Source organism: Pseudomonas sp. Ma2-10 (assembly GCF_054330215.1).
This window is the reverse complement of the sequence record NZ_JBTEYL010000008.1, coordinates 1-112,326: the sequence shown is the minus strand read 5'-3', so window position 1 is coordinate 112,326 and position 112,326 is coordinate 1. Positions and strand designations below refer to the sequence as shown.

The following is a 112,326-nucleotide window of genomic DNA, read 5'->3' as shown; positions in this document are numbered from 1 at the left end:
GGACCAAATTCGCGGTAGAAATCCCGTATCTGGGCAGCCTGATTCTCACGCACTCGCTGGACAAACAGGTCCCGGCGCTCAAGGACTTCCCGCCTGAAGACCGACCGAATTCGACCATCGTGTTCTGGTCGTTCCGGATCATGGTCGGGCTCGGTTTCCTGATGATCTTCACCGGTTTGTGGAGTCTGTGGCTGCGTAAACGCGACAAGCTCTATACCTCGCGGCCGTTCCTGTACCTGGCGTTGTGGATGGGGCCGTCCGGTCTGGTTGCGATCCTCGCCGGTTGGTTCACCACTGAAATCGGCCGTCAACCGTGGGTGATTTACGGCCTGATGCGCACGGCAGACGCGTCCTCCAATCACAGCTTCATGCAGATGAGCATCACGTTGATCATGTTCGTCGTGGTCTATTTCGCGCTGTTCGGTGCCGGTCTGGGTTACATGATGCGCCTGGTGCGCAAAGGGCCAAAGATCGACGAAGGCAAGGAAACCAATGAGGGCGGTCCCGGCCAGAAACGCACACCGGCCCGTCCGCTGTCCGCTGCCGATGACAACGGTGACGGCGACCATCGCCCCAGCCTGACCAAGGAGATTTGACTCATGGGTATTGATCTTCCGCTGATCTGGGCCGTGATCATCATCTTCGGCATCATGATGTACGTGGTCATGGACGGTTTCGATTTGGGGATCGGGATTCTCTTCCCGTTCATTCCGGGCAAGACCGATCGTGACGTCATGATGAACACCGTCGCGCCGGTCTGGGACGGTAACGAAACCTGGCTGGTACTGGGTGGCGCAGCGTTGTTCGGGGCCTTCCCGCTGGCCTATTCGGTGGTGCTCTCGGCGCTGTACCTGCCGCTGATCTTTATGTTGATCGGGCTGATTTTTCGCGGTGTGGCGTTCGAGTTCCGCTTCAAGGCCCGGGACGACAAGCGCCATCTCTGGGACAAAGCGTTCATCGGTGGCTCGGTCGCAGCCACCTTTTTCCAGGGCGTGGCATTGGGTGCGTTCATTGATGGGTTACCGGTAGTCAATCGCCAATTTGCCGGTGGCTCACTGGACTGGTTGACGCCGTTCACCCTGTTCTGCGGCGTGGCGCTGGTCGTGGCTTATGCGCTGCTCGGTTGCACCTGGCTGATCATGAAGACCGAAGGCAAGTTGCAAGCGCAGATGCATGACCTGGCTCGACCACTGGCTTTCGTGGTGTTGGCCGTGATCGGTATCGTCAGCATCTGGACCCCGCTGGCCCACGCCGAGATTGCCGCTCGCTGGTTCACCCTGCCAAACCTGTTCTGGTTCCTGCCGGTGCCGATTCTGGTGCTGGTGACCATGTACGGTCTGATCCGCGCGGTGGCTCGCAATGCGCACTACACGCCATTCCTGCTGACCCTGGTGCTGATCTTCCTCGGCTATAGCGGTTTGGGCATCAGCCTGTGGCCGAATATCGTGCCGCCGTCGATCTCGATCTGGGACGCCGCCGCACCGCCGCAAAGTCAGGGCTTCATGCTGGTGGGTACGCTGTTCATCATCCCGTTCATCCTGGGTTACACCTTCTGGAGCTACTACGTGTTCCGCGGCAAGGTCACCCACGAAGATGGCTATCACTAGAGCACGCGACAGTGGCGCAGGGCTGAGACCTGCGCCATTTCTTCAGAGGAGATTGCGATGATGGCGGGTAAACATTCCTTGCAGGAAATCGAAGCAGCAGAGAAAAAGCCGCTCTGGCAGCGACTCGGCTGGCTGGCGATGATCTGGACCGGCAGCGTTGTGGCGCTGTTTATCGTGGCCAGTCTGATGCGCATGTTCATGAATGCCGCGGGTTTGACCACCCACTGATTTTTTGCCCGTTATTTGCGGGCTTTAAGGATCACGAATTTAGGTGTGGCCGCCACTTGCTCGACGCCGCGGAACAACCGCGCGAGCTTGCTGTGATAACCCAGATGACGGTTGCCGACGATGTACAACGCGCCGCCGACGACCAGCGCCTCTCGGGCCTGCTGGAACATGCGCCAGGCCAGGAAATCGCCGACGACTTGTTGTTGGTGAAACGGTGGGTTGCACAGTACGACGTCCAGAGACTGAGGTTCCTGACCCGCCAAACCATCGCCGGCACGTACGACCACTTCCCGATCACCCAGCGCCGCGCGCCAGTTTTCGGCTGCCGATTGCACGGCCATAAACGATTCGTCCACGAGCGTGTAGTTGGCCTCGGGGTTTTGCAGGGCGCTGGCGATGGCCAAAACCCCGTTGCCACAACCAAGGTCGGCAACCCGCGCCGAGCCGAGGTTTTTTGGCAGGTGCGGCAAAAACGCTCGCGTGCCGATATCCAGCCCTTCACGGCAGAACACATTGGCGTGATTCAACAGTTCGATTTCAGGGGCGTCGAGTCGGTAACGGGTCGGGTAGGGAGACACAACAGGTGTTTTGACCTCAGCGGTCGCGATCAATAGCCGAGCCTTCTTCACCGCCAACGAAGCTTGCACCGGGCCGATATAGCGTTCCAGTAGATCGCCCGCGGCGCGGGGCAAATGCTTGATCATCGCGCCAGCAATCACCTGAGCCCCCGGGGCCAGTTGGCCCTGCAAGCGGATCAATTGTTCTTCCAGCAAGGCGAGGGTTTTCGGGATCCGAATCAGTACCCGGTCAAAGGGGCCTGAAATGGGGTCGCTGGCGGGTACGCTCGGTACCGCATCAAACGGCAGACCGTTGCGGATCAGATTTTTTTCCAGTCCCTGTAAGGCCAGGAACGAGTCGCCGCTGCTGGTCACTTGAACCTTGCCCGCCAGGCTGGCGGCCAATGCGCCAAAGCTGTCGTTGAGCACCAAAACCCGAGTGTCGGCCGAGGATTGTTGGTCCGCGAGATGGGTGAGCAAGTATTCGTCTGCGGCATCAAACGCCTGCAGCGGTTCGTTCTGCTGCTCGGGCTGGCGGATCAGGTCGAGTCGGGCGAAGGGTGTTTCGAGCAAGGGCATGAGGCGGGGCTCTGGGTAATCAACGGGGTCATCAACAGGTGTCCCGCGGCCCAAGGGCGTTGTAGCGGGCAGGACCGTCCGAGTATACTGCGTCATGAAGGTTCACACGTCATCACTCAGAAGGGACCGCAAATGGTACGTTTTTTTCTTTTGGATTACTTGCAGGTTTTTTCGGTCAACGCGTCAGGCTGCTGTTTAGAAACCCGTCCTTGGTTGCTGCGATGACGGCCGAAATCTTGTTATTGACCCCCAGTTTCAGAATCGCACTTTGCACATGAAAATTGATCGTGCGTGCACTGAGATTAAGGATTCTGGCACTCTCATTCGCAGTCTTGCCATCCGCTGCCAGTTTTAATACATCGATCTCGCGGGGGGACAAATGCAGCGCCGGCGGCTTGGTCGATTTCCTGGGCAGTGTCTGTGTGATCAACGCATGCAGATGGCGCCCGATGAACACTGAGAAACCGAGACTTGCATACAGCTCAAACGCAGTGATCGGGCAATGGCTTCTGGCGAGGCTCAGAATGCTGCAAACACCACTGTCCTCATCATGGACCGATTGCGACCAGCCGTGCTGCAATCCTTGTTTCTCAAGCGCGTCCCACAACCACGGGGTCTTGGAAAAAAGTTCTTCGCTCCAAAGCACAGGCAACCTGGAGTGATTGCAGTGAGCGACTACTGGATCTATCGCGCTGAAATTATTGTGTTCATATTCAATGTTCCAGTCCGTAGGGTAGTTGTTGAGCTGGACGGTATTAAAGTGGCCGGTTTCTGTTGGGTATGTTGTTGAAATGGCGAAAAATTTAAAGCCTATATTTTTCGCGAAATCCAGTGCAATCCGGTACGCAGTCTCAAGCTCCGTTGCTCGTGATAATTGGTTGAGTTGTGATTCCTTCCACCTCTCCGTCGTGTGTCTCCAGGTGTGATATTACTTGCGGTTCATTTTGGATCCAAAAATCTGGCACGAGCCGAGTGTAGGATGTTTCCTTCGATTGTGTGAGACTTTTTGGTTCTGTTTTCGATTTTCAAACAAGTATCTGGCTCTAACGTCAGGGAGAGTTGGCGTAGATAAAAAAGTGACGGGTTTACTATGATCAGACGTGGAGTTGGATGTTAACTGAGGGGTTGATGTTAAGTCGTATGATGAAGTTAATGTGAATGAGGCCCTGGCTAAAGCCACTACAAATCACCGGTGTTTAATCACTCCGCTTTGCGGGACACTGTGGTTATCTGTTGAATGGAGCACCCCATGACTGCCAGTGCAGAAAAATTCACTCGCCAGACCTTGCTCGACGTCCAGTCGCTGACCCCCAGTCTATTCACGCTGCGGACTACCCGGGATCCGGGCTTTCGTTTTCGTGCAGGGCAATTCGCTCGGCTGGGCGTTACCAAGGCTGACGGCAGCACCGTATGGCGCGCCTATTCCATGGTGTCGTCGCCCTATGACGAGTTCCTCGAATTCTTTTCCATTGTGGTGCCAGGGGGGGAGTTCACCAGTGAACTGAGTCGCCTGGGAGTCGGCGATACGCTGCTGGTCGAGCGTCAGGCCTTTGGTTACCTGACGCTGGATCGCTTTGTCGACGGCGGTGATCTGTGGTTGTTATCCACAGGCACCGGCCTGGCGCCGTTTCTGTCAATCCTGCAGGACTTCGAGGTCTGGGAGAAATTCGAGCGAATCATCTTGGTTTACAGTGTGCGCGAAGCCCGGGAACTGGCTTATCAGGACCTCGTCAGCGGGTTGGCCCAGCGCGACTATTTAGCGGAGTTTGCGCACAAGCTGCAGTTCATTACCACGGTCACGCGCGAGCAGCATCATGGCGCTCTGAGCGGTCGGATCACTGAGCTGATCGAAAATGGCGAGCTGGAGCGGGCGGCAGGCCTGGCGCTGACGGCCGAGCACTCAAGGGTCATGCTCTGCGGCAATCCGCAGATGATCGACGACACGCGCAAATTGCTCAAGCAGCGCCACATGAACTTGAGCCTCAGTCGCCGACCCGGGCAAGTGGCGGTGGAAAACTACTGGTAAAAAAAACGGCGCCTCAAGGGCGCCGATTCTTGTTGTACTAAACCATTCAGGGCTGATTGTTCTGAGCCTTGAGTAGATCGCGGATCTCTCCCAGCAACTCTTCTTCTTTGGTCGGAACCGGCGGCAGCGTTGGCGCAACGGCCTCTTCGCGTTTCAGGCGGTTGATGGCTTTGACGCCCATGAAGATCGCGAAAGCGACGATGATGAAGTCAATCAGGCTCTGGATGAATTTGCCGTACGCCAGCACTACCGCCGGGATATCGCCGTTGGCTGCTTTGAGCGTGACGGCCAGGTCACTGAAGTCCACCCCCCCGATGAGCAGGCCAATGGGTGGCATCACCACGTCGCCGACAAACGATGAAACGATCTTGCCGAAGGCGGCGCCGATGATGATACCGACGGCCATGTCGACCACGTTACCTTTGACCGCGAAGGCCTTGAACTCACTGATCACGCCCATAGGTTATTCCCTTGTTACAGATGAGGTTGGTGAACGCAGTGTAAATCAGCAAAACGGGTCTTGCTCGAAACATCTTCTTGCCATGCTCGTTGTTATCAACACATTTTTACCGGTAAAAAGTTTGCCAAGTGCCATCATTCGCGCGCGTTGTACGCATTAACTAGCTGATGGTCCACATAAAACTCTAAATCATCGCGTTACCTTCTTTCTATTTATGTTCTGCGGCTTTGACCTCTAGCCTCTGATCAGCGCACTTGGATTGCGCTTTAAAAACAGAGGAAACTGAAATGAATTTGAACCTTGGCCTCGGGACTTTTTCCCATCGGCGCACCCTTGGCGTTTTGACCGCCAGCCTGCTGTCCTTCTCCGTCAACGCCGCCACCCTGACTCGCGATAACGGTGCCGCGGTGGGCGACAACCAGAACTCGCAAACCGCTGGCGCGACCGGTCCGGTGTTGCTGCAAGACGTGCAATTGATTCAGAAGCTCCAGCGCTTTGACCGTGAACGCATTCCTGAGCGAGTGGTGCATGCCCGCGGCACGGGGGCCCATGGCACCTTTAGCGTGACTGACGACCTCAGTGATCTGACCAAGGCGAAGGTGTTCGCTGCTGGCCAGAACACTCCGGTGTTCGTACGCTTTTCGGCGGTGGTCCACGGCAACCATTCGCCGGAAACCCTGCGTGACCCTCGCGGGTTTGCCACCAAGTTCTACACCGCGGACGGCAATTGGGACCTGGTGGGCAACAATTTCCCGACTTTCTTCATCCGTGACGCCATCAAGTTTCCGGACATGGTCCATGCCTTCAAGCCTGACCCGCGTACCAATCTCGACGATGATGCCCGTCGTTTCGATTTCTTCTCGCATGTTCCGGAAGCGACTCGCACGCTGACCGAGTTGTACTCTAACGCCGGGACACCGGCCAGTTATCGGAAAATGGATGGTAATGGTGTTCACGCCTATAAGTTTATTAACACCAAGGGTGAAGTCCACTACGTAAAGTTCCACTGGAAAAGCTTGCAGGGAATTAGTTATCTCGATCCGGAAGCGGTGACCAAGGTTCAAGGTAAAGACTACAGTCATTTGACGAGTGATTTGGTTGCTCATATTAACAAAGGTGATTTTCCGAAGTGGGACTTGTACGTTCAGGTTTTAAATCCTCAAGACTTGTACAAGTTTGATTTCGATCCTTTGGATGCAACCAAGATTTGGCCCGGTGTTCCAGAGCGAAAAGTTGGACAAATGGTCTTGAACCGTAATCCTGCGAATGTCTTCCAGGAAACGGAACAAGTTGCTATGGCACCGGCCAATCTTGTACCCGGTATTGAACCTTCGGAAGACCGATTGTTGCAGGGCCGAGTGTTCTCTTATGCCGATACGCAACTGTATCGCCTGGGGGCTAATGCGATGCAATTGCCAATCAATGCTCCAAAGATTGCGGTAAACAACGGCAATCAGGACGGCGCAATGAATAGCGGCCACAGCAGCACTGGGGTGAATTATCAGCCGAGTCGTTTGCTGCCTCGTGAAGAACTGCAAACCGCGCGCTACAACCAATCGGCCCTGTCGGGCAGCACGCAGCAGGCGAAGATCCAGCGTGAACAAAACTTCAAGCAAGCCGGCGATCTTTATCGCTCCTTCAGCAAGAAAGAACGCAAGGACCTGATCGAGAGCTTCGGTGGTTCGCTGGCCACCACCGATGATGAGAGCAAACACATCATGCTGTCCTTCCTCTATAAGGCGGACCCTGAGTACGGGACCGGGGTGACCAAGGTTGCCAAGGGTGATCTGAGTCGGGTCAAGGCGCTGGCGGCCAAACTCGTCGACTGATTTTTTCAACCTCAAGCGGGGCCTCATGCGAGGTCCCGTCTGGTCAGGGAGCCTGTCATGCGTTTCTATCTGTCTTTTTTTCTGGTGTGTCTGCCGTTTGGCGTGTTTGCCGGGTCTGCCGCGCAAGTCACGGAAGATCCTGCAGCACTGAAAGCCCAATTGCAGGACTACTACTTCGATGCAGCACGTCGTGGCGATGTGCCGATGCTCGAGACCTTCATCGAGGCTGGTTACTCCCTCGATACTCGCGATAACAAAGGTTACACCGCACTGATACTGGCGGCTTATCACGGGCAGAGTGTGGCAGTGGACCGATTGCTCGCTGCCGGAGCAGACGCTTGTGCTTCGGACCTGCGGGGCAACACGGCGTTAATGGGCGCGATTTTCAAGGGTGAAATGCAGGTTGCGCGTACCTTGTTGGCGGCCAATTGCAGCCCCGATCAACGCAATGGTGCCGGGCAGACCGCAGCGATGTACGCCGGATTGTTCAAGCGCGTCGAGTTGCTCGACGCGCTCAAAGCCAAGGGGGCGGACCTTTACGCCGAGGATCCGCTGGGCAACAGCGCCGCGCGTCTGGCCAGCGGTGAAATCCGCATCGCGGCGCCACGCTGAGCTATCATCGCGGTTTTTGCCGGGAGTTCAGATGGCCAAGGCCAAGCGCATGTATGGCTGCACCGAGTGCGGCTCAACCTTCCCCAAGTGGGCTGGCCAGTGCGGTGAGTGCGGGGCCTGGAACACCCTGACCGAAACCATGGTGGAGAGCGGTGGTGCCGCAGCCCCCAGCGGTCGTACCGGTTGGACCGGTCAACAGGCGCAGATCAAGACCCTGGCCGAAGTCAGCGTCGAACAAATCCCGCGTTTTTCCACCGCGTCCAGCGAGCTCGACCGGGTGCTGGGCGGTGGTCTGGTAGACGGCTCGGTGGTGCTGATCGGCGGTGATCCGGGCATCGGCAAATCGACTATTCTGCTGCAAACCTTGTGCAACCTCGCCAAAGTCATGCCGGCGCTGTACGTCACCGGCGAGGAGTCCCAGCAGCAAGTGGCCATGCGCGCCCGTCGTCTCGGCTTGCCGCAGGATCAACTGCGGGTGATGACCGAAACCTGCATTGAAACCATTATCGCCACCGCCCGGCAGGAAAAACCCAAGGTGATGGTGATCGACTCGATTCAGACGATCTTCACCGAGCAACTGCAATCGGCACCGGGCGGCGTGTCCCAGGTCAGGGAAAGCGCAGCGTTGTTGGTGCGTTATGCGAAGCAGAGTGGCACGGCTATTTTCCTGGTCGGTCACGTGACGAAAGAAGGTGCATTGGCCGGGCCGCGAGTGCTGGAGCACATGGTCGACACCGTGCTGTATTTCGAAGGCGAATCCGATGGGCGTTTGCGTTTGCTTCGGGCGGTGAAGAACCGTTTCGGCGCCGTCAATGAACTGGGCGTATTCGGGATGACCGACAAGGGGCTGAAAGAAGTCTCCAACCCTTCGGCGATTTTTCTCACCCGTGCGCAGGAAGAAGTGCCAGGCAGTGTGGTCATGGCGACATGGGAAGGGACGCGGCCGATGCTGGTGGAAGTCCAGGCGCTGGTGGACGACAGTCACCTGGCCAATCCACGTCGGGTAACGCTGGGGCTGGACCAGAATCGACTGGCGATGTTGTTGGCGGTGCTGCACCGTCACGGCGGCATTCCGACCCACGATCAGGATGTGTTTCTCAATGTGGTTGGCGGGGTGAAGGTGCTGGAAACGGCCTCCGATCTGGCGCTGATGGCGGCGGTCATGTCCAGTTTGCGCAACCGGCCACTGCCCCACGATCTGTTGGTGTTCGGCGAGGTCGGGCTTTCCGGCGAAGTACGCCCGGTGCCGAGCGGCCAGGAACGCTTGAAAGAAGCTGCCAAGCACGGCTTCAAACGCGCCATCGTGCCTAAGGGCAATGCGCCTAAAGAAGCACCGCCGGGGTTGCAGATTATTGCCGTAACGCGTTTGGAGCAGGCATTGGACGCGTTGTTCGAGTAACCGTTAAACAGGAAAGAAACCCTGGAGCGAGCTTTCTCGCCCCAGCATTGGAATGGGGGTTGGCCTTCAGACTTCGATCAGGGCGCCCAATTCGCGCTCCAGTTCCTCTGGATCGCCAAGGTTGAGTTCAACCAATCGACGCAAGCGTTCGATGGATTCCAGGCTGATATGTCGGCAGACGAACCCGAGCTGACCATGATCATCGTGGGTCAGTTGCACATCCATCTTGATGGCCACGTCCTCGTTGAGATGAATATCGACCAGGAAATGCCACTCCCGATTACCCAGCCACGGTTCGGGCTTTTCGATCAACAGTCCCTTCAGTGACAGGTCGATCAACTTCACCGGCCAGATAAATTCCCCCTGACTCAGCTCGGTTCGGGCATCGAACGCAATACGTTTGAAGCGGCGGCGATCGGTAGGGTGCTCGCTCATGGCGCAATCCTCGTAGATGTTTGCTGACTATAGACCCGCATTGTCAAAGGCTGCCAGCAAGGTGTTAGCTCACCCATGTCGGGGATGGCCATTGCGGGCGTTAGAGCTGAACTCGGGATGACGGTCTTTCTTGTCCGCTCTGGCGGGAATCATAAAATGAAAAATAATAATAGCCTGCTACGCCTTGTGGATTGGGGTCGCCGCCGTGCCCATCGATCTGGTTGCGTATCGTTACTACAGTCTGTTCATCGCTAACAACGTGATGCAACTCGACCCGCGACGGGCCACTGGTCGGTCCGGTCCTGGCGGTGCAGATGGGTTACCTGCCCGGTGCTGTTCAGGTGGTGGTCAAGGCCCTGGCCGAAAGCCCGTGGGGCATTTACATGCGCTACATCCGCCCGGGTCGCATCGGCGAAATCTCCGTTATCGGTGTGTTGCTGCTGCTCGGCACCATCGTGGCGTTGGCGATCGGCATCCTGATCACCATGCCCGACTTGAAAATGCCGGCGCTGACCCCGTTCATCGACCGCTGGGGCTTTGCGATTCCCCCGGAAGCCTTGCAAGCGGTGGCCAAGGACATCACGCAGATGCCGCACGTGATCTTCAATGCCTACACCCACGCCACGCTGACGGCGCTGTTGCTGTTCGTGGTATTCAGTATCCTGTTCTATGCGCTCAAGGTCGGCATCGCCGCCTGGGGCACTAAAGAACGTACGGATAAAGAAGCGCCATTCCAGGCTCTGCCGGATGCGTAATCGAGGATTGCAGCCTGTTCAATGACCTGAGTCGCCTCGGTAAATACCTCGGTCAGGCTGCGCGCCTGATGGTCGGCATGCCCGACGACGACAATGACGTCGAGCATATGCAAACCAAGCACCCGGACAAACCGGTGATGACCTACGAGATGTTCTTCCGGGAACGCCAGGAGGCTCGTTACGGAAGCAAGGGTGGGCCGAAGTGCTGTTGATCTACTAGCGGCGAGTTTTCAGATGTAATGTGGAGCGGGCTTCCATAGGACTGCTCCCATTTTTTTGTATTAGAAGGAGATCCCGTTTGTCCCCTCCCATTCCTGTCACGATCCTCAGTGGCTTTCTCGGCGCGGGAAAAACCACGCTGTTACGCCACCTGCTCAAAGCCGAACACGGCCTGAAAATCGCAGTAATCGAGAACGAATTCAGCGATGCCGGTATCGACACCCAGCTGTTGGGCGACGAACCGGTGCAAGTGATGACGCTGTCCAACGGCTGTGTTTGCTGCACCATCCACACCGATCTGACAAAGGCTTTGTACCTGCTGCTCGAACGCCTGGACAGCGGCGAAATCGCCTTCGATCGTCTGGTGATCGAATGCACTGGCCTGGCCGACCCGGCACCGGTGGCGCAAACGTTCTTCATCGATGAAGAGCTGCGCGAGCGCTACATCCTTGACGGCATCATTACCCTGGTCGATGCGGCGCACGCTGACACTCACCTGACTCAAACCATCGCCCAGGCGCAGATCGGTTTCGCCGACCGCTTACTGGTGAGCAAGCGCGATCTGGTGGACGAGACGGCCTTTACCGCCCTGAGCGAGCGCCTGACCCGCATCAACCGTCGCGCACCGATCCGTGTGGTCGAGCACGGCAAGATCGATCTGGCTGAATTGCTCGACGTGCGCGGTTTCAATCTCAATGCCGACCTTGGCGGCGGCGTCAGCCTGCGTCCAGTGAGCAAAGCGCCGTCCATCGACCGTATTTCCAGCCTGGTGCTGCGCACCGATAAGCCGCTGGATATCGACAAACTGAGCGAGTTCATGAACGAACTGCTGGAGGACCATGGCAAGCAACTGCTGCGCTACAAAGGCGTGTTGAACATCCTTGGCGAGCCGCGGCGCATGGTGTTTCAGGGTGTGTTGAAGTTGTATGGATTCGATTGGGACACGGCGTGGGCCGACGATGAAAACCGCGAAAGCGTGATCGTGTTTATTGCCGATGATTTGCCGGAAGAGAAAATCCGCGAGGGGTTTGCGCGGGTGGCGGCGGACTGAAAGGTGCATTTCCCGCCATTTGCGCCATTTGTAAATGAAACTCCCTCGCTGCCGATCAAGGCCCGCAGGTGAGGTGGTAATCCCCCTTGAAAAAAACGCGGACCCAAAAAAACCGGCCATCACTGGCCGGTTTTTCATTGCTGCGGTTCTGCGGGCTGATTAGGCGCCGTATACCGGCAGCTTCTTGCAGATGGCCTTGACCTTCTCACGAACGGCGTCGATCACCGCTTCGTTGTTCAGATCCGCCAGGATGTCGCAGATCCAGCCGGCCAGTTCTTTGCACTCAGCTTCTTTGAAGCCACGAGTGGTCACAGCCGGTGTACCGAAGCGCAGACCGGAGGTGACGAACGGGGAGCGTGGATCGTTTGGCACGGAGTTCTTGTTCACGGTAATGAACGCTTTGCCCAGTGCGGCGTCGGCGTCTTTACCGGAGATTTCCTGCTTGATCAGCGACAGCAGGAACAGGTGGTTTTCAGTACCGCCCGAGACCACGTCAAAACCGCGCTCGATGAATATGTCGGCCATGGCCTTGGCGTTTTTCACCACTTGTTGCTGGTAGGTCTTGAACTCAGGTTGCAGCGCTTCCTTGAAACAGATCGCTTTAGCGGCGATCACGTGTTCCAGCGGGCCACCCTGGGCGCCCGGGAATACTGCGGAGTTCAGTTTTTTCTCGATGTCGGCATTGGCGCGAGCCAGGATCAGGCCGCCACGTGGGCCGCGCAGGGTCTTGTGCGTGGTGGTGGTTACGACGTCAGCGAAAGGCACCGGGTTCGGGTAGACGCCCGCGGCGACCAGACCCGCCACGTGGGCCATGTCGACGAACAGGTAGGCGCCAACCTTGTCAGCGATTTCGCGGAAGCGCGGGAAGTCCAGAATCTGCGAGTAGGCAGAGAAACCGGCCACGATCATTTTTGGCTTGTGCTCAACGGCCAGACGCTCGACTTCGTCGTAGTCGATCAGGCCGTTGCCGTCGATACCGTACTGAACGGCGTTGTATAGCTTGCCGGAGGAGGAAACGCTGGCACCGTGGGTCAGGTGACCACCGTGGGCCAGGCTCATGCCCAGGATGGTGTCGCCCGCTTGCAGCAGCGCCAGATACACGGCGCTGTTGGCCTGCGAACCGGCGTGCGGCTGAACGTTGGCGTAATCAGCGCCGAACAGTTCTTTTGCACGGTCGATGGCCAGTTGCTCGACCACGTCGACAAACTCGCAACCACCGTAGTAACGCTTGCCCGGGTAACCTTCGGCGTACTTGTTGGTCAGTACCGAGCCTTGAGCTTCCATCACCGCAGGGCTGGTGTAGTTTTCCGAAGCGATCAGCTCAATGTGCTCTTCCTGGCGCTGAGCTTCTTGCTCCATGGCGGCAAAGAGATCGGCGTCGTACTTGGCAATAGTCAAATCACGGCTGAACATGGCGGTCCTCAAGGATCGGGGCAGAAAAGGGGGCCATTCTAACCCAATGGGTTTTAGATGGCATATGAAAGGGCATCATGTCTTAGACAAGTGGGCTTCATGAAGGGATCAGCTAGTCGAACATGAACAACGCATCATTGCTGAACTGCGCCTCAAAACGACTCGCCGGCATCGGACGGCCGAACAGATACCCCTGAACCTCGTCGCAACCATGCTCGCGCAGGAAGTCGAGTTGCTCTTGGGTTTCCACGCCCTCGGCGATAACCGCCAGATTGAGGCTGTGGGCCATGGCGATGATCGCGCGGGCAATCTGCGCATCCTGCTCGCCCGACGGCAGGCCATCGACGAAGGTGCGGTCGATTTTCAGCACGTCGATAGGGAACTGCTTGAGGTAGTTGAGCGATGAGTAACCGGTGCCGAAGTCGTCGACCGCAATGCTCAAGCCCAGTTTTTTCAACCCGGCGAGAATCTGCATCGCTTCGCTGACTTCGCGCATCAGGATACTTTCGGTCAGCTCCAGCTCTAGACACGCCGGCGGCAGGCCGGTGTCCTTGAGAATGTTAGCGATCCGCGTGCCGAGCTGGCCATCGGAAAACTGCCGCGCCGAAATGTTCACCGAGACTTTCGGCACGCGCACCTTGGCCTGATGCCAGTTCTTGAGCTGCCGGCAGGCCTCGCTGATCACCCAGTCCCCGACATCCACCACCAGACCGAGCTCTTCGAGCACCGGAATGAACTCTCCCGGCGGCACCAGACCGCGTCGCGGATGGCGCCAGCGCAGCAAGGCTTCGGTACCGGTCAGGCGTTTGCCATCGCCGCTGAACTGCGGTTGGTAGTAGAGGACGAATTCGTTCTGCTCCAGAGCGTGGCGCAAGTCGCTTTCCAGCTCCAGACGCTCCAGGGCGCTGGCGTTCATATCGGCCTGATAGAACTGGAAGTTGTTCTTGCCACGCTCTTTGGCGTGATACATCGCGGTGTCGGCATTTTTCATCAGTTGGCTGAGTTCGTTACCGTCCTGGGGGCTCAGGGCGATGCCGATACTGGCGGTGACGAAGAATTCGCGGCCTTCAAGCACGAACGGTTTCACCAGGCTGGCGAGAATTTGTTCGGCCACATGAATCGCCCGGTTCAACGCAATCTCACGGTTGGCCCGTGGTTGTAACAGCAAGGTGAATTCATCGCCGCCCATGCGCGCCACAGTATCGTCATCATCGACACAACCGAGCAGGCGCGTGGCCATTTCTTTGAGCATGCGATCGCCGGCGGCGTGGCCCAGGGAGTCGTTGATCGGTTTGAAGCGGTCCAGGTCGAGGAACATCAGCACCACCCAGGACTTCTGCCGTTCGGCGGATTGCAGCGCCGTGTGCAGGCGATCCTGGAACAGCGTGCGGTTGGGCAAGTGGGTCAGGGCATCGTAATAGGCGAGGCGGTGAATCCGCTGCTCACTGGCCTTGCGTTCGCTGATGTCGCTGAAGAAGCACACGTAGCTGGCCAGATCGCCTTCGTCGTCCAGCACCGCCGTGATCCCGACCCAGGCCGGGTAATGCTCGCCATTGCGTCGTTTGAGCCAGACTTCGCCTTCCCACGTACTGTGCTGATGCAATTGCTTGAGCACATAACGCAGATGGGCTTCCTGCTGCTCGTCGACGGTCAGCATGTTCGGCAACTGGTCGAGCACCTGCTCCACCGCATAACCGCTGACACGGCTGAAGGCTTCGTTGGCCTGGACGATGTAGCCGGCCGGGTCGGTGATCAGGATCGCAGAAGTCGAGTGCTCAAATACTGTTGCCGCCATGCGCAGGTCTTTTTCGGCCCGGCGTTGCTGGCTGATGTCACGACCGACGCCCAGCACGCCTTCGAATGCACCGTGTTCGTCCCAGACCAGCACCAGCCGCAGTTCGATAGGAATCTTGCGCCCGTCGCCCCGCAGGCAGTCGAACAAAAACAGTTGGGTCTGCACCTGACTGCGCAATAGCGCCAGTTGGTCGGGTTTGTTCAGCGCTTTGCTGACCCGGTCCATCAAGTGGTAGATGCCGGTCAACTGTTTCGGGTTGGCGATGGTCGATTGCCAGCCGTTCTGGAAAACCCAGTCGACGTCGTAGCCCAGCACGGCTTGCACCGACGGGCTTACGTAGTTGAGCACCATCTTGCTGTCGGTTGAGAAAATCACGTCGCTGATGCTTTCGGCGAGCATCCGGTAACGCTGCTCGCTGTCGCGCAGAGACTCACTGGCTTCGATCTGTTCGGTGATGTCCTTGGCCACGCCGATGATTCGCGTGACCTGATCGTGCTTGTCCCGCGCCAGCGCCTGTTCGCGGATGTCGAAGCGCCGCCATTTACCGTTCCGGTGGCGGAAGCGCAGTTGGCATTGCATCAATTGTCTGTAACCGGTCTGGCGCTGGGTTTGGCGCGAGCGGTTGTAGAAGTCGGCATCTTCGGGGTGCAGCAGAATCTCCCAGAAATACTCGCCCATCTGATGCAGTTCGGTACGGTTATAACCGAGTGTCTGCCCCAGGTGATGGTTGCTGAAAATCATTCGCTGGCTGATCACATCTTGCACGTACAGATGATCCGGCACGGTGCGTACCACGTCGGACCAGAATCCTTCGCGCTCCAATAGCGACAGTTCGACAAGCTTGCGACTGGTGATGTCGGTGATGCTAAGGATCACCGCTTTATAGTCGTCCTGGTCTTCCGGCAGGCGCAGGACCAGCCACAAATGCTGGTCGCGGCCATTGGCATCTTGCAGTTTGATTTCCAGCTCAAGCTGTTTCTGCTGGTTGAGCACCGCGTCGAGCACTTGATTGCCGATGGCGATGCCGTCCTGAGGGTTACCGTCGATCAACAGTTTCCAGGCTTGATCGCACGTGTTGACGTTGAGCAGTTGCAGGGCGACCCGGTTGACTTCGGTAATGTGCAATTCCTGCAGCAGGTGCTGGCGTTGTTGCGGTGTATCGAGCCAGGCCCGCAGGTGTTCGCTGCTGTGCAACTGAGCCTTGTCGAAGACGCTTTTGAGCCCGGACACGTCGAGTACACACAGGGCGACGCCGGTGCCTTCGAAAATATCCTGATAGCGTCGACGGCCTTCGTGCACCTGACGTTGGCGGCGGCGCAAGTTCAGCAGAGCAATGAACGGCAGCAGCGAGAAGGCCAGGCCCAGAAGGCATTTGCCGATGAACGCCGGCAGCAGCTGTTCAATCACCCGTTGCCGATCGAACAGCCCGCGCAGTTGCCAATCGCTGCTGCTCAGGGGCACGGTCAGCACGCTGTTGGCCAGTTCATCCGGTGTCATCACCGCCGGAGTGGCCGAGTGCAACCCATCGTCGCGGCTGATGATTTGGTGATTGACGCGGTTTTCCACCAGCCACAGCGGGCGAATACCGGTTTCGTTTTGTTTGGTCAGTGACGAAAAAAATGTCGGCCTCAGGCGCAGAGCCCAATAGCCGCGGGTGCTACCGCTGGCTTGATGCAGCAGCAGATGCACCACGGAGCCGTCATTGGCGTTGCTGAAATAATGGGCCTGGGCGTGACTGCGCCGAACCAGTTCGCTCAGGTACTCGGCGTCGTCGCTGTTTTCGGCACTGTCATTGAGGACTTTCCCGGAAGGGCTGAGCAGCACGAGGCTTCGCAGGTCGGGCAAGGTTTTTTGCAATTTGCGCAACAGCGCCTGCTGTTCGTCGGCGCTTTGCGGTTGTTCGACGATAGGTAGCAGGTTGAGGGCAATCTGGGCGTTGAGCGCCATGTTCAGGCTGATCTGCGAGGCCAGGTCAGCGGTGTAGTCGATGGTGTACTGACGCTGGTTTTTCTGGGTTTCGCGCAGTTGCTCCAGCAACTGCCAGAACAGCAGCGCGAGCAACAACAGGACGAGCGTTGCCAGTGCCCCCTTCAAGGAGCCGCGCAGGGGTGAGCGGGTCGCAGAATTGAGTGCGTTCCCGGAAGAGGGGGGGGAGACATTAGACAAACTGTAATCCTGCGGTTTGGCTGGACTGGCGCGACGTGCACTATAAGTCGGACGCTCGAAGGGCGGCTAGCATGCCTTGAGTTGTGGCAAAGTGCCAGTCCCGCTCGGCTGGACTGCCATCCGTCAATCAGGTAGCTTTGCCGGTTACGCGGGAGCGTTCCAGCTCCTAGAATCAGGCTTTTTCAGCGCGCACGCATTGATACCCATCAATCGGCCGACGCGCACGGCCTGGCCGGGCATCGCCCGCGCTCCAATCATTCATCGTTCACTGACCCTAGGTTCTCCATGGCTCAATACGTATTCACCATGCATCGGCTGGGTAAAGTTGTTCCGCCGAAGCGGGAAATCCTGAAAAACATTTCGTTGTCGTTCTTCCCGGGCGCCAAGATTGGTGTACTCGGCCTTAACGGTTCGGGTAAGTCCACGCTGTTGAAAATCATGGCGGGCGTCGACACCGAGTTCGACGGCGAAGCCCGTCCGATGCCGGACCTGAACATCGGCTACCTGCCTCAAGAACCGATCCTGGACCCGACCAAGACCGTGCGTGAAGTGGTTGAGGAAGCGGTCAGTGTGATCAAAAACGCCCAGGCTCGCCTGGACGAGGTCTATGCGGCTTACGCTGATGAAGATGCCGACTTCGACAAACTGGCCGCCGAACAGGCCAAGCTCGAAGCCATCCTGCAGGCCAGCGACGGTCACAACCTGGATCGCCAACTGGAAGTCGCCGCCGATGCGCTGCGTCTGCCGGCCTGGGATGCCAAGGTCGAATTCCTGTCCGGTGGTGAGAAGCGTCGTGTGGCGCTGTGCCGCCTGCTGCTGTCTGCTCCGGACATGCTTTTGCTCGACGAACCGACCAACCACCTGGACGCCGACTCTGTCGCCTGGCTGGAGCACTTCCTGCACGATTTCCCGGGCACCGTGGTCGCGATCACGCACGACCGTTACTTCCTGGACAACGTGGCTGGCTGGATCCTCGAACTCGACCGCGGCGCCGGTATCCCTTACGAGGGCAACTATTCGGGCTGGCTCGAAGCCAAGTCCGATCGTCTGGCTGCCGAATCCAAGCAGCAGTCGGCCCACGAAAAAGCCATGAAGGAAGAACTGGAATGGGTGCGCAAAGGCGCCAAGGCCCGCCAGTCCAAATCCAAGGCTCGTCTGCAACGCTTCGAAGAAATGCAATCGCAGGAATTCCAGAAGCGCAGCGAAACCAACGAGATCTACATCCCGGCGGGTCCACGCCTGGGCGACAAGGTCATCGAATTCAAGAACGTTTCCAAGGGTTACGGCGATCGCGTGCTGATCGACAACCTGTCGTTCTCTATGCCTAAAGGCGCCATCGTTGGCGTGATCGGCGGTAACGGCGCGGGTAAATCAACTCTGTTCCGCATGCTGATGGGCAAGGAAACGCCGGATTCGGGCAGCATCGAAGTCGGCGAAACCGTGCAACTGGCGTGCGTCGATCAGAGCCGCGACGACCTGGACGGCAGCAAGACGGTGTTCCAGCAAATTTCCGACGGTTCGGATCAGATCCGCATCGGCAACTACGAGATCCCGTCGCGCACCTACGTCGGCCGCTTCAACTTCAAGGGGGGCGATCAGCAGAAGTTCGTCAAGGACCTGTCCGGTGGTGAGCGCGGTCGCTTGCACCTGGCGCTGACCTTGAAAGAGGGCGGCAACGTCCTGCTGCTCGACGAACCGTCCAACGACCTCGATGTTGAAACCCTGCGTTCCCTGGAAGAAGCCCTGCTGGACTTCCCGGGCGCTGCCATTGTGATCTCTCACGATCGGTGGTTCCTTGACCGCGTCGCGACTCACATCCTGGCGTACGAAGATGACTCGCAAGCGGTGTTCTTCGAAGGCAACTACACCGAATACGAAGCCGATCGCCGCAAGCGCCTTGGCGAAGCCGCGACTCAGCCGCATCGTGTACGGCACAAGAAACTGGCCTGATTTCAGGTTGGTTGCATGAAAGAGCGGAGCCTTCGGGCTCCGTTTTTTTATGTTCTTTTACCGCGCATTGCTCTTGCTTGAATGACCACTGCCGGTGCAAAAATCCCACTTAATTTATATCCAGCGCACCATTTATTTTCATAAGTGCGACATTTTGCGCTGTCGTGGTGCGCAAGCAGTTTGCTAAAGTCCGGCTCAATCTCTTCCTACGACAATAAATTTGCCGAGACTTTCCCATGATCGAATCCGTTGAATCCTTCCTTGCGCGTCTGAAGAAACGCGACTCTGACCAGCCGGAATTCCATCAGGCCGTGGAAGAAGTCCTGCGTAGCCTGTGGCCATTTCTTGAGGCCAATCCGCACTATCTGACTTCGGGCATTCTGGAGCGGATTTGCGAGCCGGAGCGGGCGATCGTTTTTAGGGTTTCCTGGGTCGACGATCAAGGAAAAGTGCAGGTCAATCGCGGATTCCGCATCCAGATGAACAGCGCTATTGGTCCGTACAAGGGCGGGCTGCGTTTCCATCCTTCGGTGAACCTTGGCGTGTTGAAGTTCCTTGCCTTCGAGCAGACCTTCAAAAACGCGCTGACTTCGTTGCCGATGGGCGGTGGCAAGGGGGGGGCGGATTTCGATCCAAAAGGCAAAAGCGACGCTGAAGTCATGCGGTTCTGCCAGGCTTTCATGAGCGAGTTGTACCGTCACATCGGTGCAGACGTTGACGTGCCGGCCGGGGATATCGGCGTCGGTGCCCGCGAGATCGGTTTCCTGTTCGGCCAATACAAGCGCCTGAGCAACCAGTTCACCAGCGTGTTGACCGGCAAGGGCCCGAGCTATGGCGGCAGCCTGATCCGTCCGGAAGCCACCGGTTTCGGCTGTGTGTACTTCGCTGAAGAAATGCTCAAGCGCGGCGGAGACACTGTCGAAGGCAAACGCGTGGCCATTTCGGGCTCCGGCAACGTTGCGCAATACGCGGCGCGCAAGGTCATGGACTTGGGCGGCAAAGTGATTTCGTTGTCCGACTCTGAAGGCACGCTGTACTGCGAAAGCGGTTTGACCGAAGAACAGTGGCTGGCGGTGCTGGAGCTGAAAAACGTCCAGCGCGGGCGCATCAGTGAACTGGCCGGCCGTTTTGGTCTGGAGTTCAAGGCCGGCCAACACCCTTGGGCGCTGAGTTGCGAGATCGCGCTGCCATGCGCGACACAAAACGAACTGGACGCCGAGGCTGCCCACACGTTATTGCGCAACGGCTGTATCTGTGTGGCGGAAGGGGCGAACATGCCGACCACCCTTGACGCCGTAGACCTGTTTATCGAAGCGGGGATTCTGTTCGCGCCGGGCAAGGCTTCCAATGCCGGTGGTGTCGCTGTGAGCGGGCTGGAGATGTCACAGAACGCCATGCGCCTGCAGTGGAACGGTGGTGAAGTGGACAGCAAACTCCACGCGATCATGCAGTCAATCCACCACGCTTGCGTGCATTACGGCGAAGAGAATGGCCGGATCAACTACGTCAAAGGCGCGAACATCGCCGGCTTCGTCAAAGTTGCCGACGCGATGCTCGCCCAAGGCGTGATTTAAACCGGTTCGATACGGATGATCTCGATCAGATGATCGCCAGCCGGACGTTGCCACAGCACCTCGTCGCCGAGTAGCGCGCCGAGTAGCGCCCGGCCCAGCGGTGAACCCCAGTTGATCAGGCCCGCCGACGCGTCGGCCTGATCTTCGCCGACCAGTTGCACGGTTTGCTCTGTGTTGTGTTCGTCGGCGAAGGTGACACGGCTGCCGATCTGCACCTTTTGTGTTGAGTTGGCGACGGTCACGACCTGAGCGCTTTGCAGGCGCTGGTTGAAATACCGCAAATCGCGTTCAAGGTCCGCCAGGCGCTGCTTGTCGGCGTGCTCACCTTTGGCCGATTGCTCGCTGTGCAAATGTTGCAATTCAGCGACTTTCACCTGCAACTGGGACAGCCCCGTGGACGTGACGTAATTGGGCTGCGCACTGATTTGCCGTTCGACGGGCTGATCGGCCTGCGCGGCGGCGTTATCTTCATTGACGAAGGCACGACTCATGGTTTTCTCCCGATATAGGGTTTGGGCCATGGTCGCAGGCTTTTAGTGTCGGCGGATGTCTGTCAGCGACTTATTGCGAGCGATAGGCTCGTGCGGCGTCCTGATCCTTTTGCTGCTGCCAGGCTTTGTCCCGGTCGTTCCAATGATGGCTTCGATAGTCCTCGCGGTCCTGGTTTTGGAGCATGGCCTGGCACTGACGGAAGCCATCGCTCCAGCCCTCGGCGTACGGCTTGTCCTTGAGGTAACGCGGAACGTTTTTGCGAAATTCACCGGTCATCGCCCCGGCAGCCTGACGACCACTGATGCAACCATCATCGAAGCCATCGGCGAATGCCGGTGGATAACCCTTGGCGATCAAATCCTCGTGGGTCGTCTGGCAACCCGTGATCAACATCAGCAAACCCATCACACCCACGTAACGCCACATCTCAGACTCCCAGGCCGTCAACGGCTTATAGGGGAAGTCTAGGAGTGGATTCGTGAGCGGGATGTGAAAGAAAGATCAAAGGATCAATAGTGATACCACTTCACCTCAAGCATCACTTCATTCTCGGGGGAAGCCAGGTGGCTGAATTCGCGCTGGGCACTCAGGCGCAAACCCAGGTTGCGCGACAATTCCCACTGCTGATTCAGACTCACGCTACGGCGCACTTCGCCGTTGGTGAAAAAGTCGCCCTTGGCTTCCAGGCTGAAGTTGCCCAGCGGGTTTTTCCACAGTAAACCGCTGTTGAAACCCGCCGCCGGGGCGATGAAACCGGCAAAGTCGTTGTTATGTTCAATGCGCACGGTGCCCAAAGCAAAGCCGAGCATGTCGTCGCCCAGTTGCCAGGTGCCGCCGCCACCGCCATTGACGTGGCTGACCAGGGTTTCGTCGTCATGCTTGCCCGGTACGCGCTCCAGGCCGCCGGTGACTTGCCACGAGAGTGGTTGCAGCAATTCATTGCGCGGAGTCAGGGAGCGGATGGTCGCCAGGTCCAATTGCTGCAACTGCCAGTGATTGCCTTCGTACTGGCGCAGTTTCATTTGCAGGATTTCAATCTGCGCGCCGAGGGGAAAGCTCTCGGCGTTGTCATTGAGGTCGTGATAAGCCATGCGCAAGCCATACTCGCCAAACGCCTTGTCGCCTCGAGTGCCGATACCGGCCTGCCAGGTGCGCGATTCATGGCCATCCTCAGGCAGGCCGGGTTGCGGGATGTCCAGCTCCGGTGCCGAGTTCTGGTTGATCGCCCGCAGCAGTTCGAAACTGCGCTGCGCCCGTTGCGGATCCCGCTCCTGGCCGTTGGCGCGGTAGCGCTCCAGGCGATAGGCGGCGTCGATGATCAACGCCTGACGATCCTTGGGTTTCGCCTTGAACGCCGGTTCTTGCAGTTGATTCTGGTCGGCGCTGACTTTCAGCACCCACGTCTGTTCTTCATTGCTCAACAGCTCGGCGCGGCTCAGCAGTTCACGCTCGCGGGACGGTCGATACTGAATGGACTCCACCAGTCCGGCTTCTTTCACCGCTTTGACGGTGTCCGTAGGAATCGCGGTCAGCGGGAACTGTTCGGTCAATCGCAGGCTCGGGCGGGCCACTTGCAGCAATTCCAGCAGACGATAAGAGCAGTTTTCGTCGAAGAAAAAATAGTCGAACTGGATCTGCTTGAGCTCCCAGACGTGCTCGACCATGCGCTCGGTTTCTGCCTGGGTCAGATTGAGGCGGTACTCCCACAAATCGCGGTTCTCGAGGCTGCGGTACTCCGAGAGTTTTTCCTGATAAGGCACCAGCGCAAACAGACCGGGATAGCCGCCCATCAAGCCTTTCCAGGCATACAGAATGCTGTTGTCCGAGCCTTCGATGTAGGCACCGAAGTTAATCGCATAACTGAGCAGGGCGGTTTGATCGCTCTGCACATTGGCCTGGTCGATGCGCAGCAGCGTGTGGCCGAACATCGATGACGGGCTATTCAGATACGCTGCCGGGAAAATCATCACCGCACTGTGGGGCGAAACATCCTTGAACCATTGCCTGAATTCAGCGCAGGCAAGCGTCGGCAGATCGGCCAGGTTGAGCTGCGTCTTCAGCCAGCGGGTGCGGGCGGGATAGACGCATTGCGCATGCTTTTCACCGGCACTGGCCGGGGCGTACAGCGCTTGCACCGTCGCCGCCAGTTCACGGTCAGGATGTTCATTGCCGTCGGCGGCGAGGAAGAATTGCTTGTCGCTGACATAGCTGCGCCAGCCGCCGAGTTTGGCCGTTTCGTAGTGGCCCAGGGAAATCCAGAAGGGGTCATTGGCCAATTGCTGCAAACGTTGATTGTCGATTTGAGGCGTGGCGGACAGCGGGGCGCAGACACAGAGCGCCAGCCAGGCAAGGCGTTTGAGCATAGTGGGCAACTTAAGTCGAAAGAAACAAAGACCCCAAAAGGGCCAGGTTCATAAAATAAAACCCGCCCCGAAAAGGAGCGGGCGGGTCGAGCTTAAGCTTGAGTGGCGTACTTGGCCAGACGCGGATCGCTCTTCAGAACGGCCAGGGTGTTGGTATGCACGTCGTCAGCGGTCACGTCAGCCTTGCTGAAGATCTGCTGGAAGTGCTCATGAGTGATGGCGGCGAAATGCGCACGGTCTTCCGGCGCCACGCCCAGTACCACAGCGTAAGTGGTCAGCGCTTCGCCCTGACCTTTAGCCATGTCTTCAGACAGCTCGTTCATCATGCCATTCATGGCAATCCAGGATTTGCCGCCATAGGTCAGCGATGCATTGGTCGAGCAACCGTTGGTACCCGAGGTCATACCGAAGGTTGCGTTGCCGGAAGTGCCGTTGGTGGTGGATGCCAGGAAGTGAGCCGGGGTGCCACGCTGACCTTCAAACAGCATGTTGCCCCAACCGCAATCCGGGCCGCCTGGCGCCTGAGCCATGGCGTTGATGGATACAGCGGTGAAGAGAGTACCGAGAAGAATCCGTTTCATAGCTTTGTTCTCTTTATGTGCATACCAATGGACAGGGGTCTGGCCCGATCTGGCGCCAGTGGGCCGGTTATTGTTCCAGCCGCGCAGTTTGGAGTTTAGGCACGTTCCGAGGGTTCCGTAATTTTTTGCGAAATATTTCGTTGAAACAATGATTTGGCCCCGGCCCACCTAGGGAAGTCACTTTGTCTATGCTTTGGCTAGAGGCGCGCCTTGCAAGTGAGGTATGGGCAGCGCCAGAATGCCGCTATCTGCCCCGCCTGATGTAAGGAAGCCCGATGCCTGATCCTGTTGCTGCCAGCTTGCGTCTAGCGCCCGAAGCGCTGACCCGTCCGTTTTCCGCTGAACAGTTCAGCTTCTCTACCACCAATGATTTGGAGTCCTTCCGCGGTGTGCTTGGCCAGGAACGTGCGGTCGAAGCCTTGCAGTTCGGTGTGGCTATGCCACGCCCCGGTTACAACGTATTCGTCATGGGCGAGCCCGGCACCGGCCGGTTTTCGTTCGTCAAACGCTACCTGAAAGCCGAAGGCAAACGCCAGCAGACCCCGGCGGACTGGGTCTACGTCAACAATTTCGATGACCCTCGCGAACCTCGTGCACTGGAGTTGCCGTCAGGCACCGCCGGTGCCTTTATCGATGACATCAACGGCTTGATCGACAACCTGCTGGCGACTTTTCCTGCCGTGTTCGAGCACCCGTCCTACCAGCAGAAGAAAAGCGCCATCGACCGCGCCTTCAACCAGCGTTACGACAAGGCGCTGGATGTGATCGAGCGCCTGGCGCTGGAAAAGGACGTTGCGCTGTACCGCGACAGCACCAATATCGCCTTCACACCCATGAGCGAAGGCAAGGCCGTGGATGAGGCCGAATTTGCCCAGTTGCCGGAAGCTGATCGCGAGCGTTTTCACGACGACATTTCATGGCTGGAAGAGCGGTTGAACGAAGAGCTCGCCAGCCTGCCGCAGTGGAAGCGTGAGTCGAGCAATCTACTGCGCCAGCTCAACGAAGAAACCATCACCCTGGCCTTGCAACCCTTGCTCGCGCCGTTGTCGGAAAAGTACGCGGAAAATGCCGGCGTTTGCGGTTACCTGCAAGCGATGCAGGTGTATCTGCTCAAGACCGTGGTCGAGCAACTGGTGGACGACAGCAAGACGGACGCCATCGCCCGCAAGCTGCTCGAAGAGCAATACGCGCCGAGCCTGGTGGTCGGTCATCCGTTCAGCGGCGGTGCGCCAGTGGTCTTTGAACCGCACCCGACGTACGAAAACCTGTTCGGCCGCATCGAGTACACCACCGATCAGGGCGCGCTCTACACCACGCATCGGCAGTTGCGCCCGGGTGCGCTGCACCGCGCCAACGGCGGCTTCTTGATTCTTGAAGCAGAAAAAATGCTCAGCGAGCCATTCGTGTGGGATGCGCTCAAACGCGCGTTGCAATCGCGCAAACTGAAAATGGAATCGCCGCTGGGCGAGATGGGCCGTTTCGCCACCGTGACCCTGACACCGCAACACATTCCGCTGCAGGTCAAAGTCGTCATCATTGGCGCCAGGCAGCTCTACTACACGCTGCAGGACCTCGATCCGGACTTCCAGGAGATGTTCCGCGTCCTGGTGGACTTCGATGAAGACATCCCGATGGTCGACGAAAGCCTGGAGCAGTTCGCCCAATTGCTCAAGACCCGCACTTCCGAAGAAGGCATGGCGCCGCTGACCGCTGATGCGGTGGCGCGTCTGGCGACTTACAGTGCTCGCCTGGCTGAGCATCAGGGGCGTTTGTCGGCGCGGATCGGTGATCTGTTCCAGCTGGTCAGCGAGGCGGATTTCATTCGCCAACTGGCCGGTGACGAAATGACCGACGCCGGGCACATCGAACGTGCGCTCAAGGCCAAGGCCACGCGTACCGGGCGCGTCTCGGCGCGGATTCTCGATGACATGCTGGCCGGGATCATCCTGATCGACACAGACGGCGCTGCGGTGGGCAAATGCAACGGGCTGACAGTGCTGGAGGTCGGCGATTCGGCGTTCGGTGTGCCGGCACGGATTTCCGCCACGGTGTATCCGGGCGGTAGCGGCATCGTCGATATCGAGCGCGAGGTCAACCTCGGTCAGCCCATTCACTCCAAAGGCGTGATGATCCTCACGGGGTATCTGGGCAGTCGATACGCTCAGGAATTCCCGCTGGCGATTTCCGCGAGTATCGCCCTGGAGCAGTCCTACGGTTACGTCGATGGTGATAGTGCATCGCTGGGCGAGGCTTGCACCTTGATTTCGGCACTGTCGAAAACCCCACTCAAGCAGTGCTTTGCGATCACCGGCTCAATCAACCAGTTCGGTGAAGTGCAGGCGGTGGGCGGGGTCAACGAGAAGATCGAAGGCTTCTTCCGACTCTGCGAAGCGCGCGGGTTGACCGGTGAGCAGGGAGCAATCATTCCCCACGCCAACGTTGCCACGCTGATGCTCGACGAAAAAGTGCTGACGGCGGTGCGCGCGGGGCAGTTCCACGTCTACGCCGTGCGCCAGGCTGATGAAGCCCTGAGCCTGTTGGTCGGCGAGCCGGCCGGTGCGCCGGACGCCGATGGCCAGTTCCCTGAAGGCAGCGTTAACGCGCGGGTGGTGGAGCGCTTGCGGGTCATCGCAGAAATGATCAGCGAAGAAGACCTCAAGGAAGCCGAGAAAGAAGCTGCGCAGGAAGCCTTGGCTGAGGCCAAGCCGGCCTAAAACGGTGATCGTTCCCGCGCAGCGCGTGGGAACGATCAGTGCCATCAGTCTGGCGTCAATATTCACACAATGACCATTCGGCGCCTTCTGGTCTTACTTGACGTGCTAGTCAAACTTTTCTTCTATTCTCAGCTCAAGGATATCGACAGTAATCACTGGATCGAGACAGCCCTCCCGTGGGGGCTGAATACCGGATCTACCGAGGGTCGCCGCCATGTCGCGCAACCTCTGCCTCACCCGTCAATGCCTGGGCCTTGTGACCCGTATCGAGTGTGCCATCCGCCCATTGGCGGGGGATACGGGCATGTGGACCTTACTCTTCGCCGCTGGAATGGCTGGCGAACAACCTTCTGCCATCAAAGCCCAGGGCCCGTTTCATGGCCCCTTTGTGGCTGAGTCGATTCTCGACACCATTGTTGAGAGTCTCACCCTGCACGGTTATGAGCTGGCCGATGATCCGCAAATCTGGTGCTTGCACCTGCAAGCTCAACTGCGGGAAATCAATGGTGGCCGCTGCCGCAACCCTGATGGTTTCGAGTTTCGGCCCGAGCACTGACCGCGTTTTATCGTTATGCCCAACCGCCTGTCTGTTGCGAAACAGACGGGCGGTGTCGTTTATGGCTTGTACTTTGATGCGCCGAGGCCTATGCCTGTAAGGATCTAGGCTCGCCATTGCGTGAGGTGTGTTCATGAACCTGAAAGAGTTGAATGCTTATGCCATCGCCGGGAAGGTTGATGAGCTCAACCTGATTTCAATGGAAGGCGGGATATACCTGTTGGAGGCACGGATGCATGGCGCGGCGTATCCGCTGAGTGATAAAAACGACCAGATGTTTCATCTTCGTTCGGTCGAACATGCCCGTGACGTGCTGCATGCCTTTCCCAAATTACCGTTCAACCTTGTACACGTTTCGGTACACGACGAGATGTGTGGACTCGTTGCCAGTTCCGAGGGGAGCCTGAAAGTACCGATTGCGTGGCAGCACTGACGGCTCTCATCAATGCAATGACATCTGTGCTAGTCTGCTGGCCCTTTTTGGTTCCGGGCGCTCCGGGACGCGCTGTGCACGCACGGCAAGTTCCAGGGCCGTCCGCACAGCGGAGCAGTGTCATGTCCGAAGTAAATCTGTCCACCGACGAAACCCGCGTCAGCTACGGTATTGGCCGTCAGTTGGGCGATCAACTGCGCGATAACCCGCCGCCGGGCGTTAGCCTGGATGCGATCCTGGCTGGTCTGACCGACGCTTTCGCCGGCAAGGAAAGCCGTGTGGGTCAGGAAGAAATGTCCGCGAGCTTCAAGGTCATTCGCGAAATCATGCAAGCTGAAGCCGCTGCCAAAGCTGAAGCCGCGTCTGGCGAAGGCTTGGCATTCCTGGCTGAAAACGCCAAGCGTGATGGCATCACCACCCTGGCGTCCGGCCTGCAATTCGAAGTGCTGACTCAGGGCGAAGGCGCCAAGCCATCCCGTGAAGATCAAGTGCGCACTCACTACCACGGCACCCTGATCGACGGCACTGTGTTCGACAGCTCCTACGATCGTGGTCAGCCTGCAGAATTCCCGGTTGGCGGCGTGATCGCTGGCTGGACCGAAGCCCTGCAACTGATGAACGCCGGCAGCAAATGGCGTCTGTACGTGCCGAGCGAACTGGCTTACGGCGCTCAAGGCGTTGGCAGCATTCCGCCGCACAGCGTACTGGTATTTGACGTCGAACTGCTCGACGTTCTGTAAGACCGTAACCCTGTAGGAGTTCTGCCCCTACAGGGTTTCTCATACCTCGATTTTGTGATGCAGTTCGCTTGTCGGGCGCAATGCCCGGGCATAGCAGAACAGAAACAGATTGCGCACCAGTTCCTTGAGCACCACCGGCTCGGTAGAGTTCAAGCCGTTGACGTCCAGATCACCCTGATCCTGCAGTTCGTTCAAGGCTTCTTCCTCAAGCACCGCACAGACTTCCCCGGTTTCCCGATGCAGGATCCTGAGGTAAGGGTGTGGGCGGTCCAGCCAGGCATCGATCAAATAAGTCATGGGTCTCATCTCCATTGATTGGTTTCGATGAGAATAATTCTTATTCGTGAGATAGCAAGGACCTATTGGCGGATTGTGTTTTTTTAAGGGTAAAGGTTGCGTAAGGTCAAAACGGATGGCGTTTGGCTATTGCGAGGGATTGCTGGGCGAAACGGGGGAGGGTGAGACACCATCCCACGCAGGACGCGGGATGGAATACAGCATGTTCAGACTTTTCTGACGAACTCGGATTTGAGCTTCATCGGGCCGATGCCGTCGATCTTGCAGTCGATGTCGTGATCACCATCGCACAGGCGGATGTTCTTGACCTTGGTGCCGACTTTGACCACCAACGACGTGCCCTTGACCTTGAGGTCCTTGATCACGGTGATGGTGTCGCCGTCCTGCAGGACATTGCCGACCGAATCCTTCTTCACTGCGTCATCGGACACTGCTTCGGCTTCGCCGCTGGCGGACCACTCGTGGGCGCACTCAGGGCAGATCAACTGGGCGCCGTCTTCGTAGGTGTATTCGGAATTGCATTTTGGGCAGGGTGGCAACGTGCTCACTAAAGCTCCTTGGATTCAGGATCGCTAAAAAGCGCACATTATATAGGGTTTTAGGCGCAGGAGGGGTGGCAGCGAAAGATCGCAGCCCCGTAGGCGCTGCCGCAGTCTGCGATCTTTTGATCTTGCTGTGAAAATCAGTGCGTACGGGCGACCGCAAATTCGCTCAATTCGACCAGTGCATCGCGGTATTCGCTGGCAGGCAGCGCGTCGAGGCACTTGATCGCGCGGGCGACATAGTCGCGGGCCAGTTGCGCGGTGTAATCCAGCGAGCCAGAGGCTTCCACGGCTTCGCGGATGCTTTCCAGGTCTTCGATGCCACCTTTCTGGATCGCCTTGCGCACCAGTGCAGCCTGTTCCGGCGTGCCTTCGCGCATGGTGTAGATCAGCGGCAGGGTCGGTTTGCCTTCAGCCAGATCGTCACCGACGTTCTTGCCCAAGGTTTCGGCGTCGCCTTTGTAGTCCAGCAGGTCGTCGACCAATTGGAACGCCACGCCCAGATGATCGCCGAATGTCCGCAGGGCTTCTGACTGTTCCGGTGTCGCTTCGCAGAGCGCTGCAGCACTGTGGGTCGACGCTTCGAAGAGCATCGCGGTCTTGCCGCGAATGACTTCCATGTAGGTTTCTTCGGTGGTGCTGGCGTCACGAACCTTGGACAGCTGCAACACTTCGCCTTCGGCGATGATACGCGTGGCTTGCGAAAGGATTTTCATCACCGGCATGGAGCCCAGTTCGACCATCATTTCGAAGGACCGCGAATACAGGAAGTCGCCCACCAGCACGCTAGGGGCGTTGCCCCACATGGCGTTGGCGGTCGAGCGGCCACGGCGCATGCCAGACATGTCGACCACGTCGTCATGCAGCAGAGTCGCGGTGTGCAGAAACTCGATGGTCGCGGCCAGCAGGCGCAGGTCATCGCCTTCGCGACCCAGCGCCTTGCCACACAGCAACACTAATAGAGGGCGCAGGCGTTTACCGCCAGCCGAGGTAATGTAATCGCCGATTTTCGATACCAGCGGCACTCGGGAAGTCAGCTGCTTCTTGATGATGCCGTCGACGGCGCTAAAATCGTCCGCCACCGCGCGGTAGAAAGCTTGGGGTTGCATCAGCGACTGTTGCTCCAGAAGGGTTGCGCGGCATGCTAGGACCCACGTCGGCGGGTGTCAAGGTACGATGGACGGCCTCTTGCATCGCCCCGGCAGCTTGCGTACAATCGCGCACCCTGAACTTCCTGGGCAGCACCTGCCTTACGCAATTGCAAACAGGCCTTCCAGCCTTATGCAGCCATGCCAGCCAATACCTCTTCTTATAAAGAGCTGGGTGAGCAGGATTATCGGAGAAATACCATGTCGTACGCAGTAATTGTTACTGGTGGCAAGCAATACAAGGTCGCCCCAGGTGAATACCTGAAGATCGAAAAACTGGAAATCGCTACCGGCGAATCCGTGACTTTTGATCGCGTTCTGTTGGTCGCCAATGGCGATGACGTGAACATCGGTGCTCCAGTTGTTGCTGGCGCTACCGTTGTGGCTGAAGTGATCTCCCAAGGTCGTCACGATAAAGTCCGCATCATCAAGTTCCGTCGTCGTAAGCACCACATGAAGCGTATGGGCCACCGCCAGTGGTACACCGAGATCAAAATCACCGGTATTCAGGCTTAATTTCAGCCTAATTCCTCACTAGGAGAATTGACTCATGGCACACAAAAAAGCTGGTGGTAGTACCCGTAACGGTCGCGACTCAGAAGCCAAACGCCTTGGCGTGAAGATGTATGGCGGCCAGGTTATCATTCCGGGCAACATCATCGTGCGTCAGCGCGGCACCCAATTCCACGCCGGTTACGGTGTTGGCATGGGTAAAGATCACACTCTGTTCGCTAAAATCGACGGCGTGATCAAGTTTGAAGTAAAAGGCGCTTTCAATCGCCGTTACGTGAGCATTGTCCCGAAGACTGCAGTCGTCGCGGCATAATTACGTAGTTGCTGGAAAAGCCCTGTCTCGCGACGGGGCTTTTTCGTTTGTGGGGTGAGTCTCTTGCAAAGCTGTTTGTGATGGGCGAAAGCAGCTGGATTTTCGGTCGTTGCTTGAGGTCACTGCGCTCATTTTTGCAAGAGTCTTATGTCTTAGTGTTTTTCGGCTCGTCCGTATGACGAGAGGCGTTTTGTTATGAAGTTTGTTGATGAAGTATCGATTCGAGTAAAGGCCGGTGACGGCGGCAACGGTTGCATGAGCTTCCGTCGCGAAAAATTCATTGAAAACGGTGGTCCGAACGGCGGTGATGGTGGTGATGGCGGCTCGGTCTACATGATCGCCGACGAAAACCTTAACACCCTGGTGGACTACCGTTACACCCGGCACTTTGATGCCGAGCGTGGTTCCAACGGCGGCAGCACTGACTGCACCGGCAAGAAAGGTGAGGAGTTGGTGTTGCATGTTCCGGTCGGCACGACCGTTATCGACTCCGCTACTCAGGAAGTCATCGGCGACCTGACCAAGGCTGGCCAGAAACTGCTGGTGGCTCACGGCGGCTGGCACGGTCTGGGTAACACCCGTTTCAAATCCAGTACCAACCGTGCTCCGCGTCAGACTACTCCGGGTAAGCCGGGTGAGGCGCGTGATCTGAAGCTGGAAATGAAGGTGTTGGCTGACGTCGGTCTGCTGGGTTTGCCGAACGCTGGCAAAAGTACCTTCATTCGTTCGGTGTCGGCCGCCAAGCCGAAAGTCGCCGACTACCCGTTCACCACGCTGGTGCCGAACCTGGGTGTGGTCAGTGTCGATCGCTGGAAAAGCTTCGTGGTTGCGGATATTCCGGGCCTGATCGAAGGTGCTTCCGATGGTGCGGGCCTGGGGATTCGCTTCCTCAAGCACTTGTCGCGTACGCGTCTGCTGCTGCACCTCGTGGACATGGCGCCGCTCGATGACGCCAGCGCTCCGGATGCGGCGGAAGTGATCGTCAGCGAGCTGACCAAGTTCAGCCCGTCCCTGGCCGAGCGTGATCGCTGGTTGGTGCTGAATAAGTGCGACCAAATCCTCGAAGAAGAGCACGACGATCGCGTCAAGGAAATCGTTGATCGCCTGGAATGGACCGGTCCGGTCTACGTGATCTCGGCCATCTCCAAGCTGGGCACCGAGCGTCTTTGCCACGACATCATGCGTTACATGGAAGACCGAGCTGATCGCTTGGCTAACGACCCGGTGTACAAAGAAGAGTTGGCCGAGCTCGATCAGCACATCGAAGACGAAGCCCGTGCTCAGTTGCAGGCCCTGGATGACCAGCGTGCACTGCGCCGTAGCGGCGTGAAGTCGGTCCACGACATCGGCGACGATGATTGGGACGAAGACGATGTGGATGATGAAGACGGTCCGGAAATCATTTACGTGCGTGACTGATTCGTTGCAGTAAACTTAAGCGCCGCTCAATCGAGCGGCGTTTTGGTATCTGGAAATCGATCGTTGGTCACGAATAGCCACGATTAACGTCACGGGCAGTGCCAGGTCGCGCTGTCCTCAAGCTAAGGTTGAAGATGATGCGGAGCAAGGTGACAGGTGCGCGGCGTTGGGTCGTGAAGATCGGCAGCGCTTTGCTGACGGCGGACGGCAAGGGCCTGGATCGCGTGGCAATGAGTGTTTGGGTCGAGCAGATGGTGGCTTTGCATAAGGCTGGCGTCGAACTGGTGTTGGTGTCTTCCGGGGCGGTGGCGGCCGGCATGAGCCGCTTGGGCTGGACCGTGCGACCCAGTGCGATGCACGAGTTGCAGGCTGCCGCCGCCATCGGTCAGATGGGGTTGGTGCAGGCCTGGGAGTCGAGCTTTGCCGAGCATGGCCGGCATACCGCGCAGATTCTCCTGACCCACGACGACTTGTCCGACCGCAAACGCTACCTGAATGCCCGCAGCACCTTGCGCGCGTTGGTTGAGCTGAAAGTTATTCCGGTGATCAACGAAAACGACACTGTGGTCACTGATGAAATTCGTTTCGGCGACAACGACACGCTTGCGGCGCTGGTGGCCAACCTGGTCGAGGCTGATCTGTTGGTGATCCTTACGGATCGCGATGGCATGTTCGACGCCGATCCGCGTAACAACCCTGATGCCAACCTGATTTACGAAGCGCGCGCCGATGATCCGGCGCTAGATGCGGTGGCGGGCAGTACGGGGGGTGCGCTGGGTCGTGGCGGCATGCAGACCAAATTGCGTGCTGCGCGGCTGGCGGCTCGTTCCGGTGCGCATACCATCATCGTTGGTGGGCGTATTGAGCGCGTGCTGGATCGCCTCAAGGCGGGCGAGCGCATCGGCACCTTGTTGTCACCTGAGCGCGGCATGTTGGCAGCGCGCAAGCAATGGCTGGCCGGGCATCTGCAAACCCGCGGTACGCTCGTGCTGGATGCTGGTGCGGTGACGGCGCTGTCCCACGGCAACAAAAGTTTGCTGCCGGTGGGCGTCAAGCTGGTCCAGGGCAGCTTTCGTCGTGGCGAGATGGTGGTTTGCGTGGCGCCCGACGGTCGTGAAATCGCCCGGGGCCTGGCCAACTACAGTGCGCTGGAAGCACAAAAAATCATCGGTCAGTCGTCTGAGGCGATTGTCGGTCTGTTGGGTTACATGGCGGAGCCGGAACTGGTTCATCGCGATAACCTGATCCTGGTCTGAGGGAGTACTTGAATGCGCATGGCAAAAGGATTGTTGGGTGTGCTGTTGGCGATGCCGCTGCTGGCCTCGGCCGAGGAGATTGGTCAGGTGTCGACGGTGTTCAAGTTTGTTGGCCCAAACGACCGCATCGTCGTCGAAGCGTTTGATGATCCAAAGGTTGAGGGTGTGACTTGCTACCTGTCGCGAGCCAAGACGGGTGGCGTGAAGGGTGGTTTGGGATTGGCTGAAGATCGCGCGGAGGCTTCTATCGCTTGTCGTCAGGTTGGGCCGATCCGCTTCAAAGGCGAGTTGAAGGAGGGTGACGAGGTGTTCAAGGAGCGCACGTCGCTGGTGTTCAAGACCATGCAGGTGGTGCGCTTCCTCGACAAGAAGCGCAATACGCTGGTGTACCTGGTCTATAGCGATCGTGTGATCGAAGGCAGTCCGCAGAATGCGGTGACGGCGATTCCGATTTTGCCGTGGGCGCAGGCTCAGTAATCCAAAGAAGATCAAAAGTAGGGGAAGGGGCAGCCCCTTCCCATTTTTTTTGCGTCGGATTTACTAAATCGCAGGCAATAAAAAACCGACCCTGAGGTCGGTTTTTTAACAAGCTTATCGCTTATGCGGCAACAGCAAGGTTCAGAGCCTTGACGTGACCGTTCAGGCGGCTCTTATGACGAGCAGCCTTGTTCTTGTGGATGATGCCTTTATCGGCCATACGGTCGATAACTGGCACGGCCAGAACGTAAGCAGCTTGAGCTTTTTCAGCGTCTTTTGCGTCGATGGCTTTAACTACATTCTTGATGTAGGTACGAACCATGGAACGCAGGCTGGCGTTGTGGCTGCGACGCTTCTCAGCCTGTTTTGCACGTTTTTTGGCGGAAGGTGTGTTGGCCACCGTCGAGCTCCTCGAAAGACTTTTTAGGAAATAGCAAACAAAATAGGCCGCGAATCATGCCGATGAGTTGATGTCTTGTCAAGGGCGGTTGAGACGTTCCGCTAAGTGGTAGGTATAAAGAGGCGGGATATTTATTTCCGGCGCTTGACCTGTAAACTCGCGAGCTTTGGCTCTGTGCTGCTGCGGCGCGGAGTATCGCATAAGTAGGCGCGTTGTTCGCCTGCTGTTTATCGACAGGCACAAACTCTTTCAATGAATCTGCTCAAATCGTTGGCCGCCGTCAGCTCTATCACGATGCTTTCCCGGATTTTGGGGTTCGTTCGTGACACTCTCATTGCGCGCACATTTGGCGCCGGGATGGCGACTGACGCCTTCTTTATCGCCTTCAAATTGCCCAATCTGCTGCGGCGGATCTTCGCTGAAGGGGCATTTTCCCAAGCGTTCGTGCCGATTCTTGCTGAATATAAAAACCAGAAGGGCGAGGAGGCGACGCGAACCTTCATTGCCTACGTCGCGGGCTTGCTGACGCTGGTACTGGCGTTGGTTACCGCGCTGGGCATGGTCGCGGCGCCGTGGGTTATCTGGGCCACCGCGCCGGGTTTCGCCGATACGCCGGAAAAATTCGAGCTGACGGCCAGTCTGTTGCGGGTGACGTTTCCTTATATATTGCTGATCTCCCTGTCTTCATTGGCCGGGGCGATCCTCAACACGTATAACCGCTTCTCGGTGCCGGCCTTCGTGCCGACCCTGCTCAACGTCAGCATGATCATCTTTTCGGTGTTCCTGACGCCATACTTCGATCCGCCGGTCATGGCGCTGGGCTGGGCAGTACTGGTGGGTGGTCTGGCGCAATTGCTCTATCAGCTGCCGCACTTGAAAAAGATCGGCCTGCTGGTGTTGCCACGACTGAATCTGCGTGACAGCGGCGTCTGGCGGGTCATGAAAAAAATGCTGCCGGCGATTCTCGGCGTCTCCGTGAGCCAGATTTCGCTGATCATCAACACCATTTTCGCCTCGTTCCTGGTCGCCGGTTCCGTGTCGTGGATGTACTACGCGGATCGTTTGATGGAATTACCGTCCGGTGTGCTGGGCGTGGCACTGGGCACGATTCTTCTGCCGACCCTGGCCAAGACCTACGCCAGCAAGGATCGCCAGGAATACTCGCGAATCCTCGATTGGGGTCTGCGCTTGTGCTTCATGCTGGTGTTGCCGTGCTCCCTGGCGCTGGGGATTCTCGCCGAGCCGCTGACGGTTTCTTTATTCCAGTACGGCCAGTTCAGCGCGTTTGACGCCTCCATGACCCAGCGGGCGCTGATCGCTTATTCGGTCGGTTTGCTCGGGATTATCGTGATAAAAGTGTTGGCGCCGGGCTTTTATGCGCAACAAAACATTCGCACGCCGGTAAAAGTCGCGATTTTTACCCTGATCGTTACCCAGTTGCTCAACCTGGTGTTGATCGGCCCGCTGGCCCACGCCGGTCTGGCGCTGGCCATCAGTATCGGTGCGTGCATCAACGCCAGCCTGCTGTTCTATCAGTTGCGCAAGCAGCAGATGTACGAGCCGCAACCGGGTTGGGCGAAGTTCGGCTTCAAACTAGTGATTGCAGTGTTGGTGATGTCTGCTGTGTTACTGGTCGGAATGCATTTCATGCCAGCCTGGGATCAGGGGCATATGCTGGAGCGATTCCTGCGTTTGGGCGCATTGGTTGTTGCCGGCGTGGTGGCTTATTTCGGCATGTTGCTGTTGATGGGCTTCCGTTTGCGAGACTTCAATCGCAAAGCGCTGAGCTGAGGTCATGGCCTCGATAAACACGGGCGAATCGGCGGTTTTGTCGGCTCGATCACTTTGGGTTACGGTGTTGCCTGTCGTCGGCCGCCGGGTGTGGTTATAATCGACCACTTTATGAGCAAGAAGCGCGTTATGCAGCTGGTTCGAGGCCTCCACAACCTGCGCCCCCAGCATCGGGGCTGTGTCGCCACTATTGGCAACTTTGACGGTGTTCACCGTGGCCACCAGGCTATCCTGGCGAGGCTCCGTGAGCGTGCGCTCGAGTTGGGCGTGCCCAGCTGCGTGGTGATTTTTGAGCCCCAGCCGCGAGAGTTCTTCGCGCCGGACACGGCGCCGGCCCGTCTGGCCCGGCTGCGGGACAAACTGCAGCTGCTGGCCGAGGAAGGTGTCGACCGGGTCCTTTGCCTGGCCTTCAACCAGCGCTTGAGCAAGCTCAGCGCCGCCGAATTCGTCGACACCATTTTGGTGGACGGCCTCGGTGTACAACATCTTGAGGTCGGTGACGATTTCCGTTTCGGCTGCGACCGGGTAGGGGATTTCGATTTCCTGCAACAGGCCGGCGCCCTGCAAGGCTTTACCGTCGAAGCGGCGCAAACCGTCGAGCTGGACGGTATTCGCGTCAGCAGCACCCAGGTCCGCAATGCCCTGGCCGCTGCCGATTTTACCCTGGCCGAGCGACTGCTCGGTCGTCCGTTCCGGATTGCCGGGCGGGTCCTGCATGGGCAGAAGCTGGCGCGCCAACTGGGTACGCCCACGGCCAACATACAACTCAAGCGTCGTCGCGTGCCGCTGACCGGGGTTTACCTGGTCAACGTCGACATTGATGGCAAGACCTGGCCAGGCGTCGCCAATATCGGCGTGCGGCCAACGGTCCAAGGGGATGGCAAAGCCCATCTCGAAGTGCATCTTTTAGATTTTGCCGGCGATCTGTATGACCGGCGTTTGACGGTGGTTTTCCACCACAAGCTGCGTGAAGAGCAGCGTTTCGCCTCTCTGGAGGCGCTTAAGACGGCGATCAATGCGGATGTTGCCGCCGCCCGTGCCCTGTCGCACCTAGCGCCAATCGCTAATGAAGAGCCTTAAATGACCGACTATAAAGCCACGCTAAACCTTCCGGACACCGCCTTCCCAATGAAGGCCGGCCTGCCTCAGCGCGAACCGCAGATTCTGCAGCGCTGGGACAGCATTGGCCTGTACGGTAAGTTGCGCGAGATTGGCAAGGACCGTCCGAAGTTCGTACTTCACGATGGTCCGCCGTACGCCAACGGCACGATTCATATCGGTCATGCGTTGAACAAAATTCTCAAGGACATGATCATCCGCTCGAAAACCCTGTCGGGTTTCGACGCGCCTTATATTCCGGGCTGGGACTGCCATGGTCTGCCGATCGAGCACAAAGTCGAAGTGACCCATGGTAAAAACCTGGGCGCGGACAAGACCCGCGAACTGTGCCGTGCCTACGCCACCGAGCAGATCGAAGGCCAGAAATCCGAATTCATCCGTCTGGGCGTGTTGGGCGATTTTGCCAACCCGTACAAGACCATGGATTTCAAAAACGAGGCCGGTGAAATCCGTGCCTTGGCTGAAATCGTCAAGGGCGGTTTCGTGTTCAAGGGCCTGAAGCCTGTGAACTGGTGCTTTGACTGCGGTTCGGCTTTGGCTGAAGCAGAAGTCGAGTACGAGAACAAAAAATCCTCGACCATCGACGTGGCGTTCCCGATTGCCGACGAAGCCAAGCTGGCTGCCGCTTTCGGTCTGCCGTCGCTGGGCAAACCCGCCTCGATCGTGATCTGGACCACCACCCCGTGGACCATCCCGGCCAACCAGGCGTTGAACGTTCACCCGGAATTCAACTACGCCCTGGTCGATGTTGGCGACAAACTGCTGGTGCTGGCTGAAGAGCTGGTCGAGTCGTGCCTGGTCCGTTACAGCCTGGAAGGTTCGGTCATTGCGACCACCACCGGTAAAGAACTGGAACTGATCAACTTCCGTCACCCGTTCTACGACCGTCTGTCGCCGGTTTACCTGGCCGAGTACGTCGAACTGGGCGCTGGCACTGGCGTGGTTCACTCCTCTCCGGCCTATGGCGTGGACGACTTCGTGACCTGCAAGAAGTACGGCATGGTCAACGACGACATCCTCAACCCGGTACAGAGCAACGGCGTTTACGCAACGTCGCTGGAGTTCTTCGGCGGCCAGTTCATCTGGAAGGCCAACCCGGCCATCGTCGACAAGTTGACCGAAGTGGGTGCGCTGCTGCACACCAGCATCATCGAACACAGCTACATGCACTGCTGGCGTCACAAGACCCCGCTGATCTACCGCGCCACTGCGCAATGGTTCATCGGCATGGACAAAGAACCTGTGACCGGCGACACCCTGCGCAAGCGGGCGATCAAAGCCATCGAAGAGACCAAGTTCGTTCCGACCTGGGGCCAGGCGCGCCTGCACTCGATGATCGCCAACCGTCCGGACTGGTGCATCTCCCGCCAGCGTAACTGGGGCGTGCCGATCCCGTTTTTCCTGAACAAGGAAAGCGGCGAACTGCACCCACGTACTGCCGAATTGATGGAAGAAGTCGCCCAGCGCGTCGAAGTCGAAGGCATCGAAGCCTGGTTCAAGATGGACGCCGCCGAGCTGCTCGGTGACGAAGCGCCACAGTACGACAAGATCAGCGACACCCTGGACGTCTGGTTCGATTCCGGCACCACGCACTGGCACGTTCTGCGCGGTTCGCACCCGATGGGCCACGAAACCGGTCCACGTGCCGATCTGTACCTGGAAGGTTCTGACCAACACCGTGGCTGGTTCCACTCGTCGTTGCTGACCGGTTGCGCCATCGACAACCACGCGCCGTACCGCGAGTTGCTGACTCACGGCTTCACCGTCGATGAGTCCGGTCGCAAGATGTCCAAATCCCTGGGCAACGTGATCGCGCCGCAAAAGGTCAACGACACGCTGGGCGCCGACATCATGCGTCTGTGGGTTGCTTCCACCGATTACTCGGGTGAAATGGCGGTTTCCGAGCAGATCCTGCAGCGCAGTGCGGACGCTTATCGGCGTATCCGTAACACTGCACGCTTCCTGCTCTCCAACCTGACCGGCTTCAACCCGGCCACCGACATCCTGCCGGCCGAAGAAATGCTGGCGTTAGACCGTTGGGCCGTGGACCGCACCCTGCTGCTGCAACGCGAGTTGCAAGAGCACTACGGTGAATACCGCTTCTGGAACGTCTACTCCAAGATCCACAACTTCTGCGTGCAGGAGCTGGGCGGTTTCTACCTCGACATCATCAAGGACCGTCAGTACACCACTGGCGCCAACAGCAAGGCCCGTCGTTCGGCGCAAACCGCGCTGTACCACATCAGCGAAGCGCTGGTGCGCTGGATCGCGCCGATCCTGGCATTCACCGCTGACGAACTGTGGGAATACCTGCCGGGCGAGCGTAACGAATCGGTAATGCTCAACACCTGGTACGAAGGCCTGACCGAATTGCCGGACAACGTCGAACTGGGCCGCGCCTACTGGGATCGGATCATGGCGGTGAAGGTCGCGGTCAACAAAGAAATGGAAATCCAGCGCGCGGCCAAGGCCGTCGGTGGCAACCTGCAGGCCGAAGTGACACTGTTTGCCGAAGAGGCGCTGAGCGCCGACCTGGCCAAGCTGAGCAACGAACTGCGCTTTGTACTGATCACCTCGACCGCTACCGTTGCACCGTTCGTTCAGGCGCCGGCCGATGCCGTGGTCACCGAAGTCAGCGGTTTGAAACTGCAAGTGGTCAAGTCGAGCCACGCCAAGTGCGCCCGTTGCTGGCACTGCCGCGAAGACGTCGGCGTGAACCCGGAGCATCCGCAAATCTGCGGTCGTTGCGTCGACAACATCAGCGGCGCTGGCGAGGTTCGTTACTATGCCTAATGCGGCTGGCCGTTTCGGACGGCTGAGCTGGCTCTGGTTGAGTTTGCTGGTCCTGGTCATCGACCAGGCCAGCAAGTTCTACTTCGAAGGCAAGCTCGAGATGTTCCAGCAGATCGTGGTGATCCCCGATCTGTTCAGCTGGACCCTGGCCTATAACACGGGCGCGGCATTCAGCTTCCTGGCCGACAGCTCCGGCTGGCAGCGCTGGTTGTTTGCCCTGATCGCGGTCGTGGTCAGTGCGGTGCTGGTGGTATGGCTCAAGCGTCTGGGGCGCAACGAAACCTGGCTGGCCGTCGCTTTGGCCTTGGTGCTGGGCGGCGCGCTGGGCAATCTGTATGACCGCATTGCCCTGGGCCATGTGATCGATTTCATTCTGGTGCATTGGCAGAACCGCTGGTATTTCCCGGCGTTCAACGTTGCCGACAGTGCAATCACTGTCGGTGCCGTAATGCTTGCGCTGGATATGTTCAAAAGCAAAAAAACCGGAGAAGCCGTTCATGACTGAACAGGTATTGGCTGAGCAACGCATCCGCCAGAACACAGAAGTCACTTTGCACTTTGCACTGCGCCTGGAGAACGGCGACACCGTCGACAGCACTTTCGACAAAGCCCCGGCGACCTTCAAGGTCGGTGATGGCAACCTGCTGCCAGGTTTCGAAGCAGCGCTGTTCGGCTTCAAGGCTGGCGACAAGCGTACGCTGACGATTCAGCCGGAAAACGCTTTTGGCCAACCCAACCCGCAGAACGTACAGGTCATCCCGCGCTCGCAGTTCAAGGACATGGAACTGTCGCCTGGCTTGCTGGTGATCTTCAACGATGCGGCCAATACTGAGTTGCCCGGCGTGGTGAAGGTATTCGATGACGAGCAAGTGACCATCGACTTCAACCACCCGTTGGCCGGCAAGACATTGACCTTTGACGTCGAAATCATCAACGTCAAATCGCTGTAACCACTTCGCCCGACTCTGGTCGGGCGAGGTCGGCATTCTTTCTGCGCGCAAGACACGAGGCACAGCATGCAAATCAAACTCGCCAACCCCCGTGGCTTCTGCGCCGGTGTGGACCGGGCGATTGAAATCGTCAATCGCGCCCTGGAAGTCTTCGGGCCACCGATCTACGTGCGCCACGAAGTGGTCCACAACAAATTCGTCGTCGAAGACCTGCGTGCTCGCGGGGCGATTTTCGTCGAAGAACTGGATCAGGTGCCGGACGACGTCATCGTGATCTTCAGTGCCCACGGTGTTTCCCAGTCCGTGCGCACCGAAGCTGCCGGTCGTGGCCTGAAGGTGTTCGACGCTACCTGTCCCCTGGTGACCAAGGTACACATCGAAGTGGCACGTTACAGCCGCGACGGCCGTGAATGTATTCTCATCGGCCACGCCGGTCACCCGGAAGTCGAAGGCACCATGGGCCAGTACGATGGCCGCAATGGTGGCGCGATCTATTTGGTCGAAGACGAGAAAGACGTCGCCGCCTTGCAGGTGAGCAACCCGGGAAAACTGGCGTTCGTGACCCAGACCACCTTGTCCATGGACGATACCAGTCGCGTCATCGACGCCCTGCGTACGCGCTTCCCGGCGATCGGTGGCCCGCGCAAGGACGACATCTGCTACGCCACGCAAAATCGTCAGGATGCGGTCAAGCAACTGGCCGACGAGTGCGACGTGGTACTGGTGGTCGGCAGCCCGAACAGCTCCAACTCCAACCGGCTGCGTGAACTGGCCGAGCGCATGGCCACCCCGGCCTACCTGATCGACGGCGCCGAAGACCTGAAAAAGAGCTGGTTCGAGGGTGTCGAGCGAATCGGCATCACCGCTGGCGCCTCCGCACCGGAAGTCCTGGTGCGTGGCGTGATCCAGCAGTTGCAGGCGTGGGGCGCTACCGGCGCCGATGAACTGGCCGGTCGCGAGGAGAACATCACCTTCTCTATGCCTAAAGAACTGCGCGTCCGCTCCCTGCTTTAACGCGTTTACCCCCTGGACACAGCGCCTGCTCAGCCTTATGGCTGCGCAGGCTGACACGGCCGGTCGCGGCCAGCACCACCTGGAGCTGAGTGACCGGTTCGCGAGTTGCGCAAATGTGCAATGTCCCCGCTTGAAAGGCCCGTCCGGGCATCTGTGGTTCGCCGATACTGTTGAAACGTATGTATTGCCTGACCGGCCAATTGCCGACAATCGGCACCCGAGTGCTACTCGCGCGCTCAATCAGCAGCGGATTGCTGTTGTCCTCCGCTCCGCGACCACTGATATCCAGAATGATCCGCCAGCCCTGCCCCCAGTCACCGTTGATGGCGTGAATCAGGACACTTTGGTTGCGTGTGATGGCAACGGTTCTGGCGTTGCGTATACCGCTGATAAGCGACTGTGCCACCTGCTCGCGATGGTTCGACTCAGTCAGTGCGGCAAACGCCGGACTGACCAACAGCAGAACAATCCCGACAATTGTCAGTCCCATGAGCAGTTCGATCAGGCTGAATCCTCGCTGATGCATGTCATCTCCCTCCCTGGAGTGCGGCGGCCCGCGCGATCCCTGCGCGAGTAATGGCAAACAACCGAACCCTGCCGGTCGAATGTTCTAGCGTGTAGAAGCAGGTATAGCCGACGGCAACGGAAGGCACCGATGGATCATCGTACAAAAGGTTTCACGCTGATCGAGTTGCTGAGCGCGCTCGCGGTGTTTCTGGTCCTGATCACGCTGGCCGTACCTGCGTTTACCCGTTCGGTGCAAATCACCAAGGCCGATACCGAAATCGGCGATCTGCAACATGGTTTGAATTTCGCCCGACTTGAGGCGATCGACCGGGGCTTCACCACTCGGCTTCGCCCGATGATGGAGGGAGGCGTCTGGACCGGGGAGGTCTCGGTTTATGACGGTACTGGCAAATTGGCCAATGTATTGCGGGTTGTTCCAGCGATGAGCAGCGGGGCGACTCTGACGCTAACCTCAGGAGTGACCGCCATTGATTTCAACAACCTTGGCGGGTTGTCGGCACCGTCCACGGCGGTGGTAATCAGCTACGTACGGGGAGCGCAAATCAGAACGCTGAATGTGTGTTTGAACGGACGAATTCTATTGGGTGGACGTTGCGGATGAGGGGATGGAGCACACATGCACAGGACGGCATGACGCTGATTGAAGTCTTGGTCGCGTTGTTGATTTTGAGCGTGGGGCTGTTGGGGGCTGCGGCGATTCAGCTTAATGCGCTGAAGTACACGGACAGTGCGCGGATGACCAGCCAGGCCAGTTTTATCGCCTACGACATGATGGACCGCATTCGCGCCAACTCCGGTGCCGACTACACCGTGACGTCACCGACCTCAGGCAATCTGAGTGTCGTCCGGGATCAGGACCTCTACGACTTCACCCGCAACATTGTCGATTTCGGCGGCGCCACGGCCACCGGAAGCATTACGTTCAATCAGTGGGTGTACACCATCACTATCACCTGGGATGACTCGCGGGCTGCGAACATCGCCAATTCGCGGCGCAGTTTCGTCCTCTCCAGTCGTGCCACCGTCGATCCGGTTTCGACGCCATGAACCAGGCCAACAGGGGTTTCGGCCTGATCGAGTTACTGATCGCCCTGGCATTGAGTTTGGTCGTGATCCTGGGCGTAGCGCAGATTTTCATCGCGGCCAAGAACACCTATGTCAGCCAGAGCACCGCTGCCGCCATGCAGGAGGATGCGCGTTTCGTGCTGAGCAAGATGATTCAGGAAATCCGCATGATCGGCATGTTCGGATGCCTTGGGGCGGTCACCGATTCAAGCTCGGCGGGTGACTTCAATGCCAGCCAGACAACGCCCATCAGTTGGGACAGCGCCAACCTCAAACTGACCCTGGTGACAGCGGATGTCGGCGGCAGTGGTGGGGTACCGAGCTGGACAGTGGTTTCCGATTGTCGGAACAATGCAACGGCCTACACCGGTGTCCGAGTTCCGGGGTCGGGAGAGCTGGCGTTTCCGATCCGACGCTTGATCTACAGCTTCAGCAACAATCAACTGAAGATGGGGGTCGGCACCGGCACGCCGGCTCAGGCGGTGCTGGTGAACAACGTCAGTGCCTTCACCGTGAGCTTCGGCCTCGCCAGTTCCGCCACTGATGTGGCCGCCTCCAGTTACAGCAACAACCCCTCTGATCCGGCGCGCATTCGTAGTGTTCGCCTGACGTTGACCCTCGCCGACCCGAACGACCGGGTACGCAATCAAACCTTCAACGTGGTTGCCGCTCTGCGCAACCGCTTGCCATGAGGGGAGGGCCGATGAGTATTTCTCCCGTGACCCCTTACGCCCAGCGGGGCATGGCGCTGCTGGTCAGCCTGGTGTTTCTTCTGTTGTTGACGCTGATCGGCCTTTCATCGATGCAAAACGCCACCTTGCAGGAAAAAATGGCCGCCAGCGTGACCTTGCGCAATCAGTCGTTCCAGGGCGCCGAATCAGCGTTGCGCGTGGGTGAAAGCGCGGTGCAACTGGAGGCCTATTCTCGGCCGGTCTGCAGCGGCACTACCCAATGCGCGCCACCCGTCGAGTCGTCGACAATCACCGGCGCCGGCTTCAATTCCACCTCGGGGGTGACCTGGATCGCCTCCGGCAGCGGTTTTTACGGGGTGCAGAACATCGGCACCACGCTGGGCGCCGTGAATGTGCCGAGCAACACCTCGACAACGCTGTACCGGGTCACCGCAGTCGGCATCGTGGGCAACTCGCGCAGTGTGGTGGAGAGTATCTATGCGAAGTACTGAGCGGCATGTCGGGCTGTGGCGGCTGATTTGCGGCGTGTTGTTGGGTTTATATCTCTCCGCGCCCGCGTATGCCTTCACACCGTCGGATTCACCGCTGTTGAGCGCTGCTGCCGTTGCGCCGAACGTGATGTTGCTGATCGATGATTCGGGCAGCATGAACAGCATCATCTACGCGACAGGCTTCGACCCGGCAGTGCACCGAACCCCGGCCCGGCAATGCAATGCACTGCTGGGGCGGTGTCTGGGGTTCTCCAACATCACCGGTGACACGATCGTCCTCTCAAGCTTGCCGACGTCCGGCTGCTCCAAAGGTTATTACGCGTTCTACAACAACAGCGTCGCGCCTCAGTGCCTCAAACTGCCCGATCCTGTAGGCAGCGGAAATACCCGATATTCTGCGGACTACCTTTCATACCTTGTGGGGCTGGCCAACGGTAGCAACCGTGATTTCACCACCGGTGCAATCCCCAACGATTACCGAATGAACGTTGCGCGCAAGGCGGCCACCGATCTGGTGACCAGTAACCGCGGGCTGCGTATTGGCCTGGCGACGTTCAACCCGGTCAACAGCCACAACGCGGGCAATGGTGGCTATATCGCCCGTTCCATTAGCGATCTGGCGGATCAGGCCAACTACAGCGCCCTGACGACCTCGATCAACGGCTTGAGTGCGATCGCCAACACGCCGCTGGCGCAAACCTATTACGAAGTCACTCGGTACATGCGCGGCATGGCACCGTTCTACAACTCGACGCCCGTCATCTACACGAGCCCGATCCAGTACCGCTGCCAGAAAAACTATGGTGTGGTGATTACCGACGGCTCGCCCACCTATGACCGGACCTTCCCGGCCGGCGATCCTCTGGGCGGTACCCGACTGCCCAATTGGGACGGTGTAAACAACGACGGCCCTGGTGGCGATGATGAGGGCGATACGCTTTACCTGGATGACATTGCCAAGTTCGCCTTCGACATCGACATGCGCACGATCGGCACCGATTCTGCGAGCAAAAGCTGGGACGCAGCGGATTTCCCAAAGCAGAACATGAACACCTACACCGTCGGTTTCGCCACTGCGAACCCGATGTTGTCGGATGCGGCGACGTACGGGCAGGGCAAGTATTATCAGGTGACCGACAGTGCAGGCCTCAACCGTGCACTCTCGTCCGCCCTGAGCGATATCACCTCCAAGGCCGGCTCCGGCGGCAGTGGTGTTGCCCACGGGACCACTCTGGCCAGCGGTTCGAGTTATTTTCAGACCCGTTACGATCCCAAGGATTGGCGTGGCACGATCAAGTCCTACGGATATACCGCCGCTGGTGTGGTCAACACCGCCTCGGTGTTATGGACAACCGATACCGCCATCGTGCCCGGTGCCACGGCGCCGACCTATCAATCCTGGAACACACTGACCAATGCGGCCGTGACGCTGGCCTACGCCAGTTTTTCCCCTGCGCAGCAAACATCCCTCAACCAGAGTTTGCCCATCGGTATCACCGGCAGCGATCTGGTGGAGTGGAGCAAGGGCCGCAACAAGGCCGGCCTGAAAGTGCGCAGTGTGCTGCTTGGCGACATCATCAATTCGCCGTTGGCCCTGGCATCACCCACGGATAAAACCGCGTCCGATCTGTCAGGCGACACCACTTACAGCGCCTATCTGGCAACCAAAGCGGCAAGCATGAACGCCAGCCTCGTGGTGAACGCCAACGACGGCTTTGTAAACGTCATCAACACGTCAAACGGCACGCGGCGATACGCTTATATGCCGTCCAGCGTGTTGCCGTCATTGCGCTATATCGCCGACACCACTTACATAAACGGGGAGAGCCACACGTTTTTGGTGGACGGCCAGGTGGGGGTGTTCGATGCCCAACTCAACCGCGCCTGGAAATCCCTTGCGTTGGGCGGGACAGGGGCGGGGGGGCGAACCTTCTATGCGCTGCAACTGTTCGACGCATCGGCCGGCAACGTAACCAAGGCGTTGTGGGAGATCAGCGCGCCGGCCCTCGCAAACACGGCAAATGTTTTCAATGATCTGGGTTATGCCTACGCACGACCGGAAGTGGCACGCTTGGCCGACGGTCGATGGGCCGCATTCATCTCCAATGGTTATGGCAGCAACTCCGGGGTGGCCGCGTTGTACGTGGTCGACATACGCGACGGCACGCTGATCAAGAAGATAGTGGTCGACGGCGCCGAAACTACCAACGGTCTGTCGTCGGTGAAGCTCAGGGTCAACTCGCAGAATGTAGTGCAGGCCGCCTATGGCGGCGACCTTAAAGGGCGTCTATGGAAGTTTGATTTGAGCGCCACGGCCCCTGAGTCATGGGATTTGGCGTTTTCCCGCAAACCGCTGTTTACCACCGCCGGTGGCGTCACTCAGCCGATCACCGCGCAACCATTGCTGGCGGACAATCCGCGGGGAGGGACGGAAGTGTTTTTCGGCACCGGTAAATTCAACGAGACGGCCGACAAGACCAACAAAGCGCTTCAGGCGTTCTATGCCGTGTGGGATGCGGAAGGTGGCTCCGGGCAAATTACAACGTCCGGTTTGCAGGCGCAGGCGGTGACCGGTGTGTTTTCCGGCAGCAGTGGGCAATTCATCACCACCAGTCAGAACGACGTGACCTATCCGGCAAAGAAGGGCTGGTATCTGCCATTGGTTTACAACAACGTGTTGACCGGCGAGCGGGTGATCAATCAGGCCCGTCTGGTGGCCGGCCGGATCGTATTCACCACGGCCAGCGTGGACACCACCGACCCTTGTGCCAGTTTCGGTACCGGTAAATTGGTCGAATTGGATGCGTTCAGCGGTAAGATGCTCAACTACGCGGTGCTCGACACCAATGGCGAGGGTGAGGTCGACAGCGAAGACACGGTTTCCAGCGGGGTGATTTTCACCGGTGGCATCCCGACCCTGAATTCCATCAGCAATGATGCGACCCGTAAAGACGTCGGCGACTCTAGCGGCGGCGTGACCACGCTGAAGGAAAAGTCCGGCAGCGGCGGCAGCCGTCGCATCATGTGGCGACAAATACAGTAAGTGAGAGTAGAGGCATGCGCAGATCCAACCGAGGTTTTACCCTGATCGAAATCATGATCGTGATTGCGATCATCGGCATCGTCATCACCATTGGCTACCCGAGCCTCGCCGAGTATGTGAATAAGGGCCGGCGCACTGAAGTCGCCGGTCTGCTCTCTGAACAAGCGCAGATCCTTGAACGCTACTATTCGAAGAGTAATGTCTACACCGATGCCACCGGGCTGAGCGCCGGTAATGACTTCTACACCATCACCCCGACCCTGACTGACCAGACTTTCCTGCTGACGGCGGTGCGCAAGGCCGGCAAGGCCATGGCGGCAGACAAGTGCGGTGATTTCACCATCACCAACATTGGCGTCAGAAGCATGGTCAATGCGACAGCCACGACCAAGGATTGCTGGGGTCGCTGAGTTCCTTTCGGGCACCTTTTGTGCCCTCTGTCTATTTAACGGTTGGATCAGAACATGACCAGGCAACAGCAAGTGGTGATTGTCGGCGGCGGGGTGATTGGCCTGCTGACAGCGTTCAATCTCGCGTCCGAGGTGCAAAGTGTTGTGCTGCTGGATCGTTCGAGCGTCGGTCAGGAGTCGTCCTGGGCCGGCGGCGGCATCGTCTCGCCGCTCTACCCGTGGCGCTACAGCCCGGCAGTCACCGCGTTGGCGCATTGGTCCCAGGATTTTTATCCACAGCTGGGTGAGCGGTTGTTTTCAGCCACCGGTGTCGATCCTGAGGTGCATACCACCGGGTTGTACTGGCTGGACCTGGATGACGAGGCCGAGGCGCTGGCCTGGGCCGAGCGGGAAAACCGTCCGTTGCGGGCGGTGGATATCTCGGCGGCTCACGACGCGGTGCCTGTGTTGGGGAGCGGTTTTTCCCGGGCTATCTACATGGCCGATGTGGCCAATGTGCGTAATCCACGGCTGGTGAAGTCCCTCAAGGCTGCGTTGCTGGCGCTGCCGAACGTGACGATTCATGAGCAGTGTGAAGTCAGCGGGTTTATCCGTGAAGGCGCTACGGTAGTCGGGGTGCAGACCTCGGCGGGGGCGATTCATGGCGATCAAGTGGTTCTGACCGCAGGTGCCTGGAGCGGTGATTTACTCAAGAGCCTGGATCTGGACCTGCCGGTCGAGCCGGTGAAAGGACAGATGATTCTCTACAAATGCGCAGCGGATTTCCTGCCGAGCATGGTTCTGGCCAAGGGGCGTTATGCGATTCCTCGGCGCGACGGGCACATTTTGATCGGCAGTACGCTGGAGCATCAAGGCTTCGACAAGACGCCGACCGAATCTGCTCTGGAGAGCCTGAAGGCGTCGGCGGTGGAGTTGATTCCTGCCCTGGCGGATGCCGACGTTGTGGGGCACTGGGCCGGGTTGCGACCGGGCTCGCCGGAAGGCATTCCCTACATCGGTCGGGTGCCAGGGTTCGAAGGGCTTTGGCTTAATTGCGGGCATTACCGTAATGGCTTGGTGCTGGCGCCAGCGTCGTGTCAGTTGTTTGCGGATGTGATGCTGGGGCGTGAGCCGATCATTGATCCGGCGCCATATGCACCGACTGGACGGATCTGAGACTCAATCGAGCCCCAGTTTCTTGAGCCTGTAGCGCATCGATCTGAATGAAAGATTCAACCGCTGAGCCGCCGCCGTGCGGTTCCAGCGGGTTTCTTCCAGGGCCTGGAGGATAAGGTTGCGTTCGACGTTTTCCAGGTAGTCTTCCAGGTTGTCGATCTGCGTCAGGTCCGGTACACCGCCTTCCGGGTTGCAGTTGCCTTCGGCCAGTCGCAGGTCGCTGGCTTCAATTTGTGTGTTCTCGCACAGCGTGTGCGCCCGTTCGAGCACGTTCTCCAGTTCCCGCACATTGCCGGGGAAGCGATAGCTTTTCAGCGCGTCGAGCGCTTGGGGGTGGAGTTTTGCTGCGGGTTGACCGGTGCTGATGGCCAGGCGTTTGAGCACATGGCTGGCGAGGGGTTCGATGTCGTCACGGCGTTCGCGCAAGGGCGGCACCCGTAGTTCGATCACGTTCAACCGGTAGTACAAATCCTGGCGAAAGCGTTCGGCGGCGACTTCGGCGTCGAGGTCTTTGTGGGTGGCGCAAAGGATACGCACATCGACCACGGTTTCCTGCTGTTCGCCGACACCGCGAACGGCTTTTTCTTGTATTGCCCGTAGCAGTTTGACCTGCATCGCCAGCGGTAAATCAGCCACTTCGTCGAGGAACAGGGTGCCGCCATGGGCAGCCTGGAACAGTCCGGGTTTGTCTTCGATGGCACCGCTGAAGCTGCCTTTGCGATGACCGAAAAATTCGCTCTCCATTAACTCTGACGGAATCGCCCCGCAATTGACCGGGATAAGTGGTTGGCTGGCGCGCGGTCCTTGCTCATGTATCAATCGCGCGACCAGTTCCTTGCCGCTGCCGGATTCGCCGCTGATGTACACCGGCGCTTGGCTGCGGGCCAGTTTGTCGATGTGTTTGCGCAAGGCGCGCATGGGCGGTGAATCACCCAGCAGCCGGCGATCGATGGCGATGCCTGTACCGCCCGGCGCTGGCAATCGAAGCGCGCTACTGACCAGATCACGCAGCCGAGTGAGGTCCACCGGTTTGGTCAGGAAGTCGAAGGCACCGGCCTTGAGGGCGTTGATCGCCGTTTCCAGGCTGCCATAAGCGGTGATCATTGCCACCGGTACGTTTGGCTGGTGTTGCTGGATGTGTTGCACCAGCTCAAGACCGGTGCCGTCCGGCAAGCGCATGTCGGTGAGGCACAAGTCGAACGTCTCTCGCGAGAGCAGGGCCTGGGCTTCGTTGAGGTTGCGGGCACTGAAGGTGTCGAGTTTCATCCGTCCCAGGGTGATTTCCAGGAGTTCGCGTATATCCGGTTCGTCGTCGACGATCAGGACTTTCTGCCGTGGGCATATGTTCAACTTTGTTTCCGTCCGTGAGCAAAAGTGATGCGAAAGCAGCCGCCTTGGCGTGGTTTGAAGTCTAGGCGGGCCTGGTTGCTTTCGCACAGCTCACGGGACAGATAAAGCCCCAGGCCGGTGCCTTGGGTGCTAGTCGTGAAGAACGGTTCGAACAAATGCACGTGATGCTCCGGTGCCACGCCGGGGCCATCGTCCACGATCTCAAGGGTTGGCAGTTGGCTGTCCGGGTCGACGAACAACTCGAACCAGACCTGTGCCAAGTCGTGATTCAAGGCGCTATGGCGCCAGGCGTTACGCAACAGATTGTCGAGAATCTGGTGCAGTTGGTCTGGGTCCATCAGGGTTGTGACGTTTCCTGAGCCGATGCGCAGATGAATCTGCTGATGCTCGGTCGCCCCCTCTCGGGTTTCGTTGACGAACTGCTCCAGCCACGGCTTCAGATCAAGCCGTTGCGCTACGGTTTGCTGGCGGCGGGACAGTTGCAGGACGTTTTCGATTACCCGATTCATTCGCTGAGAGTGGTCTTGAATAATCTGTGTCAGACGTCGATCCGCGCGGTTCAGTTCCTCTGACTCGTGCAATAGCTGCGCGGCATGACTAACGGCGCCGAGTGGATTGCGGATTTCATGGGCGATACCGGCGGTCAGGCGACCGAGGGCGGCGAGCTTTAATTGCTGGGCTTGTTGAGCGATTTGCGCGAGGTCTTCGAGAAAGACCAGGGTCTGGGGGTGTGGGCTTTGGTCCAGGGCAATGAAGCTCGGTTGCAGCTCCAGACCACTACTGGCGACTTTCAAGCTCTGGGGGCGCAGCGTCGGATTGTTGAGCCACAGTTGCAGGCGTTCGACCAGGTTGGGTAAGTCATCGTCGATCAGTTGTCCTGCAAGATTTTCCCTGCCTAACAGGCACAAGGCGCTGTGGTTGGCCAGTTGAACCCGCCACTTGTCGTCGAGTACCAGGATGCCGGTACGCATGCGTTGCAGGATCAGTGCGTTGAGGGCTTCGAGGCCGACGACTTCGCCGGCCCGTTGTTCGGCGAGGGTTTCGCTCACGTCCAGGCGGCGGATCAGCCCTTGCACCAGCAATGCCGCAGCAAAACACAAGGCGCCGAGCGTGCCGACTTGCAGGTAATCGTTGGGGGTGGCGGGATGGCTGACACTCAGGAGGGCGCTCAGCCCGACGATGCCGAGCGCGCCAACGGCGGCAATCAGCAGGCCGATGCGCCCTCGTAACAAGGTGTTGCTGATGGCTACCGATACGATCAGTAAGTTGCCGATGGCGCTGGCCACACCGCCGGCGGCGTAGAACAGACCGCACAGCAGCAGGACGTCGGTCAGCGCCAGGCTGAACAGTTGCGCCGGGCGTCGGGTGTTATCGAAGAACACCACCAGCAGGATATTCAGCACCAGGTATAACCAACTGCCATTGCGAAGCAGGTCGTCATTGGCGGACGTCAGCAGTTGGTTGTCCATATTGCTGGAGATCAACAGCACCAGGGTGATGCCGATGCTCAAACGGTAAAGGTGATAGAGGCGCAGCAGTCGCTGGGCCTGTTTGCTGCCGGGACTGGAGGTCTCAGCGATCACTGGAACCCGGGCCTTGCTCAAGATGAGCCTGGCTGCAATACCACTGTTGTTGAAGGCTCAGCGCGCGGTCGCGTGGCAGGTGTACGCCGCAATGGACGCAGCGGACCATGGGGGCCGCTTCCAGTTCGGCAGAGGACTTGGGCACAGAAGCCTGGCCCTTGAACTTGCGCCAGAACCATACCGCAGCGGCAATCAGGGCGATCCAGAACAGTAAACGAAGCATGATGAGCTGCTATTTGACGAGTGAGGAGCCAGTTTAGCCAAGGACATGACCAGCGCACAGAGTAATAATCGAGCCCATAAAAAAGGAGCCTCGAAAGGCTCCTTTTTGTACAACTCGATGTGTCAGTCAAACACGCCGAAGGTCATGTAGCTGAACCACGAGCGGTCGCTGTTATTGGCTTCGGACTCGTATTCCTCAGCTTCGATCACGTCGCCATTTTCATCTCTAGGTTTGAGATCGTTCGGAATCGCGTCTTTGGCGTCCTGGAATTGCTTCTGGACGTCCTGGTTGGCGCGGGTTTCGCCCGGCGGCAGCGGTGGACGGGATTCGATCAGGCCCAGGGTCGCCTTGCTCAACCACGAACGGTTGTCGGCTTCGGCCACCGAAGGCTTGAACTGACCGTCGACCAGGCTTGGATGGTTCGGGTAGTTGAGCTTCAGCGTTTCGAGGCTGGTGGCGGCCAGATCGTCCAGGTGCAGACGCTGGTAGGCCTCTGTCATCACCGCCAGGCCGTCACCGACCGAAGGGGTTTCCTGGAAGTTTTCCACCACATAGCGACCACGGTTCGCAGCGGCGACATAGGCCTGACGGGTCAGGTAGTAGTCGGCAACGTGAATCTCGTAGGCCGCCAGCAGGTTGCGCAAGTAGATCATGCGCTGCTTGGCGTCCGGCGAGTAGCGGCTGTTGGGGAAGCGGCTGGTCAGCTGGGCGAACTCGTTGTAGGAGTCGCGAGCAGCACCCGGGTCACGCTTGGTCATGTCCAACGGCAGGAAACGCGACAACAGGCCGACGTCCTGGTCGAAAGAAGTCAGACCCTTGAGGTAATACGCGTAATCCACGTTCGGGTGCTGCGGGTGCAGGCGAATGAAGCGCTCGGCGGCGGACTTCGCAGCTTCAGGCTCGGTGTTCTTGTAGTTGGCGTAGATGAGCTCGAGTTGAGCCTGATCGGCGTAGCGACCGAACGGATAACGCGACTCCAGCGCCTTCAGCTTGGCTGTGGCGGCGGTGTAGCTATTGTTGTCCAGATCGTGCTGAGCCTGCTGGTACAGCTCGACTTCGCTCAGGTTTTCGTCTACGACTTCCTTCGATGAGCAAGCAGCGGTCAATGCGAGGATGGCGATCAGCAGCAGGTGTTTCACTTGCATGGCGGCTTGCGTCCCTATGACGGCCGCTGTCTTGGGCGGGGCCGTCCTGTTATGATGAGCGCCCCGTTGAATAGCCTCGGGGCAAAAGACGCCGTATTTAACCACAAGCGCGCAGCCGAAACCAAAGGCTGTGCCGACGCCTAGTCTGAGCATGTCCGATAAAATTGAACTTCGCGCAGAGGTGCCGTCCGAATTGGGCGGCCAACGCCTCGATCAAGTCGCTGCACAATTATTCGCTGAGCACTCGCGCTCGCGCCTTTCCGCCTGGATCAAAGACGGCCGCCTGACTGTGGATGGGGCGGTTATCCGCCCGCGAGACATTGTTCATGGTGGTGCCATTCTTGAACTCACTGCCGAGCAGGAAGCTCAGGGCGAATGGATCGCTCAAGACATTGAGCTGGACATCGTCTATGAAGATGACGACATCCTGGTGATCAACAAACCCGCGGGTCTGGTGGTGCATCCTGCTGCCGGTCATGCTGATGGCACCTTGCTCAACGCCTTGCTGCACCACGTGCCGGACATCATCAATGTGCCCCGCGCCGGTATCGTGCATCGTCTGGACAAGGACACCACCGGTCTGATGGTGGTGGCCAAGACCATTCAGGCGCAGACACAGCTTGTCACGCAATTGCAGAGCCGCAGCGTAAGCCGGATCTACGAGTGCATCGTGATCGGTGTGGTGACTGCCGGCGGCAAGATCAACGCACCGATCGGTCGTCACGGTCAGCAACGCCAGCGCATGGCCGTGATGGAAGGTGGCAAGCAGGCCGTCAGCCATTACCGCGTGCTCGAGCGTTTCCGTTCCCATACGCACGTGCGGGTGAAGCTGGAAACCGGTCGTACGCACCAGATTCGTGTGCATATGGCTCACATCAACTTCCCGTTGGTCGGAGATCCTGCCTACGGCGGTCGTTTCCGCATTCCGCCGGCAGCCAGTGTGACCATGATCGAATCGTTGAAGGCGTTCCCGCGTCAGGCGCTGCATGCGCGGTTCCTGGAACTGGATCACCCGACCACCGGTAAACGCATGAGCTGGGAATCGCCACTGCCGGACGATTTCGTCTGGTTGCTGACGCTACTCAAGCAAGACCGCGAGGCGTTCATCGGATGAGTGACTGGCTGATTCCCGACTGGCCTGCGCCTGCCGGGGTGAAAGCCTGCGTTACCACCCGTGCGGGCGGCGTCAGTCTGGCGCCGTTCGACAGCCTCAACCTCGGCGATCATGTCGACGACAGCCCCAAAGCTGTTGCCGAAAACCGTCGTCGCCTCACCGATCACTTCTCTATTCAACCGGCCTGGTTAAAGCAGGTTCACGGCATCGCCGTGGCCCACGCAGACCCAGGTCTTACGGCCACTGCCGATGCCAGCTGGACGGCAACGGCCGGTATCGCCTGCGCGGCGATGACCGCGGATTGCCTGCCGGCATTGTTTTGCGACCGTGCCGGCACTCGCGTAGCGGCGGCCCATGCCGGTTGGCGCGGGTTGGCGGCGGGTGTGCTGGAAGCGACCCTCGACAGTCTGGCCGTGCCGCCAGAAAACGTGCTGGTCTGGCTCGGTCCGGCCATCGGTCCGCAAGCCTTTGAAGTTGGCCCTGAAGTGCGCGGAACTTTCGTCGAGCAATTGCCCGACACCGCTAAAGCCTTCGTGCCGAGTCAAAATGCTGGCAAATTCATGGCTGACATTTACGAGCTGGCGCGTTTGCGTCTGGCCGCTCGCGGTGTCATCGCTGTTTATGGCGGCGGTTTTTGCACCGTGACCGATCCTCGCTTCTTCTCTTACCGCCGCAGTTCACGCACCGGTCGGTTTGCCTCCCTCATTTGGCTCGAACGCTAGACTTCGCTGATCTGCATCAACGTCGCGACGCTTGAAACTCCCACAATCGACCGCATCTATAACGGTATCTGGCAGGTTTCTTCATTCAGGATGTTTTATAGGTCCGACCTGCTCAAAAGGAAGGTGACCCATGCGTATAGACCGTTTAACCAGCAAGTTGCAGTTGGCCTTGTCCGACGCCCAATCCCTGGCCGTCGGCCTCGATCATCCGGGCATTGAACCGGCGCACTTGATGCAAGCCATGCTTGAACAGCAGGGTGGTTCGATCAAACCCCTGTTGATGCAGGTTGGCTTCGACGTCAACAGCCTGCGTAAAGAGCTGACCAAAGAGCTCGACCAACTACCAAAAATTCAGAACCCGACCGGCGACGTCAACATGTCGCAGGATTTGGCTCGCCTGCTCAACCAGGCCGACCGTCTGGCCCAGCAGAAGGGCGACCAGTTCATCTCCAGCGAACTGGTGTTGCTCGCCGCCATGGACGAGAACAGCAAGCTCGGCAAATTGTTGCTCGGCCAGGGCGTTAGCAAGAAAGCCTTGGAAAACGCGATCAACAACCTGCGTGGTGGTGAGGCCGTCAATGACGCCAACCACGAAGAGTCGCGTCAGGCGCTGGATAAATACACCGTCGATCTGACCAAGCGTGCCGAAGAAGGCAAGCTCGATCCGGTGATCGGCCGTGACGACGAAATTCGTCGGACCATTCAGGTCCTGCAGCGCCGTACCAAGAACAACCCGGTGCTGATCGGTGAGCCCGGCGTGGGTAAAACCGCCATCGCCGAAGGCCTGGCCCAGCGCATCATCAACGGTGAAGTGCCGGATGGACTGAAAGGCAAACGCCTGCTGTCCCTGGACATGGGTTCGCTGATTGCCGGTGCCAAGTACCGTGGCGAGTTCGAAGAGCGCCTCAAATCCCTGCTCAACGAACTGTCGAAGCAAGAAGGGCAGATCATTCTGTTCATCGATGAATTGCACACTATGGTTGGCGCCGGTAAAGGCGAAGGCTCGATGGACGCGGGTAACATGCTCAAGCCTGCGTTGGCCCGTGGTGAACTGCACTGCGTCGGCGCGACCACGCTCAACGAGTACCGCCAATATATAGAGAAAGATGCGGCCCTCGAACGGCGTTTCCAGAAAGTGCTGGTGGACGAGCCGAGTGAAGAAGACACCATTGCGATTTTGCGTGGCCTGAAAGAGCGCTACGAGGTTCACCACAAAGTGGCGATCACTGACGGCGCGATCATCGCTGCGGCCAAACTCAGTCATCGCTATATCACGGACCGTCAGTTGCCGGACAAGGCCATCGACCTGATCGACGAAGCGGCTAGCCGCATCCGGATGGAGATCGACTCCAAGCCGGAAGTGCTCGATCGTCTGGAGCGTCGTCTGATTCAGCTGAAGGTGGAGTCCCAGGCGCTGAAGAAAGAAAGCGATGAAGCCGCGATAAAGCGTCTGGAAAAACTCCAGGAAGAAATCGTCCGGCTCGAACGTGAGTACTCGGACCTGGAGGAAATCTGGAACGCGGAAAAAGCCGAAGTTCAGGGTTCTGCGCAGATCCAGCAGAAAATCGAACAGTCCCGTCAGGAACTGGAAGCGGCCCGCCGCAAAGGCGACTTGAACCGCATGGCCGAGTTGCAGTACGGGATCATCCCGGACCTGGAGCGCAGCCTGCAAATGGTCGACCAGCATGGCAAAACTGAAAACCAGTTGCTGCGCAGTAAGGTGACTGAAGAAGAGATCGCTGAAGTCGTTTCGAAGTGGACCGGCATTCCAGTGTCGAAAATGCTCGAGGGCGAGCGCGATAAGCTGATGAAGATGGAAAGCCTGTTGCACCAACGTGTGATCGGCCAGGACGAAGCGGTGATTGCTGTTTCCAATGCCGTGCGGCGGTCCCGCGCCGGTTTGTCCGATCCGAATCGCCCGAGCGGTTCCTTCATGTTCCTCGGCCCGACCGGTGTCGGTAAAACCGAGCTATGTAAGGCGCTGGCCGAGTTCCTCTTTGATACGGAAGAGGCGATGGTGCGGATCGACATGTCCGAGTTCATGGAGAAACATTCCGTGGCTCGTCTGATCGGCGCGCCACCAGGCTACGTAGGCTATGAGGAGGGCGGTTACCTGACCGAGGCGGTGCGTCGCAAGCCTTATTCGGTGATCCTTCTGGATGAGGTCGAGAAGGCCCACCCGGATGTCTTCAACATCTTGCTGCAAGTGCTGGAAGATGGCCGACTGACCGACAGTCATGGCCGCACGGTGGATTTCAAAAATACCGTGATCGTCATGACCTCCAACCTCGGTTCGGTGCAGATCCAGGAATTGGTCGGTGATCGTGAGGCGCAGCGTGCGGCGGTGATGGATGCGATTTCCACGCACTTCCGGCCGGAGTTCATCAACCGGGTCGATGAAGTGGTGATCTTCGAGCCGTTGGCTCGGGATCAGATCGCGGGCATTACCGAGATCCAGTTGGGTCGCCTGCGCAGTCGCCTGACCGAACGCGAGCTGAAGCTTGATCTCAGCCCAGAGGCCATGGATAAGCTGATCGCAGTGGGTTACGACCCGGTTTACGGTGCGCGGCCGCTCAAACGAGCGATCCAGCGCTGGATCGAGAACCCGTTGGCGCAGCTGATTCTGTCCGGTCGTTTCATGCCGGGCGATACCGCCAAGGGTGTCGTGGAAAACGACGAAATCGTCTTCGACTGAATCCCCAGCGGCAGCAAAACCTGCGAGGCCTCGCATTGCGAGGCCTTTTTTTCGCCAGGCTGTTGAACTGAAAGGAAAAGGCTTGTAAAGTGCGCCCCGCAGTAAGTCGCCCTGAAGGGTCTCTGCTCCCCAAGCAGAAATCTGAAATAAGTTGCAAATCATTAACTTGAAAGCAATTTAGGGGGTTGACAGAGGTGCTTAAGATTGTAGAATAGCGCGCCTCAGACACACGAACGTAGCGATGCGAACGGGTCGAAGAGGTGAAGCAAGCTTCACAGTTGTAAATTGAAATATCAGTAGTAATTGAAATATGTAGTTCCGTGATAGCTCAGTTGGTAGAGCAAATGACTGTTAATCATTGGGTCCCAGGTTCGAGTCCTGGTCACGGAGCCAATTTCAAGCCGGGGTATAGCGCAGTCCGGTAGCGCGCCTGCTTTGGGAGCAGGATGTCAGGAGTTCGAATCCCCTTACCCCGACCATTTTTGGGTCGTTAGCTCAGTTGGTAGAGCAGTTGGCTTTTAACCAATTGGTCGTAGGTTCGAATCCCACACGACCCACCATTTTTGAAACCAGTTAATGCTGGAATCAGATCTTAAGATCAGCGGCCAAAAGCCCTGATTGAAGAAGGCGACTTGCAAAGGTCGCCTTTTTTTTACCGGGGTATAGCGCAGTCCGGTAGCGCGCCTGCTTTGGGAGCAGGATGTCAGGAGTTCGAATCCCCTTACCCCGACCATATTAAGAATCCTCGTATTGAAAAATACGGGGATTTTTTTTGTCTTCGAAAAATCACTCGTCGGGTCGGGGAGCAGTTGCGCGGCAGCAAGGCTTCGACGTTCTCTACCGACGTGGCTCGCGGCGGGCGCTCCTATACGTGGCGCGGCCACGTATAGGATTTCGACCAGGCTATCGATCTGCGCACTGGCAGTGGCGCCCCCACAGTGGATGTGTGTCAGTGCAGCTTCAGTCGCGGCTCAGTCCCGCGCCCGATCTTGCTCCCCAACATCAACATCGCCGTACGAAACGCGCCATACAGCGCCATTTGGTGCATGCGATACAGCGACACGTAAAACATCCGCGCCAGCCAGCCTTCAAGCATCACGCTGCCGGTGAGGTTGCCCATCAAGTTACCCACAGCCGAAAAACGCGACAGCGAGATCAGCGAGCCGTAGTCGGTGTACTTGTACGCGGGCAGAGGCTTGCCTTCGATCCGCAGTTTCAGCGATTTGGCCAGCAACGAAGCTTGCTGATGCGCAGCCTGGGCGCGTGGCGGAACATTGCGATCGGTGCCCGGCTGCGGGCAGGCCGCGCAGTCACCGAAGGCGAAGATGTTCTCGTCGCGGGTGGTTTGCAGGGTCGGCAGCACTTGCAACTGATTGATCCGGTTTGTCTCCAGGCCATCGATGTCCTTGAGGAAGCCCGGTGCACGAATCCCGGCCGCCCAGACTTTCAGGCTGGCGTTGATGACTTTGCCATCGGCAGTCATCAGGCTTTCAGCCGTCACCTCGCTGACGGCGGCATTGGTCATGACGTTGACCCCGAGCTTCTCCAGGGTTTTATGCACAGGCCCGCCGATACGTTCCGGCAGGGCGGGCAGCACCCGAGGTCCGGCTTCGATCAGCGTGATGTGCATGTTTTCCGGTTTGATCCGGTCAAGACCATAGGCGGCCAATTCATGCGCGGCGTTGTGCAGTTCGGCGGCCAGTTCGACCCCGGTGGCACCGGCGCCGACGATCGCTACGCTGATCTGCTCGACCTTGTCGGTTTGCCCGGCATGGGCACGCAGGTAGTGGTTGAGCAATTGCTGGTGGAAGCGCTCGGCCTGTTTGCGGGTGTCGAGAAACAGGCAGTGTTGTGCCGCGCCCTGAGTGCCGAAATCGTTGGTGGTGCTGCCGACCGCGATCACCAGCGAGTCGTAACCCAGTTCACGGGCCGGGACCAGCTCCACGCCGGCTTCGTCGTAGGTGGCGGCCAGCTGGATTTTTTTCTGTGCGCGATCAAGCCCGCTCATGCGCCCCAGCTGGAACTCGAAGTGGTTCCATTTCGCCTGGGCAACATAGTTGAGTTCGTCTTCGGAAGAATTCAGCGACCCGGCCGCCACTTCATGCAACAGCGGTTTCCAGATGTGGGTCAGGTTCGCGTCGACCAGCATTACACTGGCCGTGCCGCGCTTGCCCAGAGTCTTACCCAGACGGGTAGCCAACTCCAGACCGCCGGCGCCGCCGCCAACGATGACAATACGATGAGTCATGGGGATATCTCGCAAGGCTAAAAGAAATCGGTGCGATTACCCGAGCGAGCGCGATGCAGCTCATAGCGTCAGGTAACTGATAAGTCGGCTCAACAGGCCTAAACCAATGGTCACTGCCAACACCACCACCAGGAGCATCCACGGCCGGAAAGGCCGGCGCTCGACTCGGTGCTGGGACAGTTGCAGGTACGCTTCGACATGCTTTTGGTCGTCGGGGTTCAGGCGGCTGGTCATATTGGGCCTCGTCAGGGGTAGACGTTGCTAAATGTGTAGAAGCTACAAGCAGGCTGCTGTGTAACACGTTAGCCCACATTGAACGGAGCATAGCCGCTGGCAGGAATGGGCTCCACGCTCACTGTGTCGTCCAGGCGAATGATTCCACTTTGTAACACCCGGGCGGTGATTCCGCCATGTCCGCGAACCGCCTGAAAGGTCCCGGGGCCGAGGTTGTTCTCGAGGCGGGCGCAGGGTTGGCACCAGCCGGTGGTTTCGAAAATCGCTTGGCCAATCCTGAAGCGCCGGCCCTTGAGACTGAAGAGGTTGATGCCGCTGACGACGATGTTGCGCCGCAAGTCTTGCGCTAGCACCGGTTGATCCGCCGGGCGGCCCATCAGCGAGTTGATCACTGCCAGATGCTCCCATTGCATCAGCGTTACTTGCCGCGCATTGCGTACGCCGGGACGCGCGTGATCACCGGTCAAACCGGATTCAAGCCGCGCCTCCACGGCATCGAGTTCGATCATCTGAGAGCGTGATTGCGGGCGCACGCCAATCCAGCGTACGCGACCCGTTTGCGGCACTTCGCCCATCAGTTCCTGCAACGGACTCATAGGCTGATCCCGACGTCGAAAACAATGCTGCGACCCAGGTTGCTGCGCAGGAAATCCGGCGCATCCGGGTGTGCGAACAACACACGGGCGAAGGTCGGGCCGACCAGCGACAACGAGCGCCAGCCCTGGCGCAGGTATTCGGTGGGCGGAGGGAAATGGCTGTTGAGGTCCAGCACTTCGCGCTTGAGACTGGCAAAGGCGATGATGTCCAGTTCGCCCAAGTCCATGCCGCGTTCTTTGTAGTTGTGGGCTTTTTTGCGCAAGGTCGGCGCCAGTCTCAGCAAAAATTCGTTGGCTGGGATGCGTCGGGGTTTGGCCTCGCGGCGTACCAGCGAACTCAGAGAAAATGCGCTGCGCCGGCGTTGCAGCTCATCGCGCCATTCGTCGTTGAGGCGTCGGCCTTCATCGAGCACGAAAAATACTTCGAAACTGGCGTCACGAAACAGCACGTCCGGCGGCTCCCCGGCCGGGGCGAATTCGTCGGCGCGATAGGGAATGTTCAGGCCTTGCAGCAGGCGCTGACAAACCCAACGCTCACGCTCCCATTTGCGGGCATTGGACAGGAACGCGTTGGCTTGCTCGGCCGCGATGGTCAGCAGGCGTAAATAATCTGAGTCATCCATAAGCCCAAGCTTAGCGTTCAAATGCGATCGCAAAGAAGACAGTTTATCGCAGAGGGTCAGATCTGCCGGATCTGCGACGCGCCATACCCGCAACAATCCACATCCCGCGCCCGGTTCAGGGCATTGCACAAAATGGATAGCAATCTGCGCAAAGCGGATATTGCGCCGTGCCTGTCGCCTCTACCCTCGGCTTTACGGACGTTAGCCGCGTTACCGACGCTCTCAAAAAAACAACAACAAGAGATAAATGCCATGCGCAAGATCGACGTACATGATGTTATCGACAACGCACGATTCAACCGCTTTCACTGGATGGTGCTGTTCTGGTGTGCCCTGATCATCATTTTCGACGGTTACGATTTGGTGATCTACGGCGTGGTGCTGCCGATGCTGATGAAAGAGTGGGGACTCAGTCCCCTGCAAGCGGGCGCACTGGGCAGCTATGCACTGTTCGGGATGATGTTTGGCGCGCTGTTCTTCGGCCCGCTGTCGGACAGGATCGGCCGCAAAAAAGCCATCACGATCTGCGTGATGCTCTTCAGCGGTTTTACCGTGCTCAATGGTTTTGCCCGCAACCCCACCGAGTTTGGCCTCTGCCGGTTCATTGCCGGCCTGGGCATCGGCGGGGTGATGCCCAACGTCGTGGCGCTGATGAATGAGTACGCGCCGAAGAAAATCCGCAGCACGCTGGTGGCGATCATGTTCAGCGGCTATTCGGTAGGCGGCATGCTCTCGGCGGGGCTCGGTATCGTGCTGATCCCGAGTTTTGGCTGGCAATCGGTGTTTTACGTGGCGGTGCTGCCGTTGCTGTTGCTGCCGTTGATCATGTACTTCCTGCCCGAGTCGGTGGGTTTCATGCTGCGTCAGGGGCGCAATGAAGAGGTGCGCAACATCTTGCAGCGGATTGACCCGGCATACGTCGCGCAAACCGGCGATGAGTTGCACATGAGCGAAGTGAAGGGCACCGGCACCCCGGTGTTGCAACTGTTTCGCGAAGGTCGTGCGCTGCGTACGCTGATGCTGTGGCTGGCGTTTTTCTGCTGCTTGCTGATGGTCTACGCCTTGAGTTCCTGGCTACCGAAACTGATGGCCAACGCCGGTTACAGCCTGGGCTCGAGTCTGTCGTTCTTGTTGGTGCTCAACTTCGGTGCCATTTTCGGCGCGGTTGGCGGCGGTGTGCTGGGGGACAAACTCAACCTGCCGAGGGTGTTGGCGGTGTTCTTCGCCGTGGCTGCGGTATCGATCACCTTACTGGGGTTCAACAGCCCGATGCCGCTGTTGTACCTGTTGATCGCCATTGCCGGCGCCACCACCATTGGCTCGCAGATTCTGTTGTACGCCTGCGCCGCACAGTTCTATTCCATGACCATTCGCTCCACCGGTTTGGGCTGGGCGTCGGGCATCGGGCGCAACGGTGCCATCGTCGGACCGCTGCTGGGCGGCGCCTTGCTCGGGATTAGCCTGCCGCTGCAACTGAATTTCATGGCCTTTGCCTTGCCCGGTGCGGTGGCCGCGATTGCCATGACCGTGTTCGCCATCAGCAGTCGACGCAGTGCTAGCCACGCGCTGTCGGGCCCGCGCCACGGTACAACCGACGGGTCTGTTGGCGACGTTTCATGAGCGCGTTAGTCCGGGATTTTTCCCTGTCTGCGGCAGTCGCCGGATTTATCGCCACGGTGATTTCCTACGCAGGCCCGTTGGTGATCATCTTTCAGGCCGCCGAGACCGCACACCTCTCGCGGGAAGTGCTGTCGTCGTGGGTCTGGGCGATTTCCATCGGCAGCGCCGTGCTCGGCATCGGTCTGAGCCTGCGTTACCGCGTCCCGGTGATCATCGCGTGGTCGGCGCCAGGTTCGGCGTTGCTGGTGGCGCTGTTGCCGGGGATCTCCCTGCCGGAGGCGGTGGGTGCTTGCTGGGTCAGCAGCCTGATTATCTTTCTGGTCGGGGTGTCGGGAGCGTTTGATCGGATCATCGGCAAACTGCCTGCGGCGATTGCGGCAGCGATGCTGGCAGGGATTCTGTTCAGCTTCGGCACCGGGTTATTCGTCTCGTTGCAGGGCAAACCGTTGCTGGTGCTGGCGATGTTCGCCACGTACTTGATCTGCAAACGGCTGATGCCGTGGTATGCGGTGTTGATGGTGCTGGTGGTGGGCTGCTCGATGGCTTTACTCGCCGGTCATCGCCAGCAGTGCGGTGGGCACGGCGCTGTTTGCTGCGATTGCCGGGGCGTTGGCCGGCGCAATGGCCGTGCCGAGTGATCGCGAAGCCGCGTGGGTGACTTTTCTGACCACCGCGTCGGGCATGTCCTTGTTGGGTTTGTCCGCCGCCTTTAGGGGGCTGATTTTCGGCATGGTCACGCACGTGTTGTTAAACGCCCGTCGTTCCGTTCCCCGCCGCGAGTCCGCGGCGGCTGAAGCACTTCAACCTGTCGATCAATAAAAATAAGAGAAAAAACGATGAAACAGATTCTTCCAACAACCGGTTCTGTGTTGTCCATGGCGCTCGTCTCGAGTTTCTCCGCCGGTGCGATGGCGGCCGAGAGTGGCTTCATCGAAGACACCACCGCGACCTTGCAAGCACGCAATTATTACTTCAGCCGGGACTTTTCCGACATCGTCGGGGCCAATCAACAGTCGAAAGCCCAAGAGTGGGCGCAGGGCTTCATCCTTAACGTCAAATCCGGTTACACCCAAGGCCCCATCGGTTTTGGTGTGGATGTCATTGGCCTGCTCGGCCTCAAACTCGACAGCAGCCCGGACCGGGTCAATACCGGTTTGCTGCCAGTAAAGGATGATGGGCGCGCGGCAAATGATTACAGCCGTTTGGAAGGCGCGTTGAAGGTGCGTTTCTCAAAAACCGAACTGAAGGTGGGTGAGTTGCAACCCAATCTGCCGGTGCTGGCCTTCAGCGATATCCGTTTGCTGCCGCCCAGCTATCAGGGCGCGAGCATCAGCTCGAACGAGATCAATGGCCTGACGTTGCAAGGTGGTCACTTGAACTCGACCAGCCTGCGCAACGAGGCTGGCGACGAAAAGATGCAAGCCATGCTCGGTCATGTACCGCAGCGTCAGGTCAGCAGTGATGGTTTCAACTTTGCCGGCGCCGATTACGCTTTCAACGATAAACGCAGCTCGGTCAGCGCCTGGTTTGGGCAACTGGAGGATATCTACAACCAGCGTTTTCTCGGCCTCAAGCACAGCGAGCCACTCGGTAACTGGATCCTGGGCGCGAACCTTGGTTATTACGATTCGCGCGAAGACGGCAAAAAGCTGCTCGGCAACATCGACAACCAGGCGTTCTTCTCCTTGCTGTCGGCCAAGCGTGGCGGCCACACGTTTTATCTCGGTTATCAGGGCATGTTCGGCGACAGCGCCTTCCCGCGAGTGTTTGCCAACATCAGCCCACTGGGTAACGAGGTGCCGACCTACGAGTTCGCCTACACCGATGAGCGCTCCTGGCAGGCGCGTTACGACTACGATTTCGCCGCCCTCGGCGTGCCGGGGCTGACCAGTACCGTGCGTTACATCACCGGCCACAATGTCGATACCGGCAAAGGGTTCGAGGGCAAGGACCGCGAACGTGATCTCGATCTGGGCTATGTGTTGCAGAGCGGCAGCCTCAAAGGTCTCGGGATTCGCGTGCGCAACGTTATGGCCCGTTCCAACTACCGCAGTGACATCGACGAGAACCGTTTGATCCTCAGCTATACGTGGACGTTGCTATGAAGCAGCGATCACAGATTGCTCATGCAGTTACCCATCACTTGATACGTCACGCGATGAGTCTGGCCCTGATGATCGATGTAGACCATGGTGGCTGGCACAACGTCGCAGGCGGTTGCAGTGTCTGTCACTGACACCACTTTGGCGATGTCCAGCGGCTGTGCAGGTTGTAACGGGTGGCCGAGGGCTCGTTGCCGGCGGCCATGGCCGAGGAGGCGACAACGGTCAGAAACAGGCTGATCAAGGTGTTCATTTTTGTGGGCTCGGTGTTGATTCTGATGTGTTGAAGTTTAGTCTTTGCCCCCCATCGTAAACGCCCGAAATCGAAGCGCACTCAAAGGCCGGTGTAGACTGAGAACCTGTTCTCTTTCGGCAAAACTAGGGAGTGTGCCCGGCCATGATCGGCGCTGAGTTACTGTCACCTGAAACCCTCGCGGCGGGGTGGTTGATCTATGTGCCGGTGCTGATCTGGGCCGTAGCGCGAGCCCCGTGGGTCGAACTGTTCAGCGACAGTCGGCGCCAGCATCTGTTGTTTGGCACGGTGTTCGCGCTGTTCATGCTCTGGCTGGTGCGGCGGGATTTCGATACCGGTGTGTCTTATCACTTCATCGGTATGACGGCAGTGACCTTACTGCTGGATTGGCCGCTGGCGATCGTCGGCGCGCTGGTGGCGCAATTTGGCTTGGTGCTGCTCGGGCGGCAGGATCTGGCCGCGATGGGGGTCAACGGGGCTCTGCTGATTCTGCTTCCGGTGTTGGTCACCGAATGCTGCGCCATCCTGGTGGAGCGAAAGCAGCCGCGTAATCCCTTTGTGTATATCTTCGCATCCGGTTTTTTTGCAGCGGCGCTGTCGGCGTTGCTGTGTCTGCTGCTGGCGCTGTGGTTGCTGTGGTTCGACGAACGTTTCGCCATGCCGTATTGGCTTGAAGATTTTGTCGGCTATCTGTGGCTGCTGATTTTTCCGGAAGCGTTCATCAACGGCATGGTGGTCAGCGCGTTGGTGGTGTTTTGCCCCGAGTGGCTGGAGACGTTCAATCGCACGCGTTACCTTTCGGCACCCTGGAAAGACGACGAGCCCAAATCTTGATCCACATCAAAGGCAAAAAGTGCTCACGAATCCATGCTCGGGAAAACCTTCAGGAGCATCGAAATGAGTGTCTACGAATGGGCAAGGCAGGAGTTGCGTCAAAGTCTGGATGGCGCGCAGGAAGTGGGCTTTGATCCGGGGTTGAGCCTGCGCGCCTTGCTCAGTGCAGTGGTGCAACAGAGCAAGGCGGTGCGCAGTGCTGAAGACTTGGCCGATGAGTTGCGTTTTCTTGCGCAAAACCTCGATGACAGCCAGGACTACGGTTTTATGCGGCCTTGAAGATCAGTGACGCGGCTCGAAGTCTTCGCTGAACAGTTCGTCTTCGGCATCCGGGCTGACCGGAATCTTGTGTTCTTCCGAGGCCCATGCCCCGAGGTCGATCAATTTGCAGCGATCCGAGCAGAACGGCCGATTGACGTTGCTGGCGACCCATTCGACAGGGGCGCCACAGGTTGGGCAATTGACGGTTGGGGTCTGGCTCATGACTGGCCTCCACGCAAAGTAAGGTAAAAGTGATGCAGGCGTTCGACCTCGCTGTGCAGCCAGGCGAGGTCGCGGTCGTTGACCACCACATCGTCGGCGTGGCTCACACGGTCCTGTCGGCTGGATTGGGCCTTGAGGATCGCCTGGACCTGTTGCTCGCTGGTCTGGTCACGCTGCAGGGTGCGCTCGATCTGTAGTTGTTCCGGAGCATCGATCACCAGAACCCGTTGGGTCATGGCGTACTGCCCGGACTCGATCAGCAGCGGCGAAACCAGAATCGCATAAGGCGATTGTGCCTTGGCCAGATGATCGGCGATTTCCTTGGCGATCAGCGGATGCAGCAACGCTTCGAGCCAGCGGCGTTCGTCTGGCACTTCGAAGATCAGTTTGCGCAACGCCGCGCGATCCAGCTGCTCGTCGGCTTGCAATACGCCGGGACCAAAGTGTTCGGCGATCCTGGCCAGCGCCGGGCGCCCCGGCTCTACCACCCAGCGCGCCGCATGATCAGCGTCCACCACGTGCACGCCCAGATCGATGAAGTGCTGGGCAGCCGCGCTTTTGCCGCTGCCGATGCCGCCGGTCAGGCCGAGAATCCAGGGTTTTTCCACAGGGGTATTCATTTCAAACCGACAAACTGCCAATAGAAGTCGGTTATTTGACCACCCCAGAGCAAGGCAATCCAGCCGGCAATTGCCAGAAAGGGTCCGAAGGGGATCGGCGTGGAGGTTTTTGCGTTGCGCAAGCGCAGTAAAATCACGCCGACAACGGCGCCCACCACCGACGATAACAGGATGGTCAGCGGCAAGATCTGCCAGCCACCCCAGGCGCCGAACATCGCTAACAACTTGAAATCACCATGGCCCATGCCGTCCTTGCCAGTGATCAGCTTGAACAGCCAGAACACTGACCACAGCGCCATATAGCCGGCCACCGCGCCCCACAACGCTTCATGCAAGGACACGAAAAGTCCGAAGCTATTGACGATCAGCCCCAGCCATATCAGCGGCAGCACCAGCACATCCGGCAGCAGTTGGTGCTCGGCGTCGATCAGGCTCATCGTCAGCAACCCCCAACTCAGGAGCATCGCCATGCAGGCCTGCCAGCCGAAACCGAGATGCCAGGCGATGAACGCCGAGAGCAGGCCGCAGGCCAGTTCGGTCAGCGGGTAGCGTTTACTGATGGCTGCCGTGCAATTCGAGCATCGACCCCGTAAAAACAGATAGCTGAGCACCGGAATATTTTCCCAGGCGCGGATTCGATGGTCGCAATGTGGGCACTGGGAATGGGGCAGCATCAGGTTGAAGGTCGGCAGCGGTGTTTCGCTTGGCAAACCCAACACTTCACGAGCCTCTTCACGCCATTCGCGGTCAAGCATTTTTGGCAGGCGCCAGACCACCACGTTGAGAAAGCTGCCAATCAGCAGGCCGACCAACATGGCGGCGATCACGAAGGTCAGCGGGTGGAGGGTCAGAATATCGTTCAAGGGCATGTCAGATCGCTGTGCCGAGTTGGAAGATGGGCAGGTACATCGCAACCACCAGGCCTCCGACGATAACACCCAGCACCACCATGATGAACGGCTCCATCAAGCTGGTGAGGTTATCGACCATGTTGTCCACTTCGTCCTCATAGAAGCTCGCGACCTTGTCGAGCATATCGTCCAGCGCGCCGGACTCTTCGCCAATCGCGGTCATCTGGATCGCCATATTCGGAAAAGTACCGGAGGCGCGCATGGAAAAATTCAGCTGCATACCGGTCGACACGTCCTGTTTGATGCGCAGCACCGCGCGCTTGAACACGATGTTGCCGGTAGCGCCGGCCACCGACTCCAGGGCTTCCACCAGCGGCACACCTGCTGCAAAGGTAGTCGACAGCGTGCGGGCGTAACGGGCCACGGCGGATTTGTACATCAGCGTGCCAATCAGCGGCAGTTTCAGCAGCCAGGTGTCCATTCGGTCCCGAAAGCCTTGCGACGTTTTAAAGGCGTGGCGCACGCCGAAGATCAACGCGGTCAGCACGCCGAGCATCGCCCACCACCAGTCCTGCATGAATTGCGAGAGGCCGATGACCATCACCGTGAAGGCTGGCAATTGGGCACCAAACCCTTTGAACACCGATTCGAACTGCGGCACCACGTTGACCAGCAAAATCCCGGTCACAATGATCGCGACGAACACCACCGCCAGTGGGTAGGTCATGGCTTTCTTGATCTTGGCCTTGAGGCTTTCGCTTTTTTCCTTATACGTCGCCACTCTCTCCAGCAGGGTATCGAGGGCACCGGCCTGCTCGCCGGCATCGACCAGGTTGCAGTAGAGCTCATCGAAATACTGAGGCTTTTTGCGCAGGGAAGCGGCGAAGCTGTTGCCCGCCGCAACGTCCTGTTTCACCTCGTCAACCAGTGTGCGCATGGCCGGGTTATCAAAGCCTTCACCGATGATGTCGAAGGACTGCAACAGCGGTACACCGGCCTTCATCATGGTCGCCATCTGCCGGGTGAACAGAGCGATGTCCTGGGCCTTGATGCGCTTGCCCACGTTGAAAATCGAGGGGGACTTCTTGCGTACCTTTCCGGGGTTGATGCCCTGCTTGCGCAATTGGGCCTTGATCAACGCCGGATTCCGACCGCTCAACTCGCCCGTCATTTTGCTGCCTTTACGGTCTGTGCCTTCCCAGGCGTAGACGCTGATTTTTACCGCTTTGACCGCCATATTCAGTCCTTGGTGACTCGGTTGATTTCTTCAAGGCTGGTGATGCCTTGCATGACCTTGAGCAGGCCTGAGGTGCGCAGGGCGATGTCATTCATTGGGGGCTCGGACGCAAACAGTTCATGACTTATAGCCTAGTCAAGCGATGGAACCAAACCCGCGGCATTAGGGTGACAAAAAGTGTCAGATAGTGCGGATTCTGGGGTTGAAAGAGGACGCTGGACTCGCCGCGCGTCCCGGCAACAGGGCGCGCGGCGCTTGGCATGGGCTGTGCTGCGGCTAATTCAGATCATGAGAATTCGACTCATGCATGGAGCTTGTCTATGAAGACTCAAAAAGGTTTTACCCTGATCGAGCTGCTGATCGTAGTGGCGATCATCGGGATTCTGGCGACGTTCGCCTTGCCGCAATATTCCAAGTACCAGGCCCGGGCCAAAGTTACGGCGGGGCTGGCTGAGATCAGCGCGTTGAAAGTGCCTTTCGAAGACACTATCAACCAAGGCACCGACCCTACATTGTTATTGGTTGCAGGTGACGCGGCGGCGACGACCTCTAATTGCACGTTGGCGGCTTCGGGCACCGCGTCGTCAGGTGCAGGGGAGATCACTTGTACGCTGGTGAATGCCCCAGGACCGGTGTTGGGCAAGACCATCACACTGACTCGCTCATCAGGGAATACGGCGGGTGCCTGGACGTGTGTCAGCGATGTCAACGCTGACTTTGCCCCCAAAGGCTGTCCCGGCAGCGGCGCGTAATCTGGCGGGCAGATCTGATGCCTCGTCTGTTTGACGGGGCATTTTTTTGTTCGTCGTTCTGGGAAAAACGAGTAATTGAGAAAACCTCCGACAATTCATGGCCTTAGGCCTGCGGTAAAACCTGCAACTTGCATGTCGATAATTTCGAAGTCATGCAATTTGCATGATTCTGAAAACCAGTTGTTTTGCTAAGGCTATGATTTATAAGAAATTATTGTCTATCTAAAACTTGGCACAGCGTTCGCAATATCCCCAGTAACCCTGCTGACAAGACACGCAGCAGACTTTATGAAAAACAGGAGTTACTCGTATGAAGAAGTTCGCTATCGCTGCCGCTACTGCTACCGCGCTGACCCTGACCATGGCCAACGCTGCATTTGCTCAAACCCAGGCTACCCAGGCACCCATGGTTCTGGCCGCGGGTGAAATGACCGAAGCTAAAGAAGTTACCTCCGATACCTGGATCACCACCAAGGTCAAAGCAGACCTGGTGACTGAGAAAGGCATTCCTGGTACCGACATCAAAGTCGAAACCAACAAAGGCGTAGTGTCCCTGTCGTCCACCGTTGCGGTGACAGACGCTCAGAAAACCACCGCCGTGGCTATCGCCAAGAAAATCAAAGGCGTCCAGGCGGTCTCCGCTGACGGCCTGAAAGCCGAGTAAAGCAAGACTTCTCGCCTGGACTGGGAGAAGGCGCGGCAGGCGGGCCGAGCTATACGTCTGCCGCTTCTGGAGAGTTCATGCGAAAGGCCATAAGGATGTGGCCATTACAGGCCCCGGCATTCGTGTCGGGGCCTGTTCTATTGTGGATGGGCAAGAATCTCTGTAGCCGCTGTCGAGGCCTGACTGGCGGCGCTCGCCAGAGCCAGGCTCATCAGCTATTTCGCGCCCCTTACTCGGCGTCCAGATGCAGCGGTGTAACCACCCGACCGTCACTTTGCGCCTCGCCGAGGTTAGCGTCGATGAAGTACACGCGGTCATCGGCCAACTGACCCTTGTCGACCAGATAGTCTTTGATGCTGCTGGCGCGTTCCTGACCCAACTGACGCAACAGCACGGCACTGGAACTCCAGAACTTGATCACGCCTTCGCGCATTTTCACCGTGCGTTCTTCCTTGCCAAGATCCTTCCACTCGGCGGGCGGCTGAGTCTTCAGGCGCGTGCGGTAGATCCCTTCCAGTAGCGGACCTTTCTCGTTATCCGGTACTTGCAGCAATGAAGCCTGAGCCGGCACCTTGTCGCCGCGACGCTGGAGTATTTTGTAGTAGTTGTACTGGTATTCCCGCTCCAGACGTTGCTCTGCGATCAGCGGGCCATCGCTGCTCGCCGCTGCCGTGCCTTCGATTTCCAGGCGCAGGGCTGGGCGTTCCTTGAGGGCCTGGGACAGTTTGACCAGCGAACCCTCGGCCTCCTTGCTCAGGTTGCTTGAGCCTGGGGCAAACGAGACTGTCCCCAGATCTTGCGAACCACCACCACTGATCAGTCCGCCAATCATTTTGAATGGCGCCGCGGCGGCTTTGACGATCAGGTTGCGCAAGGTCTGCCAGACAATCGGCATGACGCTGAACTGAGGGTTGTTCAGGTCGCCGGTCACCGGCAGTTCAATGGAAATCTTGCCGTCGACATCCTTGAGCAACGCAATGGCCAGTTTCAGCGGCAGGCTCACCGCGTCCGGACTGTCAACTTTCTCGCCCAGTTGCAGCTGTTCGACCACCACTTTGTTTTCGGCCTTGAGCTGGCCGTTGGTGATCCGGTAATGCAGGTCGAGATTGAGCCGGCCCTTGCGGATGCGGTAACCGGCGAACTTGCCGGAGTAGGGCGTGAGCGTGGTCAGTTCAACACGTTTGAAACTGGTGGCGATGTCGAGGCTGGACATCGGGTCGAACGGGTTGACCGAGCCCTTGATGGTCACCGGGGCATAGCGGTCGACCTTGCCTTTGATATCGACGCTGGCCGGTGTTGCCTGACGACTGTCGATGGTGCCGATTTGCCCGTTGAGCTGCTGGACGGCGGTGGCGAAGTTCGGGGTCAGGCTGAAGTCGGCGAAGTTGGCCGAGCCGTCATTGATGGCAATGCCGCCGATGTGGATGCCCAGCGGTTTTTCCTTGCCGGCAGGTTTGGCTGCAGCTGTTTTGGCGCCTGAGTCGGGCGGTTGTGGAATCAGCAGATCATCGATGTTAGTGGTGCGGTCATCGTTGATCATGAAGCGCGCATAAGGTTGGAACAGGTTGACCTTGTCGATCGACAGGTTGTCGCCGTGCTGATAGTTCAGGCCTTCGAGCACCAACTGCTGCCACTTGAGGACGTCTCGGTTTTTGAGGGTGTCGAGGGTATGCAGTTGATCGACCTGAGCACGGCCAGTGATGCTGAACGCCAGCGGCTCGGTGCTTTTCAGATCGACCGCCAGATCACTGCCGAGCATGCCGCTGCGCAGTTCCAGGCGAATGAACGGGTTGATATAGGACTGGGCGATGCGCAGGTCGATGTCTTTGGTTTGTACGTTTAACTTGGCGCTGACCGGGGCGAGATTGACGATACCGTGTGCTGTGATCTTGCCTTGCTTGCCCAGGCCCGTATCAAACTTGAGGTTAAAAGGCGAGCCATTGAGGCTGTCGAAATTCTGCAGGTCCAGGTTCAGCGGGCCGACATCCAGCGCGACGGCGGGTTTCGCCTTGCGGTCAGCCAGATGCACCTTGTAATCGCGCAGTTGCACGTCTTTGAGCAGCACTTGCCATGGCTTGCTCGGTGGCGCCGGGTCGGGTTTCGGTGAATCGGCGGTTGCCGGGGTGCTGGCCGGTTCGGCCTTGGCTTTGACGGCTTCTTTGGACGGTTGGCTGGCGAACAGTTTCTGCCAATCGAGTTGCCCGTCAGCTTCGAGGGCGGCCCAGGTTTCCAGTTTCTGGCTGCGGATCTTGCCGACGACCACTTGCTGCTTGGCCAGGTCTACCGTTGTTTCGCTGATGTCCAGACGCTCGAGTTTCGCCAGCGGTCGACCATCTGGTGCTTTGATCGCGAACGGCGCGATGCTGACGGCGACGTTGCTCAACAGCAGTTCGGTTTCCTTGGCCAGGTTGAGTTTGTAGTCGGTGCTCAGGCTGAGGATGCCGTCCTCAAGCACCAGTGGCACCGCGTCACGCACATAGGGCCAAAAGGATTTCATCGTGCCGTTGGTGATCTTCAACTTACCTTCGGAGGCGATCGGGATCAGGCTGAAATTGCCGGTCCAGTCGATCTGTCCACCTGCCGGGCCGATCGCCACCAAGGTCAGGTCGGCACTGTCTTCAGGCAGGGTACTGAGGTTGTTCAGTTCGAAGTCGAGTTTGTCGTAGAGGAATTCGATGGGTTCGCTGGGGCGTTGGTCCTGGAAGTGCACGACACCGCCGGCCAGTTTGATCCGCTCGATGCGCAACGGGAACGGTTTGGCGTCCGGGTCGGCCGGAGTCGGTTCACTGGCGGGGATTTTGAACAGGCCAAGCAAATTGAGCTTACCGTCCTTGCCGAAGAGGATTTCGGTCTTGGGTTTGTCGATTTCGATATCGGACAGGTGCAGCGCCTTGGTCCAGAGGCTGTCGATCTGCAAGTTGGCATACAGTCGCTCGAAGCCAATCTGTTCCTTGCCCGGCTCGCCGATGATCAGGCCCCACAGGGTCACTTCAAGGCTGAACGGGTTGAGTTCGATCCGCTGGATCGTGGCGGGCGTCGTCGCGTAACTGGCCAATTGTTGGTTGGCCACCCGCAACGCGATGCCCGGCAAAATCAGAAACCCCAGCAGGCTGTAGAGGGCTAGAGCAGTTAACAGAGCGCCAATAGCGCGAATCAATCCTTTGGGCATGTGCGGCTTCATCTGTCTGAATCGGAGTGCGTTGGAGTATGGCACGCGTTTCCGGTTCCGAAGTGATCAAGCTTAATAGGATTTGTCTGATTTTTCGGACGAGTCTCAGAGCTGCAGAATCAGGGTTTTCAGCGGAGGCTGCTCATCCATTGAGGGAAAATCGCCGCCTGGTTTCATCACTGTCCACTCGCGCACCGCCCGGCCGGCTTTCTCCGCACAACGCAAAACTTGCTCGCGCCAGTCGTCCATGCTGACTTTTGCCAGGTTATTGCAGCAGATCAGCACGCCATTGTCGGCGGTGGTCAGCAGTGCCGGTTTCAGCAGGCTCTGATAGTCGCGCAGCAGGTCGACGGTGCCGAAAGCACTCTTGGCCCAGGCTGGCGGGTCCAGCAGCACCAGGTCGTACTGACGCTGTTCCAGACGCTGATAGCTCGGCAGTTTTTGCCCGCGGCACTGGCTGATCGGCAGGCCGGCCAACTGGCGGATTGCCGGGAAGTAGTCGGATTGGATGAAGTCCATGGTCGGTAACTGCGCATTGAGCAGGCCGTTTTCACGGCCGACGGACAGGTTGCCCTCAGCGAAGTCGAGGTTGCAGACTTCGCTCGCGCCACCGGCCGCCGCACTCAGGCCGACGCCACAGGTGTAGGAGAACAGGTTCAGCACGCTTTTGTTTTTGCTGTGCTGCTTGACCCAGCCGCGCGTGTTGCGCAGGTCGAGGAACAGCAGCGGATCCTGGCCGGTGTGGCGACCGCGAACCCGGTAATTCAAGCCCCACTCGTGACCAATCAAGTCTTGCAGGGCGGCCTCGTCGGCGCGGTAGACGATGTCTTCACGGTCAATGCGCGAGTTGCCACGGGCGCGATCGTTGTAGACCAGCAGCGTTTCGAGGCCCAGGTGCTGATTGAGGGTGTCGTGCAGTTGCAACAACGCATCACGTTCCAGCGACTGGTGAAAGCTTTGCACCAGCAATTGCGGGCCGTAGCGGTCGATCGTCAGGCCGCCGGCGCCTTCCTGGCTGCCGTGGAACAGGCGATAGCAATCGGTGCCTTGCTGATGCAGCTCGGCCAGCAGGTCCTGACGACGATCGAGGGCGGCGCGCAGCGCCTGATTCAAGGAAGACATGCCGGGCGCCTTGCAGGAGGGAATTTGGCGCGGGAGTTTAACAGCTTTTAAGCGGTTTTCAGGTCAGCAACCCCATCCGTCGTTTGGCCCGGTGCACCGAGCCGTTACGCACCGCCCAGCGCAGCATCGGCGCGCTGCGATTGACGCTGGCGCGGATCAGCTTGCGCTGCAGCGGGCTCTGGCTGACGCCAAGCATGTCACTGGCCCAGTCCGGTAGCAGGTCGATCCCGGCCTGCATCATCAAACCGCCGAAAGGTTTGGCCAAGCGGCTGGGGGACGGGGCGTTCAACAATAGCCGTAACACCTCTTGACTGCGCTCATCACACAGCAGTTGTGGGCGAACTCGTTCAAGGTAATCGGCAATTTCCTGCCGCGAACGCGGCACGTCACGGGCGCCGAGCCGTTCGGCGATCAACGCGATTTCCGCGTAATAACGGTCCTGATCAGCAAGGGAAAGGTTGGGGTTGCGGTAACGCAAATGGGCCGCGAGGAAGTTGCTCACCTCGGCTACGTGCACCCAGGTCAACAGAACAGGATCACTGGCGGCGTAAGGCCGGCCATCCGGTGCAGTGCCGGTCACGTGCAAGTGGATGGTGCGGACTTTCTCGATCAGCCAGTCAGCGTCTTTTCGCGAACCGAACGTGGTGCCGGAAATGAACTGCCCGGTACGGCGCAGCCGGCCAATCATGTCTTCGCGAAAATTCGAATGGTCCCAGACCCCGGCCAGGGCCAGTGGATGTAGCGCTTGCAACATCAAGGCGCTGATGCCGCCGATCAACATGCTGCTGAAGTCGCCATGCACTTGCCAGCTCACCGAATCGGGCCCGAACAGGCCGGGGTCCCCCTTGGGGTTTTCCAGGTCGAGTTTGCCCAGAGAAAGACCGGTCAGGCTCATGATCTGGGTTTCGATGCGGGTTCGAATGAATTCCATAGCGGCTCAGTGGCGAAAAAAACGCGCGGCCGTGTTGGGCCGCGCCGGGAAGTTTAAAGCATGAGCTTATTGATTCAGGCGTTTATCGACCAACGCCTGGACCACGCCCGGGTCAGCCAGGGTCGAGGTGTCGCCCAAGCTGTCCAGTTCGTTGCAGGCGATCTTGCGCAGAATGCGCCGCATGATCTTGCCTGAGCGGGTTTTCGGCAAGGCCGGTGCCCACTGGATCAGGTCCGGTTTGGCGAAGCTGCCGATTTCCTCGCTGACGTGGGCCAGCAGTGTTTTCTTCAGGTCGTCATTGGGTTCGGTGCCGTTCATGGGGGTGACGAAAGCGTAGATGCCCTGACCCTTGACGTCGTGCGGGTAACCGACCACCGCCGCTTCGGCGATGCTGTCGTGCAGCACGAGCGCGCTTTCCACTTCCGCCGTGCCGATGCGGTGTCCGGAAACGTTGATCACGTCGTCAATGCGCCCGGTGATCCAGTAATCACCATCCTCATCGCGCCGGGCCCCGTCGCCGGTGAAATAGTAACCGGGGTAGGGCTTGAAATAGGTGTCGACCATTCGTTGCGGATCGCCATAGACGCTGCGGATCTGCGCCGGCCAGCTGGATTTGATCGCCAGCACACCGCTGCCGGCGCCTTTGATTTCCTTGCCCACTTCATCGAGCAACACCGGTTGCACGCCGAACATCGGTTGTGTGGCGCAGCCGGGTTTGATCCTTTGAGCGCTGACCAACGGGCTGAGCATGATGCCGCCGGTTTCGGTCTGCCACCAGGTATCGACGATCGGACAACGCTGTTCGCCGACGGCATTGAAGTACCACTCCCACGCTTCCGGGTTGATGGGCTCACCGACACTGCCGAGTAATCTGAGGCTCGCGCGGGAAGTTTCCTTCAATGGTTCGGGGCCTTCACGCATCAGGGAGCGCAGGGCGGTCGGGGCGGTATAGAAAATGTTCACATGATGCTTGTCGATCACCTGCCAGAAGCGCGAGCTGCTCGGGTAGCTTGGCACGCCTTCGAAGATCAGCGTGGTCGCGCCGTTGGCCAGAGGACCGTAGACGATGTAGCTGTGGCCGGTGACCCAGCCGACATCGGCGGTGCACCAGAAGACTTCGTCGTCGCGGTAATCGAGCACGTACTTGAAGGTCATCGCCGCTTGCAGCAGGTAGCCGCCAGTGGTGTGCAGCACGCCTTTGGGTTTGCCGGTGCTGCCCGAGGTGTAAAGGATAAACAGCGGGTCTTCGGCGTCCATCGGCTCGGGCGGACAATCGTCGCTGACGTCGCCCAGCGCCTGGTGATACCAGATGTCCCGGCCCTCGACCCAGTCCACTTCGCCCTGAGTGCGCTCGACCACGATGACGGTGCTGACGTTCGGGCAACTTTGCAGCGCCTTGTCGACCTTCTGCTTGAGCGGCACGAATTTGCCACCACGCACGCCTTCATCGGCGGTGATCACGGTGCGGCAGTCGGCATCGAGAATCCGGTCACGCACAGAGTCTGGAGAGAAACCACCGAACACCACCGAATGCACCGCACCAATGCGCGTGCAGGCAAGCATGGCGTAGGCGGCTTCGGGGATCATCGGCATGTAGATGCACACGCGGTCGCCTTTCTTCACGCCACGGCTTTTGAGCACGTTGGCCAGGCGACAGACGTTGTGATGAAGTTTTTTGTAGGTGATCTGCGCGGATTCGGCAGGGTCGTCGCCTTCCCAAATGATCGCGATTTGATCGCCGCGCTTGTCCAGGTGGCGGTCAATGCAGTTGTAACTGACGTTTAACTTTGCGCCGGCGAACCAGCTCGCCTCACCGGTTTTCAGGTTATAGCGCTGGACGGTATTCCACGGCGTACTCCAGTCGAGAAAGCGCGTGGCCTGTTCGGCCCAGAAGGTGCTGGGGTGGTCGATGGATTGGCGGTACAGGCGTTTGTAGTCGTCTTGACTCAATTGTGCAGCCCGGCGGACGGCATCGGCTTGGGGGAACGTGCTGATATCGAACATGACGGTTCCTTATTCTTGTTTTGCGACAAGGTCTAAAGATGCGCCGAGTAAGGAGAGGGTTCAAGGTCCGAAAACAAACACCCCCTCAAAGTGAGGGGGTGTTTTCAGGGGCGGATCAACCGCGGTGACGACCGCGGAAGTAGTTGATCAGGCCTTGGGTTGAAGCATCGTCAGCCGGGGTTTCTTCGCTGCCGACCAAGCGGTTGTAGACGCCTTTACCCAGCTCCTTACCCAGCTCCACACCCCATTGGTCGAAGGCGTTGATGCCCCAGATCACGCTTTGCACGAAAACTTTGTGTTCGTACATCGCCACCAAGGCGCCTAAACGACGCGGGCTGATGCGCTCGACCACCAACGTATTGCTCGGACGGTTGCCCGGGATCACTTTGTGAGGCGCGAGTTTGTGCACGTCTTCTTCGCTCATGCCTTTGTCGCGCAACTCGGCTTCGGCTTCGGCAAGGGTCTTGCCCAGCATCAGCGCCTGGCTTTGCGACAGGCAGTTGGCGTACAGCCACTGGTGGTGGTCAGACACCGGGTTGAAGCTGACGATCGGCACGATGAAGTCGGCCGGGATCACTTGGGTGCCCTGGTGCAGCAACTGGTGGTAAGCGTGCTGACCATTGCAGCCAACGCCTCCCCAGATCACCGGGCCGGTGTCGGTGGACACCGGCGTGCCGTCCTGGCGCACACTCTTGCCGTTGGATTCCATGTCCAGCTGTTGCAAGTGCTTGGTGATGTTACGCAGGTAGTGGTCGTACGGCAGGATCGCGTGGCTTTGCGCGCCCCAGAAATTTCCGTACCACACACCGAGCAGGGCCAGCAGCACCGGCATGTTCTGTTCGAACGGCGCGCTCTGGAAATGCTGGTCCATGGTGTAGGCACCGGACAGCAGTTCCTTGAAGTTCGACATGCCGATGGCCAGGGCAATCGGCAAGCCGATGGCTGACCACAACGAGTAGCGGCCGCCAACCCAGTCCCACATAGGGAAGATGTTTTCTTCGCGGATCCCGAAGGCCACAGCCGCTGCATTGTTGCTGGAGACAGCGATGAAGTGACGGTACAGCTCGGCTTCCGAACCTCCCTGAGCCAGGTACCAGGCACGTGCGGCCTGGGCATTCTTCAGGGTTTCGAGCGTGTTGAAGGATTTCGACGAAACGATGAACAACGTGGTTTCGGCGCGCAGCTTCAGGGTCAGTTCGTGGAACTCACTGCCGTCGATGTTCGCCAAGTAATGGCAGCGAACACCCTTCTGGGCGTAGGACAGCAGCGCTTCGGAGACCAGCTCCGGGCCGAGGAACGAGCCACCGATGCCGATGTTCACCACGTCCGTGATCGGCTTCTCGGAGTAACCGCGCCACAAACCGTCGTGGATACGGCCCACGAGGTCGGTGATCTGGTTCAGGACCTTGTGCACTTCCGGCATCACGTTGACGCCGTTGACCGACAGCTTGTCGCCGACCGGACGGCGCAGGGCGGTGTGCAAGGCCGGACGACCTTCGGAGGCGTTGACGATTTCGCCTTCGAACAGGGCTTTGATCGCACCCTGGAGGTCGACTTCGTTGGCCAGGCCCACCAGCAGATCGCGGGTCTGGGCGTTGATCAGGTTTTTCGAGTAGTCGAGAAACAGGCCGCAGCTGCTGAGGGTGAATTGAGTAAAGCGCTGCGGATCGGCATTGAAGGCTTCGCGCATGCTGAAATCTTGCATGGCTTGGCGGTGGTCATTCAACGCTTGCCAGGCGGGCAGAGCGGTAACGTCTTGAGGGGTGCGGTAATACGCCATCGCTGCGGGTTTCCTTTTTACTTGAACGGCCTTTTGAACACTAAAAATACCGGAGCGCTGTGGGTGGGCGTCCGGTCAACTGCGTCGACACGATTTCATGACACAGGGCGAATACAGTAAACCTCGCGCTGCGATCTGTCTTGACTTTGTCTGACCCGTTCCCGGTACTTTTTTATACATCAAGCAGGGAACGGACCGACAAACGGAAGGGGATAGGCTAAGACCGGATCAGGCGACCTGAACCGGAATGGCATTGCTGGTATGACTCAATTCATTACCCGGCGCCATGTAGAGCATGCGTGGCTTGAAGTTGAGCAACTCGGCTTCGCTGTAGTGGGCGTATGCGCAGATGATCACTCGGTCACCGACCTTGGCTTTGTGTGCGGCTGCACCGTTGACCGAGATCATGCGCGAGCCTTCTTCGCCACGAATCGCGTAGGTGGTGAAGCGTTCACCATTGTCGACGTTGTAGATCTGGATCTGTTCGTACTCACGAATGCCGGACAGGTCCAGCCATTCGCCGTCAATGGCGCAAGAACCTTCGTAATCGAGTACAGCGTGGGTGACTTCGGCGCGATGCAGCTTGGCTTTGAGCATGATGGCGTGCATGAGTGTTTCCCCGGGTCGGAATCGAACGGCGGGCATTGTGCCCAAAGGCTTGAGGGCGAGCAATACGGAGCTTTAGGCCGTAGCGTCGAGGTTCAGATGCAGGTTGTCGATCAACCGCGTAGTGCCCAGGAACGCCGCCACCAGAATCACCAGATCCCGATCCTCGGGGGTCGCCGGACGCAAGGTCAGCGCATCGCGAATCTCCAGATAATCAGAGCGCAAACCAGCCGCTTCAAGCTGCTTGATCTGCGCACCAATTAACGCCGGGAAATCCCGGTCGCCCTGTTTGATCGCGTCGGCGATCTGGCTCAAGCCGCGATACACAACCGGCGCAACGGCCCGCTGTTCTTCGCTGAGGAAACCATTGCGCGACGACAGCGCCAGGCCATCGGCTGCACGTACCGTCGGTTCGCCGATGATCTGGATCGGCATGTTCAGGTCATGCACCAGGGCGCGGATCACCGCCAGTTGCTGGAAGTCTTTCTGGCCGAAGATCGCCAGGTCCGGCTGGACCATGTTGAACAGCTTGGTGACCACCGTCGCCACACCTTCGAAATGCCCGGGACGGCTGGCGCCGCAGAGGCCTTCGCTGAGTTGAGGAACGCTGACGCGGGTCTGGCCGACCATGCCGTCGGGGTACATTTCTTCAACGGTTGGCGCGAACAGCAAGTGGCAACCGGCCTGGAGCAATTTCTCCTGATCGGCCGCGAGGGTGCGCGGGTACTTGTCGAGGTCTTCGCCGGCGCCGAACTGCAACGGGTTGACGAAAATGCTCGCGACCACGAAATCCACCCGTTGGGTGGCTTTGGTCACCAGTGCCACATGGCCGCTGTGCAGGTTACCCATGGTCGGCACGAAGCCGATGCGCTTGCCTTCACTGCGGGCACGGGCCACGGCGGCGCGCAGCTCGCGTAAGGTTTTTACGGTGTTCATGCAGAGAATCCGTGTTCGATACCAGGGAAAGTCACCGCTTTGACTTCAGTGACGTACGCGCCAAGCGCCGCTTGAATGGTGTGTTGCCCGGCCATGAAGTTCTTCACGAACTTCGGTACTCGGCCAGTGATCGACAGGCCGAGCATGTCGTGCAGAACCAGTACCTGGCCGTCGGTGCCACTGCCGGCACCGATGCCGATTACCGGAATTTTCACCGCCAGGGTGATCTCTTCGGCCAGTTCGCTCGGTACGCATTCGAGCAGCAACATCGCGGCGCCGGCCTGTTCCAGGGCGATCGCATCGGCACGCATCTGCCGCGCCTGGTTTTCGTTGCGACCCTGGACTTTGTAACCGCCGAGGATATTCACCGATTGCGGTGTCAGCCCCATGTGCGCGCACACCGGGATACCGCGCTCGGCCAGCAGGCGGATCGAGTCCGCCAGCCACAACGCACCTTCAACCTTGACCATGTGCGCACCTGCCTGCATCAACAGGGCGCTGTTGGTCATGGCTTGTTCGGTGGTGGCGTAGGCCATGAAGGGCAGGTCGGCGAGGATCAACGCATCGGTGTTACCGCGTTTGACGCAGGCCACGTGGTAAGCCATTTCAGCGGTGGTGACTGGCAGGGTGCTGTCGTGACCTTGCAAAACCATGCCAAGGGAGTCGCCCACCAGCAACACTTCGACACCCGCCTCATTGCAGGCGTGGGCGAAGGTCGCGTCATAGCAGGTCAGCATGGTGATCTTTTCACCTTTTTGCTTGAGACCTTGCAGAGTGGTCAGGGTGATGGCTGGCATGAAAAGTTCCTCATTCAGGCGCTGTGGAAACTACTGCGAGTAACGCGCGTGATTCTTCGTTAAATACAGGCGCACGGTCTGTTGTCGCGCTTTTAAGGCCTGGATTGCGCCCTTCAACGCCGTGTTGGCGGCAGTGGGACGCCTATAGTCGTGAGCAGAACTCGGGAAGTCAATTGCGTGTGTTACCGCATTGTTACGCGTGGGGTGTTACCGGGGTAACTGATGCGATTCAGCAGATTCTGCGAGAGCTACATAAATCCATGTGGGGGGGAGTATCAAGCCGGGGAAAGGCGCTCCAACCCGACGAACGGGCAGGCAGCGAGCAAATCACTCAGGCTGCGACCATCGGCCAGACGTAAATCCGCGGGCGCCAGTTCGGCCAGTGGATACAGAACGAAAGCGCGTTCCTGCATATGGTAATGAGGCACCTTGAGGCGAGGTTCATCGATCAGCCGATCACCGAACAGTACGATGTCGAGGTCCAGCGTACGCGGCCCCCAACGTTCAAGGCGCTCGCGGCCCTGCCCGTTCTCGATGGCTTGCAGTGCATCAAGCAGCCCCAGTGGCGGGAGCGTGCTGTCGAGGGCGGCAACCGCGTTGGTATAACGCGGTTGGCCGGGCAGCAGCGAGTCGCTCTGATAAAACCCGGAAACCCCGATCAGTTCGGTCTGCGGCAACTGCGCCAGCGCGTCGACGGCGCTGCGCAGTTGTTCGGCGGGGTCAGCCAGATTGCTGCCCATGCCGATGTAGATACGTTCCATGGATTACTCGCCCGTGGCACTCGGTGCGCCAGCGGTGCGTTTGCGCTTGGCGCCACCACTGCGGCGACGCTTGCGTGGAGCGCCGGAGCCGTCATCCTTGCCGCTGAGGTCGCGGATCATGTCGCGGCGTTCGCTGTCGTTGGCGTCCTGATAATCCGTCCACCATTCGCCCAGGCCATCGGTCTGCTCGCCGGCGCTTTCGCGCAACAGCAGGAAGTCGTAACCGGCACGGAACCGCGGGTTGTCCAGCAGCAGGTCGGCGCGCTTGCCGCTGCGACGTGGCAGACGCTCTTGCATGTCCCAGATCTCGCGGATCGGCATGGTGAAGCGTTTCGGAATCGCGATGCGCTGGCACTGTTCGGCAATCAACTCGTGAGCCGCTTCCTGCATCGCCGGAATCGGCGGCATGCCACGCTCTTGCAGGCGCAACACGCGGGCCGGCAGGGCAGGCCAAAGCAGGGCCGCAAACAGGAACGCCGGGGTCACCGGTTTATTCTGTTTGATCCGCAGATCGGTGTTGATCAACGCTTCGCTGATCAATGTGTGGGTATAGGTCGGGTTGTATTCCAGCGCCTCGGCACTGGCCGGGAACAGTGGATCGAACAGCTGCAGGTCGACCAGCATCTCGAAGGTGTCCGCGGCATGGCCGGAGAGGAACAGCTTGAGCACTTCTTCGAACAGGCGGGCCGATGGAATCTCGCGCAGCATCGGCGCCAGTTCACGGATTGGCGCGGCGCTGTGTTTTTCGATGCCGAAATTCAGCTTGGCGGCGAAACGCACGGCTCGCAGCATCCGTACCGGATCTTCCTGGTAGCGTTGCTTCGGGTCGCCGATCAGGCGGATCAGGTGATTGCGGATGTCATGTACGCCGTTGGCGTAATCGAGGATGCGCTCGCTGACCGGATCGTAATACAAGGCGTTGATGGTGAAGTCGCGGCGCTGCGCGTCTTCTTCCAGCGTGCCATAGACGTTATCGCGCAGGATGCGCCCGCTCTCGTTTCGCGAGGACTGGTTGCTGTCTTCCTCTTCATCGTTTTGCGGGTGATTGGCGCGGAAGGTCGCGACTTCAATGATTTCACGGCCAAAGTGGATGTGCACCAGCTTGAAGCGGCGACCGATGATCCGCGCGTTGCGGAATTCGGCCCGCACCTGCTCAGGGGTGGCACTGGTGGCGACGTCGAAATCTTTTGGCGTGATACCGAGCAGCATGTCACGCACACAGCCGCCGACCAGGTAAGCCTGATAACCGGCGTTCTGCAGGCGTTCGACAATGTTCACCGCGTAGCGACTGAACTGGGCTTTTTGCAGCGAATGTTGGCCGCTGTTGAGCACTTCAGGCGTACTGCGAATGTGTTGCGTATGACGCTTGGGAGAACGGAATGACTGGAACAACTTCTTCAGCATGGGATGCACTGTTTGAAGGAATGTTCGGCCAAAACGAAGAATGACCGCATGATGGGCGGGGATTCTAGCATTTAGTCGGGGGATGGTGTAGGAAGCTGCGCAAGCGCGTGAAGGGAGGTGGTACGCAGGGTCCTGTAGCAGTGACAAGGGACAAAGGCCAGAAACTACAAGGGGAGCCGAAGCTCCCCAAGAAAGTAGTTGCGTGCTCTATTTTTATTTTTGATTCGGGCTTCTTGTTTTTGTTGAGTGCCCTCGCCATGAAGTTTTTCCTTCATGACCCTCCCAATCGGGAGTCAAGAGCAAACGGATTGCTTTGGTCGCTGTGTTGCAGTGATCTTGCGATCCAACCAGTTCAGGCTCTGCCTTATGACAGTTTTTTGTTGTTCTCGGCCTGGTTGTGGGGCAAGCCCCAAATACAACGCCTCTCCAAAAGAATCAGTTAGCTGCGCCTCTCGCCGTCTTGTTTTTATTGTGCGTGAGTCGATACGTCTTATTTTTATTGTCTTGTGCATTGCTTGTTATTGTTCTTGTACCAAACATATAGCAGGGTGCGTGCCAACTTTTGCAAGGCCCAGCAAAACAAGGGGTTAGGCCGGCTGCTGAGGTTTCTGGAGGTCAAAAAAAACCGGGGCTTCGTTACCGTAAGCCCCGGCTTCTGTTACGTGAAAAAGCTGAGGTAACAGTTTTTTCACAAAGTCACGTGTTACCCGCACATCAGACAGGCACGGTTCAGCTCTCGCTGGCCACTCCGGTCTTGCGCCGCGGAATGCCCAGGCGCTGCCGCCGTTCCCACAGGCATTTGCGACTGACACCGAGTTTGCGCGCCAACTCGGTTTCGGTCATGTGGTCCTGGTGCTCGAGAACGAAGTGCTGGAAGTAATCTTCCAGTGACAGGTCTTCGGTCGGCTCATGGCTATTGTTACCGGCGGCGCTGCCCTGTTGTGGGGGCAGGCCGATGAAATCGTCATCGTCCAGATCGCTCAGTTCGATGTCGATACCCAGCAGCTCGGCGGAAATCTCCGGGCTCTCGCACAGGATGACCGCACGTTCTACGGCGTTTTCCAGCTCCCGAACGTTACCCGGCCAGGAGTAGTGACGAATGGCTTGCTCGGCATCCGGGGCGAACTTCAGATCGGTGCGGTTGACCCGCGCGCTCTGCCGCGCCAGGAACGCAGTGGCAATTTCGTTGACGTCCGCGCCGCGCTCGCGCAGGGCCGGTAGTTTCAGGGCGATCACGTGAAGGCGGTAATACAAGTCTTCACGGAACTGGCCGATCTTCGCCAGGCTCTTGAGGTCCCGGTGGGTCGCGGCGATCAGGCGCACATCGACTTTCTGGGACTGCACCGAACCCACACGACGAATTTCACCTTCTTGCAGCACGCGCAGCAGGCGGGCCTGGGCTTCCAGTGGCAGTTCGCCGATTTCGTCGAGGAACAAAGTGCCGCCGTCCGCCGCTTCCACCAGACCGGCTCGCCCGGCGCTGGCGCCAGTGAACGCGCCTTTTTCGTGGCCGAACAGTTCGGACTCGATCAGGCTTTCCGGAATGGCCGCGCAGTTCACCGAAATCATCGTTGCCTTGGCGCGCTTGGACAAATTGTGCAGGGCGCGCGCCACCAGTTCTTTACCAGTGCCGGATTCGCCCTGGATCAGGACATTGGAGTCGGTGGGTGCGACCTTGCGGATCTTGCTGTACAGATCCTGCATAGGCGGGCAGGAGCCGATGATGCCGATCTCGCCGTTGTTGTTACTGGCGACCGGTTTCGCGGCGCCATTACCGGCTTTGCCGGCGACCGGCTCACCGCTGGCTTGTACCGCTTGACGGTCACGCAGGATTCGCGCGACGGCTTGCAGCATTTCATCGTGATCGAAAGGCTTGGCGATGTAATCCACCGCGCCCATCTTCATCGAGTCGACTGCCGAACGCAGGCTCGCGTAGCTGGTCATGATCAGCACCGGAGTGCCCTGGCCGAGTTTGATCAACTCGGTGCCCGGCGCGCCAGGCAGACGCAGGTCGCTGACGATCAGGTCGAACGTGGGAATGGTGAAGCGTTCTTGTGCTTCCTGCACTGAGCCGGCTTCGCTGACCTGGTACTGGTTACGTTCCAGCAGGCGGCGCAAGGCGGAGCGGATAATTGTTTCGTCTTCGACGATCAAAATGTGCGGCATTGATTCGATACTCTCGACGGTCTCAGTTCACAGCGGACGTCGCTTCGACATGACGCGGCAAGGTCACCCTGATACGGGTGCCGCGTTGGCTTTGAACATCAGCCGGGCTGTCGATGGTGATTTGTCCATAATGCTCTTCAACGATGGAATAGACCAGTGCAAGGCCCAGACCGGTGCCTTCGCCAGGATCCTTGGTGGTGAAGAAAGGTTCGAACAATCTGTCCATGATGTTCTTCGGAATACCGCTGCCTTCGTCTTCCACGATCAAGTCGACCGTGTGTTCGCCGGCTTCGCTTTTGACCCGCACCGCACTGCCGGGAGGCGAGGCGTCGCGGGCGTTTGAGAGCAAGTTGATCAGTACTTGTGCCAGCCGCTGCGGGTCGCCTTCGACCCAGTGATCGGGATCGCACAGGTTGTAGAACTGCACTTCGAAATTGCGTCGGTTGAGGGCCAGCAAGCCGATGGCATCCTGGGCCACTTCCGCCAGACAGACGGGCTCGTCGCTGTGCTGATGGCTACCGGCGTGGGCGAAGCTCATCAGCGACTGAACGATGCGCGACACGCGTTTGGTCTGCTCCAGGATCTGCCCGCTGATTTCCTTCAATTCGCTGTCTTCTTCGCGCTCTTCGCGCAGGTTCTGCGCCAGACAGGCAATGCCGGTGATCGGGTTGCCGATTTCATGGGCCACGCCGGCGGCGAGTCGGCCGATGCTGGCCAAGCGCTCGGAGTGCACCAGTTTGTCTTCGAGCATCTGGGTTTCGGTCAGGTCTTCCACCAGTAGAACCAGGCCGCTGTTACCCGGGGCCAGCGGTTCATCGATCGCTGCTTTGTGCAGGTTCAGCCAGCGCGTCTGGCCGTCGAGTGCCAGGTGCTGTTTGTGTAGATGCTCGTCCGGCAGATTGATGAAGCCTTGCAGCAGCTCTTTCCAGGGATCGGTAATGGTGCTCAGGCGCGAACCGACTACACGCTGCGCGGCAATCCCGGTCAGCTCCTCCATGGCTTTGTTCCACATGAGGATTTCCTGATCCTTGGCCAGTGAGCAGACGCCCATCGGCAACTCCTGCAAGGTTTGGCGGTGGTAGCGGCGCAGGGCATCGAGTTCGGCGGCAAGCCCGGTCAGGCGCGAGTGGTAATCCTCGAGCCGACTTTCGATGAAGTGGATGTCTTCGGTGACGTAGTTTTCGCCGCCGGCCTTATAAGGCAGGAATGTCTCGACCATGTCCTGAGCCACGCTCGGCCCCATCAGGCCGGAAAGGTTGGCTTCGATACGGTCGCGCAAACGGCGCAAGGCGTAGGGCCGGCGCTCATCGAAAGGTAAGTAAAGATCACGCAGAGCCTGTTCGACTTCTTTCTGCGCAGCCTTGGCGCCCAAGGGTTTTGCAAGTTGTGTGGCGAACTCCTGGGGCGAGGCAGCGTGCAGTTCGCGGCGTTGCGGCCGGCGCACGTTGTCCACGGCGCAGGCTTCCGCTGCACTGGTCTCTTCGCTGCTGGCGTTGGTGAACAGTGAGATCAAGGTGAACATCAGCACGTTGGCCGCCAGCGAGGCGATCGCCGCCATGTGCCAACTGGTGTCGTCCAGCACGTAGATCATGTTCAGCAGCGGTATGTAGAAGCCTTGCAGATTGCCGACCAGCGGTAGCAGCATGGTCACCAGCCACACCAGAATCCCCGCGAGCAAGCCGGCGATGAAACCGCGGCGGTTGGCGGTCGGCCAGTACAGTACCGACAGCACGCCCGGCAGGAACTGCAGGGTGGCGACAAAGGCGACAATGCCCAGATTCGCCAGATTCTGTTGCGCGCCCAGCAGCAGGTAGAAACCATAACCGGCCATGATGATCGCGACGATCAGCGCCCGTCGGGTCCACTTCAGCCATCGGTAGATATTGCCTTCGGCGGGCGGCTGATAAAGCGGTAGCACCAAGTGGTTCAGCGCCATCCCGGACAGCGCCAGGGTGGTGACAATGATCAACCCGCTGGCTGCCGACAATCCACCGATATAGGCCAATAGCGCCAGGGCCTTGCTGTTGGCGGCGATGCCGATACCCAGCGTGAAGTATTCCGGGTTAGTGGTGGCGCCGAGTTTCAGTCCGGCCCAGAGAATCAGCGGCACCGCCAGACTCATTAACAGCAGGAACAGCGGCAAGCCCCAGCTCGCACTCACCAATGAGCGCGGGTTGAGGTTTTCGGTAAACGTCATGTGGTACATGTGCGGCATCACGATCGCCGAAGCGAAGAACACCAGCAGCAGCGTACGCCACGGGCCTTCCTGCAATGGCGTGTGCAACGCGGCGAGGGCAGTCTGGTTTTGCAGGAGCCACAGTTCCAGCTGTTGCGGACCGTCGAATACGCCATACAGGGCATAGAGACCCACGCCGCCGATGGCGATTAGCTTGATCACCGACTCGAAAGCAATCGCGAACACCAGGCCTTCATGTTTTTCGCGGGTGGCAATGTGGCGGGAGCCGAAGAAAATCGTGAACAGCGTAATCAGCGCGCAGAAGCTCAGGGCCACGCGATGTTGTACCGGCTCACGGGTGAGGATGCCGATGGAGTCGGCCACCGCCTGAATCTGCAACGCCAGCAACGGCAGCACACCGATCAGCATGAAAATCGTGGTCAGTGCGCCGGCCCAGGTGCTGCGGAAGCGGAAGGCGAACAGATCGGCGAGCGACGACAGCTGATACGTGCGGGTGATCTTCAGAATCGGATACAAAAGCACTGGCGCCAGCAAAAACGCGCCCGAGACGCCCAGATAGCTGGATAAAAATCCGTAGCCATATTGATAGGCCAGGCCCACCGTGCCGTAAAACGCCCACGCACTGGCGTAAACGCCGAGCGACAGGGTGTATGTCAGCGGGTGGCGAATGATCGCCCGGGGGATCATGCCCCGTTCGCTGACCCAGGCTACGCCGAACAGCACCGCCAGGTACGCGGCGCTGATCAGGATCATCTGGGTCAGGCTAAAGCTCATCGGCATCTTTTTGGCTCTGCAGGATGAAGGTCACGACGATCAGAATCAGCCAGAGCAGATAGGGGCGATACCAGGCGCCAGTGGCGTCGATCCACCAATCCATGATGGCCGGGGAAAACAGATAAATCCCCACTACCAGGAGCAGGACCAAGCGATAGATGTACATCCCGGCCTCTCTTTTTTATGCGCGTGCCCGAAAACGTGCGGCGATGGTAACGGATGGGCGCGCCACTGCAAGTGTGATCACTGTAGTTGTGCTTCGGGCAGGTTGAGAGCGCGCGGGATCAACGCTGCATCCCAGTGGGCGATGCCCCAGTTCAACACTTCCCGTGGGGTGGCGTAAGCCAGTTCGGCACCGGGATTGTGCCCCAGTGCGCGCAACGCACGCAGCAATAAGGGGGTTGCCTGATCTTCAGTCAACGGCGGCGAACGATAGGACTTACCGAGCTTGTTGCCATCGGGCTGGGTGATCAGCGGGATATGCAGATACTGCGGTTGCGGCAGGCCAAGCAGTTCTTGCAAGTAGAGCTGGCGCGGCGTGGAGTCGAGCAGGTCGGCGCCGCGCACGATATCGGTAATGCCTTGCCAGGCATCGTCCAGCACCACCGCCAATTGGTAGGCGTAGAGCCCGTCGCGGCGGCGAATCACGAAATCTCCGACTTCCCGGCCCAGGTGTTGGCGGTATTCGCCTTGGACCCGGTCGATGAAGTGGTATTCCAGCTCGGGGACACGCAGGCGAATCGCGGCATCTTCAGTGCCGTGGCCGGCATTTCGGCACAGTCCCGGATATATCCCGTGATAGGGGGCAAGTGTTTTGCGCGAACAGGTGCACGCATAGGCCAGACCGTGATTGAACAGGCGATTGAGGACTTCGGCGTAGGCATCGTGCCGGTCACTCTGTCGGACTATTTCGCCATCCCACTCGAAACCGTAGCCTTCCAGGGCGTTAAGGATCGCCGCTTGAGCGCCCGGCTCTTCCCGTGGCGGATCGAGGTCTTCCATGCGCATCAGCCAGCGGCCCCCCACCGAGCGCGCGTCGAGGTACGAGGCCAGCGCTGCGACCAGCGAGCCGAAATGCAGATGTCCACTGGGCGTGGGGGCGAAGCGCCCGATGTAAGTGGGGGAAGCGATGGCGGTCATGGCGGCTATTTAAAGTCAAAAAACATCAGAAACAAAAACGGAGCGTTCGCACGCTCCGTCTTTCGTTCAAGTCGAGATTACTTGCCGACTTGCTTTTCCTTGATTTCCGCCAGGGTCTTGCAGTCAACGCACATGTCGGCGGTAGGGCGGGCTTCCAGTCGCTTGACGCCGATTTCGACGCCGCACGACTCGCACCAGCCATATTCTTCGTCTTCGATCAGTTGCAGCGTCTTGTCGATCTTTTTGATCAACTTGCGCTCTCGGTCGCGGGCGCGCAGTTCGAGGCTGAACTCTTCTTCTTGGCTGGCACGGTCTGCCGGGTCAGGGAAGTTAGCCGCTTCGTCCTTCATGTGATCAACCGTACGGTCGACTTCCTGCATCAGGTCCTGTTTCCACTTGTTCAGGATCTTGGTGAAGTGAGCGCGCATGGGTTTACCCATGTATTCCTCACCCTTGACTGCCTGGTAGGGTTCGAAACCGCTGATGGTCTGATTTTGCTGCTTTGCTTGGGTGGGCATGAAATGGACCGCCTCTACTCTTGTAATCCATCTGCGCAGGATTGCTCCATCACCGACACCTGCCGGCCCTGCGGCTGCAAGCGGGCGAACTTACCAGATCAAATCGGACCGCGCCACTCCCGGATGTCGAGGTCGTGGCCCGCGGTGCTTGCAAATGATTGCAAAGCCTTGTCTGGTGGTGTTGGAGACCTGATCAATTATTGATTTTAGTCAAACCTGGGACGCACGCTCGAGTCGTTTGAGACCCGCGATATAACGGTCTGACCGCTTTAGGTTCTCGCTCGTTCCTGCGCTTGGGTAGAATTGGTTTTTTTCCCCGTTGAAGGAAGGCTAATGGCTCAGTCCTACAGTGCCCGCAGTCGCGCGATCGAACCTTTCCATGTCATGGCGCTGCTGGCGCGGGCCAATGAACTGCAAGCTGCTGGTCACGACGTGATCCACCTGGAAATCGGCGAACCCGACTTCACCACCGCCGAGCCGATCATTCAGGCTGGCCAGGCCGCATTGACGGCGGGGAAGACCCGTTACACCGCTGCGCGCGGCATTCCCGAGTTGCGAGAGGCTATTTCCGGCTTTTATCAGCAGCGTTACGGTTTGAACATCGATCCGCAGCGAATCCTCATCACGCCTGGCGGTTCCGGTGCGCTGCTGCTGGCCAGTGCCTTGTTGGTAGATCCGGGCAAGCACTGGCTGCTGGCTGACCCTGGATACCCGTGCAACCGGCACTTTTTGCGGCTGGTGGAAGGCGCGGCGCAGCTTGTTCCTGTAGGTCCGGACGTGCGCTATCAACTGACGCCGGACCTGATTGCGCGCCATTGGGACCACGACAGCGTCGGCGCCCTGGTGGCGTCGCCAGCCAACCCGACGGGGACGATTCTGGCCCGCGAGGAGCTGGCGGGCCTGTCAGCCGCGATCAAGGAGCGTCAGGGTCATCTGGTGGTGGATGAGATCTATCACGGTCTGACCTACGGCACTGATGCGGCCAGCGTACTGGAGGTCGATGACAGTGCCTTTGTGCTGAATAGTTTTTCCAAGTATTTCGGCATGACAGGATGGCGACTTGGTTGGCTGGTGGCGCCTGAAGCGGCGGTCGGTGAGCTGGAGAAACTCGCGCAGAACCTTTATATCAGCGCCCCGAGCATGGCTCAATATGCCGCTCTGGCCTGCTTCGAACCGGCCACGATCAGCATTCTGGAAGAGCGACGCACCGAATTCGGCCGCCGTCGGGATTTCTTGCTGCCAGCCCTGCGAGCGTTAGGCTTTGGTATCGCCGTTGAGCCTGAAGGCGCGTTCTACTTGTATGCTGATATCAGCAAGTTCGGCGGCGATGCCTTCGCGTTCTGTCGACACTTCCTCGAAACTGAACACGTGGCGATTACTCCGGGTCTGGACTTCGGCCGTTATCAAGCTGGCCACCACGTGCGGTTTGCCTACACCCAAAGCCTTGCGCGCCTACAGGAAGCGGTCGAGCGGATTGCTCGCGGCTTGAAGAGCTGGCAAGGCTGATGCGTTTTCATCCACCCCTCGAAGAAGGACGTTTGATTCGTCGTTACAAGCGTTTTCTCGCCGATATCGAAACCGTTAGCGGCGAGTTGCTGACCATTCACTGTCCGAACACCGGTTCGATGCTCAATTGCCAGGTCGAAGGCGGACAGGTCTGGTTCAGCCGTTCCAATGACCCCAAGCGCAAGTTGCCGGGTACCTGGGAAATCGGCGAAACGCCGCAGGGACGCTTGTTTTGTGTGAATACCGGGCGGGCCAACGGCTTGATCGAAGAGGCGTTGCGAGCTGGTGTCATCACCGAACTGAACGGTTTTACCGAACTGAAACGTGAAGTGGCCTACGGTCAGGAGAGCAGTCGCATCGATTTTCGCCTCGATTACCCGAGCGGGCCGGCTTATGTCGAGGTCAAAAGCGTGACTTTGGGCTTCGATGGTTCTGCGGTGGCCGCGTTTCCCGATGCGGTGACCCAGCGCGGGGCCAAGCATTTGCGCGAGCTGGCGCATCTGGCCCGGGACGGAATTCGTGCGGTGCAGTTGTATTGCGTCAATCTCGCCGGCATCGACGCTGTGCGTCCTGCAGAAGAAATCGATTCGGCCTACGCCGCAGCTTTGCGTGAGGCGGTGTCGTGCGGGGTCGAGGTGCTGGCCTATGGCGTGCACTTGACCCACGAAGAAATGGTGGTCGATCGGCGTCTGGATGTATTGCTGAACGGCTAAAGACTGACCCAGATCCCTTGCTCGTCTTCGCGGCAGGCGACGGTGGTCAAGGACTGACCAGCGCAAGGGCCGGCGACGCATTCCCCGTCTTCGATCAGAAACAGTGCGCCGTGGGTCGCGCACTGGATCAGGCTGTTGCTGGGGTCGAGAAACTGGTCAGGCTTCCATTCCAGTCCGACGCCACGGTGCGGGCAGCGATTGATGTAGACGTAAACCCGGCCGCCACGGCGTACGGCAAAGAGCTTCTGGCCGTCGATGTCGAAGCCGCGACTGCTGGCATCGGCCAGCTCAACGCCTGCACAAAGAAACTTCATGTCTATCCTCAAGTCCTGCGGCTCGTGACCGGATGTGTCCGAGCTTGACGTTCAAATGCAAACAATTATCAAATGGCCGCCTTGCCCTTAGGTTACAGATGCCAGGCGCCTAGGATACGTGGCCTGTCATTTCAATGCCCGGGAAACCCCTTAAAGGATGCTGTTTATGCACCTGAGTACCCACGTTGCTGCGTTCTGTGTCTGCCTCCTCGTCAGCCTCAACGCCGCCGCGGTCGAGTTGCCACAACGTTGGGTCAGCGCTGGTGGAGCTTTATCGGAATGGATCAGCGCGCTGGGCGGTGAATCGAAACTGGTCGGTGTCGACACCACCAGTCAGCACCCGGAATCGCTCAAGGCATTGCCAAGCATCGGGTATCAGCGGCAATTGTCGGCGGAGGGTATTTTGAGCTTACGCCCGCAGATACTGGTCGGCACCGAGGAAATGGGACCGCCACCGGTACTTACGCAGGTTCGCAGTGCAGGCGTGCAGGTCGAACTGTTCTCGGCCCAGCCGGATCTGCCGACCTTGCAAGGTAATTTGCAGCATTTGGGCAAGTTACTCGGCGCTGAAGATCAGGCTTGGCAGGTGTTTCAGACTTATCAGCAGCAACTCGATCAACAAAAAATCCGGGTCACTCGGGGGCAGTTGAAGGAAAAATCGCCGGGCGTGCTGTTGTTGCTTGGCCACGCGGGCGGCAAACCGCTGATCGCCGGCAAGGACACCGCCGCCGATTGGTTGCTGCAGCAGGCCGGTGGGCACAATCTGGCCACGCATACCGGCTATAAACCCTTTTCTGTCGAATCCCTGATCAGCCTGGATCCCGAGGTGCTGGTGTTTGCCGATCGTGCACTGACCGGCGATGCGGCACGTGCGGCGTTGTTCAAGGAGAACCCGCTCCTGTCCTCGACCCGCGCGGCCAAGGACGGGCGGGTCATGGAGCTTGATCCGACGTTGTTGGTGGGGGGCTTGGGGCCGCGGTTGCCCGAGGCGTTGAAAAAACTGTCTGACGCCTTTTACCCTGGTTCGGCCGGCCAATGACCATCCTGGTTAAACCACGCGCGTTATTCATGGGTCTGATCCTGCTGTGTGTAGTGGCCATCTGGCTGTCGTTGGCGCTTGGGCCGGTAAGCTTGCCGTTGTTCGACACCTTGCGCGTAACCCTGCGCCTGGTGGGGGTGCCGATCGCGCCCGACGGACTGGAGCAGGCCGAACTGATCCTCGGGCAGATTCGCTTGCCGCGAACCTTGTTGGGTTTGGCCGTGGGAGGGGTGTTGGCATTGTCCGGTGTGGCGATGCAAGGGTTGTTTCGCAATCCTCTGGCCGATCCGGGACTGGTCGGCGTCTCCAGCGGTGCGGCATTGGGCGCGGCAATTGCGATCGTTGGTGGTTCTGTATTCGGCGGTCTGCCTGAATCATTCGGGCCGTATCTGTTATCGCTGTGTGCGTTTCTCGGCGGGCTCGGCGTGACGGCATTGGTGTATCGACTGGGCCGGCGCAACGGGCAGACCCATGTCGCGACCATGCTGCTGGCCGGTATAGCGTTGACTGCGCTGGCCGGCTCCGCCGTGGGGCTGTTCACCTATCTGGCGGATGACGCGACGCTGCGCACCCTGACGTTCTGGAACCTGGGCAGCCTCAATGGCGCCAGCTATTCGCGGCTCTGGCCGTTGCTGCTGATCAGTGCCGGCGTGGCGCTGTGGCTGCCGCGCCGGGCCAAGGCCTTGAATGCGTTGTTGCTGGGTGAGTCGGAGGCGGGTCACCTGGGCATCGACGTCGAAGGGCTCAAGCGCGAATTGGTGTTTTGCACGGCACTGGGTGTCGGTGCTGCGGTGGCCGCAGCGGGGATGATCGGTTTTGTTGGTCTGGTGGTGCCGCATCTGGTGCGACTGCTGGCCGGGCCGGATCATCGTGTGCTATTGCCCGCGTCAGTATTGGCAGGTGCCAGTCTTTTGTTGTTTGCCGATCTGGTGGCGCGACTGGCCCTGGCGCCGGCCGAATTGCCGATCGGGATCGTCACGGCTTTCATCGGTGCGCCGTTCTTTCTGTATTTATTGCTCAGAGGGCGTGCCTGATGTTGCGAACGCAAAATCTGCAAATCCGCCGAGGCTCAAAGATTGTCCTGACGGACATCACGCTTGAGCTCAACCCGGGCGAAGTCCTTGGTGTGCTGGGGCCTAACGGCGCCGGTAAAAGCACCTTGCTCGGCGCCTTGTGCGGCGAGTTACAGGCTCATCATGGCGGCGTCTGGCTCGATGAGCGCGAGTTGAGCGATTGGACGGGAACGACGCGAGCGCAGCGTTTGGCGGTATTGCCGCAGGTGTCGACCCTGGACTTTGCGTTTCGTGTCGAAGAGGTGGTCGGCATGGGCCGCTTGCCGCATCAAAGCGGTCAGGTCCGCGATGACGAGATCGTCGCCGCCGCGTTGCACGCTGCCGATGCCCGGCATTTGGGTGGCCGCAGCTATCTGGCTTTGTCCGGTGGCGAACGTCAGCGGGTGCATCTGGCGCGGGTTCTGGCGCAACTCTGGCCGGGCGAAGCAGGGCAAACGTTGTTGCTCGATGAGCCAACGTCGATGCTCGACCCGCTTCATCAGCACACCACGTTGCAAGCCGTGCGCGAGTTCGCCAATAGAGGCGCGGCGGTACTGGTAATCCTGCATGATCTGAACCTGGCCGCGCGCTATTGTGATCGTCTGTTACTGCTCGAAGGCGGACGCCCTGTGGCGCTCGATACACCGGAGCAGGTGTTGCGCCCGGAACCACTCAAGGCCGTGTTCGGGCTGGAAGTGCTGGTGCAGCAGCACCCGGAACGTGGGCATCCGCTGATCATCGCCCGCTGAGTTTTTTATGGGGTGAATACATGCGTGGGATTTTGATGCTGGCCTTGCTGTTGCTGAGTGCCTGTCAGCATGTTTCGACTCCACCGCCGGTGGGTGGCGAGATCCGGGACTTGCGCAGCGGTCAGACCCTCACGGCAGAGGAACTGGTTAAACGGTTGGAGAAGCCTTCGAGGCTGATCGTGGGCGAGCAACATGACAATGGCGATCACCATCACCTGCAGTTGTGGATATTGCAGTCGCTGGGTGAGCGACGACCTCAAGGCAGTCTGCTGCTGGAAATGCTTACGCCGGATCAACAGCTGCGCGTCGATGACGTTCGTCACGCCTCGACACCACCGGCGGATCTGCCCGGTGCATTAGCCTGGCAGTCGGGGTGGGATTGGAACCTGTACGGGCCGATCGTTCGCTTCGCGCTGTCCCAGCCGTACCCGCTGCTGGCAGCCAATCTGGACACGCTTGAAGTCCGTGCCGATTACGCCACCCCTGCGACATTGGGCGGTTCGCGCTCCAACGCAGCTTCAGTCAAGGAGGCGTTGCTGAAGGACGTCAGCGACTCCCACTGTGGCCTGCTGCCTAAATCGCAGATGCCGGCGATGCTGGCGGTTCAGCAGCAACGTGACCGACGGATGGGTGAGCGCTTGCTGGCTGCGCCTACGCCTTCCCTGCTGTTTGCTGGCGCTTACCATGCGCGCAAGGATGTCGGCGTGCCGATTCATGTGCTTGATCTGGGAGAGCTTCAGGCGCCCGCAGTGTTGATGCTGGCGGAGCAGGGTAGCGAGGTCACACCGGCCATGGCGGATTACGTCTGGTACACGCCTGCCAAACCCGCGCAGGACTACTGCGCGCAAATGCGTAAGCAATTTGGCAAGTGAATGAACGATTTTTCTCCAGGCAAAAAAAGACCCGGCAAGAGCCGGGTCAAATAACCGTGATTAGCCTGATGAGGAGATATCTGAGAGTCCGAACCAAGGGCTTTTCAAATATCGACCAGTCTCGCGACCAGTTGTGCTAATCATAGCGATTCTCATTACCAAGTCAATCTCTGATTTTTCAGTTCTATGGGATGCGCTACCCGATCGCTTGAAATGCCCGTAATCATTGGGGTTCAGCCTGTGCGGTTGAGTGAGTTCAGTTGAATGATCTGCTTGTTCAGCAGGTCGATACGTCGGGCCATGCTCTCGATCAGGCTATGGGCGATCTTGGGATTGCTTTGGGTCAGGCTGAGAAACTGGTCCTTGGGGATCAGCATGACAGTGCTGGGTTCGCTGGTGATCACGCTGGCATTACGCTTCTCGCCGGTAAACACCGCCATGGCGCCAAAAATCTCGTCCTTGGGTATATCGCCGACTTTATGCCCGTCGACAAAGGCTTCGGCATGGCCATCGATGATGACGAATACGTGATCCGCGTCTTCGCCCTGACGGATCAACACTTCGCCATTGGCCACGCGCTGAAAACCATTGGTGCTTCGAAACTCAGGGCGTTTCAGGCGAGCGAGTGCGTCGGACAGCAGGGCGGACTGACCGGACATATATTTAAGGAACAACTCCGACCGCTCCGGATCGGCATAAATATGCTGAAAAACCTCGGATCGCAGATAAGGCGTCAGTGCTAACGGGCTATCGCTGCGAAAACGGCAACGCGGCAGCTCTGTGCCCTGGCGCAAGCCGATCAGATCTCCCTCGTGCAGATAGAACAATGCCCGCTCGTCGATGCACCCATGCAGCAGACCATTTTTCAGCACAAACAGTTGGTTGCCGGGTAACAGGGCTGCCAGGTCATCGACAGTTGAAAATTCCAGGGTTGGTCCGCACGGCATCAAACCTTCCAGCAGTCGGACGGGAAGATGTTGCAATCGGTTGATCAGCGCATCGGCGTAAGCCGGTTGTTCCCCAAGTAGGTACATGGCTGCTGCGTCCGTTCAGTTCTTGTGACGTGACGAGATAGCTTCCAGCTGTTTGTTCAAGGCGTCCTTGCGCTCGGCGGGAATGTCATTCCAGTGCACATCCATCAGGGCTCCTTCGATGGCATACAACAACACTTTGGACGCCCGAAACCCGCGCGTGCGCACGGCGCGATAAGCATCCACCGCCCCCAGGCGACGCAAGTCCGAGGCGCTGTGGATGCCCACGGCATGCAGCCATTGCGCCGACGTCTTGCCAAGATTCTTCAGGTGCTGCAGTTCATCATTCATCAAGCCTCCTTGCGACGGCCGAGCGGTGCGTGGGCGAGCTTCTGAGGAGTGTAGCCATCAGTAGGAAAAGCGTGATTGTTTGGTCGGTTTTGATGCAAAAGCTTCTAAGAAGCGAAGTCTTAAACCTGCGGGGAAGTCCGCGAACGCGGTAGGAAGAGAGGGCGGTGGAATCAGGATTCCGGGCAAAATATGCCCTGCGTTCAGCGCAATGCGGGGGCGCTGAACGGGTCAGTTAAACGTCGCTTTTAGCGGGTGCGATAACGCAGGCGTGTACCGAAATTCATCGACATCAGGATCTCGTCAGCACTCAGCTCTGGCGGGAAGTAGGCGCCGGAGATCTGTGCATGAGCAAGGCTCGCGCCTTCCAGCGAGGCGTTACGAAAGTCGATGCCGCGCAAGTCAGCGGAGCGGAAATAGGCATCGGTAAAGTCGACGCTGTCGGCGTTCAGTTCACGCAGGTCCAACCCCCTGAAATCGCCACCGACCATGTCGATTGGTCCGTCTTTTGGGCGCTCGCTGTTGAAGCCCGTGATGTCGTCTTTGTGCAGCAAAGCATAAAGCGGGGTGTCGAGAAGTTTCGGCGGGGTCATGTCAGATCACCTGTTGGTTTTATGACGCCAGTATAGTGCCACTATTTGGCAGCCGTGAAGCCGGCGAAGGCTTCACGGCTGAAATAATTTCTTACAGGCCGGGCAGACGCTGGCGAATCTGTGCGACGACTGTATCGAGGGTTCCGCTTTCATTGGTCTGAACGCGTTTGCTGCAGAGAATCTCTGCTGGCGTCAGAGCCTCGCGAGTCGCTTGCTGGGCTTCGATAACCGTCAGATTGGCGTCGGACGGGTCCTTTTTGTCGGCCTGACGCAGGGCCAGCCAGCTCTCGATCACCGCTTGCGGCGCATTGCAGTCGAGGATCAGGAATGGCGCGCCGGTGGCTTCGGCGATTTTCGCTGCACCGTCACGCTGGTCGCGCTTGAGGTACGTCGCATCGATCACCACAGGGAAGCCAGCACGCAGGATCACTGCGCCAACTTCATGCAGGCGGGTGTAAGTGGCGGCGCTGGCGTCGACGCTATAGATGCCGGCCTGAGGGTCGTTTGGCACGGTTTGCTCGCCGAACAGACGTTTGCGCTCTACATCGGAACGCAGGCGAATGGCGCCCAATGCTTCCACCAGACGCATGGCCACGTGGCTCTTGCCGACGGCAGAAACACCGTGGGTGATGGCCATGAAGCGCGAAGGAATGGTGCTGTAGCTTTCCGCCAGGTTGGCGTAATTGCGGTACTGGCGCAGGGTGGTGGCTCGCTGCACCGGGTCGGCCTCGGCCGGCATGCTGAACAGGCTGACTTTGGCGCGAACCAGTGCGCGGTAGGCTTTATAGAAGTTCAGCAACTCAAGACCCTGGTAATCGCCGGTCAATTCCAGGTATTGGCTGATGAAGCGGCGCGCCAGGCTCTTCAGGCCACGGTCTTCCAGGTCCATCGCCAGGAAGCCCGTGTCGGCATAAACGTCGGTGAAGCGGAACGGTTCGTTGAACTCGATGCAGTCGAAGATCACGACCTTGCCGTCAATCACGGTGGCATTGCCCAGGTGGATGTCACCGTGGCATTCGCGGATGAAACCTTCGGCCTTGCGCTGCGCGAACAGTGGCTTGAGGCGTTCGAAGCTGCTTTCGGCCCAGGCTTGAAGCGCATCAAGTTGCAGCAGATCGGCCTTGTCGCTGAGAAACGGGCGAATCTGATCGAAATTCTGGCGTACCGGTGCCATCACGCTGTCCGGCGTGCCCGCTTCGTGTTCGGCAGGCACTTTTGGTGCGCTGAGGTGGAATTGGGCGATCTGCGCGGCCATCTCGTCGATGTGCATGGGGGTCAATTCGCCGTTGGCTTGCAGCGTGCTGAGCAGCTGGCTCTGTGGGAATTGACGCATTTTCAGTGCGTAATCGACGACCGGGCCGTCGCCATCCAGTTGTGGGGCTTCGGCGCTGCCGGTGATTGGCAATACTTCGAGGTACAAATCGTTGGTCAGGCGCTGGTTAAGACGCAGCTCTTCCCCGCAAAAATGCTTGCGAGCGTCGAGGTTGGTGAAATCCAGGAAGCCGAAATTCACAGGCTTCTTCACTTTATAAGCAAAAGGGCCAGTGAGGATTACCCAGGAAATATGGGTTTCGATGACCTGGAACCCGTCTACGGGATGCGGGTAGAGGGCCGGGTTTTGCAGGGCGGCGATCAGGGTCTGGCTCACAGGCGATCCTTCAGAGTCTGGGGAAAATTCACGGCCGTCATTATGGCCGCAAGTCCGTCTGACGCAAACCTCGGAGGGCTCCTGTTGAGTATGAATAAAGTGCGTATAATCCGCCGCCATGACTCGTACTCGATCCCCCCGCACGCCAAAAAAACCACCTTCCAAGGGCCTGCGCCCCTGGCTGGGCTGGACCTTTAAACTCAGTCTGGTCGGCCTTGTAGTGCTGGCCGGGTTCGCGGTTTACTTCGACGCGATCGTCCAGGAGAAGTTCTCCGGCAAGCGCTGGACCATCCCGGCCAAGGTGTATGCGCGCCCGCTGGAGCTGTTTACCGGCCAGAAATTGAGCAAGGATGACTTCCTCACCGAGCTCGATGCCTTGGGCTATCGCCGCGAAGCCGTGAGCAACGGCCCCGGTGCCGCAGCGGTCAACGGCAATACCGTCGACTTGAATACCCGTGGTTTCCAGTTCTATGAAGGCATGGAGAAACCACAGCCTGTGCGTGTGCGTTTCTCCGGCGACTATGTTGCCGAGCTCTCGGCGACCAACGGTTCCAAGCTTTCGGTCGTACGGCTGGAGCCGCTGCTGATCGGCGGGATTTACCCGAAAAACCTTGAAGACCGCATTCTGATCAAGATCGATCAGGTGCCGCCGTATCTGCTGGAAACGCTCGTCGCTGTGGAAGACCGCGATTTCTACAGCCACTGGGGCGTGTCGCCCAAGTCGATTGCCCGCGCCATCTACGTCAACACCTCTGGCGGCAAGATGACCCAGGGCGGCAGTACGCTGACCCAGCAGTTGGTTAAGAACTTTTTCCTGACCAGCGAGCGCAGCCTGACCCGAAAACTCACCGAAGCCATGATGGCAATGCTGCTTGAGCTGCATTACGACAAACGGGAAATTCTTGAGGCATACCTTAACGAAGTGTTCGTCGGTCAGGATGGCCAGCGCGCGGTGCACGGTTTCGGCCTGGCCAGTCAGTTCTTCTTCGGGCAGCCGCTGTCTGAGTTGAAACTGCATCAGGTTGCGTTGCTGGTGGGCATGGTCAAGGGGCCGTCCTATTACAACCCGCGTCGCAACCCCGAGCGGGCGCTTGAGCGGCGCAATCTGATACTCGACGTGCTTGAGCAGCAAGGTGTCGCCACTGCCGAGCAGGTCGATGCAGCGAAGAAAATGCCATTGGGTGTGACGACACGCGGCAAGCTGGCCGACAGTTCGTTCCCGGGGTTTATCGATCTGGTCAAACGTCAGCTGCGCGAAGACTATCGCGACGAAGACCTGACAGAAGAAGGCCTGCGAATTTTTACCAGTTTCGACCCGATCCTGCAGATGAAAGCCGAGGCGTCGGTCAGCGACACCTTCAAGAGACTCTCCCGGCGCAAGGGGGCCGACGAGGTTGAAGCCGCCATGGTCGTGACAAACCCGGAAACCGGTGAAGTCCAGGCCATGATTGGCAGTCGTCAGGCAAGTTTTGCCGGCTTCAACCGTGCGCTGGATGCTGTGCGACCGATCGGTTCTTTGATCAAACCGGCGGTTTATCTGACAGCCCTTGAGAAGCCGAGCCAGTACACCTTGACCAGTTGGCTGTCGGACGATTCCTTCTCGGTCAAAGGCGCGGACGGTCAAGTCTGGAAGCCGCAGAACTACGATCGCCGTTCCCATGGCACCGTATTCCTGTATCAGGGCCTGGCGCAGTCCTACAACCTGACGACCGCGCGTCTTGGGTTGGCAGTGGGCGTGCCGAATGTCCTGAAAACCCTGGCGCGTCTCGGTGTGAGTCGCGAATTTCCGGCGTTCCCCTCGATGTTGCTGGGCGCTGGGGCACTGACCCCGATCGAAGTGGCGACTATGTACCAGACCCTGGCCAACGGTGGTTTCAATACGCCGATGCGCGGGATCCGTAGTGTATTGACCGCTGAAGGCGAACCGCTCAAACGTTATCCGTTCCAGATTCAGCAGCGCTTCGATCCGGCCTCCATTTACCTGGTCCAGAACGCTATGCAGCGGGTCATGCGTGAAGGTACCGGCCGTTCGGTTTACAGCGTGTTGCCGAAAACCCTGACCCTGGCCGGCAAGACCGGCACCAGTAACGATTCCCGGGATAGCTGGTTTGCCGGTTTCAGTCAGGACCTGCTGGCAGTGGTCTGGTTGGGTCGCGATGACAATGGCAAGACTCCGTTCACCGGCGCCAGCGGTGCGCTGCAGGTCTGGACCAGTTTCATGCGCAAGGCCGATCCTTTGCCGCTGGACATGCCGCAACCAGACAACATTGTTCAGGCCTGGGTCGATTCGCGTACCGGACAAGGCTCTGATGCCAACTGCCCAGGCGCGGTGCAGATGCCGTATATTCGCGGCAGCGAACCGCCTCCCGGTGCCGCTTGCGGTGGCGAAAGCCCTGCTTCCGGCGAAACGGTGATGGATTGGGTCAAAGGCTGGATGAATTAAGCAAAGAGGGTTTCAAGTGAACAAGTGGTTGATTCCAGCGGTTACCGCCGTGGCTTTGCTCAGCGGTTGCTCCTCCGTACAACGCGGGTCGATTCCGGTTGTGGATTCCGGTAGCGCCGTTTCGAACAGTGAGCGGGTTTCGGCGACTGGCGGTTTCCGTCAGACGACGACTAAACGTCCTGCGCAAGCCCAGACTCAGGCGATTCCACAAGGTGATACCGGCGTCATCGTGATGGTCCCAGGTGGCGGCGCAGTGACGTCGGCACCGATCAGCACGGCGCCGATCACGCCAGGCCCGATTACCCCGGGGCCGATCGATACCGCGCCGGTGCAGTCTGCACCGATCAATCAGGGCAGTTACAGCATGCCGTCGACGCCGAGCGGGATTCCTTCGGCGAGCTCCGGTGGCTTGTCTGCCGACGAGCAATTGGACGGTCCGGTTCTGGCCTTGCTGACTACCGCTCAACAGCAACAGGCGAGCGGTGATCTCAACGGTGCCTCCTCCAGCCTCGAGCGCGCCCAGCGTGTTGCGCCGCGTGAGCCACAAGTGCTTTATCGTCTGGCTCAGGTGCGAATGGCTCAAGGCGATGCGCCACAAGCCGAGCAGTTTGCTCGTCGTGGCCTGACTTTCGCCAACGGTCGTCCGGCACTTCAGGCCAGTCTGTGGGAATTGATCGCTCAGGCGCGTGAGAAACAGGGTGACTCTGCTGGCGCAGCATTGGCCCGTCAGAAGGCCAAGGTTTCGCTGTGATGGATGCACGCTTTGCGAAGGTTGCCGAACAGTTGCTCTTGATCGAGCGCGAGCTGCGGGTACAGGGTTGGTGGGACGAGGTCTCGCCCTCCGCCGAAGCGCTTTGCAGTGTCGAACCATTCTCGGTCGATACGCTGGATTTCGAGCAGTGGCTGCAATGGATCTTCCTTGCGCGGATGAAGGTGATCCTCGAGCAGGACCTGCCTTTGCCAAACGCTTCGGGAATTCAGGAGATGGCCGAAATGGTCTTCGCCGCCCGTAATGTTCAGGGCAAGGACCGGCAGTTGCAGGTGCTGCTCAAAGAGTTTGATCTGCTGATCACCGCTTCTCGCTGAATCAAAACTGCCAGTGTCTACTGGCAGTTATCCGCAATCTGTTTCTGTGCTTCGCTAATGCGCGCCTGCCGCTGCTGGTCGGTCAGGCGGCGCATCTCGCCTTCGACATCCTCTCGTATTCGCGGGTTGTTCTGCAGTTGAGCCAGGTTCGTCCGCGCCTGTTCGCAGAATGCCTTTAGCTGGGCTTGCTGATCTTGGGGCGGTTGGGCGTCAAAGTGGGTAACGCCCTGGACATCGACCCATTTGTAGATCTGCGCGGCCATGCACATAGAGCTGATGCCAATCAGCAGGCTGACGGTCAGGAAAAACGTTCGCATGCCATTTCCTTGTATTGGGTTGCGCAATTGAAGCTAACACAGTCGCTGTTTAGCGGTTTTTTCTTGCTTTCTCATGTGCTTAGTTCAATAAAGCACATAGACGACTTGACTTGGAGAGGACGAAACAGAAGAATCCAAAGTCCGCTGTAGAGGGACTGCCAGAAGCAGGCCCGCTCAGCAGATCATGAGGCGCACATCCGCGCCGACTTGTTACACCCGCAACGCGTTACCTCGCGCTGGGTGGGAAAGGCCCGCAACACTTGGGACGATCCCAAACTTGCTCAGTCAGTGCTGACGTAGTCGGCGACCACCGTCGCTCATGCTCTGCTGAGAAGTAAACCTATTAAGACCCGTCCCCTTTTATGTGGGCGGTATTCTGGCGTTTTAGAGGTGAACAACGTGGAGCTTTTATCTGGCGGTGAGATGCTCGTCCGCTTTTTGCGTGACGAAGGCGTCAAATATATCTACGGGTACCCGGGTGGTGCTCTTCTTCATGTTTACGATGCCCTGTTCAAAGAACCGGAAGTGACCCACATCCTGGTTCGGCACGAACAGGCTGCGACCCATATGGCTGACGGCTATGCCCGTGCCACCGGTAAAGCCGGCGTGGTGCTGGTGACCTCCGGCCCGGGCGCAACCAACGCTATTACCGGTATTGCCACGGCCTACATGGACTCCATCCCGATGGTGGTCATTTCCGGCCAGGTGCCTAGCACCATGGTGGGCACCGATGCGTTCCAGGAAACCGACATGATCGGTATCTCCCGGCCGATCGTGAAGCACAGCTTCATGATCAAGCACGCGTCGGAAATCCCGGAAGTCATGAAGAAAGCGTTCTACCTCGCGCAATCCGGTCGTCCTGGTCCGGTCGTTGTCGATATCCCGAAAGACATGACCAACCCGGCCGAGAAGTTCGAATACATCTTCCCGAAAAAAGCCAAGCTGCGTTCCTACAGCCCGGCCGTTCGCGGTCACTCCGGGCAAATCCGCAAGGCGGCAGAAATGCTCCTGGCGGCCAAGCGTCCTGTGATGTACGCAGGCGGCGGCGTGATTCTCGGTGGTGGTTCCGCACCGCTGACCGAGCTGGCGAAGATGCTCAACCTGCCAGTGACCAATACCCTGATGGGTTTGGGTGCCTACCCTGGCACCGACCGTCAGTTTATCGGCATGCTCGGCATGCACGGCAGTTACACCGCTAACCTGGCGATGCACCATGCCGACGTGATCCTTGCAGTCGGCGCTCGTTTCGATGACCGCGTGATCAACGGCCCGGCCAAGTTCTGCCCGAATGCCAAGATCATTCACATCGACATCGACCCGGCTTCGATCTCCAAGACTATCAAGGCAGACGTGCCTATCGTCGGTCCGGTCGAGAGCGTCTTGACCGAGATGGTCGCGATCCTCAAGGAAATCGGCGAGACCCCGAACAAGGAGTCCGTTGCCAGTTGGTGGAAGCAAGTTGATGAGTGGCGCGGCGACCGCGGTCTGTTCCCTTACGACAAGGGTGACGGCAGCGTCATCAAGCCGCAAACCGTGATCGAAACCCTATGCGAAGTCACCAAGGGCGATGCCTTTGTGGCCTCCGACGTGGGCCAGCATCAAATGTTCGCGGCGCAGTACTACACGTTCAACAAGCCGAACCGCTGGATCAACTCCGGTGGCCTGGGGACCATGGGTTTCGGTTTTCCGGCGGCCATGGGTATCAAGCTGAGCTTCCCGGATGCCGACGTCGTCTGTGTGACGGGCGAGGGCAGTATCCAGATGAACATTCAGGAACTGTCCACCTGTCTGCAATATGGCTTGCCGGTCAAAATCGTCATCCTGAACAACGGCGTTTTGGGTATGGTTCGCCAGTGGCAAGACATGAGCTATGGCAGCCGTCACTCGCATTCCTACATGGAGTCGCTGCCTGACTTCGTCAAGCTGGCAGAGGCCTATGGTCACGTCGGCATGCGCATCACCGACTCGAAAGATTTGAAGTCGAAGATGGAAGAGGCGTTTGCCATGAAGGATCGCCTGGTGATCCTCGATGTGTCGGTCGACACCAGCGAGCACGTCTACCCGATGCAGATCAAAGACGGCTCCATGCGCGATATGTGGCTGAGCAAGACGGAGCGTACTTAATCATGCGGCATATTATTTCCCTGCTTCTGGAAAACGAACCCGGCGCTCTGTCTCGTGTAGTCGGCCTGTTCTCGCAGCGCAACTACAACATCGAAAGCCTGACCGTGGCACCTACCGAAGACCCGACTTTGTCGCGTCTGACGTTGACCACCGTGGGTCACGATGAAGTGATCGAGCAGATCACCAAGAACCTGAACAAGTTGATCGAAGTGGTCAAACTGGTCGACCTGTCGGAGAGTGCTCACATCGAGCGCGAACTGATGCTGGTCAAGGTCAAGGCCACCGGCGCCCAGCGTGCCGAGATCAAACGCACCACCGATATCTATCGTGGGCAGATCGTTGATGTCAGCGCCAGCGTGTATACCGTTCAACTGACCGGTACCAGCGACAAGCTCGACAGCTTCATTCAGTCCATCGGCACCGCCTCGATTCTGGAAACCGTCCGTAGCGGCGTAACCGGTATTGCCCGCGGCGACAAAGTACTCAGCATCTAAACCAAATTAGCGAATGGCCTGAACGGCCTGGATATATAGGGGAATTTCATGAAAGTTTATTACGAAAAAGACTGCGACCTGTCGATCATCCAGGGCAAGAAAGTTGCCATCATCGGTTACGGTTCCCAAGGCCACGCTCAGGCGTGCAACCTGAAAGACTCCGGCGTTGACGTGACTGTTGGCCTGCGTAAAGGTTCGGCGACTGTTGCCAAAGCCGAAGCTCACGGCTTGAAAGTGACTGACGTTGCATCTGCTGTTGCGGCCGCCGACCTGGTCATGATCCTGACCCCGGACGAGTTCCAGTCCGCTCTGTACAACAACGAAATCGAGCCGAACATCAAGAAAGGCGCCACGCTGGCCTTCTCCCACGGCTTCGCGATCCACTACAACCAGGTTGTTCCGCGCGCTGACCTCGACGTGATCATGATCGCGCCAAAAGCTCCGGGCCACACCGTGCGTTCCGAGTTCGTCAAAGGCGGCGGTATCCCTGACCTGATCGCTATCTATCAGGATGCTTCCGGCAACGCCAAAAACGTTGCGTTGTCCTACGCTGCTGGCGTTGGTGGCGGTCGTACCGGCATCATCGAAACCACCTTCAAGGACGAGACTGAAACCGACCTGTTCGGCGAACAAGCCGTTCTGTGTGGCGGTACCGTTGAGCTGGTTAAAGCCGGTTTCGAAACCCTGGTTGAAGCTGGCTACGCGCCGGAAATGGCCTACTTCGAATGCCTGCACGAACTGAAACTGATCGTTGATCTCATGTACGAAGGCGGTATCGCCAACATGAACTACTCGATCTCCAACAACGCTGAATACGGCGAGTACGTGACGGGTCCGGAAGTGATCAACGCCGAATCCCGTCAGGCCATGCGCAACGCCCTGAAACGTATTCAGGACGGCGAATACGCCAAGATGTTCATCAGCGAAGGCGCTACCGGCTATCCTTCGATGACCGCCAAGCGTCGTAACAACGCCGCTCACGGCATCGAAATCATCGGCGAGCAACTGCGTTCCATGATGCCGTGGATCGGTGCCAACAAGATCGTCGACAAAGCTAAAAACTAAGTCGCGCACTTGTACGAAAAACGCGGCCTAGGCCGCGTTTTTTCGTTTGGGTGGCTGGTTCTGGTATAAAGCTGCATCGTTTGCGGCCGAACCGTCGTCCCAGACACCTGTCCAAACTTTCCACCCCGTTGCAAGGTAATGTCCATGAGCGAACGTCCCGAAGAGCCAAACCAGGCTTCTGACGCCGAAAGCCTGCTGCCCATCGATGAGCACATCGAGGAAGGGCATGACGCTGAAGGTCGTAAAGTCCGGCATCGTGGTATCTATCTTCTGCCGAACCTGTTTACTACTGCGAATCTGTTTGCAGGGTTTTATTCCATCATCAACTCAATGAGCGCCCAGAGCGCCTTGAGTGCCGGTGATTCGATTGGTGCGAGCAAGTATTTTGCTTTTGCAGCGATCGCGATTTTTGTCGCGATGGTGCTCGACGGCCTCGATGGTCGCGTTGCCCGTATGACCAATACCCAGAGCGCCTTCGGTGCCGAGTATGACTCGCTGTCCGACATGGTCGCCTTTGGTGTTGCGCCAGCATTGTTGGCATTCGGTTGGGCCTTAGGCGATATGGGTAAGGTCGGCTGGATGGTTGCTTTCATTTATGTAGCCGGTGCAGCGTTGCGTCTGGCGCGGTTCAATACCCAGGTCGGTACTGCGGACAAGCGCTACTTCATTGGTCTGGCCAGTCCGGCTGCTGCCGGTGTGGTTGCAGGCATTGTCTGGGCGTTCAGTGATTACGGGATTCAGGGCTCGAAGATGTCCTTCCTGGTTGCGCTGATGGTCGCTGCCGCCGGCATGCTGATGGTCAGCAACATCAAGTACAACAGCTTCAAGGAACTGGATTTGAAGGGGCGCGTACCTTTCGTGGCCATCCTCGCGGTGGTGTTGGTGTTTGCCGTAGTGTTCAGTGATCCGCCGCGTATCCTGCTGCTGGTTTTCCTCGCTTATGCAGCCTCTGGCCCGGTTCAATATTTGTTACGACTTCGTCGGCACAAAAACGCTTAGCTTCCCTCATACTCCGCAGTCTATTGGTGCATCTGTTCTCCGATGCTGCGGAGTTGTCATGCTGATCAAAATTTCCAGAGCGTCTGACTGTCATGAGTCGGATGTCACGCCAGAATCCCTCTATCTATCTCGCCGCAACGTATTGGGAGCTGCCGTTGCCGGTTTGGCTGTTAGCGGCTTGCCGCGTTGGGTCAGTGCTGCCGATGCTGCGCGTTATGCGGATGTCGAGCCTGGCAAGGCGCCTTCCTGGTTTGCCAAAAAACTGCCTGCTACCAAATGGGGGGCGGTCAACGTCAACGATGAGGCGATCACGCCATTCAAGGACGCGACTCATTACAACAACTTCTATGAGTTCGGCACCGATAAAGGTGACCCTGCCGCCAACGCAGGCGCGCTGAAAACCGAACCCTGGAGCGTGGTGGTGGACGGGGAGGTGGGCAAGCCTGGGCGGTACGCATTGGAAGACTTCATGAAGCCTTATCAGTTGGAGGAGCGTATCTACCGTCTTCGCTGTGTGGAGGCCTGGTCGATGGTCATTCCATGGATCGGATTTCCCATCTCGGCCTTGCTCAAGGAAGTTGAGCCGACGTCCAATGCCAAATTCATTCGCTTCGAAACCCTGGAAGATCCCAAGAGCATGCCGGGGCAACGTTCCGGCTTTGCCTTGATTGACTGGCCATATGTAGAAGGGCTGCGCCTGGATGAGGCGATGAATCCGTTGGCGATTCTTGCCGTGGGTATGTACGGGCGGGAGTTGCCGAATCAGAACGGCGCGCCTCTGCGTTTGGTGGTTCCTTGGAAGTACGGTTTCAAGAGCATCAAATCCATCGTGCGGATCAGTCTGGTTAGTGAACAGCCGAAAACCACCTGGCAGGGCATTGCTTCGGATGAGTATGGTTTTTATGCGAACGTGAATCCTGCGGTCGACCATCCGCGTTGGACTCAGGCGCGTGAGCGGCGTTTGCCGAGTGGATTGTTCAAGCCCAATGTGCGGGATACACAGATGTTCAATGGCTACTCGGATGAAGTCGCCTCCTTATATACAGGGCTCGATTTGCGGAAGAACTACTGATGCGATTTCCGTTTTGGCGAATGGGCGTCTTTGTATCGGCTGCGGTCTGGCCGCTGCTTTGGTTGTATCAGGCCTGGGGGGATGTGCTGGGGCCTGATCCGGGTAAAGTGCTGGTTGATCGGTTGGGGTTGGGGACGCTTGTCCTGCTACTCATTACTTTAAGTATGACGCCTCTGCAGAAGCTTACCGGTTGGGCGGGATGGGTTGCTGTCCGGCGGCAGCTGGGGTTGTGGTGCTTCGCTTATGTGGTTTTGCATCTGAGTGGGTATGCGGCGTTCATCCTCGGCTTTGATTGGTCGCAATTGGGTGTTGAGTTACTCAAACGGCCGTACATTATTGTCGGGGCGCTTGGGTTTCTGTGTTTATTGGCCTTGGCGGTGACCTCAAATCGTTATAGTCAGCGCCGTTTGGGTTCTAGCTGGAAGAAATTACATCGTCTTGCCTATGTGGTTCTCGGGCTTGGATTGCTGCATATGTTGTGGATCGTGCGCGCTGATCTTAAGGAGTGGGCGGTTTACGCCTCTTTAGGTGTATTGCTATTAGTGTTGCGACTACCCCCCGTAACCCGCCGAATTCCCCGATTAATAGCCCCCAAGACACCTTCTGCACGAAAAGCGTAATTAAGAGTTGACGGCAGATTCTGGACGTCTATAATTCGCCCCACTTCCGGCGCAGTCGAAACGGAAAACTCCTTGGTAAACAAAGAGTTATGCGGTT

104 protein-coding genes, 4 tRNA genes and 6 pseudogenes (1 of these 114 only partly in view) are annotated in these 112,326 nt (G+C 58.6%); 64 read left to right on the top strand and 50 right to left on the bottom strand.

Annotated features, from left to right (window positions below; all coding sequences use genetic code 11):
• The 3 genes in view from ACXPVS_RS12605 to ACXPVS_RS12595 are tightly spaced (at most 60 nt apart) and all read left to right on the top strand, a layout consistent with a single transcriptional unit that may run on beyond the window.
• A protein-coding gene (locus ACXPVS_RS12605) for a cytochrome ubiquinol oxidase subunit I (protein ID WP_458510223.1) crosses the window boundary here: on the top strand, nt 1-596 show its 3' portion. 844 nt of this gene lie to the left of the window's left edge; only the last 596 of its 1,440 coding nucleotides appear in the window; its start codon lies off the left edge, out of view; the stop codon is at nt 594-596.
• 3 nt (nt 597-599) lie between these two features.
• Nucleotides 600-1,607, top strand: coding sequence for a cytochrome d ubiquinol oxidase subunit II (gene cydB / locus ACXPVS_RS12600; RefSeq protein ID WP_458510222.1), 1,008 nt, complete (start codon nt 600-602; stop codon nt 1,605-1,607).
• 60 nt (nt 1,608-1,667) lie between these two features.
• Nucleotides 1,668-1,835, top strand: coding sequence for a DUF2474 domain-containing protein (locus ACXPVS_RS12595; RefSeq protein WP_074880353.1), 168 nt, complete (start codon nt 1,668-1,670; stop codon nt 1,833-1,835).
• Between the two features lie 11 nt (nt 1,836-1,846).
• Here ACXPVS_RS12595 and ACXPVS_RS12590 read toward each other — a convergent pair whose 3' ends face one another.
• Together ACXPVS_RS12590 and ACXPVS_RS12585 are read right to left on the bottom strand one after the other, a co-directional pair.
• On the bottom strand, nt 1,847-2,971 hold the full coding sequence (locus tag ACXPVS_RS12590) for a methyltransferase (protein ID WP_458510221.1): 1,125 nt from the start codon (nt 2,969-2,971) through the stop codon (nt 1,847-1,849).
• A gap of 175 nt (nt 2,972-3,146) precedes the next feature.
• Nucleotides 3,147-3,875, bottom strand: a pseudogene (locus tag ACXPVS_RS12585) (autoinducer binding domain-containing protein); the annotation flags it as partial.
• 345 nt (nt 3,876-4,220) lie between these two features.
• Between ACXPVS_RS12585 and ACXPVS_RS12580 the strand changes: the two are divergent.
• The gene (locus tag ACXPVS_RS12580; protein ID WP_458510220.1) at nt 4,221-4,997 is read left to right on the top strand and encodes a ferredoxin--NADP reductase; all 777 of its coding nucleotides are present in this window, start codon (nt 4,221-4,223) and stop codon (nt 4,995-4,997) included.
• Between the two features lie 46 nt (nt 4,998-5,043).
• Here ACXPVS_RS12580 and mscL read toward each other — a convergent pair whose 3' ends face one another.
• The gene (gene mscL / locus ACXPVS_RS12575; RefSeq protein WP_458510219.1) at nt 5,044-5,457 is read right to left on the bottom strand and encodes a large-conductance mechanosensitive channel protein MscL; all 414 of its coding nucleotides are present in this window, start codon (nt 5,455-5,457) and stop codon (nt 5,044-5,046) included.
• Between the two features lie 287 nt (nt 5,458-5,744).
• Here mscL and ACXPVS_RS12570 point away from each other — a divergent pair, with 287 nt between their 5' ends.
• Genes ACXPVS_RS12570 through radA form a run of 3 tightly spaced genes read left to right on the top strand, consistent with a single transcriptional unit; the run spans nt 5,745 to nt 9,297 of the window.
• Complete coding sequence (locus ACXPVS_RS12570; protein ID WP_458510218.1) at nt 5,745-7,286, top strand: catalase; 1,542 nt, start codon at nt 5,745-5,747, stop codon at nt 7,284-7,286.
• A gap of 57 nt (nt 7,287-7,343) precedes the next feature.
• Nucleotides 7,344-7,898, top strand: a complete 555-nt coding sequence (locus ACXPVS_RS12565; protein WP_458510217.1) for an ankyrin repeat domain-containing protein — start codon at nt 7,344-7,346, stop codon at nt 7,896-7,898.
• Nucleotides 7,899-7,929: 31 nt separating this feature from the next.
• The gene (gene radA, locus ACXPVS_RS12560; RefSeq protein ID WP_458510216.1) at nt 7,930-9,297 is read left to right on the top strand and encodes a DNA repair protein RadA; all 1,368 of its coding nucleotides are present in this window, start codon (nt 7,930-7,932) and stop codon (nt 9,295-9,297) included.
• Nucleotides 9,298-9,363: 66 nt separating this feature from the next.
• Here radA and ACXPVS_RS12555 read toward each other — a convergent pair whose 3' ends face one another.
• On the bottom strand, nt 9,364-9,732 hold the full coding sequence (locus ACXPVS_RS12555) for a PilZ domain-containing protein (protein WP_458510215.1): 369 nt from the start codon (nt 9,730-9,732) through the stop codon (nt 9,364-9,366).
• 172 nt (nt 9,733-9,904) lie between these two features.
• Between ACXPVS_RS12555 and ACXPVS_RS12550 the strand changes: the two are divergent.
• From ACXPVS_RS12550 to yjiA, 4 genes and pseudogenes are all read left to right on the top strand, one after another.
• Nucleotides 9,905-10,268: pseudogene (locus ACXPVS_RS12550) on the top strand (hypothetical protein); the annotation flags it as partial.
• 27 nt (nt 10,269-10,295) lie between these two features.
• Nucleotides 10,296-10,487: pseudogene (locus tag ACXPVS_RS12545) on the top strand (hypothetical protein); the annotation flags it as partial.
• 14 nt (nt 10,488-10,501) lie between these two features.
• On the top strand, nt 10,502-10,699 hold the full coding sequence (locus ACXPVS_RS12540) for a YbdD/YjiX family protein (protein WP_458510301.1): 198 nt from the start codon (nt 10,502-10,504) through the stop codon (nt 10,697-10,699).
• Between the two features lie 86 nt (nt 10,700-10,785).
• A complete protein-coding gene (gene yjiA, locus ACXPVS_RS12535) occupies nt 10,786-11,757 on the top strand; it encodes a GTPase (protein ID WP_458510214.1) in 972 nt (323 codons plus the stop codon).
• A 159-nt stretch (nt 11,758-11,916) separates the two neighbouring features.
• Here the strand turns inward: yjiA and glyA are convergent, their stop codons facing one another.
• Together glyA and ACXPVS_RS12525 are read right to left on the bottom strand one after the other, a co-directional pair.
• On the bottom strand, nt 11,917-13,170 hold the full coding sequence (glyA, locus tag ACXPVS_RS12530; protein ID WP_458510213.1) for a serine hydroxymethyltransferase: 1,254 nt from the start codon (nt 13,168-13,170) through the stop codon (nt 11,917-11,919).
• 112 nt (nt 13,171-13,282) lie between these two features.
• The gene (locus tag ACXPVS_RS12525) at nt 13,283-17,131 is read right to left on the bottom strand and encodes a sensor domain-containing protein (protein WP_458510212.1); all 3,849 of its coding nucleotides are present in this window, start codon (nt 17,129-17,131) and stop codon (nt 13,283-13,285) included.
• Nucleotides 17,132-17,416: 285 nt separating this feature from the next.
• Between ACXPVS_RS12525 and ettA the strand changes: the two genes are divergently transcribed.
• Together ettA and gdhA are read left to right on the top strand one after the other, a co-directional pair.
• The gene (gene ettA, locus ACXPVS_RS12520; RefSeq protein WP_458510211.1) at nt 17,417-19,081 is read left to right on the top strand and encodes an energy-dependent translational throttle protein EttA; all 1,665 of its coding nucleotides are present in this window, start codon (nt 17,417-17,419) and stop codon (nt 19,079-19,081) included.
• A 236-nt stretch (nt 19,082-19,317) separates the two neighbouring features.
• On the top strand, nt 19,318-20,655 hold the full coding sequence (gene gdhA, locus ACXPVS_RS12515) for an NADP-specific glutamate dehydrogenase (RefSeq protein WP_458510210.1): 1,338 nt from the start codon (nt 19,318-19,320) through the stop codon (nt 20,653-20,655).
• On the opposite strand, the gene ACXPVS_RS12510 is transcribed toward gdhA, so the two are convergent.
• The 4 genes from ACXPVS_RS12510 to ACXPVS_RS12495 form a co-directional block, all read right to left on the bottom strand.
• Nucleotides 20,652-21,146 (bottom strand): GreA/GreB family elongation factor, encoded by a 495-nt coding sequence (locus ACXPVS_RS12510; RefSeq protein ID WP_458510209.1) that lies wholly within the window; start codon nt 21,144-21,146, stop codon nt 20,652-20,654. The two genes, gdhA and ACXPVS_RS12510, sit on opposite strands and share 4 nt — an antisense overlap.
• Nucleotides 21,147-21,216: 70 nt before the next feature.
• Entirely contained in the window at nt 21,217-21,573 is a 357-nt protein-coding gene (locus ACXPVS_RS12505) for a hypothetical protein (RefSeq protein WP_458510208.1), read from the bottom strand.
• An 83-nt stretch (nt 21,574-21,656) separates the two neighbouring features.
• Nucleotides 21,657-23,510, bottom strand: a complete 1,854-nt coding sequence (locus ACXPVS_RS12500; RefSeq protein WP_458510207.1) for an Lnb N-terminal periplasmic domain-containing protein — start codon at nt 23,508-23,510, stop codon at nt 21,657-21,659.
• Nucleotides 23,511-23,602: 92 nt separating this feature from the next.
• Nucleotides 23,603-24,091, bottom strand: a complete 489-nt coding sequence (locus tag ACXPVS_RS12495; RefSeq protein ID WP_458510206.1) for a DUF3015 domain-containing protein — start codon at nt 24,089-24,091, stop codon at nt 23,603-23,605.
• A 275-nt stretch (nt 24,092-24,366) separates the two neighbouring features.
• On the opposite strand from ACXPVS_RS12495, the gene ACXPVS_RS12490 reads away from it, so the two are divergent.
• The 4 genes from ACXPVS_RS12490 to ACXPVS_RS12475 all read left to right on the top strand — a co-directional run bounded on the left by ACXPVS_RS12490 (nt 24,367) and on the right by ACXPVS_RS12475 (nt 28,534).
• Nucleotides 24,367-26,805, top strand: a complete 2,439-nt coding sequence (locus ACXPVS_RS12490; RefSeq protein WP_458510205.1) for a Lon protease family protein — start codon at nt 24,367-24,369, stop codon at nt 26,803-26,805.
• Nucleotides 26,806-27,019: 214 nt separating this feature from the next.
• Nucleotides 27,020-27,361 (top strand): PA4575 family protein, encoded by a 342-nt coding sequence (locus tag ACXPVS_RS12485; RefSeq protein ID WP_458510204.1) that lies wholly within the window; start codon nt 27,020-27,022, stop codon nt 27,359-27,361.
• A gap of 133 nt (nt 27,362-27,494) precedes the next feature.
• Nucleotides 27,495-27,794 carry a DUF6482 family protein gene (locus ACXPVS_RS12480; protein WP_458510203.1) on the top strand — a complete coding sequence of 100 codons (300 nt, stop codon included), beginning with the start codon at nt 27,495-27,497 and terminating at the stop codon, nt 27,792-27,794.
• 122 nt (nt 27,795-27,916) lie between these two features.
• Nucleotides 27,917-28,534, top strand: a complete 618-nt coding sequence (locus tag ACXPVS_RS12475) for an FKBP-type peptidyl-prolyl cis-trans isomerase (protein ID WP_458510202.1) — start codon at nt 27,917-27,919, stop codon at nt 28,532-28,534.
• Between the two features lie 39 nt (nt 28,535-28,573).
• Here ACXPVS_RS12475 and ACXPVS_RS12470 read toward each other — a convergent pair whose 3' ends face one another.
• The 3 genes from ACXPVS_RS12470 to ACXPVS_RS12460 form a co-directional block, all read right to left on the bottom strand.
• Nucleotides 28,574-28,831 carry a PA4570 family protein gene (locus ACXPVS_RS12470; RefSeq protein WP_458510201.1) on the bottom strand — a complete coding sequence of 86 codons (258 nt, stop codon included), beginning with the start codon at nt 28,829-28,831 and terminating at the stop codon, nt 28,574-28,576.
• A gap of 206 nt (nt 28,832-29,037) precedes the next feature.
• Nucleotides 29,038-29,379, bottom strand: a complete 342-nt coding sequence (locus ACXPVS_RS12465) for a zinc ribbon domain-containing protein YjdM (protein ID WP_020798653.1) — start codon at nt 29,377-29,379, stop codon at nt 29,038-29,040.
• Between the two features lie 134 nt (nt 29,380-29,513).
• Nucleotides 29,514-30,482, bottom strand: a complete 969-nt coding sequence (locus tag ACXPVS_RS12460) for a polyprenyl synthetase family protein (protein WP_458510200.1) — start codon at nt 30,480-30,482, stop codon at nt 29,514-29,516.
• Nucleotides 30,483-30,722: 240 nt separating this feature from the next.
• On the opposite strand from ACXPVS_RS12460, the gene rplU reads away from it, so the two are divergent.
• The 5 genes from rplU (at nt 30,723) to ACXPVS_RS12435 (ending at nt 34,499) form a co-directional block, all read left to right on the top strand.
• Nucleotides 30,723-31,037, top strand: coding sequence for a 50S ribosomal protein L21 (rplU, locus tag ACXPVS_RS12455; RefSeq protein ID WP_003176051.1), 315 nt, complete (start codon nt 30,723-30,725; stop codon nt 31,035-31,037).
• 34 nt (nt 31,038-31,071) lie between these two features.
• The gene (gene rpmA / locus ACXPVS_RS12450; RefSeq protein ID WP_046048788.1) at nt 31,072-31,347 is read left to right on the top strand and encodes a 50S ribosomal protein L27; all 276 of its coding nucleotides are present in this window, start codon (nt 31,072-31,074) and stop codon (nt 31,345-31,347) included.
• 195 nt (nt 31,348-31,542) lie between these two features.
• Nucleotides 31,543-32,766, top strand: coding sequence for an Obg family GTPase CgtA (gene cgtA / locus ACXPVS_RS12445; protein ID WP_458510199.1), 1,224 nt, complete (start codon nt 31,543-31,545; stop codon nt 32,764-32,766).
• Nucleotides 32,767-32,903: 137 nt separating this feature from the next.
• On the top strand, nt 32,904-34,022 hold the full coding sequence (gene proB / locus ACXPVS_RS12440; protein WP_458510300.1) for a glutamate 5-kinase: 1,119 nt from the start codon (nt 32,904-32,906) through the stop codon (nt 34,020-34,022).
• Between the two features lie 12 nt (nt 34,023-34,034).
• Nucleotides 34,035-34,499: a CreA family protein gene (locus ACXPVS_RS12435; RefSeq protein ID WP_458510198.1), complete on the top strand. Its 465-nt coding sequence runs from the start codon at nt 34,035-34,037 to the stop codon at nt 34,497-34,499.
• A 121-nt stretch (nt 34,500-34,620) separates the two neighbouring features.
• On the opposite strand, the gene rpsT is transcribed toward ACXPVS_RS12435, so the two are convergent.
• Complete coding sequence (rpsT, locus tag ACXPVS_RS12430) at nt 34,621-34,899, bottom strand: 30S ribosomal protein S20 (protein ID WP_008154937.1); 279 nt, start codon at nt 34,897-34,899, stop codon at nt 34,621-34,623.
• 252 nt (nt 34,900-35,151) lie between these two features.
• Here rpsT and murJ point away from each other — a divergent pair, with 252 nt between their 5' ends.
• The 6 genes from murJ to ispH all read left to right on the top strand — a co-directional run bounded on the left by murJ (nt 35,152) and on the right by ispH (nt 42,566).
• Nucleotides 35,152-36,690, top strand: a complete 1,539-nt coding sequence (murJ, locus tag ACXPVS_RS12425) for a murein biosynthesis integral membrane protein MurJ (RefSeq protein WP_458510197.1) — start codon at nt 35,152-35,154, stop codon at nt 36,688-36,690.
• A gap of 129 nt (nt 36,691-36,819) precedes the next feature.
• Nucleotides 36,820-37,770: a bifunctional riboflavin kinase/FAD synthetase gene (gene ribF / locus ACXPVS_RS12420; protein WP_458510196.1), complete on the top strand. Its 951-nt coding sequence runs from the start codon at nt 36,820-36,822 to the stop codon at nt 37,768-37,770.
• Nucleotides 37,771-40,602 (top strand): isoleucine--tRNA ligase, encoded by a 2,832-nt coding sequence (gene ileS, locus ACXPVS_RS12415; RefSeq protein WP_458510195.1) that lies wholly within the window; start codon nt 37,771-37,773, stop codon nt 40,600-40,602.
• Nucleotides 40,595-41,107 carry a signal peptidase II gene (lspA, locus tag ACXPVS_RS12410; protein ID WP_458510194.1) on the top strand — a complete coding sequence of 171 codons (513 nt, stop codon included), beginning with the start codon at nt 40,595-40,597 and terminating at the stop codon, nt 41,105-41,107. The genes ileS and lspA overlap by 8 nt, the downstream gene beginning before the upstream one ends.
• A gap of 7 nt (nt 41,108-41,114) precedes the next feature.
• Nucleotides 41,115-41,552: an FKBP-type peptidyl-prolyl cis-trans isomerase gene (fkpB, locus tag ACXPVS_RS12405; protein WP_282480305.1), complete on the top strand. Its 438-nt coding sequence runs from the start codon at nt 41,115-41,117 to the stop codon at nt 41,550-41,552.
• A 66-nt stretch (nt 41,553-41,618) separates the two neighbouring features.
• Nucleotides 41,619-42,566, top strand: coding sequence for a 4-hydroxy-3-methylbut-2-enyl diphosphate reductase (gene ispH / locus ACXPVS_RS12400; RefSeq protein WP_458510193.1), 948 nt, complete (start codon nt 41,619-41,621; stop codon nt 42,564-42,566).
• On the opposite strand, the gene ACXPVS_RS12395 is transcribed toward ispH, so the two are convergent.
• Nucleotides 42,535-43,092, bottom strand: a complete 558-nt coding sequence (locus tag ACXPVS_RS12395) for a GspH/FimT family pseudopilin (protein ID WP_458510192.1) — start codon at nt 43,090-43,092, stop codon at nt 42,535-42,537. The genes ispH and ACXPVS_RS12395 overlap by 32 nt on opposite strands.
• 129 nt (nt 43,093-43,221) lie before the next feature.
• Here ACXPVS_RS12395 and ACXPVS_RS12390 point away from each other — a divergent pair, with 129 nt between their 5' ends.
• The 7 genes from ACXPVS_RS12390 to thiO are packed head-to-tail and all read left to right on the top strand — an operon-like array spanning nt 43,222 to nt 49,950.
• Nucleotides 43,222-43,695, top strand: coding sequence for a GspH/FimT family pseudopilin (locus ACXPVS_RS12390; protein WP_458510191.1), 474 nt, complete (start codon nt 43,222-43,224; stop codon nt 43,693-43,695).
• Nucleotides 43,692-44,141 carry a type IV pilus modification protein PilV gene (gene pilV / locus ACXPVS_RS12385; RefSeq protein WP_458510190.1) on the top strand — a complete coding sequence of 150 codons (450 nt, stop codon included), beginning with the start codon at nt 43,692-43,694 and terminating at the stop codon, nt 44,139-44,141. The genes ACXPVS_RS12390 and pilV overlap by 4 nt, the downstream gene beginning before the upstream one ends.
• Nucleotides 44,138-44,851 carry a PilW family protein gene (locus tag ACXPVS_RS12380; protein ID WP_458510189.1) on the top strand — a complete coding sequence of 238 codons (714 nt, stop codon included), beginning with the start codon at nt 44,138-44,140 and terminating at the stop codon, nt 44,849-44,851. Before pilV ends, ACXPVS_RS12380 begins: the two co-directional genes overlap by 4 nt.
• Nucleotides 44,852-44,862: 11 nt before the next feature.
• Nucleotides 44,863-45,342 carry a pilus assembly PilX family protein gene (locus tag ACXPVS_RS12375; protein WP_458510188.1) on the top strand — a complete coding sequence of 160 codons (480 nt, stop codon included), beginning with the start codon at nt 44,863-44,865 and terminating at the stop codon, nt 45,340-45,342.
• The gene (locus tag ACXPVS_RS12370; protein WP_458510187.1) at nt 45,329-48,385 is read left to right on the top strand and encodes a pilus assembly protein; all 3,057 of its coding nucleotides are present in this window, start codon (nt 45,329-45,331) and stop codon (nt 48,383-48,385) included. The genes ACXPVS_RS12375 and ACXPVS_RS12370 overlap by 14 nt, the downstream gene beginning before the upstream one ends.
• Before the next feature lie 14 nt (nt 48,386-48,399).
• A complete protein-coding gene (locus ACXPVS_RS12365) occupies nt 48,400-48,795 on the top strand; it encodes a type IV pilin protein (protein ID WP_458510186.1) in 396 nt (131 codons plus the stop codon).
• A gap of 54 nt (nt 48,796-48,849) precedes the next feature.
• Complete coding sequence (gene thiO, locus ACXPVS_RS12360; protein WP_458510185.1) at nt 48,850-49,950, top strand: glycine oxidase ThiO; 1,101 nt, start codon at nt 48,850-48,852, stop codon at nt 49,948-49,950.
• A gap of 3 nt (nt 49,951-49,953) precedes the next feature.
• On the opposite strand, the gene ACXPVS_RS12355 is transcribed toward thiO, so the two are convergent.
• The 4 genes from ACXPVS_RS12355 to ACXPVS_RS12340 form a co-directional block, all read right to left on the bottom strand.
• Nucleotides 49,954-51,300, bottom strand: a complete 1,347-nt coding sequence (locus ACXPVS_RS12355; protein ID WP_458510184.1) for a sigma-54-dependent transcriptional regulator — start codon at nt 51,298-51,300, stop codon at nt 49,954-49,956.
• Complete coding sequence (locus ACXPVS_RS12350; RefSeq protein ID WP_458510183.1) at nt 51,297-52,883, bottom strand: sensor histidine kinase; 1,587 nt, start codon at nt 52,881-52,883, stop codon at nt 51,297-51,299. The genes ACXPVS_RS12355 and ACXPVS_RS12350 overlap by 4 nt, the downstream gene beginning before the upstream one ends.
• Nucleotides 52,873-53,106 carry a PP0621 family protein gene (locus tag ACXPVS_RS12345; RefSeq protein WP_458510182.1) on the bottom strand — a complete coding sequence of 78 codons (234 nt, stop codon included), beginning with the start codon at nt 53,104-53,106 and terminating at the stop codon, nt 52,873-52,875. The genes ACXPVS_RS12350 and ACXPVS_RS12345 overlap by 11 nt, the downstream gene beginning before the upstream one ends.
• Nucleotides 53,107-53,228: 122 nt before the next feature.
• A complete protein-coding gene (locus tag ACXPVS_RS12340; protein ID WP_458510181.1) occupies nt 53,229-54,251 on the bottom strand; it encodes an outer membrane protein assembly factor BamD in 1,023 nt (340 codons plus the stop codon).
• A gap of 151 nt (nt 54,252-54,402) precedes the next feature.
• On the opposite strand from ACXPVS_RS12340, the gene rluD reads away from it, so the two are divergent.
• The 7 genes from rluD (at nt 54,403) to ACXPVS_RS12305 (ending at nt 59,515) form a co-directional block, all read left to right on the top strand.
• Complete coding sequence (gene rluD, locus ACXPVS_RS12335; RefSeq protein WP_046048807.1) at nt 54,403-55,365, top strand: 23S rRNA pseudouridine(1911/1915/1917) synthase RluD; 963 nt, start codon at nt 54,403-54,405, stop codon at nt 55,363-55,365.
• Nucleotides 55,362-56,087 carry a peptidoglycan editing factor PgeF gene (pgeF, locus tag ACXPVS_RS12330; RefSeq protein ID WP_458510180.1) on the top strand — a complete coding sequence of 242 codons (726 nt, stop codon included), beginning with the start codon at nt 55,362-55,364 and terminating at the stop codon, nt 56,085-56,087. Before rluD ends, pgeF begins: the two co-directional genes overlap by 4 nt.
• A 130-nt stretch (nt 56,088-56,217) precedes the next feature.
• On the top strand, nt 56,218-58,782 hold the full coding sequence (gene clpB / locus ACXPVS_RS12325; protein ID WP_458510179.1) for an ATP-dependent chaperone ClpB: 2,565 nt from the start codon (nt 56,218-56,220) through the stop codon (nt 58,780-58,782).
• Between the two features lie 317 nt (nt 58,783-59,099).
• A tRNA-Asn gene (locus tag ACXPVS_RS12320) sits at nt 59,100-59,175 on the top strand.
• 9 nt (nt 59,176-59,184) lie between these two features.
• A tRNA-Pro gene (locus tag ACXPVS_RS12315) sits at nt 59,185-59,261 on the top strand.
• Between the two features lie 5 nt (nt 59,262-59,266).
• Nucleotides 59,267-59,342 (top strand) — tRNA-Lys (locus ACXPVS_RS12310).
• 96 nt (nt 59,343-59,438) lie between these two features.
• A tRNA-Pro gene (locus ACXPVS_RS12305) sits at nt 59,439-59,515 on the top strand.
• Nucleotides 59,516-59,731: 216 nt separating this feature from the next.
• Here ACXPVS_RS12305 and ACXPVS_RS12300 read toward each other — a convergent pair.
• The 4 genes from ACXPVS_RS12300 to ACXPVS_RS12285 form a co-directional block, all read right to left on the bottom strand.
• Complete coding sequence (locus tag ACXPVS_RS12300) at nt 59,732-61,030, bottom strand: NAD(P)/FAD-dependent oxidoreductase (protein ID WP_458510178.1); 1,299 nt, start codon at nt 61,028-61,030, stop codon at nt 59,732-59,734.
• A gap of 60 nt (nt 61,031-61,090) precedes the next feature.
• Nucleotides 61,091-61,264 (bottom strand): DUF3094 family protein, encoded by a 174-nt coding sequence (locus ACXPVS_RS12295; protein WP_458510177.1) that lies wholly within the window; start codon nt 61,262-61,264, stop codon nt 61,091-61,093.
• Nucleotides 61,265-61,332: 68 nt separating this feature from the next.
• A complete protein-coding gene (locus tag ACXPVS_RS12290; protein WP_458510176.1) occupies nt 61,333-61,860 on the bottom strand; it encodes an MOSC domain-containing protein in 528 nt (175 codons plus the stop codon).
• Nucleotides 61,857-62,483, bottom strand: coding sequence for a DUF1780 domain-containing protein (locus ACXPVS_RS12285; protein ID WP_008154887.1), 627 nt, complete (start codon nt 62,481-62,483; stop codon nt 61,857-61,859). The genes ACXPVS_RS12290 and ACXPVS_RS12285 overlap by 4 nt, the downstream gene beginning before the upstream one ends.
• Nucleotides 62,484-62,735: 252 nt before the next feature.
• On the opposite strand from ACXPVS_RS12285, the gene ACXPVS_RS12280 reads away from it, so the two are divergent.
• From ACXPVS_RS12280 to ACXPVS_RS12270, 3 genes and pseudogenes are all read left to right on the top strand, one after another.
• Complete coding sequence (locus ACXPVS_RS12280) at nt 62,736-64,103, top strand: aromatic acid/H+ symport family MFS transporter (RefSeq protein WP_458510175.1); 1,368 nt, start codon at nt 62,736-62,738, stop codon at nt 64,101-64,103.
• Nucleotides 64,100-64,922 (top strand): annotated as a pseudogene (locus ACXPVS_RS12275) (benzoate/H(+) symporter BenE family transporter). Before ACXPVS_RS12280 ends, ACXPVS_RS12275 begins: the two are co-directional and overlap by 4 nt.
• A 17-nt stretch (nt 64,923-64,939) precedes the next feature.
• Nucleotides 64,940-66,208, top strand: a complete 1,269-nt coding sequence (locus ACXPVS_RS12270) for an OprD family porin (RefSeq protein ID WP_458510174.1) — start codon at nt 64,940-64,942, stop codon at nt 66,206-66,208.
• An 8-nt stretch (nt 66,209-66,216) separates the two neighbouring features.
• Here ACXPVS_RS12270 and ACXPVS_RS12265 read toward each other — a convergent pair.
• Nucleotides 66,217-66,458, bottom strand: a pseudogene (locus tag ACXPVS_RS12265) (DUF2790 domain-containing protein).
• Between the two features lie 144 nt (nt 66,459-66,602).
• Here ACXPVS_RS12265 and ACXPVS_RS12260 point away from each other — a divergent pair.
• Both ACXPVS_RS12260 and ACXPVS_RS12255 read left to right on the top strand, forming a co-directional pair.
• Nucleotides 66,603-67,292, top strand: a complete 690-nt coding sequence (locus tag ACXPVS_RS12260; protein WP_458510173.1) for an energy-coupling factor ABC transporter permease — start codon at nt 66,603-66,605, stop codon at nt 67,290-67,292.
• Between the two features lie 63 nt (nt 67,293-67,355).
• On the top strand, nt 67,356-67,571 hold the full coding sequence (locus ACXPVS_RS12255; protein ID WP_458510172.1) for a hypothetical protein: 216 nt from the start codon (nt 67,356-67,358) through the stop codon (nt 67,569-67,571).
• Between the two features lie 3 nt (nt 67,572-67,574).
• On the opposite strand, the gene yacG is transcribed toward ACXPVS_RS12255, so the two are convergent.
• From yacG to ACXPVS_RS12230, 5 genes and pseudogenes are all read right to left on the bottom strand, one after another.
• A complete protein-coding gene (gene yacG / locus ACXPVS_RS12250) occupies nt 67,575-67,775 on the bottom strand; it encodes a DNA gyrase inhibitor YacG (protein WP_429534418.1) in 201 nt (66 codons plus the stop codon).
• Complete coding sequence (gene coaE / locus ACXPVS_RS12245) at nt 67,772-68,395, bottom strand: dephospho-CoA kinase (protein WP_458510171.1); 624 nt, start codon at nt 68,393-68,395, stop codon at nt 67,772-67,774. Before coaE ends, yacG begins: the two co-directional genes overlap by 4 nt.
• Complete coding sequence (locus ACXPVS_RS12240) at nt 68,392-69,264, bottom strand: prepilin peptidase (RefSeq protein ID WP_458510170.1); 873 nt, start codon at nt 69,262-69,264, stop codon at nt 68,392-68,394. The genes coaE and ACXPVS_RS12240 overlap by 4 nt, the downstream gene beginning before the upstream one ends.
• Before the next feature lies 1 nt (nt 69,265).
• Nucleotides 69,266-70,483 (bottom strand): type II secretion system F family protein, encoded by a 1,218-nt coding sequence (locus tag ACXPVS_RS12235; RefSeq protein ID WP_458510169.1) that lies wholly within the window; start codon nt 70,481-70,483, stop codon nt 69,266-69,268.
• A 2-nt stretch (nt 70,484-70,485) separates the two neighbouring features.
• Nucleotides 70,486-70,563: pseudogene (locus ACXPVS_RS12230) on the bottom strand (hypothetical protein); the annotation flags it as partial.
• 240 nt (nt 70,564-70,803) lie between these two features.
• On the opposite strand from ACXPVS_RS12230, the gene ACXPVS_RS12225 reads away from it, so the two are divergent.
• A complete protein-coding gene (locus tag ACXPVS_RS12225; RefSeq protein WP_458510168.1) occupies nt 70,804-71,235 on the top strand; it encodes a pilin in 432 nt (143 codons plus the stop codon).
• Between the two features lie 310 nt (nt 71,236-71,545).
• Nucleotides 71,546-71,899, top strand: coding sequence for a BON domain-containing protein (locus ACXPVS_RS12220; RefSeq protein ID WP_458510167.1), 354 nt, complete (start codon nt 71,546-71,548; stop codon nt 71,897-71,899).
• Between the two features lie 229 nt (nt 71,900-72,128).
• Here the strand turns inward: ACXPVS_RS12220 and ACXPVS_RS12215 are convergent, their stop codons facing one another.
• The 15 genes from ACXPVS_RS12215 to dksA form a co-directional block, all read right to left on the bottom strand.
• Entirely contained in the window at nt 72,129-75,080 is a 2,952-nt protein-coding gene (locus tag ACXPVS_RS12215) for a DUF748 domain-containing protein (protein WP_458510166.1), read from the bottom strand.
• Between the two features lie 93 nt (nt 75,081-75,173).
• A complete protein-coding gene (locus ACXPVS_RS12210) occupies nt 75,174-76,190 on the bottom strand; it encodes a class I SAM-dependent rRNA methyltransferase (protein WP_458510165.1) in 1,017 nt (338 codons plus the stop codon).
• A gap of 58 nt (nt 76,191-76,248) precedes the next feature.
• Nucleotides 76,249-77,121: an oxygenase MpaB family protein gene (locus ACXPVS_RS12205; RefSeq protein ID WP_458510164.1), complete on the bottom strand. Its 873-nt coding sequence runs from the start codon at nt 77,119-77,121 to the stop codon at nt 76,249-76,251.
• Nucleotides 77,122-77,187: 66 nt separating this feature from the next.
• Nucleotides 77,188-79,125: an acetate--CoA ligase gene (gene acs / locus ACXPVS_RS12200; protein ID WP_458510163.1), complete on the bottom strand. Its 1,938-nt coding sequence runs from the start codon at nt 79,123-79,125 to the stop codon at nt 77,188-77,190.
• A gap of 115 nt (nt 79,126-79,240) precedes the next feature.
• Nucleotides 79,241-80,905 (bottom strand): glucose-6-phosphate isomerase, encoded by a 1,665-nt coding sequence (gene pgi, locus ACXPVS_RS12195; RefSeq protein WP_458510162.1) that lies wholly within the window; start codon nt 80,903-80,905, stop codon nt 79,241-79,243.
• A 228-nt stretch (nt 80,906-81,133) separates the two neighbouring features.
• On the bottom strand, nt 81,134-81,514 hold the full coding sequence (gene panD, locus ACXPVS_RS12190; protein ID WP_003228271.1) for an aspartate 1-decarboxylase: 381 nt from the start codon (nt 81,512-81,514) through the stop codon (nt 81,134-81,136).
• 72 nt (nt 81,515-81,586) lie between these two features.
• On the bottom strand, nt 81,587-82,447 hold the full coding sequence (gene panC / locus ACXPVS_RS12185) for a pantoate--beta-alanine ligase (protein WP_458510161.1): 861 nt from the start codon (nt 82,445-82,447) through the stop codon (nt 81,587-81,589).
• A complete protein-coding gene (panB, locus tag ACXPVS_RS12180; protein ID WP_458510160.1) occupies nt 82,444-83,244 on the bottom strand; it encodes a 3-methyl-2-oxobutanoate hydroxymethyltransferase in 801 nt (266 codons plus the stop codon). The genes panC and panB overlap by 4 nt, the downstream gene beginning before the upstream one ends.
• Nucleotides 83,245-83,519: 275 nt before the next feature.
• Nucleotides 83,520-84,005, bottom strand: a complete 486-nt coding sequence (gene folK / locus ACXPVS_RS12175) for a 2-amino-4-hydroxy-6-hydroxymethyldihydropteridine diphosphokinase (RefSeq protein WP_458510159.1) — start codon at nt 84,003-84,005, stop codon at nt 83,520-83,522.
• Between the two features lie 3 nt (nt 84,006-84,008).
• Nucleotides 84,009-85,409 carry a polynucleotide adenylyltransferase PcnB gene (locus ACXPVS_RS12170; protein ID WP_458510158.1) on the bottom strand — a complete coding sequence of 467 codons (1,401 nt, stop codon included), beginning with the start codon at nt 85,407-85,409 and terminating at the stop codon, nt 84,009-84,011.
• Between the two features lie 729 nt (nt 85,410-86,138).
• Entirely contained in the window at nt 86,139-87,575 is a 1,437-nt protein-coding gene (locus tag ACXPVS_RS12165; protein WP_458510157.1) for a sigma-54-dependent transcriptional regulator, read from the bottom strand.
• A 22-nt stretch (nt 87,576-87,597) separates the two neighbouring features.
• Nucleotides 87,598-90,552, bottom strand: a complete 2,955-nt coding sequence (locus ACXPVS_RS12160; RefSeq protein WP_458510156.1) for a sensor histidine kinase — start codon at nt 90,550-90,552, stop codon at nt 87,598-87,600.
• Nucleotides 90,536-90,712, bottom strand: coding sequence for a hypothetical protein (locus ACXPVS_RS12155; RefSeq protein ID WP_003176118.1), 177 nt, complete (start codon nt 90,710-90,712; stop codon nt 90,536-90,538). Before ACXPVS_RS12155 ends, ACXPVS_RS12160 begins: the two co-directional genes overlap by 17 nt.
• Before the next feature lie 77 nt (nt 90,713-90,789).
• Nucleotides 90,790-91,686, bottom strand: coding sequence for a tRNA glutamyl-Q(34) synthetase GluQRS (gene gluQRS / locus ACXPVS_RS12150; RefSeq protein WP_458510155.1), 897 nt, complete (start codon nt 91,684-91,686; stop codon nt 90,790-90,792).
• Between the two features lie 77 nt (nt 91,687-91,763).
• Nucleotides 91,764-92,204 carry an RNA polymerase-binding protein DksA gene (gene dksA, locus ACXPVS_RS12145; protein WP_458510154.1) on the bottom strand — a complete coding sequence of 147 codons (441 nt, stop codon included), beginning with the start codon at nt 92,202-92,204 and terminating at the stop codon, nt 91,764-91,766.
• Nucleotides 92,205-92,537: 333 nt separating this feature from the next.
• Here dksA and ACXPVS_RS12140 point away from each other — a divergent pair, with 333 nt between their 5' ends.
• The gene (locus tag ACXPVS_RS12140; protein WP_458510153.1) at nt 92,538-93,710 is read left to right on the top strand and encodes a pyridoxal phosphate-dependent aminotransferase; all 1,173 of its coding nucleotides are present in this window, start codon (nt 92,538-92,540) and stop codon (nt 93,708-93,710) included.
• Entirely contained in the window at nt 93,710-94,423 is a 714-nt protein-coding gene (gene sfsA, locus ACXPVS_RS12135) for a DNA/RNA nuclease SfsA (protein WP_458510152.1), read from the top strand. The genes ACXPVS_RS12140 and sfsA overlap by 1 nt, the downstream gene beginning before the upstream one ends.
• Here sfsA and ACXPVS_RS12130 read toward each other — a convergent pair.
• Nucleotides 94,420-94,737 (bottom strand): Rieske (2Fe-2S) protein, encoded by a 318-nt coding sequence (locus tag ACXPVS_RS12130; RefSeq protein ID WP_458510151.1) that lies wholly within the window; start codon nt 94,735-94,737, stop codon nt 94,420-94,422. The two genes, sfsA and ACXPVS_RS12130, sit on opposite strands and share 4 nt — an antisense overlap.
• A 166-nt stretch (nt 94,738-94,903) precedes the next feature.
• Between ACXPVS_RS12130 and ACXPVS_RS12125 the strand changes: the two genes are divergently transcribed.
• The 4 genes from ACXPVS_RS12125 to ACXPVS_RS12110 are packed head-to-tail and all read left to right on the top strand — an operon-like array spanning nt 94,904 to nt 98,449.
• Entirely contained in the window at nt 94,904-95,776 is an 873-nt protein-coding gene (locus ACXPVS_RS12125; RefSeq protein ID WP_458510150.1) for a heme/hemin ABC transporter substrate-binding protein, read from the top strand.
• Nucleotides 95,773-96,810, top strand: a complete 1,038-nt coding sequence (locus ACXPVS_RS12120) for a FecCD family ABC transporter permease (protein WP_458510149.1) — start codon at nt 95,773-95,775, stop codon at nt 96,808-96,810. The genes ACXPVS_RS12125 and ACXPVS_RS12120 overlap by 4 nt, the downstream gene beginning before the upstream one ends.
• Entirely contained in the window at nt 96,810-97,577 is a 768-nt protein-coding gene (locus tag ACXPVS_RS12115) for a heme ABC transporter ATP-binding protein (protein ID WP_458510148.1), read from the top strand. Before ACXPVS_RS12120 ends, ACXPVS_RS12115 begins: the two co-directional genes overlap by 1 nt.
• A gap of 20 nt (nt 97,578-97,597) precedes the next feature.
• Nucleotides 97,598-98,449, top strand: coding sequence for a ChaN family lipoprotein (locus ACXPVS_RS12110; RefSeq protein WP_458510147.1), 852 nt, complete (start codon nt 97,598-97,600; stop codon nt 98,447-98,449).
• A 233-nt stretch (nt 98,450-98,682) separates the two neighbouring features.
• Here the strand turns inward: ACXPVS_RS12110 and ACXPVS_RS12105 are convergent, their stop codons facing one another.
• From ACXPVS_RS12105 to ACXPVS_RS12090, 4 genes are all read right to left on the bottom strand, one after another.
• On the bottom strand, nt 98,683-99,483 hold the full coding sequence (locus tag ACXPVS_RS12105) for a Crp/Fnr family transcriptional regulator (RefSeq protein ID WP_458510146.1): 801 nt from the start codon (nt 99,481-99,483) through the stop codon (nt 98,683-98,685).
• Nucleotides 99,484-99,498: 15 nt separating this feature from the next.
• A complete protein-coding gene (locus tag ACXPVS_RS12100) occupies nt 99,499-99,771 on the bottom strand; it encodes a TfoX/Sxy family protein (RefSeq protein ID WP_003228231.1) in 273 nt (90 codons plus the stop codon).
• Between the two features lie 245 nt (nt 99,772-100,016).
• Nucleotides 100,017-100,361: a pentapeptide repeat-containing protein gene (locus ACXPVS_RS12095; protein WP_458510145.1), complete on the bottom strand. Its 345-nt coding sequence runs from the start codon at nt 100,359-100,361 to the stop codon at nt 100,017-100,019.
• Nucleotides 100,362-100,452: 91 nt separating this feature from the next.
• On the bottom strand, nt 100,453-102,009 hold the full coding sequence (locus tag ACXPVS_RS12090) for a bifunctional aminoglycoside phosphotransferase/ATP-binding protein (RefSeq protein ID WP_458510144.1): 1,557 nt from the start codon (nt 102,007-102,009) through the stop codon (nt 100,453-100,455).
• 118 nt (nt 102,010-102,127) lie between these two features.
• Between ACXPVS_RS12090 and mrcB the strand changes: the two genes are divergently transcribed.
• Genes mrcB through ACXPVS_RS12075 form a run of 3 tightly spaced genes read left to right on the top strand, consistent with a single transcriptional unit; the run spans nt 102,128 to nt 105,538 of the window.
• Nucleotides 102,128-104,452 (top strand): penicillin-binding protein 1B, encoded by a 2,325-nt coding sequence (mrcB, locus tag ACXPVS_RS12085; RefSeq protein ID WP_458510143.1) that lies wholly within the window; start codon nt 102,128-102,130, stop codon nt 104,450-104,452.
• 16 nt (nt 104,453-104,468) lie between these two features.
• Complete coding sequence (locus ACXPVS_RS12080) at nt 104,469-105,203, top strand: tetratricopeptide repeat protein (RefSeq protein WP_458510142.1); 735 nt, start codon at nt 104,469-104,471, stop codon at nt 105,201-105,203.
• Nucleotides 105,203-105,538 carry a YqcC family protein gene (locus ACXPVS_RS12075; protein ID WP_458510141.1) on the top strand — a complete coding sequence of 112 codons (336 nt, stop codon included), beginning with the start codon at nt 105,203-105,205 and terminating at the stop codon, nt 105,536-105,538. The genes ACXPVS_RS12080 and ACXPVS_RS12075 overlap by 1 nt, the downstream gene beginning before the upstream one ends.
• 17 nt (nt 105,539-105,555) lie before the next feature.
• Here the strand turns inward: ACXPVS_RS12075 and ACXPVS_RS12070 are convergent, their stop codons facing one another.
• Nucleotides 105,556-105,855: a DUF4124 domain-containing protein gene (locus tag ACXPVS_RS12070; RefSeq protein ID WP_458510140.1), complete on the bottom strand. Its 300-nt coding sequence runs from the start codon at nt 105,853-105,855 to the stop codon at nt 105,556-105,558.
• A 399-nt stretch (nt 105,856-106,254) separates the two neighbouring features.
• On the opposite strand from ACXPVS_RS12070, the gene ACXPVS_RS12065 reads away from it, so the two are divergent.
• The 6 genes from ACXPVS_RS12065 to msrQ all read left to right on the top strand — a co-directional run bounded on the left by ACXPVS_RS12065 (nt 106,255) and on the right by msrQ (nt 112,229).
• A complete protein-coding gene (locus tag ACXPVS_RS12065) occupies nt 106,255-107,979 on the top strand; it encodes an acetolactate synthase 3 large subunit (protein ID WP_458510139.1) in 1,725 nt (574 codons plus the stop codon).
• A gap of 2 nt (nt 107,980-107,981) precedes the next feature.
• Nucleotides 107,982-108,473, top strand: coding sequence for an acetolactate synthase small subunit (gene ilvN, locus ACXPVS_RS12060; protein WP_003176102.1), 492 nt, complete (start codon nt 107,982-107,984; stop codon nt 108,471-108,473).
• A 48-nt stretch (nt 108,474-108,521) separates the two neighbouring features.
• The gene (gene ilvC / locus ACXPVS_RS12055; RefSeq protein WP_458510138.1) at nt 108,522-109,538 is read left to right on the top strand and encodes a ketol-acid reductoisomerase; all 1,017 of its coding nucleotides are present in this window, start codon (nt 108,522-108,524) and stop codon (nt 109,536-109,538) included.
• Between the two features lie 144 nt (nt 109,539-109,682).
• A complete protein-coding gene (pssA, locus tag ACXPVS_RS12050) occupies nt 109,683-110,537 on the top strand; it encodes a CDP-diacylglycerol--serine O-phosphatidyltransferase (protein WP_008156794.1) in 855 nt (284 codons plus the stop codon).
• Between the two features lie 58 nt (nt 110,538-110,595).
• Entirely contained in the window at nt 110,596-111,609 is a 1,014-nt protein-coding gene (msrP, locus tag ACXPVS_RS12045; RefSeq protein WP_458510137.1) for a protein-methionine-sulfoxide reductase catalytic subunit MsrP, read from the top strand.
• Nucleotides 111,609-112,229, top strand: coding sequence for a protein-methionine-sulfoxide reductase heme-binding subunit MsrQ (gene msrQ, locus ACXPVS_RS12040; RefSeq protein WP_458510136.1), 621 nt, complete (start codon nt 111,609-111,611; stop codon nt 112,227-112,229). Before msrP ends, msrQ begins: the two co-directional genes overlap by 1 nt.
• Nucleotides 112,230-112,326: the final 97 nt, after the last annotated feature.

Excerpts from the sequence above, each read along its gene's own strand:
- cydB (WP_458510222.1), top strand. The coding sequence starts at position 600 with ATGGGTATTGATCTTCCGCTGATCTGGGCCGTGATCATCATCTTCGGC.
- ACXPVS_RS12595 (WP_074880353.1), top strand. The coding sequence starts at position 1,668 with ATGGCGGGTAAACATTCCTTGCAGGAAATCGAAGCAGCAGAGAAAAAG.
- ACXPVS_RS12590 (WP_458510221.1), bottom strand. The coding sequence starts at position 2,971 with ATGCCCTTGCTCGAAACACCCTTCGCCCGACTCGACCTGATCCGCCAG.
- ACXPVS_RS12580 (WP_458510220.1), top strand. The coding sequence starts at position 4,221 with ATGACTGCCAGTGCAGAAAAATTCACTCGCCAGACCTTGCTCGACGTC.
- mscL (WP_458510219.1), bottom strand. The coding sequence starts at position 5,457 with ATGGGCGTGATCAGTGAGTTCAAGGCCTTCGCGGTCAAAGGTAACGTG.
- ACXPVS_RS12570 (WP_458510218.1), top strand. The coding sequence starts at position 5,745 with ATGAATTTGAACCTTGGCCTCGGGACTTTTTCCCATCGGCGCACCCTT.
- ACXPVS_RS12565 (WP_458510217.1), top strand. The coding sequence starts at position 7,344 with ATGCGTTTCTATCTGTCTTTTTTTCTGGTGTGTCTGCCGTTTGGCGTG.
- radA (WP_458510216.1), top strand. The coding sequence starts at position 7,930 with ATGGCCAAGGCCAAGCGCATGTATGGCTGCACCGAGTGCGGCTCAACC.
- ACXPVS_RS12555 (WP_458510215.1), bottom strand. The coding sequence starts at position 9,732 with ATGAGCGAGCACCCTACCGATCGCCGCCGCTTCAAACGTATTGCGTTC.
- glyA (WP_458510213.1), bottom strand. The coding sequence starts at position 13,170 with ATGTTCAGCCGTGATTTGACTATTGCCAAGTACGACGCCGATCTCTTT.
- ettA (WP_458510211.1), top strand. The coding sequence starts at position 17,417 with ATGGCTCAATACGTATTCACCATGCATCGGCTGGGTAAAGTTGTTCCG.
- gdhA (WP_458510210.1), top strand. The coding sequence starts at position 19,318 with ATGATCGAATCCGTTGAATCCTTCCTTGCGCGTCTGAAGAAACGCGAC.
- ACXPVS_RS12510 (WP_458510209.1), bottom strand. The coding sequence starts at position 21,146 with ATGAGTCGTGCCTTCGTCAATGAAGATAACGCCGCCGCGCAGGCCGAT.
- ACXPVS_RS12505 (WP_458510208.1), bottom strand. The coding sequence starts at position 21,573 with ATGTGGCGTTACGTGGGTGTGATGGGTTTGCTGATGTTGATCACGGGT.
- ACXPVS_RS12500 (WP_458510207.1), bottom strand. The coding sequence starts at position 23,510 with ATGCTCAAACGCCTTGCCTGGCTGGCGCTCTGTGTCTGCGCCCCGCTG.
- ACXPVS_RS12495 (WP_458510206.1), bottom strand. The coding sequence starts at position 24,091 with ATGAAACGGATTCTTCTCGGTACTCTCTTCACCGCTGTATCCATCAAC.
- ACXPVS_RS12490 (WP_458510205.1), top strand. The coding sequence starts at position 24,367 with ATGCCTGATCCTGTTGCTGCCAGCTTGCGTCTAGCGCCCGAAGCGCTG.
- ACXPVS_RS12485 (WP_458510204.1), top strand. The coding sequence starts at position 27,020 with ATGTCGCGCAACCTCTGCCTCACCCGTCAATGCCTGGGCCTTGTGACC.
- ACXPVS_RS12480 (WP_458510203.1), top strand. The coding sequence starts at position 27,495 with ATGAACCTGAAAGAGTTGAATGCTTATGCCATCGCCGGGAAGGTTGAT.
- ACXPVS_RS12475 (WP_458510202.1), top strand. The coding sequence starts at position 27,917 with ATGTCCGAAGTAAATCTGTCCACCGACGAAACCCGCGTCAGCTACGGT.
- ACXPVS_RS12470 (WP_458510201.1), bottom strand. The coding sequence starts at position 28,831 with ATGACTTATTTGATCGATGCCTGGCTGGACCGCCCACACCCTTACCTC.
- ACXPVS_RS12460 (WP_458510200.1), bottom strand. The coding sequence starts at position 30,482 with ATGCAACCCCAAGCTTTCTACCGCGCGGTGGCGGACGATTTTAGCGCC.
- rplU (WP_003176051.1), top strand. The coding sequence starts at position 30,723 with ATGTCGTACGCAGTAATTGTTACTGGTGGCAAGCAATACAAGGTCGCC.
- rpmA (WP_046048788.1), top strand. The coding sequence starts at position 31,072 with ATGGCACACAAAAAAGCTGGTGGTAGTACCCGTAACGGTCGCGACTCA.
- cgtA (WP_458510199.1), top strand. The coding sequence starts at position 31,543 with ATGAAGTTTGTTGATGAAGTATCGATTCGAGTAAAGGCCGGTGACGGC.
- proB (WP_458510300.1), top strand. The coding sequence starts at position 32,904 with ATGCGGAGCAAGGTGACAGGTGCGCGGCGTTGGGTCGTGAAGATCGGC.
- ACXPVS_RS12435 (WP_458510198.1), top strand. The coding sequence starts at position 34,035 with ATGCGCATGGCAAAAGGATTGTTGGGTGTGCTGTTGGCGATGCCGCTG.
- murJ (WP_458510197.1), top strand. The coding sequence starts at position 35,152 with ATGAATCTGCTCAAATCGTTGGCCGCCGTCAGCTCTATCACGATGCTT.
- ribF (WP_458510196.1), top strand. The coding sequence starts at position 36,820 with ATGCAGCTGGTTCGAGGCCTCCACAACCTGCGCCCCCAGCATCGGGGC.
- ileS (WP_458510195.1), top strand. The coding sequence starts at position 37,771 with ATGACCGACTATAAAGCCACGCTAAACCTTCCGGACACCGCCTTCCCA.
- lspA (WP_458510194.1), top strand. The coding sequence starts at position 40,595 with ATGCCTAATGCGGCTGGCCGTTTCGGACGGCTGAGCTGGCTCTGGTTG.
- ispH (WP_458510193.1), top strand. The coding sequence starts at position 41,619 with ATGCAAATCAAACTCGCCAACCCCCGTGGCTTCTGCGCCGGTGTGGAC.
- ACXPVS_RS12395 (WP_458510192.1), bottom strand. The coding sequence starts at position 43,092 with ATGCATCAGCGAGGATTCAGCCTGATCGAACTGCTCATGGGACTGACA.
- ACXPVS_RS12390 (WP_458510191.1), top strand. The coding sequence starts at position 43,222 with ATGGATCATCGTACAAAAGGTTTCACGCTGATCGAGTTGCTGAGCGCG.
- pilV (WP_458510190.1), top strand. The coding sequence starts at position 43,692 with ATGAGGGGATGGAGCACACATGCACAGGACGGCATGACGCTGATTGAA.
- ACXPVS_RS12380 (WP_458510189.1), top strand. The coding sequence starts at position 44,138 with ATGAACCAGGCCAACAGGGGTTTCGGCCTGATCGAGTTACTGATCGCC.
- ACXPVS_RS12375 (WP_458510188.1), top strand. The coding sequence starts at position 44,863 with ATGAGTATTTCTCCCGTGACCCCTTACGCCCAGCGGGGCATGGCGCTG.
- ACXPVS_RS12370 (WP_458510187.1), top strand. The coding sequence starts at position 45,329 with ATGCGAAGTACTGAGCGGCATGTCGGGCTGTGGCGGCTGATTTGCGGC.
- ACXPVS_RS12365 (WP_458510186.1), top strand. The coding sequence starts at position 48,400 with ATGCGCAGATCCAACCGAGGTTTTACCCTGATCGAAATCATGATCGTG.
- thiO (WP_458510185.1), top strand. The coding sequence starts at position 48,850 with ATGACCAGGCAACAGCAAGTGGTGATTGTCGGCGGCGGGGTGATTGGC.
- ACXPVS_RS12345 (WP_458510182.1), bottom strand. The coding sequence starts at position 53,106 with ATGCTTCGTTTACTGTTCTGGATCGCCCTGATTGCCGCTGCGGTATGG.
- ACXPVS_RS12340 (WP_458510181.1), bottom strand. The coding sequence starts at position 54,251 with ATGCAAGTGAAACACCTGCTGCTGATCGCCATCCTCGCATTGACCGCT.
- rluD (WP_046048807.1), top strand. The coding sequence starts at position 54,403 with ATGTCCGATAAAATTGAACTTCGCGCAGAGGTGCCGTCCGAATTGGGC.
- pgeF (WP_458510180.1), top strand. The coding sequence starts at position 55,362 with ATGAGTGACTGGCTGATTCCCGACTGGCCTGCGCCTGCCGGGGTGAAA.
- clpB (WP_458510179.1), top strand. The coding sequence starts at position 56,218 with ATGCGTATAGACCGTTTAACCAGCAAGTTGCAGTTGGCCTTGTCCGAC.
- ACXPVS_RS12300 (WP_458510178.1), bottom strand. The coding sequence starts at position 61,030 with ATGACTCATCGTATTGTCATCGTTGGCGGCGGCGCCGGCGGTCTGGAG.
- ACXPVS_RS12295 (WP_458510177.1), bottom strand. The coding sequence starts at position 61,264 with ATGACCAGCCGCCTGAACCCCGACGACCAAAAGCATGTCGAAGCGTAC.
- ACXPVS_RS12290 (WP_458510176.1), bottom strand. The coding sequence starts at position 61,860 with ATGAGTCCGTTGCAGGAACTGATGGGCGAAGTGCCGCAAACGGGTCGC.
- ACXPVS_RS12285 (WP_008154887.1), bottom strand. The coding sequence starts at position 62,483 with ATGGATGACTCAGATTATTTACGCCTGCTGACCATCGCGGCCGAGCAA.
- ACXPVS_RS12280 (WP_458510175.1), top strand. The coding sequence starts at position 62,736 with ATGCGCAAGATCGACGTACATGATGTTATCGACAACGCACGATTCAAC.
- ACXPVS_RS12270 (WP_458510174.1), top strand. The coding sequence starts at position 64,940 with ATGAAACAGATTCTTCCAACAACCGGTTCTGTGTTGTCCATGGCGCTC.
- ACXPVS_RS12260 (WP_458510173.1), top strand. The coding sequence starts at position 66,603 with ATGATCGGCGCTGAGTTACTGTCACCTGAAACCCTCGCGGCGGGGTGG.
- ACXPVS_RS12255 (WP_458510172.1), top strand. The coding sequence starts at position 67,356 with ATGAGTGTCTACGAATGGGCAAGGCAGGAGTTGCGTCAAAGTCTGGAT.
- yacG (WP_429534418.1), bottom strand. The coding sequence starts at position 67,775 with ATGAGCCAGACCCCAACCGTCAATTGCCCAACCTGTGGCGCCCCTGTC.
- coaE (WP_458510171.1), bottom strand. The coding sequence starts at position 68,395 with ATGAATACCCCTGTGGAAAAACCCTGGATTCTCGGCCTGACCGGCGGC.
- ACXPVS_RS12240 (WP_458510170.1), bottom strand. The coding sequence starts at position 69,264 with ATGCCCTTGAACGATATTCTGACCCTCCACCCGCTGACCTTCGTGATC.
- ACXPVS_RS12235 (WP_458510169.1), bottom strand. The coding sequence starts at position 70,483 with ATGGCGGTCAAAGCGGTAAAAATCAGCGTCTACGCCTGGGAAGGCACA.
- ACXPVS_RS12225 (WP_458510168.1), top strand. The coding sequence starts at position 70,804 with ATGAAGACTCAAAAAGGTTTTACCCTGATCGAGCTGCTGATCGTAGTG.
- ACXPVS_RS12220 (WP_458510167.1), top strand. The coding sequence starts at position 71,546 with ATGAAGAAGTTCGCTATCGCTGCCGCTACTGCTACCGCGCTGACCCTG.
- ACXPVS_RS12215 (WP_458510166.1), bottom strand. The coding sequence starts at position 75,080 with ATGAAGCCGCACATGCCCAAAGGATTGATTCGCGCTATTGGCGCTCTG.
- ACXPVS_RS12210 (WP_458510165.1), bottom strand. The coding sequence starts at position 76,190 with ATGTCTTCCTTGAATCAGGCGCTGCGCGCCGCCCTCGATCGTCGTCAG.
- ACXPVS_RS12205 (WP_458510164.1), bottom strand. The coding sequence starts at position 77,121 with ATGGAATTCATTCGAACCCGCATCGAAACCCAGATCATGAGCCTGACC.
- acs (WP_458510163.1), bottom strand. The coding sequence starts at position 79,125 with ATGTTCGATATCAGCACGTTCCCCCAAGCCGATGCCGTCCGCCGGGCT.
- pgi (WP_458510162.1), bottom strand. The coding sequence starts at position 80,905 with ATGGCGTATTACCGCACCCCTCAAGACGTTACCGCTCTGCCCGCCTGG.
- panD (WP_003228271.1), bottom strand. The coding sequence starts at position 81,514 with ATGCACGCCATCATGCTCAAAGCCAAGCTGCATCGCGCCGAAGTCACC.
- panC (WP_458510161.1), bottom strand. The coding sequence starts at position 82,447 with ATGAACACCGTAAAAACCTTACGCGAGCTGCGCGCCGCCGTGGCCCGT.
- panB (WP_458510160.1), bottom strand. The coding sequence starts at position 83,244 with ATGCCAGCCATCACCCTGACCACTCTGCAAGGTCTCAAGCAAAAAGGT.
- folK (WP_458510159.1), bottom strand. The coding sequence starts at position 84,005 with ATGGAACGTATCTACATCGGCATGGGCAGCAATCTGGCTGACCCCGCC.
- ACXPVS_RS12170 (WP_458510158.1), bottom strand. The coding sequence starts at position 85,409 with ATGCTGAAGAAGTTGTTCCAGTCATTCCGTTCTCCCAAGCGTCATACG.
- ACXPVS_RS12165 (WP_458510157.1), bottom strand. The coding sequence starts at position 87,575 with ATGCCGCACATTTTGATCGTCGAAGACGAAACAATTATCCGCTCCGCC.
- ACXPVS_RS12160 (WP_458510156.1), bottom strand. The coding sequence starts at position 90,552 with ATGCCGATGAGCTTTAGCCTGACCCAGATGATCCTGATCAGCGCCGCG.
- ACXPVS_RS12155 (WP_003176118.1), bottom strand. The coding sequence starts at position 90,712 with ATGTACATCTATCGCTTGGTCCTGCTCCTGGTAGTGGGGATTTATCTG.
- gluQRS (WP_458510155.1), bottom strand. The coding sequence starts at position 91,686 with ATGACCGCCATCGCTTCCCCCACTTACATCGGGCGCTTCGCCCCCACG.
- dksA (WP_458510154.1), bottom strand. The coding sequence starts at position 92,204 with ATGCCCACCCAAGCAAAGCAGCAAAATCAGACCATCAGCGGTTTCGAA.
- ACXPVS_RS12140 (WP_458510153.1), top strand. The coding sequence starts at position 92,538 with ATGGCTCAGTCCTACAGTGCCCGCAGTCGCGCGATCGAACCTTTCCAT.
- sfsA (WP_458510152.1), top strand. The coding sequence starts at position 93,710 with ATGCGTTTTCATCCACCCCTCGAAGAAGGACGTTTGATTCGTCGTTAC.
- ACXPVS_RS12130 (WP_458510151.1), bottom strand. The coding sequence starts at position 94,737 with ATGAAGTTTCTTTGTGCAGGCGTTGAGCTGGCCGATGCCAGCAGTCGC.
- ACXPVS_RS12125 (WP_458510150.1), top strand. The coding sequence starts at position 94,904 with ATGCACCTGAGTACCCACGTTGCTGCGTTCTGTGTCTGCCTCCTCGTC.
- ACXPVS_RS12120 (WP_458510149.1), top strand. The coding sequence starts at position 95,773 with ATGACCATCCTGGTTAAACCACGCGCGTTATTCATGGGTCTGATCCTG.
- ACXPVS_RS12115 (WP_458510148.1), top strand. The coding sequence starts at position 96,810 with ATGTTGCGAACGCAAAATCTGCAAATCCGCCGAGGCTCAAAGATTGTC.
- ACXPVS_RS12110 (WP_458510147.1), top strand. The coding sequence starts at position 97,598 with ATGCGTGGGATTTTGATGCTGGCCTTGCTGTTGCTGAGTGCCTGTCAG.
- ACXPVS_RS12105 (WP_458510146.1), bottom strand. The coding sequence starts at position 99,483 with ATGTACCTACTTGGGGAACAACCGGCTTACGCCGATGCGCTGATCAAC.
- ACXPVS_RS12100 (WP_003228231.1), bottom strand. The coding sequence starts at position 99,771 with ATGAATGATGAACTGCAGCACCTGAAGAATCTTGGCAAGACGTCGGCG.
- ACXPVS_RS12095 (WP_458510145.1), bottom strand. The coding sequence starts at position 100,361 with ATGACCCCGCCGAAACTTCTCGACACCCCGCTTTATGCTTTGCTGCAC.
- mrcB (WP_458510143.1), top strand. The coding sequence starts at position 102,128 with ATGACTCGTACTCGATCCCCCCGCACGCCAAAAAAACCACCTTCCAAG.
- ACXPVS_RS12075 (WP_458510141.1), top strand. The coding sequence starts at position 105,203 with ATGGATGCACGCTTTGCGAAGGTTGCCGAACAGTTGCTCTTGATCGAG.
- ACXPVS_RS12070 (WP_458510140.1), bottom strand. The coding sequence starts at position 105,855 with ATGCGAACGTTTTTCCTGACCGTCAGCCTGCTGATTGGCATCAGCTCT.
- ilvN (WP_003176102.1), top strand. The coding sequence starts at position 107,982 with ATGCGGCATATTATTTCCCTGCTTCTGGAAAACGAACCCGGCGCTCTG.
- ilvC (WP_458510138.1), top strand. The coding sequence starts at position 108,522 with ATGAAAGTTTATTACGAAAAAGACTGCGACCTGTCGATCATCCAGGGC.
- pssA (WP_008156794.1), top strand. The coding sequence starts at position 109,683 with ATGAGCGAACGTCCCGAAGAGCCAAACCAGGCTTCTGACGCCGAAAGC.
- msrP (WP_458510137.1), top strand. The coding sequence starts at position 110,596 with ATGCTGATCAAAATTTCCAGAGCGTCTGACTGTCATGAGTCGGATGTC.
- msrQ (WP_458510136.1), top strand. The coding sequence starts at position 111,609 with ATGCGATTTCCGTTTTGGCGAATGGGCGTCTTTGTATCGGCTGCGGTC.